At 27.9% G+C, this 100,920-nt stretch carries 89 protein-coding genes, 1 tRNA gene, 1 pseudogene and 2 riboswitches; of the genes and pseudogenes, 75 read left to right on the plus strand and 16 right to left on the minus strand.

The window, feature by feature from the left end:
* Window positions 1-488: 488 nt before the first annotated feature.
* From pfkA to rlmD, 4 genes are all read left to right on the plus strand, one after another.
* Window positions 489-1,448 (plus strand): 6-phosphofructokinase, encoded by a 960-nt coding sequence (gene pfkA, locus BHW04_RS04845; RefSeq protein WP_186834507.1) that lies wholly within the window; start codon window positions 489-491, stop codon window positions 1,446-1,448.
* A 61-nt stretch (window positions 1,449-1,509) separates the two neighbouring features.
* On the plus strand, window positions 1,510-2,922 hold the full coding sequence (gene pyk, locus BHW04_RS04850) for a pyruvate kinase (protein WP_302699088.1): 1,413 nt from the start codon (window positions 1,510-1,512) through the stop codon (window positions 2,920-2,922).
* A 438-nt stretch (window positions 2,923-3,360) separates the two neighbouring features.
* A complete protein-coding gene (locus BHW04_RS04855; protein ID WP_302699089.1) occupies window positions 3,361-3,708 on the plus strand; it encodes a DUF1540 domain-containing protein in 348 nt (115 codons plus the stop codon).
* A gap of 126 nt (window positions 3,709-3,834) precedes the next feature.
* Window positions 3,835-5,214: a 23S rRNA (uracil(1939)-C(5))-methyltransferase RlmD gene (gene rlmD / locus BHW04_RS04860; protein ID WP_302699090.1), complete on the plus strand. Its 1,380-nt coding sequence runs from the start codon at window positions 3,835-3,837 to the stop codon at window positions 5,212-5,214.
* Between the two features lie 40 nt (window positions 5,215-5,254).
* Here the strand turns inward: rlmD and BHW04_RS04865 are convergent.
* Window positions 5,255-5,431 (minus strand): annotated as a pseudogene (locus tag BHW04_RS04865) (IS3 family transposase); the annotation flags it as partial.
* Window positions 5,432-5,701: 270 nt separating this feature from the next.
* Complete coding sequence (locus BHW04_RS04870) at window positions 5,702-6,397, minus strand: GntR family transcriptional regulator (RefSeq protein ID WP_302699091.1); 696 nt, start codon at window positions 6,395-6,397, stop codon at window positions 5,702-5,704.
* A gap of 172 nt (window positions 6,398-6,569) precedes the next feature.
* Here BHW04_RS04870 and BHW04_RS04875 point away from each other — a divergent pair, with 172 nt between their 5' ends.
* The 6 genes from BHW04_RS04875 to mprF all read left to right on the plus strand — a co-directional run bounded on the left by BHW04_RS04875 (window position 6,570) and on the right by mprF (window position 15,053).
* The gene (locus BHW04_RS04875; protein WP_302699092.1) at window positions 6,570-8,477 is read left to right on the plus strand and encodes a beta-glucoside-specific PTS transporter subunit IIABC; all 1,908 of its coding nucleotides are present in this window, start codon (window positions 6,570-6,572) and stop codon (window positions 8,475-8,477) included.
* A gap of 37 nt (window positions 8,478-8,514) precedes the next feature.
* A complete protein-coding gene (locus tag BHW04_RS04880; RefSeq protein ID WP_302699093.1) occupies window positions 8,515-9,954 on the plus strand; it encodes a 6-phospho-beta-glucosidase in 1,440 nt (479 codons plus the stop codon).
* 189 nt (window positions 9,955-10,143) lie between these two features.
* Window positions 10,144-10,219, plus strand: a tRNA-Lys gene (locus tag BHW04_RS04885).
* A gap of 95 nt (window positions 10,220-10,314) precedes the next feature.
* On the plus strand, window positions 10,315-11,244 hold the full coding sequence (locus BHW04_RS04890; RefSeq protein ID WP_302699094.1) for an alpha/beta hydrolase: 930 nt from the start codon (window positions 10,315-10,317) through the stop codon (window positions 11,242-11,244).
* Between the two features lie 70 nt (window positions 11,245-11,314).
* Window positions 11,315-12,439, plus strand: a complete 1,125-nt coding sequence (locus BHW04_RS04895) for an AI-2E family transporter (protein ID WP_186834354.1) — start codon at window positions 11,315-11,317, stop codon at window positions 12,437-12,439.
* A gap of 22 nt (window positions 12,440-12,461) precedes the next feature.
* Window positions 12,462-15,053: a bifunctional lysylphosphatidylglycerol flippase/synthetase MprF gene (gene mprF / locus BHW04_RS04900; RefSeq protein ID WP_302699095.1), complete on the plus strand. Its 2,592-nt coding sequence runs from the start codon at window positions 12,462-12,464 to the stop codon at window positions 15,051-15,053.
* A 51-nt stretch (window positions 15,054-15,104) separates the two neighbouring features.
* Here mprF and BHW04_RS04905 read toward each other — a convergent pair whose 3' ends face one another.
* Both BHW04_RS04905 and BHW04_RS04910 read right to left on the minus strand, forming a co-directional pair.
* Window positions 15,105-17,165, minus strand: coding sequence for an LTA synthase family protein (locus BHW04_RS04905; protein WP_302699096.1), 2,061 nt, complete (start codon window positions 17,163-17,165; stop codon window positions 15,105-15,107).
* A 199-nt stretch (window positions 17,166-17,364) separates the two neighbouring features.
* Window positions 17,365-20,076, minus strand: coding sequence for a YfhO family protein (locus BHW04_RS04910; protein WP_302699097.1), 2,712 nt, complete (start codon window positions 20,074-20,076; stop codon window positions 17,365-17,367).
* 248 nt (window positions 20,077-20,324) lie between these two features.
* On the opposite strand from BHW04_RS04910, the gene BHW04_RS04915 reads away from it, so the two are divergent.
* Window positions 20,325-22,250 carry an FUSC family protein gene (locus tag BHW04_RS04915; RefSeq protein WP_302699098.1) on the plus strand — a complete coding sequence of 642 codons (1,926 nt, stop codon included), beginning with the start codon at window positions 20,325-20,327 and terminating at the stop codon, window positions 22,248-22,250.
* A gap of 308 nt (window positions 22,251-22,558) precedes the next feature.
* Here BHW04_RS04915 and BHW04_RS04920 read toward each other — a convergent pair whose 3' ends face one another.
* Together BHW04_RS04920 and BHW04_RS04925 are read right to left on the minus strand one after the other, a co-directional pair.
* The gene (locus BHW04_RS04920) at window positions 22,559-22,894 is read right to left on the minus strand and encodes a hypothetical protein (protein WP_022168670.1); all 336 of its coding nucleotides are present in this window, start codon (window positions 22,892-22,894) and stop codon (window positions 22,559-22,561) included.
* A gap of 12 nt (window positions 22,895-22,906) precedes the next feature.
* Entirely contained in the window at window positions 22,907-23,308 is a 402-nt protein-coding gene (locus BHW04_RS04925; RefSeq protein WP_302699099.1) for a YtxH domain-containing protein, read from the minus strand.
* Window positions 23,309-23,579: 271 nt separating this feature from the next.
* On the opposite strand from BHW04_RS04925, the gene BHW04_RS04930 reads away from it, so the two are divergent.
* The 6 genes from BHW04_RS04930 to BHW04_RS04955 all read left to right on the plus strand — a co-directional run bounded on the left by BHW04_RS04930 (window position 23,580) and on the right by BHW04_RS04955 (window position 28,529).
* Entirely contained in the window at window positions 23,580-23,876 is a 297-nt protein-coding gene (locus BHW04_RS04930; RefSeq protein ID WP_022212267.1) for a nitrous oxide-stimulated promoter family protein, read from the plus strand.
* 13 nt (window positions 23,877-23,889) lie between these two features.
* On the plus strand, window positions 23,890-24,309 hold the full coding sequence (locus tag BHW04_RS04935) for a YbaN family protein (RefSeq protein ID WP_302699100.1): 420 nt from the start codon (window positions 23,890-23,892) through the stop codon (window positions 24,307-24,309).
* A 24-nt stretch (window positions 24,310-24,333) separates the two neighbouring features.
* Window positions 24,334-24,654, plus strand: coding sequence for a hypothetical protein (locus BHW04_RS04940; RefSeq protein WP_022212266.1), 321 nt, complete (start codon window positions 24,334-24,336; stop codon window positions 24,652-24,654).
* A 127-nt stretch (window positions 24,655-24,781) separates the two neighbouring features.
* Window positions 24,782-27,400: a calcium-translocating P-type ATPase, PMCA-type gene (locus BHW04_RS04945; protein ID WP_302699101.1), complete on the plus strand. Its 2,619-nt coding sequence runs from the start codon at window positions 24,782-24,784 to the stop codon at window positions 27,398-27,400.
* Between the two features lie 54 nt (window positions 27,401-27,454).
* Complete coding sequence (locus tag BHW04_RS04950) at window positions 27,455-28,291, plus strand: mechanosensitive ion channel family protein (RefSeq protein WP_186834363.1); 837 nt, start codon at window positions 27,455-27,457, stop codon at window positions 28,289-28,291.
* Window positions 28,292-28,370: 79 nt separating this feature from the next.
* Complete coding sequence (locus tag BHW04_RS04955) at window positions 28,371-28,529, plus strand: hypothetical protein (RefSeq protein WP_022212263.1); 159 nt, start codon at window positions 28,371-28,373, stop codon at window positions 28,527-28,529.
* Window positions 28,530-28,640: 111 nt separating this feature from the next.
* On the opposite strand, the gene BHW04_RS04960 is transcribed toward BHW04_RS04955, so the two are convergent.
* Window positions 28,641-30,326 carry a PTS transporter subunit EIIC gene (locus tag BHW04_RS04960; RefSeq protein ID WP_186834364.1) on the minus strand — a complete coding sequence of 562 codons (1,686 nt, stop codon included), beginning with the start codon at window positions 30,324-30,326 and terminating at the stop codon, window positions 28,641-28,643.
* Between the two features lie 702 nt (window positions 30,327-31,028).
* Here BHW04_RS04960 and sfsA point away from each other — a divergent pair.
* The 9 genes from sfsA (at window position 31,029) to BHW04_RS05005 (ending at window position 42,656) form a co-directional block, all read left to right on the plus strand.
* Entirely contained in the window at window positions 31,029-31,721 is a 693-nt protein-coding gene (gene sfsA, locus BHW04_RS04965) for a DNA/RNA nuclease SfsA (RefSeq protein WP_302623501.1), read from the plus strand.
* A 108-nt stretch (window positions 31,722-31,829) separates the two neighbouring features.
* Window positions 31,830-32,504, plus strand: coding sequence for an enzyme with TIM-barrel fold (locus BHW04_RS04970; protein WP_022212261.1), 675 nt, complete (start codon window positions 31,830-31,832; stop codon window positions 32,502-32,504).
* Between the two features lie 171 nt (window positions 32,505-32,675).
* Window positions 32,676-32,848: riboswitch (Lysine riboswitch) on the plus strand.
* A 133-nt stretch (window positions 32,849-32,981) separates the two neighbouring features.
* Window positions 32,982-34,271 carry a diaminopimelate decarboxylase gene (lysA, locus tag BHW04_RS04975; protein ID WP_186834366.1) on the plus strand — a complete coding sequence of 430 codons (1,290 nt, stop codon included), beginning with the start codon at window positions 32,982-32,984 and terminating at the stop codon, window positions 34,269-34,271.
* 224 nt (window positions 34,272-34,495) lie between these two features.
* Window positions 34,496-34,723: a DUF3006 domain-containing protein gene (locus BHW04_RS04980; protein WP_022212259.1), complete on the plus strand. Its 228-nt coding sequence runs from the start codon at window positions 34,496-34,498 to the stop codon at window positions 34,721-34,723.
* A complete protein-coding gene (lepB, locus tag BHW04_RS04985; protein WP_022212258.1) occupies window positions 34,720-35,265 on the plus strand; it encodes a signal peptidase I in 546 nt (181 codons plus the stop codon). Before BHW04_RS04980 ends, lepB begins: the two co-directional genes overlap by 4 nt.
* 28 nt (window positions 35,266-35,293) lie before the next feature.
* A complete protein-coding gene (gene ftsH / locus BHW04_RS04990; RefSeq protein ID WP_302623403.1) occupies window positions 35,294-37,234 on the plus strand; it encodes an ATP-dependent zinc metalloprotease FtsH in 1,941 nt (646 codons plus the stop codon).
* A 70-nt stretch (window positions 37,235-37,304) separates the two neighbouring features.
* On the plus strand, window positions 37,305-39,407 hold the full coding sequence (locus BHW04_RS04995; protein ID WP_302699102.1) for a HelD family protein: 2,103 nt from the start codon (window positions 37,305-37,307) through the stop codon (window positions 39,405-39,407).
* A gap of 159 nt (window positions 39,408-39,566) precedes the next feature.
* Window positions 39,567-39,742, plus strand: a riboswitch (Lysine riboswitch).
* A 202-nt stretch (window positions 39,743-39,944) separates the two neighbouring features.
* Window positions 39,945-41,387 carry a YfcC family protein gene (locus BHW04_RS05000; RefSeq protein WP_302631153.1) on the plus strand — a complete coding sequence of 481 codons (1,443 nt, stop codon included), beginning with the start codon at window positions 39,945-39,947 and terminating at the stop codon, window positions 41,385-41,387.
* 135 nt (window positions 41,388-41,522) lie between these two features.
* Window positions 41,523-42,656, plus strand: coding sequence for a M20 family metallopeptidase (locus BHW04_RS05005; protein WP_302699103.1), 1,134 nt, complete (start codon window positions 41,523-41,525; stop codon window positions 42,654-42,656).
* A gap of 58 nt (window positions 42,657-42,714) precedes the next feature.
* Here BHW04_RS05005 and BHW04_RS05010 read toward each other — a convergent pair whose 3' ends face one another.
* Together BHW04_RS05010 and BHW04_RS05015 are read right to left on the minus strand one after the other, a co-directional pair.
* A complete protein-coding gene (locus BHW04_RS05010; protein ID WP_022212253.1) occupies window positions 42,715-44,037 on the minus strand; it encodes a sensor histidine kinase in 1,323 nt (440 codons plus the stop codon).
* Complete coding sequence (locus tag BHW04_RS05015; protein ID WP_302699104.1) at window positions 44,030-44,743, minus strand: LytR/AlgR family response regulator transcription factor; 714 nt, start codon at window positions 44,741-44,743, stop codon at window positions 44,030-44,032. The genes BHW04_RS05010 and BHW04_RS05015 overlap by 8 nt, the downstream gene beginning before the upstream one ends.
* 232 nt (window positions 44,744-44,975) lie before the next feature.
* Here BHW04_RS05015 and BHW04_RS05020 point away from each other — a divergent pair, with 232 nt between their 5' ends.
* From BHW04_RS05020 to BHW04_RS05055, 8 genes are all read left to right on the plus strand, one after another.
* Window positions 44,976-45,128, plus strand: a complete 153-nt coding sequence (locus tag BHW04_RS05020) for a hypothetical protein (RefSeq protein WP_022212251.1) — start codon at window positions 44,976-44,978, stop codon at window positions 45,126-45,128.
* An 81-nt stretch (window positions 45,129-45,209) separates the two neighbouring features.
* Window positions 45,210-45,389: a hypothetical protein gene (locus BHW04_RS05025; RefSeq protein WP_022212250.1), complete on the plus strand. Its 180-nt coding sequence runs from the start codon at window positions 45,210-45,212 to the stop codon at window positions 45,387-45,389.
* A gap of 14 nt (window positions 45,390-45,403) precedes the next feature.
* The gene (locus BHW04_RS05030; protein ID WP_302623616.1) at window positions 45,404-46,276 is read left to right on the plus strand and encodes a radical SAM protein; all 873 of its coding nucleotides are present in this window, start codon (window positions 45,404-45,406) and stop codon (window positions 46,274-46,276) included.
* 14 nt (window positions 46,277-46,290) lie between these two features.
* Window positions 46,291-46,614, plus strand: coding sequence for a hypothetical protein (locus BHW04_RS05035; protein ID WP_302699105.1), 324 nt, complete (start codon window positions 46,291-46,293; stop codon window positions 46,612-46,614).
* A 20-nt stretch (window positions 46,615-46,634) separates the two neighbouring features.
* The gene (locus tag BHW04_RS05040; protein ID WP_302699106.1) at window positions 46,635-47,462 is read left to right on the plus strand and encodes a hypothetical protein; all 828 of its coding nucleotides are present in this window, start codon (window positions 46,635-46,637) and stop codon (window positions 47,460-47,462) included.
* Between the two features lie 191 nt (window positions 47,463-47,653).
* A complete protein-coding gene (locus BHW04_RS05045) occupies window positions 47,654-48,385 on the plus strand; it encodes an ABC transporter ATP-binding protein (RefSeq protein ID WP_022212247.1) in 732 nt (243 codons plus the stop codon).
* Window positions 48,378-49,130, plus strand: coding sequence for an ABC transporter permease subunit (locus BHW04_RS05050; protein ID WP_022212246.1), 753 nt, complete (start codon window positions 48,378-48,380; stop codon window positions 49,128-49,130). The genes BHW04_RS05045 and BHW04_RS05050 overlap by 8 nt, the downstream gene beginning before the upstream one ends.
* 16 nt (window positions 49,131-49,146) lie before the next feature.
* Window positions 49,147-49,446, plus strand: a complete 300-nt coding sequence (locus tag BHW04_RS05055) for a hypothetical protein (RefSeq protein ID WP_302699107.1) — start codon at window positions 49,147-49,149, stop codon at window positions 49,444-49,446.
* Here BHW04_RS05055 and BHW04_RS05060 read toward each other — a convergent pair.
* The 3 genes from BHW04_RS05060 to BHW04_RS05070 form a co-directional block, all read right to left on the minus strand.
* Window positions 49,414-49,674, minus strand: coding sequence for a hypothetical protein (locus BHW04_RS05060; RefSeq protein WP_302699108.1), 261 nt, complete (start codon window positions 49,672-49,674; stop codon window positions 49,414-49,416). The genes BHW04_RS05055 and BHW04_RS05060 overlap by 33 nt on opposite strands.
* A gap of 220 nt (window positions 49,675-49,894) precedes the next feature.
* Window positions 49,895-50,047 (minus strand): hypothetical protein, encoded by a 153-nt coding sequence (locus tag BHW04_RS05065; protein WP_302699109.1) that lies wholly within the window; start codon window positions 50,045-50,047, stop codon window positions 49,895-49,897.
* An 86-nt stretch (window positions 50,048-50,133) separates the two neighbouring features.
* Window positions 50,134-51,219, minus strand: coding sequence for a PRK06851 family protein (locus BHW04_RS05070; RefSeq protein ID WP_302699110.1), 1,086 nt, complete (start codon window positions 51,217-51,219; stop codon window positions 50,134-50,136).
* Window positions 51,220-51,366: 147 nt separating this feature from the next.
* Here BHW04_RS05070 and BHW04_RS05075 point away from each other — a divergent pair, with 147 nt between their 5' ends.
* The 5 genes from BHW04_RS05075 (at window position 51,367) to BHW04_RS05095 (ending at window position 56,510) form a co-directional block, all read left to right on the plus strand.
* Window positions 51,367-52,200 carry a transporter substrate-binding domain-containing protein gene (locus BHW04_RS05075; protein WP_022168690.1) on the plus strand — a complete coding sequence of 278 codons (834 nt, stop codon included), beginning with the start codon at window positions 51,367-51,369 and terminating at the stop codon, window positions 52,198-52,200.
* A 16-nt stretch (window positions 52,201-52,216) separates the two neighbouring features.
* Window positions 52,217-52,897 (plus strand): amino acid ABC transporter permease, encoded by a 681-nt coding sequence (locus BHW04_RS05080; RefSeq protein ID WP_302699111.1) that lies wholly within the window; start codon window positions 52,217-52,219, stop codon window positions 52,895-52,897.
* Window positions 52,884-53,606 carry an amino acid ABC transporter ATP-binding protein gene (locus BHW04_RS05085; RefSeq protein ID WP_302622958.1) on the plus strand — a complete coding sequence of 241 codons (723 nt, stop codon included), beginning with the start codon at window positions 52,884-52,886 and terminating at the stop codon, window positions 53,604-53,606. The genes BHW04_RS05080 and BHW04_RS05085 overlap by 14 nt, the downstream gene beginning before the upstream one ends.
* Window positions 53,607-53,724: 118 nt before the next feature.
* Entirely contained in the window at window positions 53,725-56,331 is a 2,607-nt protein-coding gene (locus tag BHW04_RS05090; protein ID WP_302699112.1) for a tetratricopeptide repeat protein, read from the plus strand.
* 20 nt (window positions 56,332-56,351) lie between these two features.
* Window positions 56,352-56,510 carry a hypothetical protein gene (locus BHW04_RS05095; protein WP_302699113.1) on the plus strand — a complete coding sequence of 53 codons (159 nt, stop codon included), beginning with the start codon at window positions 56,352-56,354 and terminating at the stop codon, window positions 56,508-56,510.
* A 115-nt stretch (window positions 56,511-56,625) separates the two neighbouring features.
* Here the strand turns inward: BHW04_RS05095 and BHW04_RS05100 are convergent, their stop codons facing one another.
* Window positions 56,626-57,804, minus strand: coding sequence for a cation diffusion facilitator family transporter (locus tag BHW04_RS05100; RefSeq protein WP_186834375.1), 1,179 nt, complete (start codon window positions 57,802-57,804; stop codon window positions 56,626-56,628).
* Between the two features lie 163 nt (window positions 57,805-57,967).
* Between BHW04_RS05100 and BHW04_RS05105 the strand changes: the two genes are divergently transcribed.
* On the plus strand, window positions 57,968-59,263 hold the full coding sequence (locus BHW04_RS05105; protein WP_302699114.1) for a M18 family aminopeptidase: 1,296 nt from the start codon (window positions 57,968-57,970) through the stop codon (window positions 59,261-59,263).
* Window positions 59,264-59,316: 53 nt separating this feature from the next.
* On the opposite strand, the gene BHW04_RS05110 is transcribed toward BHW04_RS05105, so the two are convergent.
* Window positions 59,317-59,745, minus strand: a complete 429-nt coding sequence (locus BHW04_RS05110; protein ID WP_302622961.1) for a prepilin-type N-terminal cleavage/methylation domain-containing protein — start codon at window positions 59,743-59,745, stop codon at window positions 59,317-59,319.
* Window positions 59,746-60,027: 282 nt separating this feature from the next.
* On the opposite strand from BHW04_RS05110, the gene BHW04_RS05115 reads away from it, so the two are divergent.
* A complete protein-coding gene (locus tag BHW04_RS05115) occupies window positions 60,028-60,762 on the plus strand; it encodes a hypothetical protein (protein ID WP_302622962.1) in 735 nt (244 codons plus the stop codon).
* A gap of 168 nt (window positions 60,763-60,930) precedes the next feature.
* Here BHW04_RS05115 and BHW04_RS05120 read toward each other — a convergent pair whose 3' ends face one another.
* Together BHW04_RS05120 and BHW04_RS05125 are read right to left on the minus strand one after the other, a co-directional pair.
* Window positions 60,931-61,095 (minus strand): hypothetical protein, encoded by a 165-nt coding sequence (locus tag BHW04_RS05120; protein WP_302622963.1) that lies wholly within the window; start codon window positions 61,093-61,095, stop codon window positions 60,931-60,933.
* A gap of 23 nt (window positions 61,096-61,118) precedes the next feature.
* Window positions 61,119-61,328, minus strand: a complete 210-nt coding sequence (locus tag BHW04_RS05125) for a hypothetical protein (protein WP_022212235.1) — start codon at window positions 61,326-61,328, stop codon at window positions 61,119-61,121.
* A gap of 137 nt (window positions 61,329-61,465) precedes the next feature.
* Here BHW04_RS05125 and BHW04_RS05130 point away from each other — a divergent pair, with 137 nt between their 5' ends.
* The 34 genes from BHW04_RS05130 (at window position 61,466) to BHW04_RS05295 (ending at window position 100,716) form a co-directional block, all read left to right on the plus strand.
* Entirely contained in the window at window positions 61,466-62,404 is a 939-nt protein-coding gene (locus BHW04_RS05130) for a type I phosphomannose isomerase catalytic subunit (protein WP_302622964.1), read from the plus strand.
* A gap of 201 nt (window positions 62,405-62,605) precedes the next feature.
* Window positions 62,606-63,526, plus strand: a complete 921-nt coding sequence (locus BHW04_RS05135) for a CPBP family intramembrane glutamic endopeptidase (RefSeq protein ID WP_022212233.1) — start codon at window positions 62,606-62,608, stop codon at window positions 63,524-63,526.
* A 292-nt stretch (window positions 63,527-63,818) separates the two neighbouring features.
* Window positions 63,819-64,421, plus strand: a complete 603-nt coding sequence (locus tag BHW04_RS05140) for an ATP/GTP-binding protein (RefSeq protein ID WP_022212232.1) — start codon at window positions 63,819-63,821, stop codon at window positions 64,419-64,421.
* A gap of 259 nt (window positions 64,422-64,680) precedes the next feature.
* Window positions 64,681-65,124: a MarR family winged helix-turn-helix transcriptional regulator gene (locus tag BHW04_RS05145; RefSeq protein WP_022212231.1), complete on the plus strand. Its 444-nt coding sequence runs from the start codon at window positions 64,681-64,683 to the stop codon at window positions 65,122-65,124.
* A gap of 70 nt (window positions 65,125-65,194) precedes the next feature.
* Window positions 65,195-66,928, plus strand: coding sequence for an ABC transporter ATP-binding protein (locus tag BHW04_RS05150; RefSeq protein WP_022212230.1), 1,734 nt, complete (start codon window positions 65,195-65,197; stop codon window positions 66,926-66,928).
* Between the two features lie 43 nt (window positions 66,929-66,971).
* Complete coding sequence (locus BHW04_RS05155; RefSeq protein WP_302699132.1) at window positions 66,972-68,828, plus strand: ABC transporter ATP-binding protein; 1,857 nt, start codon at window positions 66,972-66,974, stop codon at window positions 68,826-68,828.
* 131 nt (window positions 68,829-68,959) lie between these two features.
* Window positions 68,960-70,120, plus strand: a complete 1,161-nt coding sequence (locus BHW04_RS05160; protein WP_302699115.1) for a DUF6688 domain-containing protein — start codon at window positions 68,960-68,962, stop codon at window positions 70,118-70,120.
* Window positions 70,121-70,324: 204 nt separating this feature from the next.
* Window positions 70,325-72,001 (plus strand): PP2C family protein-serine/threonine phosphatase, encoded by a 1,677-nt coding sequence (locus BHW04_RS05165; RefSeq protein WP_302622966.1) that lies wholly within the window; start codon window positions 70,325-70,327, stop codon window positions 71,999-72,001.
* Window positions 72,002-72,019: 18 nt separating this feature from the next.
* On the plus strand, window positions 72,020-73,378 hold the full coding sequence (locus BHW04_RS05170) for a vWA domain-containing protein (RefSeq protein ID WP_186834384.1): 1,359 nt from the start codon (window positions 72,020-72,022) through the stop codon (window positions 73,376-73,378).
* Between the two features lie 18 nt (window positions 73,379-73,396).
* Window positions 73,397-73,903 (plus strand): FHA domain-containing protein, encoded by a 507-nt coding sequence (locus BHW04_RS05175; protein WP_022212225.1) that lies wholly within the window; start codon window positions 73,397-73,399, stop codon window positions 73,901-73,903.
* Window positions 73,904-73,914: 11 nt separating this feature from the next.
* Window positions 73,915-75,051: a serine/threonine protein kinase gene (locus BHW04_RS05180; protein WP_302622967.1), complete on the plus strand. Its 1,137-nt coding sequence runs from the start codon at window positions 73,915-73,917 to the stop codon at window positions 75,049-75,051.
* Window positions 75,048-76,127, plus strand: coding sequence for a hypothetical protein (locus BHW04_RS05185; protein WP_302699116.1), 1,080 nt, complete (start codon window positions 75,048-75,050; stop codon window positions 76,125-76,127). The genes BHW04_RS05180 and BHW04_RS05185 overlap by 4 nt, the downstream gene beginning before the upstream one ends.
* A gap of 4 nt (window positions 76,128-76,131) precedes the next feature.
* Window positions 76,132-76,836 carry a hypothetical protein gene (locus tag BHW04_RS05190; RefSeq protein ID WP_302699117.1) on the plus strand — a complete coding sequence of 235 codons (705 nt, stop codon included), beginning with the start codon at window positions 76,132-76,134 and terminating at the stop codon, window positions 76,834-76,836.
* A gap of 283 nt (window positions 76,837-77,119) precedes the next feature.
* Window positions 77,120-78,715, plus strand: a complete 1,596-nt coding sequence (locus BHW04_RS05195; RefSeq protein ID WP_022212221.1) for a peptide chain release factor 3 — start codon at window positions 77,120-77,122, stop codon at window positions 78,713-78,715.
* A gap of 343 nt (window positions 78,716-79,058) precedes the next feature.
* Entirely contained in the window at window positions 79,059-80,993 is a 1,935-nt protein-coding gene (locus BHW04_RS05200; RefSeq protein ID WP_302699118.1) for a polysaccharide biosynthesis protein, read from the plus strand.
* 31 nt (window positions 80,994-81,024) lie between these two features.
* Window positions 81,025-82,164, plus strand: a complete 1,140-nt coding sequence (locus BHW04_RS05205; protein WP_186834389.1) for an aminotransferase class I/II-fold pyridoxal phosphate-dependent enzyme — start codon at window positions 81,025-81,027, stop codon at window positions 82,162-82,164.
* A gap of 18 nt (window positions 82,165-82,182) precedes the next feature.
* On the plus strand, window positions 82,183-82,806 hold the full coding sequence (locus BHW04_RS05210) for a sugar transferase (RefSeq protein WP_441294416.1): 624 nt from the start codon (window positions 82,183-82,185) through the stop codon (window positions 82,804-82,806).
* A gap of 26 nt (window positions 82,807-82,832) precedes the next feature.
* Entirely contained in the window at window positions 82,833-83,537 is a 705-nt protein-coding gene (locus BHW04_RS05215) for a YveK family protein (RefSeq protein ID WP_186834390.1), read from the plus strand.
* On the plus strand, window positions 83,521-84,219 hold the full coding sequence (locus BHW04_RS05220; RefSeq protein ID WP_022212216.1) for a CpsD/CapB family tyrosine-protein kinase: 699 nt from the start codon (window positions 83,521-83,523) through the stop codon (window positions 84,217-84,219). Before BHW04_RS05215 ends, BHW04_RS05220 begins: the two co-directional genes overlap by 17 nt.
* 24 nt (window positions 84,220-84,243) lie before the next feature.
* Window positions 84,244-84,918: an acetyltransferase gene (locus BHW04_RS05225; RefSeq protein ID WP_302699119.1), complete on the plus strand. Its 675-nt coding sequence runs from the start codon at window positions 84,244-84,246 to the stop codon at window positions 84,916-84,918.
* Window positions 84,887-86,044, plus strand: coding sequence for a glycosyltransferase family 4 protein (locus BHW04_RS05230; RefSeq protein ID WP_302699120.1), 1,158 nt, complete (start codon window positions 84,887-84,889; stop codon window positions 86,042-86,044). Before BHW04_RS05225 ends, BHW04_RS05230 begins: the two co-directional genes overlap by 32 nt.
* Before the next feature lie 19 nt (window positions 86,045-86,063).
* On the plus strand, window positions 86,064-87,119 hold the full coding sequence (locus tag BHW04_RS05235) for a glycosyltransferase family 4 protein (RefSeq protein ID WP_302699121.1): 1,056 nt from the start codon (window positions 86,064-86,066) through the stop codon (window positions 87,117-87,119).
* A 22-nt stretch (window positions 87,120-87,141) separates the two neighbouring features.
* The gene (locus BHW04_RS05240; RefSeq protein ID WP_302699122.1) at window positions 87,142-88,389 is read left to right on the plus strand and encodes a hypothetical protein; all 1,248 of its coding nucleotides are present in this window, start codon (window positions 87,142-87,144) and stop codon (window positions 88,387-88,389) included.
* A gap of 16 nt (window positions 88,390-88,405) precedes the next feature.
* On the plus strand, window positions 88,406-89,491 hold the full coding sequence (locus BHW04_RS05245; protein WP_302699123.1) for a glycosyltransferase family 4 protein: 1,086 nt from the start codon (window positions 88,406-88,408) through the stop codon (window positions 89,489-89,491).
* A gap of 11 nt (window positions 89,492-89,502) precedes the next feature.
* Window positions 89,503-90,573 (plus strand): glycosyltransferase, encoded by a 1,071-nt coding sequence (locus BHW04_RS05250; RefSeq protein WP_022212210.1) that lies wholly within the window; start codon window positions 89,503-89,505, stop codon window positions 90,571-90,573.
* Between the two features lie 34 nt (window positions 90,574-90,607).
* Entirely contained in the window at window positions 90,608-91,651 is a 1,044-nt protein-coding gene (locus tag BHW04_RS05255; RefSeq protein WP_302699134.1) for a glycosyltransferase, read from the plus strand.
* Window positions 91,652-91,671: 20 nt separating this feature from the next.
* Complete coding sequence (locus BHW04_RS05260; RefSeq protein WP_302699124.1) at window positions 91,672-92,706, plus strand: glycosyltransferase family 2 protein; 1,035 nt, start codon at window positions 91,672-91,674, stop codon at window positions 92,704-92,706.
* Window positions 92,706-93,728 (plus strand): glycosyltransferase family 2 protein, encoded by a 1,023-nt coding sequence (locus BHW04_RS05265; RefSeq protein WP_302699125.1) that lies wholly within the window; start codon window positions 92,706-92,708, stop codon window positions 93,726-93,728. The genes BHW04_RS05260 and BHW04_RS05265 overlap by 1 nt, the downstream gene beginning before the upstream one ends.
* A gap of 15 nt (window positions 93,729-93,743) precedes the next feature.
* Complete coding sequence (locus BHW04_RS05270) at window positions 93,744-94,868, plus strand: glycosyltransferase (RefSeq protein WP_302699126.1); 1,125 nt, start codon at window positions 93,744-93,746, stop codon at window positions 94,866-94,868.
* 16 nt (window positions 94,869-94,884) lie between these two features.
* Window positions 94,885-95,925: a glycosyltransferase gene (locus BHW04_RS05275; RefSeq protein ID WP_302699127.1), complete on the plus strand. Its 1,041-nt coding sequence runs from the start codon at window positions 94,885-94,887 to the stop codon at window positions 95,923-95,925.
* 22 nt (window positions 95,926-95,947) lie between these two features.
* A complete protein-coding gene (locus BHW04_RS05280; protein WP_302699128.1) occupies window positions 95,948-96,934 on the plus strand; it encodes a glycosyltransferase in 987 nt (328 codons plus the stop codon).
* A 38-nt stretch (window positions 96,935-96,972) separates the two neighbouring features.
* Window positions 96,973-98,154, plus strand: a complete 1,182-nt coding sequence (locus tag BHW04_RS05285; RefSeq protein ID WP_302699129.1) for a glycosyltransferase family 4 protein — start codon at window positions 96,973-96,975, stop codon at window positions 98,152-98,154.
* A 27-nt stretch (window positions 98,155-98,181) separates the two neighbouring features.
* Window positions 98,182-99,147 carry a glycosyltransferase family 2 protein gene (locus BHW04_RS05290; protein ID WP_302699130.1) on the plus strand — a complete coding sequence of 322 codons (966 nt, stop codon included), beginning with the start codon at window positions 98,182-98,184 and terminating at the stop codon, window positions 99,145-99,147.
* Window positions 99,148-99,162: 15 nt separating this feature from the next.
* The gene (locus BHW04_RS05295) at window positions 99,163-100,716 is read left to right on the plus strand and encodes a lipopolysaccharide biosynthesis protein (RefSeq protein ID WP_302699131.1); all 1,554 of its coding nucleotides are present in this window, start codon (window positions 99,163-99,165) and stop codon (window positions 100,714-100,716) included.
* Window positions 100,717-100,920: the final 204 nt, after the last annotated feature.

The following is a 100,920-nucleotide window of genomic DNA, read 5'->3' on the forward strand; positions in this document are numbered from 1 at the left end:
AGGAAAAATATAGCATAGAACCGATGTTAGTTCTATGCCTTTTAGAATACTTAAAATTAAATTCCCGAAGGGAGCGTGGCGAAAGCCACTTTTTTATTTATAAGAAATAACAAAAATTACAAAAGGTTTTTGTAAACAAATACAGTAGAAAATAGTAAAAAATATAAAAAATAATTTTTAAGTAATTATTTTAGTTTTAATTATTTAAAATAACTTTGTTAATTATATTAATAAAGTCTTGTTTTTCAAGGCTTTCAAAATAAAAAAGCAATTTTAAAAACATTATATATTTTAATTTATTATAGGACACAATATAAAATGAACATATAAAAATCTACAATATAGTTGCTAAATTTAGTTGCAATGAAAGCACTTTAACAGTAAAATAAAAAATGGTAGGAAAAAGTTTAAAGAGTCAGAAATTTTAAAGATTTCAGAGGATGTGGGACATGCAGAGTCCATAGTGGTATCAAGGAGGAATGATTATGATAAAAAAAATAGCTGTTTTAACTAGTGGAGGAGATGCTCCGGGGATGAATGCTGCTATTAGAGCTGTAGTTAGAACTGCATTACATCATAACATTGAGGTAATGGGAGTACACAGAGGTTATAGTGGATTGTTAAATGGAGAAATGTTTCCAATGAATAGATCATCTGTTTCAGATATTATTCAAAGAGGTGGAACAATTTTAAGAACAGCAAGATGTGAAGAATTTAAAAAAGAAGAGGTTAGAAAAGAAGCAGTAAAAATACTTCAAGATAATGGAGTAGATGCACTAGTGGTTATTGGTGGAGATGGTTCATTCACAGGAGCTAAATTATTATCAAAATTAGGTGTTAAAACAATAGGTTTACCAGGAACTATTGATAATGATTTAAGCTACACTGATTATACTATTGGATTTGATACAGCTTTAAACACTGTAACAGATGCTGTTGATAAAATAAGAGATACATCAACTTCTCATGAAAGAGTTTCTATAGTGGAAGTTATGGGAAGAAATTGTGGTGATATAGCTCTTTACGCAGGAATTGCATGTGGAGCAGAATATATAATAACTCCAGAAAAGGGATATGATAAAAAAGAATTATGTGATATTATATTAGATGGCAAGAAAAAGGGAAAAATGCATAATTTAATATTACTTGCTGAAGGTGTTGGAGGAGCTAGTGAACTAGCTAAATTTATCGAAAACGAAACAAAAATAGAAACAAGAGCAACGGTATTAGGCCATGTTCAAAGAGGAGGAAGTCCAAGTGCTTTTGATAGAGTTTTAGCTTCAAGAATGGGTTCAAAAGCTATTGAATTATTATTAGAAGGAAAAACTTCAAGAGTAGTTGGTATAAGAAAGAACGAAATTTATGATGTAGATATTGATGAAGCATTAGCACTAGATAGAACTTTTGATAATAAGTTATTTTCAATATCAGCTGAAATAAATAGTTAGTCATGTTATCTAAAATTATATATATAAATTAAGATACTAAACATAAAGGAGTGTTATTTACATGAGAAAGACTAAAATAATTTGTACAATAGGGCCAGCGAGTGAAAAGAGAGAAATATTATCTCAAATCATAGAAGCAGGAATGAATGTTTCTAGACATAACTTCTCTCATGGTGATCATGCAGAACATGCAGAGAGAATAAACTTAGTAAAAGAATTAGCTAAAGAACATAATAAAGAAATAGCTGTTATGTTAGATACTAAGGGACCAGAAATAAGAACTGGTAAATTTGAGCCTAAAAAAGTTGAGTTACAAGCTGGAGCTAAGTTTACAGTTCACGCAGGTGGAGATGTAATTGGAAATACTGAGGAATGTTCAGTAACTTATGCTGGTTTAGCTAGTGATGTTAAAGCAGGAGATACTATTTTAATAGATGATGGTTTAGTGGGTTTAACTGTTGAATCAATTGAAGGAAACAAAATCCACTGTACAGTTCAAAATACTGGATTTGTTGCAACTCATAAAGGAGTTAACGTTCCAGGAGTTTCAATAAAATTACCAGCTTTAACTGAAAAAGATATAGCTGACTTAAAATTTGGTTGTGAAATTGGAGTTAACGCTGTTGCAGCTTCATTTATAAGAAAAGCTTCAGACGTTGAAACAATAAGACAAATATTAAATGAAAATGGTGGAGAAGACATCAAGATAATTTCTAAGATAGAAAACCAAGAAGGTGTTGACAACATAGATGCTATATTAGAAGCATCAGACGGATTAATGGTAGCAAGAGGGGATTTAGGAGTTGAAATTCCATTTGAAAAATTACCAGCTGTTCAAAAAATGATGATAGAAAAATGTAATGCTGCTGGAAAGCCAGTTGTTACAGCTACTCAAATGTTAGATTCTATGATGAGAAACCCAAGACCAACAAGAGCAGAAGTTTCAGACGTTGCTAATGCTATCTATGATGGTACAGATGCAATCATGTTATCTGGAGAATCAGCTAACGGAGATTGGCCAGTAGAATCAGTTCAAACTATGGCTAGAATAGCTGAAGAAACTGAAAAGAAATTAAGCTATGAAACAGCTGTTTCAAGAGCTAAAAACCATACTCCAGCAGTTTCAGGAGTTATTTCAAGAGCTGCATGTAATGCTGCTAATGAATTAAAAGCTGCTGCAATAGTTACTTCAACTAAGAGTGGAGCTACTGCTAGAAGAATTTCTCAATGCAGACCAGACTGTCCAATAGTTGCAGTTACACCTAACGAAAAAGTAGCTAAGGGATTAGCATTTAGCTTTGGAGTATATTCAATGGTTACACCTACTGCTTCAAACACAGATGAAGTTGTAGCTAATGCTATAGAAGCTGCTAAGAGCAGTGGATTTGTTACTGCTGGTGAAACAGTAGTAGTTGCTGCTGGATTAGATACAGTAGGTTCAACTAATCTTTTAAAGGTTACAGAAGTTAAATAGTAAAAATAACACTCTATAAAGAGGTACCATAAGGTACTTCTTTTTTTACAGGAAATAAAAAATAATGAAGAATGAATTAAGAAATTTTTTTTATAATTAATTTATTACTTATAATTAATAATTAAATAGAGTATACTATTTAATAAAAATGAATAAAATTATGCAACATAAAAGTTAAATGCCTTAAAAAATGAATTAAATATTGCAAAAAAGTATAAAAAACATAAAATTTAACAAAAAGTTAACAAATTAAATCTAATATATAGGTTATAATGAATAGTATGATTAAAAGATGGCAATCGTTTTAAATCATGGCAACTTATTAACCAATTTGCACCGTAAGGTGCTCTTTTTTTATTTAAAAATAAAATACTGTATAAAGTTTATTAAAAATGAAAATAACTAATAAATATAATGAAATATTTAGGAGGTATTTTTATGACAACTTTAAATTGCTGTTCAACTAATTGTGTCAATAATAAACATGGTACATGCAAAGCTCATGAAATAAATGTGAATGGACAAGATGCCCATTTTGCCAGTGATACAGAATGTAATGGATTTAATGATAGTAAGTTTAGAAGTGCATTGAATATGTTTGATAATATGAATATATTAAGCCGTTTGCAAGATTATACAGCAAATACACCAATAACATCAGTTCATTGTACTGCCAATAACTGTTTCTACAATAAGTATGGACAATGTAGTGCAGAACATTTAAGTTTTAAAAATAATGATTTAAAAAATAAGATAAATTGTGATACATTTATAGAAGCATATTAATATAAAAAGCTGATTTCTTTTCATTAAGAAATCAGCTTTTTATATTAAAGATTATTTATAACATTAATGACATAGTATATAATAGATTTTAAAGCGGAAGAAATATATGATTGACAGGTGATAAATTTGGTAGAAAAGAATAAAGAATATATATTAGATGTAGTAGCTCAAGGATATGAGGGAGAAGGAATCGCCAAGATAGATAATACTTTTCCTGTATTCGTTGAAGGAGCATTAGTAGGGGAAAAAGTAAAGGTTAAAATAGTAAAATCAAAGAAAAGTTTTGCTTATGGAAAGCTTATAGAAATTGTGGAGGAATCAAAAGAAAGATGTACTTCTGAGTGTGGAATATATAAGAAGTGTGGTGGTTGTAAGTTACAACATAGTACATATAAAGAACAATTAAAGTTTAAACATGAAAGAGTAAAAGATTGTATCAGTAAGATAGGTAAGTTAGATGAAAGTTTAGTAAAGTTTCCTTTAGGCATGGAACAACCTTGGAGATATAGAAATAAGGTTCAATTACCTATAGGATTAGTTAATGGAGAACTAAAAATAGGGTTCTTTGCTCCAAGAAGTCATGAAATAATTGATATGGAAAGTTGTTTAATACAAGATGAAATTGCTGATAAAGTAGTTGAATTGACTAGAAGCTGGATTATAAAAAATAATATTAAGCCCTATAATATAGATGGACAATATGATGAAAGCGGTATATTAAGACATATTATGATAAGAAGAGGATTTACTACTAATGAAGTTATGGTTGTAATAGTAACTAATGGTAGAGACCTTCCACATAAAGAAGAATTTATCCATTTAATGGTTAATAATATACATGGAATCAAAAGTATTATTCAAAATATAAATTCTAAGCCAACTAATGTAATATTAGGATTAGAATCTAAAACTCTTTGGGGAAGTGATACTATATGTGATTATATAGGAGAGTTTAAGTACAATATATCACCATTATCATTCTTCCAAGTTAATCCTATCCAAACAGAAGTATTATATGGAAAGACTTTAGAATATGCAGATTTAAGTGGAAATGAAACAGTATTTGACGCTTATTGTGGGACAGGAAGCATTACATTATTTTTATCACAGAAAGCAAAAGAAGTTTATGGAGTAGAAATTATTCCACAAGCAATTGAAAATGCAAAGATAAATGCTGTGGAAAACAATGTGGATAATGCACATTTCTATGTAGGTGAATCAGAAGTAGTTATACCTGATTTAATTAGTAAAGGTATTAAAGCTGATGTAGTTGTAGTGGATCCACCAAGAAAAGGCTGTGATAAAAAGTTATTAGATGCAATAACAAATATAGATGCTAAAAGAATAGTATATGTAAGTTGTGATCCAAGTACATTAGCTAGAGATTTAGCTATTTTGGAGGAAAATGGTTATAAAACAGTGGAAATACAGCCAGTAGATATGTTTCCTCATACAGTACACGTCGAGACGGTTGTTTTGATGTCAAAGGTGAACCATAACAAGTAAATATAGTGTAAAAATCAAAGGACTTTCTCAAAGACTATCGTTAAAATATGTATGAAGTCTTACGGAAAGTCCTTTTTCTGTTATACCAACCTTCAATATATTTAAATATAGCTATATTGGCTTCTTCGAAGGTGCGATATGTATTTTTATAGATTTCTTCCTTATTTATTGAAGAATGGAAAGATTCTATACAAGCATTGTCATAAGGACAACCTTTTTACTAAATGATTGTATAATATTAAACTCTTTACATATTTTCTTAACTAAATATTATTTTAACTTAGTTTGTCTTAATGTGTCCACTAATTTATACTAACACCATTTTTATTTTTAAAAAATATTTATCTATATTATAAAATATGCCTTAAATTTTATAAAAGTATAGAAAAGGAGCTATTGCTAACGGATTTTTTATCCGCTATTGCGATAGCCCATTTTTTTATAGAATGAGATTTTTATAGTTAAAATCATAAGTTTTTTATATAAATTAAGATTGAAGGAAGAAACGAGTATTTTTATAATTATAAACTAATTTTGAAACATTAAAGCAAACACCAGAAGATAAATATATTTGTTCTAGCACAATCATTGCTGGATCATTAGGTGCCAAGTTTAATAAATTAGCTAGGTTATTATCTAATTTTTCTAAATGTAAGTATCTGTCGGAAAAGCCTAAATTTAAATTTAAAGCTGTTTGTAAATATTCAAAGATTGAGCCTGTTGCAATTTCTTTATTAAGGTATGGAACTATACTTTTTTTATAATAAGCTTCCTCATAACACATTATTTCATCATCTATATATCTTAATCTTTTAATTAGATAAATATCATCATTAACATCACACTCTATTAATTCTGCAATTTCTTTATTAGCTTTAATAAGGTTAAAATCTAAAACTTTTGATGTTATATTAAACTCTTTTAAACTAGTAGTAAATCCTTGTGTAAAATTCAAGTTTATATAACCAGTACGATTTCTTTTTCTAACAAAAATTCCACTTCCCTGAAGTTGATATACAATTTTTCTAGATACTAAAGATTCTATAGCTTTAACAATAGTACTTTTACTTACGTTATACTTAGACGCAAGTGATTCTACAGTAGGTAATTTAGTGCCTTGTGGAAAATTGTTACTATAAATATCATTTTCTATTTCTTTTGCGATTATTTGGTATTTTAGCATTTTTACTCCCTTTATTACGTCAACATATTTATGAATTAAGTATAGCATAAAGAAAAGATGAAATAAAATTAAGAAAATGTTTTCATAAAAATATTGACAAATTATACTGGTATAATTATAATTTAATCATACAATTTAATTGTGAAGTGATAAAAATAATGGAGGAATAGATATGGCAAATTCAGTTCGTGATTATGAGAAGTTAGCAGTAGATATAATAGATGCTGTTGGTGGAAAAAATAATATTATAAAAGCGTCAAGATGTGCAACAAGACTTAGATTAGTTTTAAAAGAAACAACTAATGAAGCAAAAGAAAACGTTTCAAATCTTACGGGAGTAATAACAGTAGTTGAAAGTGGAGGACAATTCCAAGTTGTTATTGGAACTCATGTAGGAAAGGTCTTTGATAAAGTAGCAAGTGAGCTTAACTTAGATAGTAATGCTATAGAAGATGCACCAAAGGCTAGTGTTTTAAATAGAATAATTGCAACAATGTCAGCAGTATTTGCACCATTTATTTATATATTAGCTGCAGCTGGTATATTACAAGGGTGTTTAATATTAATTAATATGGTTAACCCAAGTTTTTCTAGTACAGGTACTTATGAAGTATTAAGTTTTATGTCATGGGCACCATTTACGTTTTTACCAATATTCATAGCTATAACAGCATCTAAACATTTTAAATGTAATACCTTTATTGCAGTAGCATGTTGTGCAGCTTTAGTAAGTCCAACTTGGGCAGAAATAGCATCAAGAATAGCAGATGGGGAGAGTATTAAGTTTTTAGGAATTAGTTTAGCAGAAACAACGTATACATCATCAGTTTTACCTCCATTATTTTTAGTATGGATATTATCTTATGTTGAAAAGTTTGTAGATAAGAGATTACCAGATGTGGTTAAGGCATTATTTACACCATTTATATGTATGCTTGTGATGGTTCCACTTACTATATTAGCAATAGGACCATTATCAGATTCATTAGCTACAGGAATAGCAAATGGATATAATGCTTTATATAATTTTGCACCAGCAGTTGCAGCAGCAGTTATTGGTGGCTTATGGCAAATTGTTGTTATTTTTGGAGTTCATTGGGGAGTTACACCAATGTGTTTAGCAAATTATGATTTATATGGTATGGATACATTCCAAGCATTCCAAACAATGGCAGTTATAGCTCAAGCAGGAGCAGTTTTAGGAGTATTTATAAAAGCTAGAAATAAGAAAACTAAGAATATGGCTTTATCAGCTGGTATTACAGGAATATTTGGTATAACTGAACCAGCAATATATGGTGTAAATTTAAGATTTAAGAAACCGTTTATATGTGGATGTATTGCAGGTGCAATTGGTGCAGTAGTAGGATCGTTCTTTAACATAGCTTATTATGCATATGCAGGTCTTCCAGGACTTTTAACAGTTGTAAATGCTATTACTCCAAATAATTCAAAATCTATTATAGGGATGTTAATAGGAGCAGCTATATCATTCTTTGGAGCAATTATACTTGTTCAAGTAATTGGTTTTGGTGAAAAAGAAACTGAGGAAAAGAATGAAAACAATGATGTAAATGTTAATGAAGGTCAGCCAATTTTAAATATGGGGATTAAAGAAATAAAAAGTCCTATATCTGGAAAAGTAATAGAGTTAGAAAAAGTAAATGACCCAGTATTTTCTTCAGGAGCAATGGGAAAAGGTGTAGCAATTGAACCTATTGATAATAAGGTATATGCTCCTTTTGATGGAGTAATAGAATTTATAGCTGACACTAAACATGCAATTGGATTACTTTCAGATGATGGAGTAGAAGTGTTAATACATGTTGGTATGGATACTGTAAAGATGAATGGTAAAGGATTCGATGTTAAAACAAAGGTAAATTCAAAGGTAAAAGCAGGAGATTTATTATTAGAGTTTGATAAGAGTGTTATAGAGAAAGAAGGATACTCTTTAATTACGCCAATAGTAATAACTAATGCTGACAATTATGAAGATAAGCAATTAAATATAAATAAAGAAGTTGAAAGTGGAAATACAATAATTAATCTAAAAGAATTAAGCATACAATCACAGTAAAAAATCAAGCAAAATATACTAGATAAGGAGAATAATTATGAATAAGTTACCAAATGACTTTTTATGGGGAGGGGCTTTTGCAGCTCATCAATTTGAAGGAGGATGGAATGCTGGAGGAAAAGGCCCAAGTGTTGTTGATGTAATGACAGCAGGAGCTCATGGGGTTCCAAGAAGAATAACAGAAACAATAATGGAAGATACATTTTATCCAAATCATGAAGCAATAGATTTTTATGGAAGATACAAGGAAGATATAGCACTGCTTGCTGGAATGGGACTTAAGTGTTTAAGAACATCAATAGCATGGACAAGAATATTTCCAAAGGGTGATGAATTAGAACCAAATGAAGAAGGTTTAAAATTTTATGATGATGTATTTGACGAGTTATTAAAGTATGGAATAGAGCCAGTTATTACTTTATCTCATTTTGAATTACCATTACATTTAGCAAGAGAATATGGTGGTTTCAGAAATAGAAAGCTTGTAGATTTCTTTGAAAGATTTGCAGAAGTTTGCTTTAAGAGATATAAGAGTAAAGTTAAGTATTGGATGACATTTAATGAAATAAATAATCAAATGGATACAAATAATCCACTATTCTTATGGACAAATTCTGGTGTAACATTAAAAGAAGGGGAAGATCCAAGGGAAGTTTTATATAAAGTAGCTCATAATGAGTTATTAGCAAGTGCTAAAGCTGTTATAAAAGGAAGAGAAATTAATCCAGATTTTAAAATTGGATGTATGGTATCTCATGTTCCAATATACCCATATTCTTGTAATCCAGAAGATATAATGGCAGCAGAAGAAGCTATGCGTGAAAGATTCTTTTTCCCGGATGTACATGTACGTGGACATTATCCAAGATATGCATTAAAAGAATTTGAGAGAAAAGGCTATGATATTGGTATGGAAGAAGGAGATTCTGAAATCCTTAAAAAAGGAACTGTAGACTATATTGGATTTAGTTATTATATGTCAAATGCAGTAAAAGCAGGTGTTTGTAATGCGGGAGAAGTTTCTGTAAATGGATCATTAGAAAATTCTGTTGAAAATCCATATATCAAAGCAAGTGATTGGGGATGGCCGATAGATCCAGTTGGATTAAGATACACTTTAAATAATTTTTACAATAGATATGAATTACCTTTATTTATTGTTGAAAATGGGTTTGGAGCTCATGATAAAGTTGAGGAAAATGGCGAAATACATGATTCATATCGTATAGAGTATTTAGCTAAACATATAGAGGAGATGGAAAAGGCTGTTAATTATGATGGCGTAGAATTAATGGGATACACTCCATGGGGAATAATAGACTTAGTATCATTTACTACAGGTGAAATGAAAAAAAGATATGGAATGATTTATGTAGATCGTGACAATGAAGGTAATGGAAGTATGAAAAGGTCTTGTAAGGATTCATACTATTGGTATAGAGATGTAATTAAGTCTAATGGAGCAAAGTTAAAATAAAAAATTATAAATAGGAATCACTTTGATATAAATCAATGTGGTTCCTTATTATATGATAATATTAATGATGGATTTAATAATTATTATCATAAGTCTATATAGAAACTGGAAGAATATTTTTTAAAATTTAAATTAAAAAAATATTGACAAAAAAAGTCGAAGATGATATTATAAGTTCATAAGGAATACGCGTCTTTAGCTCAGCAGATAGAGCACCTAGCTCTTTACTAGGGGGTCCGGGGTTCAAGTCCTTGAAGGCGCACCAAAGCAGAAGTTTTACTTCTGCTTTTTTTATTAACATACTAAATTTACAATGAAATTTATGATATTTTAAAATTAAACATATAGGAGGGATATTTTATGATAGAAATAAGTGAATATATTGAGATAAATGGTATAAACCAATATGTTCTTATAACAGGCAATGAAAATGGTCCATTAATGTTATTTCTACATGGAGGACCAGGAGTATCTCAAATAGGTTTTATAAGGAAATATCAAAGTAAATTAGAAAAAAAATTTCTTGTTGTAAATTGGGATCAAAGAGGTGCAGGAAAATCAAATATAAAAAAATTTTCAAGAAAAGAATTAACTATAGATAATATTATAAATGATGCTATTTCCTTAATAAAGATATTAAGAGAACGTTTTAAGAAAACTCATGTTTATTTAATAGGTCATTCTTTTGGAAGTTTAATAGGAATAATTTTAGCACAAAAAATCCCTCAATACATAAAGGTATATATATCAGTAGGACAAGTTGTTAATATAAATGAAGCCGATAAAGTTACTTATAAACTTTTATCACAAAAAATAAAAAAAGAAAACAATAAAAAAGGAATTAATATTTTAAAGAAAATAGGGAAACCACCATATGTAACAAAAGATAGTATTAGAAATTTAGATAAGTTAATAGAAAAATATAAGGGGGATATTTTTAAAATTAACAAATTATCATTTATATTAAATAGTATTTCATTTAAATATTACAGTATATTTGATTGGTTTAGGTTTTTAAGAGGAAGTGTTATTTCAAAAAAATACATGTATTCAGAAATGGCATCTATAAATTTGTTTAATTTATCGAATAAATTTGAAGTTCCAATATATTTTTGTTGCGGAGATAATGATTATCATACGCCAAGTAAAATTATAGAGGATTATTATAATTTTATAGATGCACCTAAAAAAGCTTTATATAAATTTAAAACATCAGCACATATGCCAAATGTAGAAGAAGAACTTTGCTTTTATAATATGTGTAAATCAATATACTTAGATAATGAATAAATTTATAGAGTCTAATTATTAGCTGTGAAATTATATAACTAAATAAAATAATTTTATATAAGGAGGTTAAATGAATAAAAAATATATTAAAGAAAATATTTTTATAGTAACATATGGATTGATATTATTTTTCATAATACATAATTTAAAGTTTGTATTAAAAACCATAGATAATTTAGTAGCAATTACTTTACCTGTTATATTTGGTATAGTTTTAGCATTTCTTTTAAATATACCAATGAGTTTTTTAGAAAGAAAGATTATTTTATTAATACAAAAATTAAAAGTAGATAAAAAAAGAGCTTTTAAAATAAGTAGAGCTATATCTTTATTATTAGTACTTTTAATATTTATTTGTGTAATTACATTTACCATAAATATAGTTATTCCTGAAATTATAAAGAGTTTTTATATTTTTATAGAAAAAGCTCCAGAGCAAATAAAAAATATACAGGGATTATTAATTAAAAATTATGATAATTATTTAATTGATAGTGTATTATCAAAAATTCAAGAAATAGATGGTGATATCTCTAAAATAATAAATAATCTTGTTCAGATTACTTTTTCTGGTGTTTTAAATATTACTTTAGGAATAACAAATATTTTAATTAATTTTATCTTAGGTTTAATAATATCCATATATATTTTGCTAGAAAAGGAAACTTTAAAATATCAATTAAAACTATTAATAAATACAGTTGCTACTGATAAATACAAAAGTAGTATTATTGAAATATTAAAATTAATTTATAGCAAATTCAAAAAGTACATTTTTGGTCAAGCTATTGATTCAGCTATATTGTTTATAATGATATTTATTAGTATGACTATTTTTAAAATTCCATATGCGATATTTATAAGTTTTATTCTTGCAATATGTGCAGCAGTACCAATTCTTGGTCCACTTATAGGAATTATAATAACAACAATTATTATGATTATAGCTGGATATAAAAATATTTTATTTTTTATTTTAATAGTTGTGTTAATGCAACAAATTGAAGGGAATATAATTTATCCAATAGTTGTAGGAAATTCAATAGGGCTTTCTTCACTATATATTGTTGTAGTAGTCATTGTTTTTTCGAGTCTATTTGGTATTTTTGGCGTAATAATAGGAGTTCCTTTATGTGGAGTGCTTTATGAAATTATATGCAAATATGTATATAAAAAAGACTTTATAGAAAAATAATTCAGTGAAGGGTTAAATAAAAATGAAAATAAATAAAAAATTATTTAGAATAATTCAAAGTATAGTTATAATAACAATATTCTTTATTGCTTTTAAAGAACTATATAAAATATTTATAGATATAGATATAAGTTTATTTAAAAAATATGCTGATAAATTAACAATTGTTAATTTATTAATAATTGCAGCATTAGGTGTAATTTCATATATTCCATTATCTTTTTATGATTTAGTAACTAGAAAAAGCATACCTATAGATTTACCAATAGGAAAAGTATATAAGTATTCTTGGATTGCCAGCTCAGTTTCAAGTATTGTTGGATTTGGTGGAAGTGCTGCAATTCTTATAAAAAATCACTTTTATAAAAATTATGTTAAAGATAAATCAGAATTAACAAAAGAAAATTTAAAAGTTGTAGGATTAAATTTAAGTGGATTTTCTTTAATATGTCTTATATATAGTATATGGTGTTTTTTCACTATTAAAGAATTTAATATAGTTTTTTATGCATCAATTTTATTTGGACTTTATATTGTAGGAGTTTTAGCTTTTAGTACATGTAAATGTATAAAAGATAAGAATAAAGAAGCATATTTAATTAATTTGAAGATAATGTCTATTTCGATTCTTGAATGGATAACAACTATTTTATTAATTTATGGATTAATAGTTATTTTAGGAATAAAAGTAACATTAGTTCAATTTGCGCCTGTATATATTAAAGCAATAATAATAGCTATTATTAGTATGGTACCAGGTGGTGCAGGAACATTTGATTTAACATTACTTGTAGGATTAAAGAAATTTAATGTTCAATCAGAACAAATATTATTATTACTTATACTATATAGGATAAGTTATTATATAGTTCCTTTATTAATAGGGGCAATATTATACATAACTGAATTATATAACAATACTAATTCAGAAATAAAAGAATTGATGTCAAGAATTAACTCTAAAATAGCAAGTACTATTTTAACATTAACAGTTTATATTACTGGAATACTTTTGATATTTTGGATAGAGATTGATATTAGTAAAGTAATTCATAGAAGTTCAATATTTAAAATTAATATATTGGATTTTGCTTTATATTTAAGTATTGTATTAGGATTTTTATTAGTAGTTTTAGCATCAATTTTAAATACTAGAACTAAAAAAGTATATTATATTTTAGTAACAAGCTTTGCGTTAATAACATTATTAACAATGACAGTTATAAAAAGTTTTACTAGCTATTTAGTGGTAATCATTGGATGGTTATTAATTATTTTAAGTAAAAATAGGTTTTATAAAAAAGGGTTTATATATACATGGAAAAGTGCTATGAAAAGTATATGCTCAGTTTTAATTTTATTTACTATAAGCTTAATTGTTAATTCACCTTCTTATTCACAGCTTAATTCATTAGATATTAATTCATTAGATATTAATTCAATAAATATTAATTTTAATTCAGAAGAATTTAATTCAGAAGAATTTGATTTATCAAAGATTGATATTGAAGAATCAAAAGCATATGTAGAAAGAATAATAATTTCAATATTTTTAGGTGTAATAATTTCAATATCATTAGTTATAATTTTACTTAATATAAATAGATTTAATAAATTCCCTAAGGAAAAATTAAATAAAGAAAAAATTAAAGAGATAATTTCAAAGCATGGTGGATCAAGTTTAGCTCATTATGTTTTTGTTGGAGATAAATATGTGTATATAAATGATACAGAAGATGTATTTTTCCAATATCAAATTATAAGCGATAAAATAGTTATTTTAGGAAACCCTATAGGAAATGAAAATTCGTTCTTTAATGCTACTAGAGAATTTTATGATTTAGCAGATTTGTATGGATACACATTAGTGTTTACTGGAGTAGATATAAATATATTCCCAGAGCTTCATGATATGGGATATGATTTTATGAAACTTGGTCAAGAAGCAATTGTAAAATTAGAGGATTTCTCATTAGCAGGAAATAAAAATAAGAGTAAAAGACAAGCTGTATCTAGAATTGATAAAGCAGGATATACTTTTTCTATAGAAGAACCTCCATTTACAGATGAGTTATTTAAAGAATTAAAGGATGTTTCTGATGAATGGTTAAATGGTAAAAAAGAGAAAGGGTTCTGTGTAGGTTATTTTGATAGGGAATATATTGAAATGGACAAAATAGCTATAGTTAGAAATGCTGAAGGAGAAATTAAAGCATTTGCAACAATTATGCCTATGTATGATAATAAAACTCTATCAGTGGATCTTATGAGATTTAAAGATATACAATTAAATGGAATAATGGATTTTATATTTGTAAACTTATTTGAATATAGTAAAGAAAATGGATATGAATTCTTTAATTTAGGGTTAGTTCCATTAGCTGAAGTAGGAGAAAGTAAGTATTCATTTATAAGGGAAAAAATAGCATATCAAATATTTATTAATGGAAACTTTATTTATTCTTTTAAGGGATTAAAGAAGTTTAAAGATAAATATGCAAGTGATTGGAATGAAAAGTATATAGCTTATAAGAAAGAAAGTTCACTAGTAATTACATGTATTCAAATATTAAAACTTTTATCTCAAGAAAAAGATACTAGTGATAAAAATTAATTTAGATATTATAAATAAAAACTCTCGGTTATTAAGCCGGGAGTTTTTATTTTACTGTATTATAGTTTTCTCAAGAGAAAGTATTTCACTGTTTTCATTTAAAACATCACCATAAATATATGGTTCAGATTTACTTAAAGTAAAGTTGGTAATAGTAACTTGATCTACCCTTATAGAATCTGAATCACTTAGCTTTGTATCATCAAGCATTAGATAATTTGGAGATATAAAGGTAGTTGATTTTTCATGACCATTTATAGCAATTCTACTGAATGTAGTAAAGTTTTCTCCTTCTACAAATACTTGACCATCTTGTTCATACACATTAGATATTGTTATTGGGACAACTCCCATTTGTAATTTAGTTCTTTCAAATGGATTAATTCCACCATAGATATATTGATTACCATAAAGCATATCATATTGAAGAAGCTTTAAGTTACGTTGATAATCTTCATCTTCTGAATGATTTTGATGGAAGTTTATTAAAGTTCCAGCAGTTAGATGAAGTCTATCAAGAGTGTATGAAGTTAATTGATAAGCATATAAGTTCTTATCTTCCTTAGGTAAGTTAAAATTAGACCACATTACATAAGGAGTTTCGAAGTTATTATTATAAGTAAGGTCCTCATTTTCAATACCTAAGCTTGGTAAGTGATCACCATACATAACTAACACTATATCTTCATCATAGTTAGATAATGATTGGATTAATTCACCAATAAAGTTATCCATTTCATGAATTTCATTAGTATAATATTCATATGCATAACGAGTTCCTTCGTCTTCAATGCCACCAACAGTTATTGCTGGGTTTTCAAGAACTTTATGTTCAGGATAATCACCGTGACCTTGAACAGAAATAGTATAAACATAATCTTGTTGATCCACAGTAGAATCTAGTGCTTTGATTATTTCTTCAGTAAGGACTCTATCTTTTGCCCAGCCTAAAGGTGTATATTCAAGGTTGTTCATATATTCAATAGATGTAAAAGTGTCGAAACCTAATCTTGAAAATACTCTATGTCTTGTATAAAAGGTACCTTTATTATTATGGATTGCATGAGAACTATATCCTAAATCTTTTAAAGAGTAAGCAGCACTTTCAACTGTCTTTTCCTTTAAGATTGATTTATAAGGATATTCTCCCGGTCCAAAGTAATCTAAGCTCATTCCTGAAATAATTTCAAATTCAGTGTTAGCAGTACCGGCTCCAATAGATGGAACTTCTACTAATCCAGAAGAATAATTTTTAGATAAGCTTCTGAAATTAGGAATTGGATCTTGTGAGAAAGTTACTCCTTCAACTTGTGTAATATCGAAGAATGACTCTAATTGCAAGAAGATAATATTTGGAGTTCCATATTGTTCATTTGCTAGAGAGCTTGTACTAGCTAATACAGATATGTTATCTTCATCGGCACCAACTTGTGTATCTTTTGTAAAGATACTATTGATTGTTTCTTCAGAGTAATTAGTAGGTTTATCTATTCCTGTATTTAATAATGTATTACCAAAGCAATAAGGGAATCCATAATCTAAATAAGCAAAAGCTATATTTCCAAAGTAATCGGTAATAATATTAGCTTTTAAAGCAATCTTTGTTACTCCAAAAAAAGAAAAGAATAGTAATAAGAATGCTGGAATGTTTCTGCTATATTTAATTTTGCCTTGGTATTTTGGTGCAAATATAAAGAATAAAACAAGACCAATTAAGGCAAGTATTAATCCACCACAAATTAAAATTAATTGGAAATTATTAAAATAAGTATGCAACAATGAAAAAGCATTTTTTATCATTGTAAAATCAACTGCTGTAAAAGGGGTAACTCTACTACTTAAAATAATACCGTTAGTTATTCCGAATCCAAGCCAAATAGTACAAATTACTGCATAAACAAAAACACGTCTTTTAAATAAGAATATAAGTGCTAATGATATACAGATAATGAAAGAGTTATATAAGAACACAAGTGGACTTTTTGTCATATATTTAAAGCCTTCTACCAATGACCTTCTACTAAAAAACTCTATTGCTAAGTTTAAAAACATTGATGTTAATATACAAATAAAAATAGGGTTTTTAAAAGGATTTTTTTTAAAAACTTTCATTTTTACCTCCCATAAATTATATACAAAATATTATATTTGTTAAATAAAGTTAATATTTCAAAAGTAATTTTAGCACTTTTTTGGCAAAAGTAAATACTTTAGGTAAAAATGTAATAAATTTGTAACTAATATACGTTTTCTAAAGTGTTGGTAATAAATATTTATTCAATAAAAAGAAAGGTGAAGAACATCACCTTCCTTAAGAAAATAATCTAAAGATAAATATGTATATAGGAATTACATAGAAAATAAAAAGTATTAAAAATAAAAGCAAGCAGTATAGATTATAAGAAATTGATAGTAACTTAGAATTAATCTTATATCCATTTTTAACCCAGTATAAGAAGATGAAAAGGATTATTGTAAGTGTAGATAAGCTTGTGACGGTACCAAACTTAAATCCTTTAGGATAATAAGCAAGTTCAATATAGTTATACCCTTCAATTAAAGGTATTCCAATAAAACCATCAAAAACATTTTCTATAGGCTGACCATTGCCATTTATTGTACAAATCCATCCTTCATCATAGGGTATAGTAAGGAAGAGCATTTGATTATTATCGTTAGCACTTGCCTGACAAATTAAATTATTATCATAAGTAATGATATCGGAATAGCTAGCTGTTTTATCAAAAACAAATTTTTCAAATTTATCAATGTCCATACTGCCCACAGATAATTCGGTGATATCAAAATCTCTTAAGACTTCAAGTTTTATGGTCACATCTTCAGTAGAATAGCTTCCTAAATCTAAAAGACCATTATTAAATGTTGAAGGAAAAGTACCATCAGCACTTTGATAAAATCTATTTGATAAATTGCAGTTAAGTAATTGATCATTAATATAAACTTTAAAGCAGTTGAATATTTCGATATTTTGGCTATTATCTAAACTTTTTAGGCAGTTTAAATATAGCTGATTATTAAAGCAATTTACTGTTACTTCTAAATAAGCAGGAGAAGATGAATCTATTATTTCATAGGAATAAGTACCTTCGTTATTTGTAACGCTTAAATTAGTAAGTTTGAAGGAGTTATATTCTTTAAAAAGGTTCTCTTCATCATTACTTAATGCCTTATATAGGTTATTTTGAGCTTCAAAAACCGATTTTGAATTGATAATTACTTCAGTATCAGTACCTTTTGTAAGTAGTAATCCATTATTGATAAAATAATTATTTTTATATATATTAAATGAACCAATAGAATCTAAATAGCTATAGTATTTTGAAGATAATTCACTATCAACTATTACATATTTTATATTGAATAAGCTATCGCTGAAGATAGTTCCTCCAACATCAGAAGTTCTCATCCATACAGAACTATAACCTAATTTTTTCATGATATTCATATGATCCTTATTGGTTAATGATGAAAAATGAGATAAATCATTTTTATTAGATATATAGGAGCTGTTAAAATTAAATAAATTAAAGGTATCTTTTATTCTAAAGTAACTTTCATCATTAAAATCATATGAATATAAGGAATTTAATACATCATATTCCTCACTGATATAAGGTGTATAGCTATCTATACATATATATATTAAACCATTAAATAGAACTTGAATAAAGAAGAACGTACTTAAGGTAATATACAGTAGTTTACCTTTGGCAATAAGGAATAATATCATATAGCAAATAAAGCAAACTATAAATAAGATAAATAGTATCAAGAAAACTTCCTTATTAGAATGTAAGGTAAGAGTCCTTATAGTATCTTGAATTACCAGATAATAATTTTTATAAACATAATAAATAGCACTTACAAATATAAAGGTTATAGGAATAAGAGAAATAAATTTTAGAGAATTTTTATTTCTGCAACCATATTTATTAATGTAGTATGCTGCCATTATTATTAAGATAAATGTTGGTATAAAGGCAAAGTTTAATGAAAAGCTTGAGTAGCATCCCATGTACCATAATTTATTTATACCATCAATTATTACTTGGATGGTGGTAAAAGCAATGGTGCTTAAAGTTAAGATAATGAATTTTCTATTTTCCTTGTATTTAATCAGTAACATTATGATAAAAGGTAAGATAGCACCAATTAAAAAGAAATAAGAAATTTTATCTAAAATATATGAAAATGGTGATCCATTTAAAATAGTTGTAATAGATTCAGGCACTCTATTAGATTTCAAAATTTGTATGGTAGACGGTAATGTTAAAGGCAGTACTATAAGCGATGAAAAGAATGTACTGCATAATATTTTAAATATTCTATCCTTTATAAATTCCTTAGGACAATAAAGTTTTAAATAAATAAAGGATGCAAAAATAATAAATAAAAATAACATAAAGCCCACATAAAAGTTACAGGCTGATGCTATGGTAAATAGAGTTATATAATAAGCTGGATTACCATCATCATATAATCTTCGCAATGCTAAAAGTAGTAAGGGAAAGATTATAAGAAAATCAAGATAACCAATCAGTTGATACATAATAAATGTATAGCTACATAAACCATAGCATACTGAAAAGAAATACATCCACCATTTTGATAAATTCTTAAATGTTCTTTGAAAGAAGAACATAGAAGAAACTGTTATTAAGCATACTTTAAGGACAAGCAATATATTCATAAAGTTAGGAATAAAGTTTCTTGGTATCAAAACAGTCAGTAATGAAAAAGGACTTATTAGATAATAAGCAGATATACCTAGAAAGTTTTGCCCCATACCACTGGAGAAATCATAAAATATACTATTATCTGTACGCAATATATCAGATAATTTATAAAATAAAGGTATTTGCTGCTCATACATATCTGCCCAGGCAATGCTACCATTACCAAAAGGAAATAGCCCCTTTAAATAATAAATTATGCCAAATACAATAAGTATGAAAGTAGACGGTATTAAATATATAATTATGTTTTTATATTTCTTATTCAAAAGTATCCTCCTTTTTTTTAAAAGAAAAAAGTTTATATAAAAAAGAATATCATTAAATTAATATTATTGGAAATAAATTTTATAATATACAAAAAAGTTTAATATATTAATATTTAAAGTGGAGAATGGAAGATATAGTATTATATTATACTATATCCTTTATTTTTTTATATAGTATAAATAAACTTTTACAAAGTTTTAATATAATGTATAATATAAGTATAAAAAATTAAAAGGGGGAAGTGTTAATGAAATATGAAAAAGTAGTTAATAAAGAAAATATAAAAAAACAAACCTTTATGTTTGTTTTTATAGTAGCTTTTATTATGAGCTTTAAAAGTATTTTTGGTGACAAAAATACTTTAATAGGAGTAAGCACCATTACAGCTATGTTGATGTTTATAAATGTAGATTTAACTATGTCACCTATGGAGAATTTAATGAAACTTATACTTTTAAATGTAATAACTGGCGTTGGGGCATATATTTCATTATTAAATCCATGGATAGGTATTCCTATAAATTTTATAATAATATTTATAATCAGTTATAAGTTATATTTTAATTTAAAGGAATCGTTATATCTTCCATTCACGTTGCAATATGCTTTTATTTTATCAATACCTGTAACATTAAAGGAAATGCCAATTAGATTGGCTTCATTATTAGTTGCACCTATAGCAATAATGAGTTTTCAAATGCTTTTTAATAGACAAAAAATCTTTAAAAAGGGTAATAGAATTATTGAAAATATTTGTAGTAAAATAATAGAAAAAATAGATATTATATTAGATGAAGATAATGTTGAAAAAAATAATTCTTATATAGATAAAGATATTAGAAAGTATATAGATGAATTTAGAGCTATTGTTTATGATAATAGAAAAGAAAATTTTTATATAACAGAAGAAGCAAGAATTAAGATAAATATTTTATCAACGCTTGAAAAGATATCTATAAATTTAAATAAAGATTATAATGTTGAAGAACTTAAAGGTATATTAATGGGTTTAAGACAATGTATGAAAAGGCTTAATGTAGTACTAGGTGAAGATAATAATATAAAAGAATTAGAAGATTATATAGATAGTGTTATTGATAATCATAAAGATATACAAGCTAGTAGAATACATGCTATACAAATTTTAAATTCTTTAGAAATATTAAAGGTTGCTCTTACAGAATTGAGAGTGTTAGGTAAAGAAAATTATAATAATATTAAATTTACAGAAACTGATTATCCTACTCAATTGCAATCAATAAATAAGAAGAGATTTATTATGAATTCAGTAAAACTTTCTTTTGCAATAAGATCAGCTATTGGAATTTCTTTAGCAGCTTTTGTTAGTGATTACTTTAATTTATCAGAAGGAAGATGGATTATATTTACTATGGTTTCATTGGTAGTTCCTATATATGAGGCTTCCATAAAGAAGGCTAAGGATAGATTTATAGCTACCATAATAGGAGCAGTTATAATAGTGATACTGTTTAGTATTTTTAAAAGTGTTGGTATAAGAAGTATGATTCTTATTGGTGCTGGTTATGTAAATTCATATTTAAAAGAATATAAGCATAAGACCATATGTACTACAGTGTCGGCTATAGGTTCTGCAGCTTTATTAGGAAATACTACTGTTTTAACTTTAAGAAGAATAATATTTGTTGCCATTGGTGTTGTATTAGCAATAATTATAAATAGATTTATCTTACCAAGAAAAATTGAAGACTATACCAGAGAGTTAGAAGGTATGTATTTAGAGGCAGTAAAAGCAATGCTTAAGAAGGTATATTTATCACCAACAGAAAACAATATGCATGGTATGAATAATTTATTTATTATTACATCATTAATTGAAAGTAGATTGGAGAATAATAAAGAGTTTCTTAATAAGAGAGCAATAAAGTCTATCAGTCAAAACAGGCTTTTAATATTAAATATTCATGAATTATATATTTTATTTAGTAATGATAAATTTAAAAATATAGATTCAAAATATATAGTGGAAGATATGAAGATGATTACTTCATTTACAGATCAAAATATCAAGGAGCTATTAGACAAAATAGAAGACCACATTAAGAAATCAGACAATATCTACAATAAGATGATGCTTGAAAATATAAGAGAAGTTTATAAAGAAATATACAAAATAAACAAATACGTTTCATAATTATGAATTAATTATGAAATCATTACAGAGTTTATTTATTGTCAGTATTAAAACTATGTAACATAAAGAAAGCCTCCTTCATATATTATAGGGAAAAGATAATATATGAAGGGGGATTTTTAATGAAGAGATAATAGCCTCTATTTTGTATAAATTATTAGATGGACAAGATATAGTATCTGAAATGGCTAAGATAGCAATTATTGCACCAGAGGCAGTAATAAGTGGATTATATTTATTTGAAATAGCAGCTTTATAAATAAGAAAAAAGTAGAGGAATCCAAAACAATAATTTTGGATTCCTTTTACTATTTTATGAATATAGATGCAATTATATTTATAATGTCCTTTATAGTTTCATAGTTTGAAAGAAAGTTATCCTTAGCAACAATAGCCTCAGCAGTTGCTTCTGTAGCTACATCTGTAATTCCCTTTACATTATCAGTTATATCAATTGCATTTTTAGAAATAGTAGGAAGATTACTACAAGCCTTAGTTATATTATTTTTATTGCTATCAATTAATGAGTTTATATTATTAACAAGCTTTAAAACTTTTAATATAAGTATAATAAATAATATAAGTGCAGCTATTCCTAATGAACCTAAGATGACATTTAATAATAGCGATAAGCTTATGTACATATTAATCTCCTATTAAACTTCTTCAGTTAATTCTTCTTCTGTTATTTCTTCATCAACTTCTGTATCAGCTAAAGCTAATTCTTCAACTACATCACAAGCTTCTTGCTTTTGACCTTTTTTAGAAGCTAAGTATTCAGAAATTTTTTCTTTAGCAGTAGAAACATCTTTTTTACCTTCACTAACTTTTTTGCTTATAGCAGCTTTAGTTGCTTTAGTTTTTTTAACTAACTTATCTTTAGTTTCAGAAGATTTATTAGCAATATCTTCTCTAGTTTCTTTTCCAGATTTAGGTGCAAATAACACTCCTGCAGTAGCACCAGCAGTAACTCCTAGAGCAGCAGTTAAAGCAGCTGTTTTTACCATTTTAGCTTTTTGTTTTTTCTTCTTTTTATTGATTAAATCATAGATACTCATAATTTCCCTCCAATAGTTTATTTTTATTAATTATACTGAGCGGTATAAAGAATAACAAGTTAAAAAAAGTAATTTTTTCATAAAAAAGTAATAAAAGGTGGTGGCGTATAAAAATAAATTTTCTTTATAGTAAAATAATTAAAATTTTACTGATGATTAATTCTAAAAATACAATAAAAAAAAACTAAAAATATTTAAAATGTATAGAAAATTACTATGATATCTTAAAGTATATAAATGAAAATAATTATCATTTAAAAGGGAGAAAATTATGACAAGAATAGAAAGAGAAAAACAAACCATAAAGCTTATGGTAGAAATATATTGTAAAAAGAAACATGGCACTAAAGGTGAACTTTGTGCCGAATGTCGGGAGTTCTTAGAATATGCTCATAAGAGATTAAGTTTTTGTAAATTTGGAGAAGAAAAATCAACCTGTTCAAGATGTCCAATTCACTGTTACAAGAAGGATATGAAAGAAAAAGCAAAAGAGGTAATGAAATTTTCAGGACCAAGAATGTTATTATACAAACCTTCAGAAGTAGTAAGACATGCATTAAATAAATAAGGAGATTTGAGATATGAGTAAGGTTAAAAAAGGTATTTATATATGCATTGGTTTGGTAGCGTTTGCTTTAGGTGCAATAGGTGTAATTTTACCAATTCTACCAACAACTCCATTTCTATTATTAGCATCATTTTGTTTTGCTAAGGGATCAGAAAGATTTAATACTTGGTTTATAAGCACTAAAGTATATAAAAAGCACTTAGAATCATTTGTTAAGGAAAGAGCAATGACATTAAAGCAAAAGGTGATTTTATTAGCATTTGCAGATACCATGATAGCAATTCCACTAATAACTGTAGATGTATTGCCTATGAGAATAACCTTAATAGCATTAATATTATTTAAGCTATACTATTTTATATTTAAAATCAAAACTATCACACCAGAGGAGAAGGCTGCTAGAGATGCTGCAAGAGCAACAGCTACTAGTTAAATATAGCTAAGGAGGAAATAAAAAATGGAAAGAATATCATCATCATTATTTTGCTTATCATTATTAGTTTATTATATACCAAAATTATTTAAGGTTAAGAAAAAAGTTTATGTTAAAGCTCATATGTTTTTAGGTGCAATATCAGTTCTTGCAATGATAGCAGCAGTAGTCTTAAAATTTGGACAGGCTGATTTTATTAAGTACATTGGATTTGCCAGCATAATGATAGCAATAGGTATAACAGGAACTATTATGAAGAAAAATTATAAACTGTACAGAGTACTTCATATAGTATTTACTATTTCATTTTTTGTATATCTTCCTTTAGCAATTAAATTCATGTAATAAATTAATTTAAAAAGGAAATAGATATTATAAAAAGACTGCAAGTTATGAAATTTGCAGTCTTTTTATAATATTTGAAAAAATACAAATACTAAAGTCATGAAAAATTAAGGAAGGAGATTTTTTTATGGCTTATAGAAAAGAAATAGAACAGGTTTTTAAGGAGTTGGACACTAGCAAGAATGGACTTAGTAGCAGTGATGCAGCTTCAAGGCTAAAGGCTGATGGATATAATGAACTTACTGAAGGTAAAAAGACACCTTTGTGGAAGATGTTTTTTGAAAATTTGGCAGATCCACTAGTGATAATTCTTATAGTGGCAGCAGTGGTACAAATCTTTTTAGGTGAATTAGTAGAATCAATAATAATATTGATTGTTGTTATTTTAAATGCAATTTTAGGAGTAACTCAATCTAGAAAAGCAGAAAGCTCATTGGATAGTTTAAAGAAGTTATCAGCTCCTAATGCTAAGGTCATAAGAGATGGTAAAAAGGTTACTATTCAGGTAAGAGAACTTGTGGCAGGAGATATAGTTCTTTTAGAAGCTGGTGATTATGTACCAGCAGATGGTAGGCTTATTGAAGCTGAGAGTCTTAAGGTTGTGGAAGGAATGCTTACAGGTGAATCAGAACCAGTGCTTAAGCATACAGAGAGAATTGAAGATGAAGTTGTTGTAGGAGATAGAAGAAATTCAGTTTTTAGTGGTGCAACTGTAGTTTATGGTAGAGGAATAATGGCAGTGACAGCCACAGGGATGAATACGGAAGTTGGTAAGGTTGCAACACTTCTTGAAAGTGCAGGTACTAAGCAAACGCCTTTACAGGTTAAATTAGATAGTTTCGGTAAAAAGCTAGGGCTTATTATAATGATAATTGCTGCTATTATTTTTGGTGTAGAGGTTTTTAGAGGGTATAGAGCTGGTGGAAACTTAAAAGACTTAATATTTAGTTCATTTATGTTTGCAATTGCAGTGGCAGTGGCAGCTATTCCAGAGGCTTTATCATCAATAGTAACCATAGTTCTTTCTGTAGGAACAAAGGAAATGGCACAAAAGCAAGCTATCATAAGAAAGCTTCCAGCTGTGGAAACTTTAGGTTCTACAAGTATTATATGTACTGATAAGACAGGAACCCTTACACAAAATAAAATGACGGTGGTAGATTTCTTTATGTATGGCGTAAAGAAGGAGCAGATAGATAAAGATACAACTTTAGAAAGCCAAGATGGAGCAATGAATTTAAGTTCAACATTATGTAATGATTCAGAAATTGCTGAAGGTGGAGTAGAAATAGGAGATCCAACAGAAGTAGCTTTTTTAAGATATGCAGAAAAACGAGGTCTTGATTATAAGGAAATAAGAGATAAATATGATAGGTTAAATGAAATTCCTTTTGATTCTGATAGAAAATTGATGTCTACTGTAAATTCTATTGGTGGCAATGCAATTATGTTTGTTAAAGGAGCACCAGATATAGTATTACAAAGATCAATAAAGGCACTAAATGATGGTGATGAAGTACCTATGACAGAAGAAATATTAAATAAATATAAGCAAATCAATGAAGAGTTTTCTGATAGAGCACTTAGGGTGTTGGCATTTTCCATTAAAGATGTTCCTGATGAAAACTTTGTGCCAGCTATAGAAGACGAAGTTGATCTTACCTTTGTAGGGCTTATGGCAATGATTGATCCACCAAGAAAGGAAGTGTTTGGAGCAGTTAAAGAAGCCATTAGTGCTGGTATAAAGACAATTATGATAACAGGTGACCATAAGACTACAGCAGCAGCCATTGCCAAAGAGCTTGGAATAATGTCTAAAGATGATAAGGCATTAACTGGTAAAGAATTAGATGCATTAAGTGAGGGAGAATTAAGCGAACAATTGGAACATATCACTGTTTATGCAAGAGTTTCGCCAGAAAATAAAATAAGAATAGTAAAGGCATGGCAAGAAAAAGGAAAAGTTACAGCCATGACTGGTGATGGAGTTAATGATGCTCCAGCACTTAAGCAAGCTAATATAGGCATTGGTATGGGGAGTGGAACTGATGTTGCTAAGGATGCAGCAGCAATGGTTTTAACTGATGATAATTTTGCAACTATAGTCAATGCTATAGAAATAGGAAGGACAGTATATAGCAATATAAAAAAATCTATTACTTATCTTTTAGCAGGAAACCTTGCAGCTATTATAGCAATAGTATTTGCAGTAGTGATAAATTGGGAAAATCCTTTTACTACTTTACAGTTGCTATTCATTAATCTTATTAATGACTCTTTACCTGCTATTGCTTTAGCTTTTGAAGTTGCTGAGCCTAATACTATGAATAAACCACCTAGAGATATTAATGAAGGGATATTACAAGGAGGTACTAGTAGTGTTATTTTAATAAGAGGAATAATAATAAGTATTGTTGTTATTATTGCACAATACTTAGGTAATAAAACTTCACCTATACTAGGTGCAGCTATGGCATTTTCAACTATTACATTAAGCAGAATATTTCAAACTTTACCAGCAAGATCAGATAATATTTCTGTTTTTAATATTGGTGTAGCAAAGAATAAATATGTTTTAGGAGCAATAGGTATATGTCTTTTATTATATTTAATAGTACTGTTTCCAGGATTAAGAGCAATATTTTCAATACCAAATTACTTTGGGGTTATGGAATTTGCTATATGTATATTACTTGCTTTAATATCAACAGTATTGATGGAGTTGGTAAAAATATTTAAAAAATAATATTTAAGATGATATAATATAAAATGTCTTATAGAATAAGGATGGAGGGCAAAAATGAAAGATATTGTATCGTTAGAAAGGATGTTAGAAAAACTATATGAATGGGTAATTACTAGAGGGGTAAATATGTTTTTTGGAGTTATATTTCTCTCCATAGGATGGAAGGTTATTAATAAAACATTAAAAAGAATTAGAAGGATACTGGAAAGTAAAAATGCAGATCCAACAATTACTAGATTTCTTGATAATGTAATGAATGTTACCTTAAAAACAGTGCTTATTATAATAATACTTCAATACATTGGAGTGAACTTAACTGGGCTTACTACTATAGTAGCATCAGCAGGAGTAGCTCTCAGTCTTGCTTTAAAAGGAAGTTTAGCAAATTTGGCTGGAGGAGTTATCATTCTTGTAGCTAGACCTTTTAATGTAGGAGATTTTATAGAGACAACAGAGCATTCAGGTGTTGTTGAAAAAATAAGCATATTTTATACATATTTAGTTACCTTTGATAATAAGCAAATATTAATTCCTAATGGAATTTTAACAGATAGTAGTATAGTAAACTATTCTTCAAAAGAAATAAGAAGAGTAGATCTTACTTTTAGTGTATCTTATGAAGAAGATGTAATTAGAGTAAAAAATGTACTTATAAATATATTGAAAAATAATGAATTAGTACTGGAAGAACCAGAATTTTTTGTTGGAATATCAATGCATGGTGATAGTGCTATAAACTTTATTGTTAAAGCATGGTGTAAAACAGAAGATTATTGGACTGTATATTATGATCTTCTTGAAACAGTAAAAATTAAGTTTGATGAAGAGGGAATATCAATACCATATCCTCAAATGGATCTGCATGTAAAGAAAAATATAATTATAGATTAATATGTATGAGCCTTAAGTAACTTTCCTAAGTAACTGAGAATAAATTAATAATATAGGAAAGGATATAAGGTGATTTAATATGGATAAGGGAATTAATATTCGTAGTGTACTATTGGTGAAAAAAGCTGTTAAAATATTAGACTACTTAGGAACTAAATACGATATTGAGAAGTTAAAAAAGAGACCAGATATATGTAAAGAAATAATCAATAAATTCAAAGATGAATATATGGTATAAATAAAAGGTATAAAAAAGAGGCTGTCACATTAAATGACAGCCTTATATTGTTGAGTGAGTTTGTTATTTACATGAGTTGTTGACAATTTTGTTTTGGTAAAATATCTTGGATTACTCTCCAAGGATTGAGTTTATTTCGTTCTTGTATCCGTCTGCTTTTGCTCCGAAAATAGCTTGAATTCCGTTCCCTACTTCTACAACGCCAGCAGCACCTAATGTTTTAAGTTCATCTTTTTGAACTTTAGCTTTATCTTTTACTTCTACTCTTAATCTAGTGATACAAGCATCAACACTTACTATGTTTTCAGCTCCACCTAAAGCAGCTAATACAGCAGGTGCTTTTTCAGCTATTTCACCTTTTCCAGAAGTGGCAGCAGGTTGTTCATTGGCATTTCCATTTTTAGCTTGGAAATCAGCCTTTGTGAATAACTTAGTTTCACCTTCATTTTCATCTCTACCTGGTGTCTTTAAGTTAAACTTAGTAATTAAGAAGTAGAATAAGAAGTAGTAAACTACTGCATAAGCTAAACCTACTAAGATAACGAATAACCAGTTAGTTTTAACACCAGCACCAGCAGGTAATAAACCAAATAAAGCAAAGTCAATTACACCACCAGAGAATGTCATACCAATGAATACTTTAAGCATTCCCATAATCATATAAGATAAACCAGCAAGTACACAGTGAACTGCATATAAAGCAGGTGCTACGAATAAGAATGTAAATTCTAATGGTTCAGTTATACCAGTTAAGAATGAAGTAACAGCAGCTGAAACTAATAATGAACCTACAATCTTCTTTTTGCTTGGAGCAGCAGCTCTATACATTGCAAATGCAGCAGCAGGTAAACCAAACATCATGAATGGGAATTTACCAGCCATGAAAGCAGTTGTACTGTTTACGATAGTACCCATAGTTGATGCAGAAGCTCCAACTAATGCTCCCATATTAGATAATTGTACAAAGTATGCAGTGTTAGCACCAGCAATTGTAGTAAATGTTCCAACAGAACCATTTAGAAGAACTTGACCTTCAACAAATGAACTATACCAGAATGGTGTATAGAATACGTGGTGTAATCCAAATGGAATTAAAGCTCTTTCAATTAATCCATAGAAGAATACTCCGATAGAACCAGATGTTCTAACTAAGTTAGCAATTACTCCAATACCGTCTTGTACTAAAGGCCAAGCAAAGGCAAGTACTGCTCCTACAAGTGCCATAACTAAAGATGTTATGATTGGAACAAATCTAGATCCAGAGAAGAACCCAAGTACTGGAGGCATTTGAATTGTATGGAATCTATTGTGTAATGCAGCTGTAACCAAACCAGTAATAATACCACCAAACACTGACATATTTAATGTGAATATTCCTAAGTTAGTTGTGATATAAGTACCATATTCTCTAACGTTATCAGGTGTTAATACTCCAAGTTGAGTAACACCTAAAGCAAGTAATGAAGAAATTGTTTGATTCATTACTAGGAATCCAAATACAGCAGCTAAAGCAGCAGTGCCTTTATCTTTTTTTGCAAGACCTACAGCAACTCCAACTGCAAATAGTATTGGTAAGTTACCAAAAATAATATTTCCAATATCATTCATTACTGTTAATACAGCATTAACAGCAGGAATAGATATAAAAGTAAGTAATGGCTGATAAATAGCAGGAGCGTTTTCTAACCCTGCAATTCCTAATAATGCACCACCAACACCAAGTAATATACCTGCAATTGGAAGAGCAGCTATTGGAAGCATTACAGCCTTACCAATTCTTTGTAAAAATTGTAGCATAATATTAATCCTCCTAAACCTATTTTTAATTCTTAAGTTATAAGTTATATTTACATAGCGTAAAATTTCTCTGAAGCTGGCCAGCTTTCATAAAGAAAGTTAAACAAAAAAGGCTTAAATATCTATAAATTATATAATTCCACCAAGGTAAAGGAATTATTACAATTCACACATATTTAAGCCTTGCCTGCATAACCAGTAACACGCTAAAGTATTTAATTTACTTTTAAATAGTATCATAAAAATGTTTACATGTAAAGTTTTGTTTTTAAAATTATAGAAAAATTTTTATATTTTAAAAATTGTGACAATATTAGTTGTATATAATAATATGAAAAAGTAAAAAATAACAATTTAACTTATCCACAGAATGTGGATAAGTTAAATTGGATTATAAGTGTAAAGAAAAAAAGTTGACACAATATATTAGGTGTTGCAAAATAGATTAAACAATATAATGGGGTTTGGATAAAAAAGTAAATAATTTATACAGTAAAAAAATCCCAAAAATAGTTAATAACAAAGTTATCAACAAAATTAACATGCCTGTGGATAAATTCTGTGGATAACTGTGAAAAATGTGAATTATTTAAGTGAAAATGAGCTGAAACAAATATATACTGTGGATAACTTTTGAAATAGTATAAAAAAAGTTAAGATATGAATTATAAAATATAGAATAAAAGAAAAGAGGATAAAAAAATGATATATGAGAAAAGAATAGTAAAAGCACAATTTATTAATAGGCCCAATAGATTTTATTCAAATGTTAAATTAGATGGAAAAGAAATAAAAGTTCATGTACCAAATACAGGAAGATGCAAGGAGCTTTTAATACCGGGATGTACAGTATATTTAAGAGAAGAAAATAATCCAGCAAGGAAGACTTCCTATGATTTAATTGCCGTTGAAAAAGGTGATATATTGGTGAGTATTGACTCACATATTCCTAATAAGGTTGTGGAAGAGGCTCTTCAAAAAGAAAAAATAGAAAAGTTAAAGGGATATAAAAATATTTTAAGAGAAAAAATGTTTGAAAAAAGTAGATTTGATTTTAAACTGTCAAATGATGAAAGTGATGAATATTATTTAGAAATAAAAGGAGTGACTTTAGAAGAAGATGGATATGCTAGATTCCCTGATGCACCTACAGAAAGAGGAGCACGCCATTTAATGGAATTAATTGAAGCTAAAAGAAGGGGATATGGAGCAGGAGTATTATTTTTAATTCAGTTGGAGAATGTTTATAAGTTTTCACCGAATGATGAAAGAGATTCTAAATTTGGTGAAGCTTTGAGAGCTGCTAAGGCTGCTGGAGTAGATATATTTGCTTATAATTGTCTAGTTACAGAAGAAAGTATTGAAATTAATCAAGAAGTTGAAATAATACTATAGAAATTTATTTTCTTTATGATATAATTTTTACTTAATAATAAATGTAATAATATTTTTATAGTCAAGATTTTTTATAAGAATATATAAATTTATAATAGGAGTATGCTTATGGAAATTAAAAGAAAGAAGAATGTACCAGAAATAAAAGGTATATTAAGAAGTAATGTTATTGAAGTACCATCATGTATTAGAGATTGCTCTGGAATAAAGATATTTGGTAAGAGATTAAAGTCATTTTTATTCACCACAGATGTAGCCTTGATAAGAAATACTAATGCTGATGCAATAATAGCAGTATATCCGTTTACTCCACAGCCTTTAATAACAGAAGCGTTAGTAATGGCTGCAGATGTACCTATATTTTGTGGAGTTGGAGGTGGAATTACTCAAGGTAAGAGAGTAGTTAATCTTGGATTAGATGCAGAGTTTAAAGGTGCAATGGGAGTTGTAGTTAATGCCCCAACAAGTAATGAAATAGTTGAAAACCTTAGAGAGACTATAGATATACCAATAATAGTTACAGTGGTGTCAAAAGATGAGGACATAAAGGCTAGAATTGAATCAGGAGCAACTATATTAAATGTTTCTGGTGGTAAGGATACGGCAGATATTGTAAGAAAGATTAAATCTGAATATCCAGCTTTTCCTGTATTAGCAACAGGTGGACCTACAGAAGAGACAATAAGGGCAACCATAGAAGCAGGAGCAAATGCTATAACTTATACACCACCATACAATGGAGAAATAATGAGTGCACTTATGGACAGATATAGAGATAAATAAAAAATGAAAAATTGTGGATAGAACTCCATAGGAGTTTCAACATTAAATTTCATTCCTAACATCCTTATTTACAAAATATTGGTATAATGGTATCATTTATTAAAAGTTGTAATATAGTAATTTATATAAAAAATAAATTAAGAATAAAATAAAGCTAAATTGAATAAAATATTACCTGGTAGAGGTGCTGTTTATAATAAGTAAGAAAAGGGAGCTTTTTTTGCATGGTATGGATTTTTTCTGAAAGGTATGATAGCCGAAGGAATAAGGGACGCAAAGACTTATTTCTGGGTATGTATAAAATATATGCATAACTGTCACAGTAGTGGAGCGCTACAGGGTTTAAATGAAATTATGAAATAAGTTTTAAAAGAAAATTTCATATATCATATATAATCTTAAAAAAGTGAACTACCATCATAGAATTTCTATGATGGTTTTTTTATAATTTATTAGAGGATATTAGGAGTTGGGGATATGAAGTTATTTGGAACAATGGAAATAAGGGAAAATGAACTATTTATAGGTGGAGTTAGCACTACAAATCTAGTAAAAAAATATAAATCACCGTTATATGTTATGGATGAGCAGCTATTAAGAGATATATGCAGAAATTATTATAAATGTTTTAAATGTAATGAAGATAATAGGGTAGCCTTTGCAGGAAAAGCATTCTTAACCTTAGAAATGTGTAGGCTTATTCATGAAGAGGGGCTTAATTTGGATGTAGTTTCAGGCGGAGAACTATATACAGCTTATATGGCAGGTTTTCCAATGGAAAAGGTATATTTTCATGGAAATAATAAAACATTAGATGAAATTAAGTTAGGAGTAGAAAAAAGAGTTGGTAGATTTATTGTTGATAATCTAGAAGAAATGGAAATGATAAATGAAATAGCAGCAAAGTATGGAGTGATACAAGATATTTATTTAAGGCTTACGCCAGGGATTGAAGCTCATACTCACCAGTATATACAGACAGGGCAAATAGATTCAAAATTTGGATTTGCTCCTGTGGGAAATACTATAATGGAAGCGGTAAAACATGCTTTATCTTTAGATAATTTAAGATTAACAGGACTTCATTGTCATATAGGTTCACAAATATTTGAGATAAAGCCATATGAAGATGCAGCTGAAATTATGTTAAATTATATTGATGAAATTAAAAGAGAAACAGGTCATGAAATTAGAGAGTTAGATTTAGGTGGTGGCTTTGGTGTATATTATACAGAAACTGATAAACCAAGAAGTATAGAAGAATATTGTAGTGCTATCTTGAATAAGGTTAATGAAATTTGTGAAAGATTAGGATTAGTTAAGCCAATACTTACCATTGAACCAGGTAGATCTATTGTGGGGAATGCAGGTACCACTTTATACACCATTGGAGCTATAAAAGAAATAAAAAATGTAAGGAAATATGTTTCTGTAGATGGTGGAATGACTGATAATATAAGACCAGCTTTATATGAAGCAAAATATGATATGTCTATAGTTGATAAATTAAATGAGCCAGCTGATGAAAAAGTAACTATAGCAGGCAAATGCTGTGAATCAGGTGATATATTAATGAAGGATATATACATTCAAAAACCTGAAAGAGGAGATATATTAGCTGTCTTTACCACTGGTGCATATGGCTTCTCAATGTTTAGTAATTATAACAAAAATGTAAGACCGGCAGTGGTATTTGTTGGTGATGGTAAGGAGAAAGTAGTATCTAAAAGACAAGACTATAAAGATTTACTAGGGTTAGAAATATAGAATAATGGTAAAAATTAAGGTGAGATGAATTATCATAAATTCTTCTCGCCTTTTAATATATAAATTTTTAATGAATGTTTTATATATTGTAATAAAATTGACATATTGCTGTAGTATAATGTAATGGTAAAATTAGATTAAATAATAGAAATATGATATACTTATGTTTCAAGTAGATTGAGAGGGAGGAAGTTCTGGCAAAATTTTGCTAAAAACATTAAGTTATGAAGGAAAGTCATTTTATAGTCGATAGAATAGAAGGTAGGTCGTTAGTATTACAAAATCGTAATGCAGAAATAATAATAATAGATAAGACAAATGTTGAGGATGAGGTAAGTGAAGGAGATATATTAGTTAAAATTAGTAAGAACAGATATATTGTAAATAGAGAAGAGACCGATAAGAGAAAGACTAAAATTGATAATTTGATGAAAGGCATGTGGGAAGATTGAAGGAAAGTAATAAAGAAGTTAAAAATCAAAAGACAGGATTCTTTTACGAATGGGTAGTACCAATTGTAATTGCGATTATATTGGCTTTTTTAATAAATAAATTTGTTATTTATAAGGTAAAGATACCTTCAGAATCAATGGTTCCAACATTGAATGTTAATGATAGGCTATTTGTTACAAGAGTATATAATCCAGAAAAGCTTAAGAGAGGCGACATTATTGTATTTAGTTATGATCAAGAAGGCGAAGAAATCAAGATGATAAAGAGGCTTATAGGATTACCAGGAGATGTTGTGCAAATAGTAAATGGAGTAGTATCTGTTAATGGAGAGGTACTTGAAGAAGACTATATTGGAGCTGAAGATACTTTTAATGGTACATATACCGTGCCAGAAGGGAAATACTTCTTCTTAGGAGATAATAGGAAATGGTCTAAAGATTCAAGATATTGGCCTGTAACACCTTTTGTTGATGCAAATGATATAGAAGGAAAAGCAGTAATAAAAGTTTATCCATTTAGTGATTTTGGATTAATTGAATAAGGATATAGACAGATAGGAGATGATTTAAATGGAAGAAAACAAAAATAATCTTAATGGACCACAAAAAAAGAATAATAATAAAAAATATTTAATTATATACGTAATTGTGGCATTTATGTTTATATACTCTTTTAACTATGCAAAGAATATGTTGACAACACAAGAAATATCATATAATAAGTTTATGCAACTTGTAGAAAATGGTGAAATTTCAGAAGTTAGAACTAAAGGTGATTCACTTGTAATAACACCTAAAGAAGGAAGCTCAGAAAGTGGAAAAATGCTTTATACAGGTGAAGTTAATGACCCTTCTTTAGTTGAAACATTAAAAAATAATAATGTTCAATATTATGGAAGAATAACAGAACAACAATCAATGATAATGGAGCTATTACTTTATTATATAGGACCAATATTGTTAACATTCTTACTATTTAAATTATTATTTAAAAAAATGGGTGGAAAATTCGGTGCTGGCCCAATAAACATGGGAAAAAGCAATGCAAAGATGTATGTTGAAACAGATGTAAAAGTTACTTTTGATGATGTTGCAGGGCAAGATGAAGCAAAAGAAAGTTTAACAGAAATAATAGATTTCTTAAATAATCCAGAAAAATATGCAAGCATAGGTGCTAAATTACCTAAAGGTGCATTATTAGTTGGGCCTCCAGGTACAGGTAAAACTCTTATAGCTAAAGCTGTTGCTGGAGAAGCAAAGGTGCCATTCTTCTCAATGTCAGGTTCAAATTTTGTTGAAATGTTTGTAGGTATGGGTGCTGCTAAGGTTAGAGATTTATTTAAAGAAGCAGAAAAGAATGCTCCATGTATTATTTTCATAGATGAAATAGACTCAATAGGTAAAAGTAGAGATAACCAAATGCAATCTAACGATGAAAGAGAGCAGACTTTAAATCAGTTATTAACTGAAATGGATGGATTTGATGCAACAAAAGGAATAGTAATCCTAGGAGCAACAAATAGACCTGAAATACTAGATAAGGCATTACTTAGACCTGGTCGATTTGATAGAAGAGTTATTGTAGATAGACCTGACCTTATTGGTAGAAAAGCTATTTTAAAAGTTCATAGTAAGGATGTTAAATTAGCTGATGATGTTGATTTAGATTCAATTGCTAAAGGTACACCAGGTGCAGTAGGGGCAGATCTTGCTAATATGATAAATGAAGCAGCCATTAGAGCAGTTAAACATGGTAGAGATGAAGTAATTCAAGAGGACTTAGAAGAAGCTGTGGAAGTAATTATAGCTGGTAAAGAAAAGAAAGATAGAATCCTTTCTAAACAAGAAAGAAAAATTGTTGCATTCCATGAAGTTGGTCATGCTCTTGTAGCAGGATTATTAGAAGGTACTGATCCAGTGCATAAGATTACGATAGTTCCAAGAACTATGGGAGCTTTAGGATATACAATGCAACTACCAGAAGAAGAAAAATATCTTGTTTCTAAAGAAGAAATGTTAAATCAAATTACTGTAATGCTTGGTGGAAGAGCTGCAGAAGAAGTTGTTTTTAACATGGTATCTACAGGAGCTTCAAATGATATTGAAAGAGCGACTCAATCAGCAAGAAGTATGGTAACTGTATATGGTATGACAGAAAGATTTGATATGATGGCTTTAGAATCTATTCAAAATAGATATTTAGATGGTAGAGCAGTAAGAAACTGTAGTGAAGCAACTTCAACTTTAGTTGATGAAGAAATCTTAAAGATAATAAGACAATGTCATAATAAGGCTATTGAATTATTAACTGAAAATAGAGATCTTTTAGATGAAATATCAGAATATCTTTTAGAAAAAGAAACTATTTTTGGTACAGATTTTGAAAAATTTATTTATAAAAAGTATCCTGAACTTAAGAAGATTAAAGAAAAGGAAAAAGAAGAAAATAAATTAGATTTAGAAAAAGAAGAAAATGAAGTAGCTAGTACAATTGATATGATAATTGAATAGCATATATATTTAAGGAGTTAGGATAAGTATATCTTAACTCCTTAAGTTACTATTGTAAGGAGGTATTACTTTGGATAAATATCAATTTCTAAAGGAAGAAGAAAGATTAGATTATACTTTACAAACGTTAAATGAGGAAGTTTTAAACTACATAGAAAAAAGAAAAGAGATAGCTAATTACATATTAGATTATAGAAAAAACTTTATAGAGGAACATAAAGATGATGAAGATGCTTTGATGGAGTATTTTGATCATGAAAGATATGTTAAGGAAGAATATTATAAGCAAATTGATAAAAAGCTAATGGAGCTTACTAAGCTTAAGAAAACTCCATACTTTGGAAAGGTAATTTTCAGTGATGAAGATGATTGTCAAGAAGAAATATATGTAGGAAGATATGGGCTTACTAAAGACGCTACTTTTGAAAGTATAATAATAGATTGGAGAGCTCCAATAGCTTCATTATTTTATAAAGGGTCATTAGGGCCAGCCACATATAAGACACCAGATGGAGAACTATCAGCTGACATATTAGCTAGAAGACAGTTTGTTATTAAAAAGGGGTCTCTACAGGGATATTTTGATTCAGAAGTTGATGTTAAAGATGATATTCTTCAAATGATTCTTTCTTCTAACTCAGGAGAAAAGTTAAAAGATATAGTAATGACAATCCAACAAGAACAAGATGATATCATTAGAGAAGAGAGAATGAAGCTTGTAGTGGTAAATGGAGTTGCTGGTTCAGGAAAAACTACCATAGCCCTTCATAGAGTTGCGTATCTTCTATATAACTACAGACAACAATTAGGTAATAAGGTATTAGTTTTAGGTCCTAATGATATATTTGTTGATTATATTAGTGAAATACTTCCTACTTTAGGTGAAAGTGATGTGGCTGAAGAGACTTTTGCTGGTTTTGCCATGAAAGAAATAGGCTTAACTGAAAATGTCCTTGATTTTACAGCTTATTTAGAAGAAGTATTAAAAGGAAATGAAGAAGTAGTAAAAGAAATCAGGTATAAATCAAGTGAAGAATTCATTAAGTTCCTTGATAAAAAATGTATGGAGTTTGAAAATGAATACTTTAACCTACAAGCACTTAATGCCTTTGATGAAGAAATAGTATCATTAAATGAAGTAGAAGAATTATTTGAAAAACACTATAAATATATGCCTTTATTTAGAAGAAGTCAAAAAGTTAAGAGAGTTCTTATATCAAAATTAAAAGATAAGAGAGATGAAAAGGTAAGAGAAATAAATGCTGAATTTAAAGCTAAGCTTGAAGTAATGTCAGATGATGAAAAGAATATTGAGCAAAATAATTTAGAATTTAAAAGACGTAATGACATCAGAGATGTTGTAAGAGAAGTGATGAATGTAAAAGCAGATCTAGAGAATTGGATAGATAATGAAAGTATAGTTGATATTTATAAGAAGTTTATGAACATAGATATGTTATCATACTTAGATCTTCCAGCAATACTATACTTAATGATTAAGCTTGATGGAAAGAAATCTAAGGCAGAAATCAGACATATAGTTATTGATGAAGCTCAAGATTATAGCATGCTTCAATTCTTAGTGCTGCAAGGATTAACTGGTTGTAGAAGCTATACTATTGTAGGTGATGTTAACCAAAGACTTGTAAAGATTGATGAAGTACCTGCCATGTTAAGATTAGAAGATATTTATGGAAAATTTGTTAAGAGATTTGATTTAAATAAGAGTTACAGGTCAACACAACAAATTATGGAATATGCAAGTAAATTATTAGATGAAAATGCTATAGTTCCATTTGTAAGAAAAGGTAAATATGATGTGGAAGAAATTGAAATTAATGATAAAGAAGATTTAATTGATACTATTCTAGAAACCTTAGAAGAATATGATGATGAAAACTATGAAAATATAGCTGTTATAACAAAAGATAAAAATGAACTTCAAATAATAGCACCAGAACTTAAAAAGTTCACTAAAATAATGGCTTTTGATAAAGCAGATATAATTTATAGAGGGGGAAAAGTTATAGTACCTTCTTATTATGCTAAAGGTCTTGAGTTTGATGGAGTTGTAGTTGTAAATTTTGATGATAACACTGATGATTTAGTAAAATATATTATGGCAACTAGAGCTTTACATCAACTTAAAATTATAAATTATAGGGAAAAATAATTTATACTTAATATAGTTTTATCTATTATAAAAGTAGTATAAATTAAAAAAATATTGATGAAATATAATATAAAAGCACGAAAAATTTATAATTATGCAGAAAATATACTTTACATTTAAGAAAAAAAGTTGTATATTGTTAAGAGAGAATTATATTATGAAGTTGATAGAGGTTGCGATATTTAAGAGTAGATTTACGGAGGTAAGCACAAAGATGTAAATTGAAAGGAAATTTCGCCGAAACATATAGTTGATGCTTTGAAACTGTAGTGTTGGGGTTATGTAAAATATACATAAAACTGTCACAAATTAATTTGTGAAGAGCTATTACTTAACGATTATATTATTGATAATAATACTTTTATTATAATATTTGGTATTTTAGTGATTATATAGTCTTGAGTGAGAAGCTCAAGGCTTTTTTATTATTTTAAAATTAAATGTGAATAGCTATTACTTATTAGTTAAAATTTTTTAAAAAATTATTTTTTTCAAACTATTGTGACAAAATATTATAAATAGGGGGATTTTAAAATAATGCAAAATGTATCAGGTAAAGAAAGACAAGGTTTCTGGAAAAGATTTAATGGTGGAATAAAAGTTCCACATACATTAGTTATTATTTTTTCAATAATAATTTTAATGGCAATAGCAACATATATAGTGCCAGGTGGTACATATGAAAGAGTAGCTACTGAAGTTAATGGACAAATTAGAACTGTAGTTTTAAATGGTTCATTTCAGTATGTTGAAAATGAAGCACAAGGGTTGTTCCAAGTGATGCAAGCACCAGTAGAAGGAATTCAACAATCAGCAGAAATTATAGCATTCTTATTTATAGTTGGGGGTGCATTTAGTTTAATAACTAGAACAAAGGCAATAGACTCAGCTATAGCTAAGGTTGTTAATATTTTTAAGGGAAATGAGTTATTAATAATTCCTATTATATTTACTTTATTTTCTCTTGGAGGAGCAACATTTGGTATGACTGAAGAAGCTATACCATTTATAACAATATTACTTCCGTTAATGCTTGCTTTAGGGTTTGATAGTATATTATCAGTGGGAATAAGTTATTTAGGGTGTATTGTAGGGTTTGCAACAGCTATGCTTAATCCATTTACAGTAGGAATAGCGCAATCTATAGCTGAAATACCTTTATTCTCTGGAGTAGTATATCGTACTATTACATGGGTTATAACTACAACAGTAGCAGTTATATTCTTAATGGTTTATGCAAAAAAAATTAAGAAGAATCCTGAGCTTAGCCCAGTGTATAAATTAGATGAAGAAAAACGTGAAAAATTAAAAGAAAATAAAAATGAAGAAATTAAATTTACATTTGCACATAAAATAATAATTGCTTCAATTGGTGTTTGTTTAGCAGTTATCATATGGGGAGTATTAAAAGAAGGATTTTGGATTCCAGAAATAGCTGCAGTATTCTTAATAACTGGAATATTTGCAGGAATAGTTGGTGGATTAAAAGCTGATGAAATGGCAGAAGCATTTATAGATGGAGCCAAAGATATGATTGGAGCTGCAATGGTAATAGGGTTTGCAAGAGCTATAGTAATAATAGCAGAAAATTCTCAAATCATAGATACAATATTATTTGGTTTATCATCATTTATAGGTAAATTACCATCATTACTAGCTGCATGTGTAATGTTACCAGTTCAAATGTTTATAAACTTCTTCGTTATTTCAGGGTCAGGACAAGCAGCATTAACTATGCCAATATTAGCACCATTAGGTGATTTACTTGAAATATCAAGACAAACAACAGTATTAATATTCCAATTAGGAGATGGTTTCTCAAATGCTATTTTCCCAACATCAGGAGTATTAATGGCATGTTTAGGAATGGCTGGAGTACCATATTCTAAATGGTTTAAGTGGATAATGCCATTACAAATTATATTATTTGCACTAGCTATAATATTTATAACTTGTGCTATGTTGATGGGTTGGGCTTAAGAAGTTAAAAGTTAACGGTTAAGAGTGAAGGGGTAGGAGTTAAGGAATAAATTCAGTAACTTTTATCTTTTCACTTTTAGCTTTTACTTAAATAAATTATTTTACAATTAATTTAAATATGGGAGGAAAGAAGAAATGAAGACTATAATATATAACGAAGGTCAATTAATTAAAGAAAGATTAGCTAAAATTAGTGATTATATATACAATAATCCGGAATTAGGAAATAAAGAATACAAGGCAGTTGAAGCATTAACTACATTTTTAAAAGAGCATAATTTCCAAGTAGAGTGTCCAATAGCAGATATGGATACAGCATTTAAAGCAACTTTTGATAGTGGAAAACCAGGAATGACTATAGGGTATTTATGTGAATATGATGCATTACCTAAAATAGGACACGGATGTGGACATAACATGATAGGTGCTATGTCATCAGGTGCAGGAGTGGCTTTAAGTAAAGTTTTAAATGAAATTGGTGGAAAGATTATAGTATACGGAACACCAGCAGAAGAAACTAATGGAGGAAAAGTTATTTTAGCAGAAGCAGGTGTATTTGATGAATTAGATGCAGCAATGATAGTTCATCCAGATGGAGAAACTAGAGCAAGTGGATCAAGCAGTGCTTTATATCCAATAAGATTTATATATAAAGGTAAAACAGCTCATGCAGCATCTTGTCCAGAGAAAGGAATCAATGCATTAAATAGCGTTATTCAATTATTTAATGGAATAGATGCACTTCGTCAACATGTAACACCAGATGTTAAAATGCATGGAATAATAACAAAAGGTGGAGTTGCAGCTAATATAGTTCCAGATGAAGCAGTTGCTGATTTTTATTTTAGAGCTTCTACTAAGGAAAGAGTAACTGAAGTTATAGAAAAAGTTAAGAAGATTGCAGAAGGTGCAGCTTTAATGACTGGGGCAACTCTTGAAATGGAAAGATATGAATTACCTTATGATGATTTAAAGACTAATGAAAAATTATCAGAGATGTTTAATGAGAACTTAAGAGCATTAGGTATTACAGATATAAATCCAGGTAAAGCTACAGGTGGCTCAAGTGATATAGGAAATGTAAGTCATGTTGCACCAACTATACACCCATATATAGGAATAACAGATTGTCATATGATAGGTCATAGTGTTGAAATGGCAAAGGCTACTACAACAAAAAAAGCACATGATAGATTATTAATAGCTGCTTTAGCAATGGCATATACAGGTTATGATGTAATAGTTAGAAATGAAAGCTTAAGAAAATAAAATAATTGGTGGAAAATAAATTAACCGTGGTTTTCTTTTTAAATAAACCACGGTTAATTTAATTTCTTATCCAAAGTTCTAAAGTGAAAATATTATTTTCTATATTAGTATTAACTAAGCAGTTTTCATATTTATCGACGATTTTTTTTGCATTATATAAACCTAAACCACGATTTTCACCTTTAGTAGAAAAACCTTTTTCATTTATTTTAAATAGAGGAATATTATCTCTACAGCTATTTTGAATTACAATAACTGTACTAAGTCCTCTTAAAATAAAGGCTATGCTTAGCTTTTTTTCCTTAGTAAATTCGCACTCTTCAATGGCATTATCAATATATATTCCAAGTAATCTACTTAAATCTACAGTATTAATATTAAAGTGAAGAATTGGTTCCATAACCTCAATATCAATATTTATATTTTGACTTTCAGCTTTTGCAATATTAGCAAGAACCAAGGATTTAATAGGAATGTTTTTAAGATTTTTTAGTTTAACCTTATAGTCCTTAGTATCAACAAGTAGTCCTGTCTCAAGAATATTTTCTTTATAATATTTTTCTAGAGAATCAATATCTTTATTTTCTATATAATGATTTAGTGTTAATAAAATATTTTTATAATCATGTTTAAAAGTACGTAAGTTATTATAAAGATTTTCTACATTAGTTGTATATTCCTGCAATCTTTCCATATCCATTTTATTATTAAATAGTTCTGTTTGTTTAATTAAATACTGATTATAAAAATAGCTCATTAGTATATTGCAAGTTAAATATGAAACAAACAAAATAAAGTTTATTGCATATATTCTTATGTCATTTATATTTAAGATATTATAAGTTATAAATGTTATAGCAATGGAAAATAAAGAAAATAATATAGTTAATATTAAAAACATCTGTTTATTAAATTTAAAGTTTTTATAATTTAAAATATAATTAAAGCAATTTATATTTAATAATTTACTTAATATAATGGATAAAATCATTGCTAAAATACTAGATAAAATAATATAACTAATAAATAATGTACTATTCAATGATGTATTTATGAATGCTTTTAAAAATAAGTTCACTATAGCATCAGATATAAAATAATTTATCAAAACTAAGATTGAAGTTAATATTGCAAGAACCTTGCTAATTTTATTAAAGTATATATCAAGTTTGATTAAAATAAATAATAATAACAATATAGATATTCCACCACTAACTCTAAATAAAGCTAATGATATGATTAGTGAAAAAAATAAATAAGTAAAAAATGTTTTAGTATTGTAATGTATCTTTCTAAATATCATATATGAAATTAAAAGTATAATACTAAAGAAGAAAAACAATGCTTGTCTAATTAATTCACTCATAACATCGCTATTCATATAACCCCTTAATTAACCTAAATGAAGCTAAATATTCAGCACCATTATCCATATAGACTATTCTATTAATTTTATTAATTTCTTTAATTCTATTTTTATTTACTATATAAGCTCTATGGCATCTATAAAATCTATCATCAAGATTTTTAGAAATCTCCTTTAAGGTAGTAAATATTTCAGTTTTTCTATTAGACTCATGAATAATTATTTTATGAGAATTAGTAGATGTTTCAATAAATACAATATCCTTTAACAGTATTTTTATAATTCTATCATCTAAAGTAAGAGTTAAAGTTTTAACATCTGATTTTTCCTTATTAATATGTTTATGTATATGAGATAAACATTCATTAATACGAAAGTCTATTTCATTAACATTATCTTTCAATATAAAGTCCATTGCTTCTACTCGATATTTAAAAGTAAGATAAGTAAGTTCAGAATGGGTTGTTATAAATATTATGTATCCTAAAGAGTCAATATCTCTAATCTTTTCTGCAAGCTTAAATCCATTAATTTTATTATTAAGATCAACATCTAAAAAGTATATATCACCACTTCCTATATTTTTCAATACATCTTCAGGATTAGCAGTAGATAGTTTAATTCTAAATGAATAATCATTTTTAGCAATGGAATTTTTAATAAATTTTTCAATGGTAGAACGTTGAATATTATCATCTTCACAAATTACTATATTTAACATAATTTACCTCCTTGTTAAGAATTATATCATTTTATTTAAAAAAATGGAATAAATTAAAAATACAAATAGTGAGTATTTGTTTAAATTTAGTTCCCAAACGTAAAAAATAACACGAGAAACATAATAAAAGCATAGATGGGGAAATAAATGGTAATAATATGCGAAAAAGATTTATACTAAGTTTGTAAGTTTATTACAGAAATAAAAAAGTAAAAATTAGGAGGAATAAAAAATGAAATTAAACAATGATGTAAAGGAATTAAATGTGAATGAGGTAGAAGTAAAAGAAATTTTACTAGAAGAGGTTACAACATTAGAAGAGACAGTTACACCAGGAATTGGTATAGTTTGTGGAAGTGGATGCTGGGGAATAGTTTGCTGGTAATTTGAATCAATAAAAATTCTTTTGTATATCATTAGCAAAGATTAGTGATATACAAAAGAAAAATATTTTAGAGGGGGAAGTATGAGAATTCATTTTATAGAGGACGATAATAAAAAAGTAATGTTTTTTCCTGATTCCTTAAGATTTTATAAGATTAATGATATAAGTAAAGAAATAGTAGAAAGCATCATAGAAGGTAAAAGTGAAAGCGAAATAGTAGAAAAATTTAATTTTTTGGTGGGGAACCAACGTTTAATTTAGATGTAATAGAGTTTGTGTGTAAATATTTTAAAGAAAAATTTGAAAAGAAAGAAATTGATTATATACCAACTTACGGAACTGTCACAAATGGAACAAATGTCAGTGATAGATTTATTAAGTTAATTAATGATAATAAAATACAAGTTACAGTAAGTTTTGATGGGCCCGAGCAAGTAAATGATAAGATGAGAATATTTAAAAGCGGTAAGGGAACTACAAGTACTATATTAAATAATATTAAAAAGCTTCAATCCAAAACAAATGAGCCACAAGGAATTGAAGTTACTTATAATAGTGCACATGTTGAGGAAAATTTATCAGTTAAAGATGTAGTTAAATATATTAAAGATGATATAAAGGTGGACAATATTCATCTTGTACCTGTTAGTGGAGATGAAGATAGTAATTTTACGTTGAAAAATACAGATGCATTCAAAGAGTCTGTTAAAGATATATTTGAAGAAAAAGTAAATAACAATAAGGATTATACATACTCATTAATAACAAGAGTAATACAAGCTTTAAATTTAAGAAAGACAAATAAATATATATGTGAAGCCGGAATATCAAATTATTCAGTTTCAGTATTAGGAGATATATATCCTTGTTTTATGTTAACAGATATTGAAAAATTTAAAATTGGAAATGTATATGATTCAGAGGTTTTTGATGGAGTACAGTATAAAAATATTATAAATAAGTTAGAGTCATTTAGTAAATTTAAAGACTCTAAGTGTGAAAATTGCTTTAATAATAAAATATGTACAGGTTGCATAGGATCAAATTATTTTAAAACAGGAAATATACATGATACAAAAGAAGAGGATTGCATTATGTATAGAAGTATTACAGAAAAAGTAATATTAGAATTGGCTTCAGCTAATTAAAGGGAGATGGTAGTATGAGTTATAAGCCAATTGCATTAAATAATATTAGTTGTTCTTTATTATATCATTATGATGATAAAGATGATGTGTATTCTATAGGAAATATTGAAAAAGACAAATATATAGAAGTAAAAGAGAGTAATAAGGATGCAATTCTTTATACAATAAAGCAGCTTAATGGAAAAAATACAATAGATGAAGTAGAGCAATTAGTTAGAGAAAAGATAAAATGTAAAATAAATGTTCAAGAATTAGTCAAAATACTTGAAAAAGCAGCATTATTAGAAGAAATAGATGAAAAAAAGTTGAAAGAGGAGAATTTGACATACTTTCTTTAAACTTAGTAAAGTATGAATTATTGAGATATGAAAATATATTTAAGAGGCTAAAAGTATTAGTTAATCCATTTAAAGTTATAGTTATAATACTGTCAGCAATAGCATTATTGTATGGAAATATTTTATCACATATAAAAAACTTAAATATATTTGAGCTTAGTAATAATCATATTTTTATTTTTGTTGCAACGCTTATAATTATGGGAATAAGCATGTTTATACATGAAATATCACATGGGGTAGTAGCTTATAAATATGGTCTTATACCAAAGCAGTTAGTAATATCATTATATTTATGTATAACTCCAATTGTATATTTAAAAATACCTGGAATATATACTGTAAATCCTAAAACAAGGATAAAAATATGGTCAGCGGGAATAGTTTCAAATCTATTTTTAGCAAGTTTAAGTATTATAATATACAATATTATTGGGCAATTTGGGGCTTCAGAAATAATAAGTAAATTATTTTTACTAAGTTTTTATGTAAATTTTGTATTAATAATATCAAATTTATTTCCTTTACTACCTTTAGATGGATATTTTATATTATCAACTTTAATGAAAAAGCCTAATTTAAGAAAACAATCTTTTGTAGATTTTAAAAATATGGTATTGGGAAAAAAAGTAAAGTTTAAAGCAGTATATTTCATTTATTTCCTTTTATCAATAGGAATTATGGTATATATATTTGGAAGTCAGGTTTTTAACGCATATACTATATTTATAACAAATTTAAAGATATCTGATAATTTTATAGAATCTTTATGGGCCATAAAGTTTTATATTATTATAATTTTGTTATTTGTAGTAAGTAAAATAAAGAGGTTTATAAGCATAGGATAGAATAGAGATTGAAAATGAGCAGTTATGAGAGTAATGCTCATTTTTTTTTAGAAATAATAATTAAAAAATATATAAATAATCGTAAAAATTTAACGTTTAGGCAGGTATAGTTGTAATTGAAGTAAATAAATGTTTTAGTATTAAAATTACGTTTAAAATTTAGATATAGAAAAGAAAAGAGGAATTTGGATATGAGGAATATAATTGAAACTAGGGATTTAACTAAAGTATTTAAGGATACTAAAGTTGTAAATAAAGTTAATATATCAGTAAAAGAAGGAGATATTTATGGATTCTTAGGACCAAATGGAGCTGGAAAGAGTACAACAATAAAAATGATCTTAGGATTAGTTAAACCAACTGAAGGGACAGCTTTAATAAATAAATATGATATAGTATCACAAAGAAAAAATGCAATAGAATTTGTAGGAGCTATGGTTGAGGCACCAAGCTTTTATGGATATTTATCAGGATATAAAAATTTAAAGCTTTATGCAAATCTTTATCAAAAAGATGATAATAGAATAAATGAAGTTTTAGAGTTAGTAGGATTAAGCAATGCTAAAAATAAGAAGGTATCAAATTATTCTCTAGGAATGAAACAACGTTTAGCTATTGCAAGGGCATTTTTAAATAATCCTAAAATAGTAATTTTAGATGAACCAACAAATGGATTAGATCCACAAGGTGTAATAGAAATAAGAAACATTATAAGGTATCTTGCAAAGACAGAGAATGTAACCTTTATAGTTTGCTCTCACATTTTAAGTGAGGTTCAAAATTTATGTAATAGAATATCAATAATAAATAATGGTGAAATATTGGTAGAGGGTAATACAGAAGATCTTATTAAAAAAAGTAACTGTAAATGCTTAGAAGAATATTATCTTCGAGTACTAGGTTTGGAGGATAAATATGCTTAATGTTTTTAAAAATGAGATATATAAAAGTTTAACTAAAGGAAAAATATTAGCTTATTTAATTTTTCTAACATTAATAATATCTGTTATAGGAGTAATTATAAAAATTAATATATTAGATTTAACAATTGAAGATGGATTAATACAGTTTTTAAAATACAATTTGACATTTATACTTATGAAAATACTAACACCTATACTTTTAATTATAGTAACTGCTTCTGTAATAGCGGATGATTATTCAAGTGGAGTAATGAAGTTTTTCTTAATATCAAAAATAGATAAGAAAGATGTGATTTTAGGAAAAATATTATACTTAATCATTATAACATTAATTAATACATTAGTTATGTTCATTATATTTTCAATAGTGGGAGGAATTTTGGCTGGTGACTTCAGTAATATATTTTTAGGTGAGTATATTAAAGTAATGAATGCCTATATAATAACAGCCTTTGGTATGTTACCTATTGTACTAGTAACATCAGTAATATCATTAATGGTAGATAATTTTAATCAAACTATTGGAATATCCATATCAGTATTAATAGTATCACTTATGATAGATTCAATTAATTCAAAAATATTAGGAATAACACCTACATCACTTATAAGTTATGGGTATAAATTATTAGGAGATATAAGTAATAAGATGATGATAATAGCTGTTGTTTTAAGTTGTTCCTATATATTACTTTTAGTTTTAAGTAGTATAAAAATATTTAAGAAAAAAGATATGGTGTTATAAAGGAGGATACAATAAATTGATTAAGATGTTAAATGTTTTAAAAAATGAAACAATTAAATTTATAAATGAAAAAAAATTGTATATAATGTTAGGGGTGATTTTTGTACTTGTTATTTTAGGAGTAATAGCATATAAGGATATGATAAACAATGTAATGACAGGGGATGCCAGGATAGAAACATATTCACAAGAATTTATAACAATACTTCAAAATTTTAATGGAGTAACATTTTCAAAAATGTTTCTATTAGATTTTATATATAAACCGTACTTTTCCATATATCTAATATTTTGGAGGATCAATACCAGTAGCTGAATTACTAGAAGTTTTAGTATTATATTTTATATCTGTCATTCCAGCAGTGGCATTTTCATTAATAATAAGCTTAATTTCTCTAACAAAACTATCACCAAATGTTATTATTGGAGCATCTATTGGAGTAATAATATTATTTGGAATCATAGATACATTAACAAAGTTTAAATATATATCACCAATAGGAATCCTATCATTTTTTGAACAAGGTATTCCATCATTTAACATTTCGATGATAATTAGTCTAGGTATGGCAGTAATATATATACTTTTATTATCAATAGGTCTAGTGAAGGTAATAAATAAGGTAGATTACTAACTTTTAGATAGATGTGAAAAATTAAAATATTCATACTTAAATAAATGATGAATTAAGAAACTCTCTAGGAAGTTCCTTAATTCATCACTCATCATTCATAATTCATCATTAATTATTTATACTAATTTATTAGTATAAATAATTAAAAAGGTTTTCTATTTTCCTTAAAAGTGAGTATTCTTCAGCTGTATAGTGGCAATTGTTACAAATTCCTAAAAACATAAACCAAGAAGCTGGTGTTATGTTTTTATCTTTTGCTTCATAAGCATATTTGCTTTTCATAAACAAGCTTCCCTTCATTAACTTTAATTTATTTTCTTATATAATAATATATTAAGGGAAAATGTAAATGATTACAAAAAATTTTACTATACGTAATATTTTTCTAATTTTTTAATTACTTTGTCATAAATACCATCAACAACTGAAAAATCCATTGCTGAGATATAATAAGTTTCCAGTTCATCATGAAGTGAATGAGCCTTGTTGATAAGTTTTACAGATTTATCTATCAAATCATAAAATAGCTTTGAATTATAATCTATTTCAGATAATTTATCGCCAGTTATGGTATATTTAGAGTAATCTGATAAGTTATAATCTATTTGTGAAAAGTTACATTTACTTATTTCATTATTGGTTAATATGCAGGTATTTAGCTCTGGAATAAGTAAGTGTTCGATTCTTTCAGGAATGAAAGGGTCATGCATATATTCAATATAATATCCTTTCTTTTGACCACAAGAACCGATATATTTTAATATTTCAGTTTTCCCATATCCTGGTCCTCCAATTAAGACATACTTAGTTTTATAATCTTCCACTATGTTTTCTGTATAAGTAGTTATACCACTAGGAGTTATGGCTGTTGAAAATAGATGTCTTTCATCTCCATATCCGCTTTTATCTCGTTTAAAAATATTATTTTTTAAGTTTTGTATAAAATTAGATATTTTTGTTGAATCAAGAGATTCATAATTGATGTTGCTCCAATCATCATGTATATATTTTGCAGAACCTAGAAATCTATAAGCTCTCTTGAAGTTTTTGCTTATTTCTCTATTGAGAGCAATGATTTCTTTTTTATGAGGTGTTAATTTATCTATATCTAATGCATCACCTAAATTAATTATTTCATCTACTGCGCCAGGAGTTATGGGATCCACAATATGGGGAGAGGTACCATCTAATATTGCTACATTTAGTTCTTTTACAACTATTCCATCCAATGAATTAGAGTCAGATGAACAATGGTGATATTCTATATTGTAGCCTTTATCAAAAAAATATTTTCCTACTTTCTTCATAAGTGATGATTTTCCAGTGCCAGGTCCTCCTTTTAAGCAAAGAATGCGATTGGCATTATCTTGAGTAAGTATATACCTATAAAATGAATAAAACCCTTTTGAGGTGTTTGAACCTGGGAATAAATTTATTTCTTTAGGTTTGGACATTATATCACTCCTATAAAAATGTTAATGTTATACATTATAGTGTATTCAAAAATATATAAAAAAAACTATTGCATAAATATTAATACTTGATGTATAATTATGCGTGTGAAAAAGATAAATATGCATAAGTTTATGGGGGTATTTAATATGAAAAAAGGTATAATTAAAAATGTTATTGTAACAGGTTTAATTTCAATTATGGCTGTAGGCCTTGCAGGATGCGGAAATAGTGCGACGAAAAAAGAAGACACTGGTGTGTTAGACTCAATAAAAGAAAGTGGTAAGCTTGTAGTAGGTTTAAGTGCAGATTATGCACCATATGAATTTCATATAATTGAAAATGGACAAGATAAGATAGTTGGTTTTGATGTGAGCTTAGCGAAAGAAATTGCTGATGAACTTGATGTAGAATTAGAAATTAAAGAAATGGATTTTGATGCTTTAATAACTGCATTACCAGCTGGAAAAGTAGATATGGTTATTTCAGGGATGAATCCTACAGAGAAAAGAAAAAAAGCAGTAGATTTTTCAGATATATACTATACAGCTAACCATGGGATTTTAGTAAGAGCTGAAGATGCAGATAAATATACTAATTTTTCGGATTTAGATGGTTTAAAAGTTGGAGCTCAGCTTGGTTCAACTCAAGCAGAATTAGCATCTACGTTAATTAAAGATGCAAATCTTCAATTATTATCTAATGTAAATAATTTAATCTTAGAATTAAAATCAGGTAAAGTAGATGCAGTAGTTATGGAAGTAGGCGTGGCACAAATGGCTGTTAAAAATAATCCTGAGTTAGCAGTAGGAAAGCCAGTTTATGAAGAAACAGATAGTGGTAATGCTATAGCTATAGCAAAAGGAAATGAAGACTTAGTTAAAATAGTTAATGGAGTTATTTCAAGAATTACTGAAGATGGAACTATGAATAAATATATAGAAGAAGCTACTATATTATCATCGGAAGCAGTAGAAGAATAGTTAGGTGGTTTAAAATATGAATTTAGATTTTAGCTTTATAGCAGAATATATGCCATATTATTTTAAAGGCATTAAATATACATTATTAATTTCTTTTGTAGCAGTATTATTTGGTGCTATTTTTGGTTCTATACTATTTTATATGAAAAGCTCTAATTTTCATATATGGAAAATTAAACCATTAAAGATGCTTGCAGTAGCATATATAGAAATTATCAGAGGGACACCTATGATATTACAAATATTTATTGTTTATGCAGGAGCAGAACCATTTTTAGGCATTGATTTAACTGCATTACAATCAGCATTTATAGCTATAGCACTAAATTCGGCAGCTTATGTTTCTGAAATTGTAAGGGCTGGTATTGATGCAGTAGATAAGGGGCAGATGGAAGCTGCAAGAAGTTTAGGAATGAAAAAGAGCACAGCAATGATACTTATTGTAGTACCTCAAGCCATAAGAAATATACTTCCTGCTATAGGAAATGAATTTGTAACAGTAATTAAAGAATCATCAATGGCTTCAGTTGTTGGTGTTGGAGAGCTTATGTATGCAGCAAAAATAGTTCAAGGCTCTACATATAGATCTTTAGAACCATTAATAGTAGCAGCTGGATTTTATTTTATATTAACTTTTACTTTAGGTAGGGTTATTTCTTTAATTGAAAGGAGGATGAAGGTAAGTGATATACGTTAATAATCTTGAAAAGAGCTTTGGCAAAAATAAGGTCCTTAAAGGTGTTAATGAGCATATAAAAAAAGGTGAAGTTGTAGTGGTAATAGGGCCATCTGGTTCAGGAAAAAGTACATTTTTAAGATGTTTAAATTTACTGGAGGAACCTACAGGTGGAGAAATAATTTTTGAAGGTAAAAACATAACTGATAAGAAAGTGAATATAAATAAATTAAGGGAAAAAATGGGGATGGTTTTTCAGCAATTTAATTTATTTCCACATAAAACAGTGTTAGAAAATATAACTATAGCACCAATTAAGGTGAAAAAAATGAAGAAAAGTGATGCAGAAGCAAAAGCAATAAGGTTATTAGAAAAGGTAGGGCTTGAAAATAAAAGGGATGCATATCCAGCACAACTTTCAGGTGGACAAAAACAAAGAATTGCTATAGCAAGAGCGTTAGCTATGGAACCAGATGTGATGTTATTTGATGAACCAACATCAGCACTAGATCCGGAAATGGTTGGGGAAGTTTTAAATGTAATGAAGAATCTGGCTAGTGAAGGAATGACAATGGTGGTAGTAACTCATGAAATGGGCTTTGCTAAAGAAGTTGGTGATAGGATTGTATTCATGGATGGAGGAAATATACTAGAAAGCGAAAAGCCACAGGAGTTTTTTGAAAATCCAAAAAATGAAAGAACAAAAGAATTTCTATCAAAGGTACTATAAACTTTCTATGGGGAGGGAGTATATAGTGGTAATAAAGGGGACACTTATATTTTATAAGTGTTCTTTTTTATACGTTTTATAATAGAATAATAGTAGGATTAATGGCAGGCAGGGTAATATGTCGAAGAAAACTGTATATAATTTTTTAGAGTTAGAATTTAGAAGATTATATGATGATATGAAAATTTTTATTGAAGATAATGAACCCAGGAAGATATTTAACAATCAAAGAAAATTACTAAAGGATATAGTGTACTATATCTATTTTAATAATGAAGTTTATTATGAAAAGAACTTAAGCTTTTATGATAATGTAAGGCTTTTAAAGGAAGCAAGACTTGTAGACGAATATGTAGAAGAAATGCTATTTGGGGCATTAAGAAATGTTGAGCTATATGAAGAGAGAATTATCACTAAAGAAGATTATTTTTATGATGAGATAGAGATAAAAAGATTAGCTGATGAAAACTTTAGAGAAATATATGAACTTATAATTTGGCTTGTCTTAACTTATGGAGAGGAAAATTATCAGTTTTTAAGAGAAAATTTAAGTGATGAATATAAAGAAATATTTGATAAGTTTAGTAATAAAAAAAATGATTTTGATAGTTTAATAAAGAGTATGAATACCTTTGAAGATGAAGACATAAAGGTAAAGGCAGCTGCTTTAGTAGAAGAGGGAGAAAAATATTATTTTGGAAAAGATGTATCACAAGACTATAAAAAGGCTATGCAATATTTTTATAAGGCAGCAGAATTTGGTGATGAATATGGTGAAGCATATTTAGGATTATTTTATGAAAAGGGCTATTCTGTAGAAAGAAATTTTTTAGCAGCTTTTAGTTGGTACTATAAAGCTGCATTAAAAGGTAATGCTTTTTCGCAAAATGCTTTAGGATTACTATATATTAATGGTAGAGGTGTTAAAAGGAATAATACTGCTGCCATGATATGGTTTCAAAAAAGTGCAGAAAACGAATATTTACCAGCTTTTTACCAGCTTGGTAGGATATATTATCTAGGCTTAGGTGTAGAGAAAAGTTATGAGAAGGCTTTTTATTGGTATAAGAAGAGTGCTGAAATGGATTTAGGGGCAGCGCAATATGCCATTTCCTTTATGTACAAAAACGGTGAAGGATGCCTAAAGGATAATTTTAAAGCTTATTATTGGATTGAGAGGGCAGCGGAAAATGGCTATGAAGATGCGTATTATATAGTAGGAAAATCATATTTAGAAGGCATATGTTATGATATGAATTATGAAAAAGCTTTTAAGTATCTGATGAAAGGATATGAAGCTTGTGATTTAAATTGTATTGAATCATTGGCAGATATGTATTTAAAAGGATTATATGTGGAAGAGGACAGGAAGAAGGCATTGGAGCTGTATTCCGTAAGTATTGATTATGGAAGTTTTCAACTATATTTTAAAGTTGGAAAGATATATGAAGAAGAGAATTTAGTGCAACAAGCCATATACTTTTATGAGCAAGGCCATGAACTTGGCGATTTAAGATGTACTCAAAGGTTAGGTGTGATTTATTATAATGGAGAAGGGGTTAGTCGTGACTTAAATAAAGCTATTAAGTATATGGAAGTTGCTGCTAAAAACAATGCTCCACATGCTATGTATGTTTTAGGAGTAGCATATTTAAGACTTAATAAATTTAAGGAAAAAACAGAAGAAATAGCTAAGGAACTGTTTTTAAGTGCATATGAGTTAAAATCACCATATGCAGCAGAATATTTAGCTTTTATTAGTCTTAATGAATTTAATGAGGGAAAGGTCATAGATGAGCAAAAGTTACTTGAATATATAAACTTTGGTGCAGAACATGGGCTCACAGAATCAGTTTTTCAGTATGGGTATATTTACGAAAAGGGCATAGCTGTTAAAAAGGATAATGAAAAGGCGTACTATTATTACGGTTTATCAGCAGAAAGTGAATATATAAAGGCTATGAATAAGATTGCAGAATGGTATTTAAAGGGTTTTTTTGTGAAACAAGATATAGATTTAGCCATTAAATGGTATGAGAAGAGCGCTGAAAAAAATGATATAGAATCATTGGAAAAGCTCATAGAGATTTATGAAAAGGCTATTGGTGGAAAAGATGAAGAGATAAGAGCTCTTTATTATGTGTTTAAGCTTATTGATGTTGATGCTCTAAGAGGAAAGTGTAAGCTTGCTTACTATTGCTTTAAAGGAATTGGTATAGAGCAAGATAGTAAAAGGGCTTATGAGATATTAAATGAAGTAGAAGAAATAGATGAAGGTACTGCCTATAATTTAAAAGGATTATTAGGTAGTGAAAGGATTATAAACTATAATCAGCAAGAAATAGTGCAGTTATTTTTAAATGGAATAGAATGTGGTAATTCAGAATGCTATGGCAACCTGGCATACTATCTTTATAATAATAATTTATATAAGGAAGCAGCCTATCAAGAGGCCTTTGAAACATCTCTTATAGGTAGAAAGATTGGAGTTACTAAATGTAAATATATTTATCTAAAAAAGAAATTAGATGAAGTAATCAATAATAATGTAATATCATTGGAGGAAATTGCTTTAATAAATAAATTAAAGGAATTGATTAATAGTGGTTTTGTTTTAGCATTGCCAACAGTTATTAATTGGTATGAAAAAAGAAATATGAAGGATAATATTGCTTATTTAAAATTAAAGGAGCAGCAATATTTCTATAATTTAAAAGAAAATTGAGGGAAGTACCTTTACAACAGATGCATTACAATTGTTATTCATTAAAATATATGAATGGAGAATCAGCTAAAGAGTATAAAAAAGCTTTATGTGAGTGTTCTAAAGAGAATATAAAAGCTTTAGTTGAATATATAGAAAGCCAAAATGATTTTATAACTGAAAATAGTAATATGTTTTAAATTGTTCAAAATTAATTATTGAACATAAAATGAAAGTTGGCCTTAAAGCCAAAAGGAACAGTAGATAGATTTGTGTAAAATGCAAATCTATCTACTGTTTTTTTGTATGATTATTTTAATGAAGTTGAAGATCTATAGTTACTATACAATTATAAGTTGGATGAGCTAGTTTTACTGAGTTTTCTATAGATTCCTTTAAGTTTTCTGATTGAAAGTTATTAGTAAATTCATTTGAATCAACAACTACATCAAAGATAATATTTTTATGTTTTTCATCACCAATAACTCTAAAGTCATGATAAGATTTAACTATTGAATATGATTTTAAAACCTCTTCAATATATTTTCTTGTGGATGATATTTCATCAGTATCAACAGAAACAGGGTCCATATGGACTACTAAATATACACCAAGTTTTTGAGAAATTTCCCTTTCAGCACTATCAATAATATTATGGATAGTCATAATATTGATGTCAGCAGGGATTTCTGCATGAATTGAAGCCATAATCCTTCCAGGACCATAATTATGAATCACTAAATCATGGACACCGGAAATATGTTCATAAGATAAAACCATATCATTTATTTGCTGAACTAACTCAGCATCAGGTGCTTCACCTAGAAGAGGGCTGATAGTTTCCTTTATTAAGCTGAAACCTGAATAAATAATCACAAGAGCAACTAAAACACCAATATAGCCATCAATTGGGAGGCTAGTAAAGTTAGATGCAAAGAAGGAAATCACAACAGTGGTAGAAGTAAATACATCACCTAAAGCATCGGTTCCAGCAGCTTTAAGGGCTGATGAATTAATCTTGTTGCCTAAATTTTTATTAAATTTTGAAAGCCAAATTTTAAATCCTATGGATATTAATAAAAGTAAAAAAGGCATAATTTCAAAGGTTACTGCTTCTGGATTTAATATTTTAGAAAATGAAGTTTTAACAAATTGAAATCCAACCAGCATAACCATAAAGGAAACTACAAGAGCTGAAATATACTCAATTCTTCCATGACCAAAAGGATGTTCGGCATCAGCAGGTTTATTGGCCATTTTAAATCCTATAATAGTTATTATAGATGAAGCTGCATCTGACAAGTTGTTAAATGCATCAGCAATTATAGCAATAGATCCTGCAAATAATCCTACGAATAATTTAATAAGGAACAGTAGTGTATTTATAATGATTCCTACTGCTCCACCTAAGTTTCCGTAGGCAATTCTAACTTTGTTATCATTAATATCATCATTGTTCTTAATAAATTTTTTGATTAGAAAGTTTGATAACATAAATCACACTCCACTTTTAGATTTATTATTTAATATAATAATAAACTACATTAAATAGTTAAAAAGTACAAGCTTTATTATAATTTCCTATATTGTGGAATAAATTAAAATAGTTTATATTATAGAGTATATCCAAGTTAATAAAAAAAGGGGTTCGAAATATATGGAAAGAAAACAAGCAAAAGATTTATTGGATTTTATATATAACAGTCCAACAGCATTTCATGCTGTAGAAACTGTTAAAAAGATTTTAGATGAAAATGGATTTAGAGAAATTAAAGAAAGTGATAAGTGGCATTTAAAAAGTAGAGATAAATATTATGTAATAAAAAATGATTCTTCTATCATGGCTTTTATAGTAGGAGATGAAAAGATAGAAGAAACAGGTTTAAGATTAATAGGAGCACATACAGATGCACCAGGTTTTAGAGTTAAACCAAATCCTCAAATGATTTCTGAAGGAAAATACGTTAAGCTTAATACTGAAATGTACGGAGGACCAATAATCAGTACTTGGTATGATAGACCTCTAGCTTTAGCTGGAAAGGTTGCTATAAAAGGAGCATCTCCATTAAAGCCAGAAACAAGATTAGTTAATATAAATAAGCCAATGATGATAATACCTAATATAGCTATTCATATGAATAGAGAAGTAAATGATGGTTATAAATACAACAAGCAAGTTGATACTTTACCTTTATTAGGTTTAATAAATGAGAAATTAGAAAACAAAGATTACTTAATGAATATATTAGCAGCAGAATTAAATGTAAACAAAGAAGATATATTACATTTTGAGCTTATGCCATATGAATATGAAAAAGGAACATTAATAGGAATGAACGAAGAAATGATTTCTTCAGGAAGACTTGATGATTTATGGATGGTATATGCAGGTTTAGTAGCATTACTAGATAGCAGAGATAATGCAGCAACTAAAGTATTAATATGTGTGGATAATGAAGAAATAGGAAGCTTAAGTGCTCAAGGAGCTAATTCAACATTATTAAATAACTTACTTGAAAGACTTACAATGGGACTTGGTAAGAATAGAGAAGAGTACTATAGAGCACTATCAAACTCAATAATGATTTCTGCAGATTTAGCCCATGCTGTTCATCCAAACCTTGGTGATAAAGCAGATCCAACTAACAGACCAGTATTAGAAGGTGGTCCAGTTTTAAAGATAGCAGCATCAGGAAGCTATAGTACAGATAGCTTTAATGGAGCTGTATTTGCTGAAGTATGTAAGGCAGCAAATGTTCCATTCCAAAAGTTTGTTAATAGATCAGACTTAAGAGGAGGAACTACCATTGGTCCTGTTACAGCAGCAAACTTAACAATACCAGTAATAGATATGGGAGCACCACTTATTGGAATGCACTCAATCAGAGAACTGGCAACAGTAAAAGACAATACGTACACAATAAAAGCATTTACAGAGTTTTTTTCACTATAATAACTTGTAAAAAGGAATCCCTTGGTTTTTTTAGGGGTTCCTTTTTTATGAAGTTATTCACCAGTAGATATAGGAGAAACTGCTTTAAATGTACCGTTATCATTTAAAGTAATATCATTTTCTTCAGTATTAACAATACTATAACAATTTTCAATACTTGTGTTACTTAGTTTATTAACATCTTTATCGTCTAATAAATCAGAACCAGAAGCAAAAGTATTTACTGTTGTCTCAAGGGTATAACTGTTAGTTGATTTTACTTTAGTTGCTTCATAAGCAGTAACCACATTTTTTGCTTGATTAATTACAGCAACTTTCTTTGATTCATTTATATATCCTGTAAAGGAAGGTGTTAAAGCAGCAGCTAATATGGCAATTATAGCAATAACAACTATAAGCTCAATTAAAGTAAAAGCAGATTTCTTTTGTTTATTAATAATAGTATTTAATTTTGAGTCCAAGTCTTTATTTATATTGATCATCGTTATGCACTCCTTTCTTAATTTTTATTTGTTGCACAACATATCTCAAAGTATTACGTAAATTTTTTAAATTATACCTGAGGACAAGATAAAAGTTTTCGACAAAGTTTTATTTAATAGTTAAAAGAATATATAAGAAAATAGATGATAAATTTAGTGGTGATGATATTTCATTACATGATGGGCTTTTTTCCATAGAATTTGTAGAATAGAACAATTCTTAAAAAGAAATCTAAAAAAAGTATAAAAAATTTAAATATCATGAATAATTTTAATTATAAAATGGGAAAAACATTAATAGGAGATGATGTTATTAAAGAAGATTTATATTTCTTTAATGGATATGGAGGTTTTGATAATTACTCTATGAGCTATAAAATTAAGCTAAGGGATTTTATTACAACTCCATCTCCATGGATTAATGTCATTTCCAACGAGGATTTTGGGTTTCATGTTTCCGAGAGTGGTTCAGCTTATACTTGGTGTCAAAACAGCAGAGAAAACAAGTTGACCTCTTGGAGCAATGATTGGGTTGTAGATCCTTTGAGTGAAGCTTTATATATAAGAGATGATGGTGCAAGAAAGTATTTCAGTATCACACCAGAGCCTGTTATAGATGAAGATGTATACGATATTGAGCATGGCTTCGGATATTCTATTTTTAAACATACTGCAAATAATATTAGTGGTGAACTTACAATGTTTTGCCCTAAAGATAAGAAATTAAAGCTATGTAAAGTGCTTCTTGAGAACAAATCATTGGAGGGTAAAGGACTGACTCTATTTTACTACAGTTCAATGGTGCTTGGAGTTTATAGCTATAAAAGTGCTAAATATATTAGCACCAATATAGAAGAAAACTTCATTTATGCCCAAAATCCTTTTAATAAGTATTTTTATAAAAATAAAACCTATCTAACTATTTTAGGTGGTGAAGCATATGGTTTTAGAGAGCAGTTACAAGATTCTATGTCATTAGGAATTTTAGATTCTATGGTTTCCTTATGTGACTATTGAGTATATAAAATTTACTGGTGATTATTCCGTTTTAATTAGATGATGATATAATCCCAAAAAGTCCTGGTAAAAATGAAATAAAGGTTTTCTTTTAAAAAAGGAGCTGTACACTAATTATTTAGTGGGACAGCCCCTTTTTATTATGGAAGCTAAAATAATATTTAATGTTTAATATTTATTATTTTGTTTAGATTCTCTTTCTATTTTTTCTAAATCAGTAAATTTATAATCACTTAAGGGTGCATTTCTGCTGGTTTGAGGTACAGCATAAGCTTCATTATTAGAATTAAATACACCATCAGTTCTATGTTGTTTTTTTATTGTTTTGGTCATAATAATCTCCTTTCAAGTATTACTTATTCTAATTCGTCATCAGGGTCATCTAACATAGGGCTATTAGTATAATCAAATTCCATATATGAAATATTATTTACTACGATAGGATCCTCCGCAGGATTAGGTAAAATAGTGTCTATTCCTTCAGGAGATTTACTTATTAAGCTTTCCTCAGAAGGTTCATACCAACTTCGTAAATTAGGTAAATAAGGTTTGTTTTTTTTTGTCATAAAAATTAATCACCCTTTCTTTTCTTTAATAATATTAATAGTATTTGAAGCATTAAAAAAATATATACCTGGGGTTTATTGCAATAAATTTTATTTCAAGCTCAATTAAAAGATTTTGTTAATTATGAGGTGAAAATATGTATCCAATAAGATTTGAAAATCTATACTTTGAAAAAATATGGGGAGGAAGAGATTTTAAAGCAATAAGAGATAATTTACCAGAAGGAAATATTGGGGAAAGTTGGGATATAGCGTGTCATAGACATGGTGTGAGTATTGTTATTAATGGATATCTAAAAGGACAAACTTTACAAGAAATAATAGAAGAATATGGACATGATTTAGTGGGAAGTAAAGTAAGTGTTGAAAAGTTTCCATTGTTAGTTAAGTTAATTAATTCAAGAGAAAAATTATCTGTTCAAGTTCATCCAGGAGATGAATATGCTATGAAGAATGAAAATGAGTTAGGAAAGACGGAAGCGTGGTATGTTATAGATGCAAAACCAAATGCAAAATTAATTGTTGGAACTAAAAATTGCACTAAGAAAGAGTTTGAAAAAGCTATAGAAGAAAATCGAACAGAAGATTATTTAAATGTAATAGATGTAAAAAAAGGTGATGCATTTTTAATAAATAGTGGAATGGTACATGCTATATGTGAGGGGTTGATTATAGCAGAAATTCAACAAAATAGTGATGTTACTTATAGGGTGTATGATTATGGAAGACAGAGGGAGCTTCATGTAAAAAAATCATTAGATGTAATTGATTTTAATTTAAAAGCAGAAAATTTATCTAATAGTAAAATTGAAAATTTTGAAATATTTGATAAAGTGAAATTATGTAAAAATAAATATTTTGCAATGGAGAAAATTAATATTCAAAATAAATATATTAGCAGTAGTGAAAAAGAAAGATTTCATATAATTACTTGTGTAGATGGAGAAGGTAGTATAAGTGGAGGTAGTATTTCAGAAGAAATAAGAATAGGAGATAGTATACTTATTCCAGCAAATTTAGGTCAGTATGAAATTGTGGGCAATATTTCAGTTTTAAGAAGTTATGTTACTATATAAAATTTAAATTTCAATAGCAATAATTACAGAAAAGAAACTATTATTTTTAGTATTTCTTTAATTGAAAAGATATTTGGAAAAATATCTGTAGTACTTTTTTATTTAAGTTAAAGCTATTCTTTAATGTGTATAGTATACAGTAAATGGTAATAATTAAAATGTAATAGAAATATATTTATAAAGAAATAAGGGGTGAATAAAATGAATTCTGAGTTAAAGACAAATGTAAATGTAAAAAGCGTATTTAGTAGAGTTGGACTAGCAGCAGCGGTGCTGGGGGTTGTTGTTAATTTGGTACAAATGCTAATAATCACAATATTTAATATCGTTAATCCTGCTTTTGAAAGCAATGGTTGGTTTAGATATTTACTTATAGCAGTAAGCTTTTATTTAATAGGATTTCCTCTATGTTGTTTGATACTTAAACGCATTCCAGATGGACACAAAAGAGAAGAAGAAAGTTTAACCTTTGGTGGTTTCATTAAGTTCTTTTTAATTTCCTATTTTGTAATGGTATTATTAAATTTATTTACTATGGGATTTATATTGGTAGTAGGAAAAGTAAAAGGAGCAGATGTAGTAAATCCATTGGAAGGAGTTATTTCTAATAGTAGTATTTGGGCTACTATAATTTTTGCAGGAATATTATCACCAATAATTGAAGAAATTTTATTTAGAGGAGTAATGCTTAATAAGCTTAGAACTTATGGAGATAAGATAGCAATAATAACTACAGCTTTGTTATTTGGTTTATTTCATGAGAATTTTTCTCAATTTTTCTATGCAGTAGGTCTTGGAGTAGTATTTGCGTATGTTACTTTAAAGACAGGAACAATTAAATACTCCATTGGACTTCATATTATGATAAATATGATGGGAAGTGTTATAGGCACAAAAGTACTTAGCAGTAATACTGCTACAATGATTTTTGGTATTGTAGTATGGGTATTTGTAATAGCTGGATTAATTTTATTTATTAAAGATTTTAAGAAGATGTCATTATTGCCTGGTGAAGTGACCATTGAAAAGGGGTATGTAGTAAGTGAAACATGGTTAAATATGGGGATGATGATAAATCTTATAATAAGTTTATCTTTAATGATTTATATCCTACTTGTGTAAGGATATTCTTATACTAAAGCTTAAAAGTAAGTGGGGTTGTATTTAATATGCCTCACTTTTTTATATAAATTATAAGTAGATAAGTTTTAATTAAGATACGATGAAAGTATAAAGATGAATAGTATAGTGGGAAAAATTAATGGTGATATAGAATATTTGAATAATTTAATTATAGAGAATCATTAAAAGTTGAAATAACTTGAAAAAATATATAAAAGATGATATAATAAAAACTCCTTTAAAAATACGAATGAAAAATTGATACTTAATAGAAATATTTGGAGGTTTATCAATGCCAACAAGAATTGCAATTCTAGGAGGACCTAGATGTGGTAAGACAACTTTAATACAACAATTATATGTAGATTTAAAAATTAGAGATTTAGATGTAGGTGTTGCTACAGAGTATAGTACAGATTACTTAAGAGATAAAGGTATGATTGAAACTATTTCTGAGCAATATGGAATATATTTAGGGCAATTACACCTAGAAAAAAGCTTAGATTGTCACCAATATGCTATTACAGATTATGCAACTTTCGTTCCATATATTTATGGAAGATTAATGCTTGGAGATAAGATAAGAAGTAAAAAGGAAATTGAAATTTTAAATGATTTATATAGTTTAGCAATAAGAGATTTACCTCAATATGATTACATATTCTTTGTTCCAAGAGAATTTGGATATAAGAAAGATGGAGTTAGGTGGCAAGATGAAGAAGTTGCTAAGGCAGTAGATAAAGCTATCTTAGGGTTCTTAGATGCTGAAAATGTTAAATATTCAGTAATTACTGGTTCAACTAAAGAAAGATCTGAAGCAATCATGAAAATAGTTGGAATAAACAATCCAGTTGTTCAGCCAATAAAGTTAACAGAAGTTAAAAACGCTAAGTAATATTTTTTAATATTATACATATATTATAGGGAAGTAGGTTTAGCTTGATAAATGGACAAGCTACTCCTATTTTATTTTATTTAAAAATGAATAATTAATAGAGATTGATGAGGATTCTATTTAATTATGTATTTAAAGCAAATCCATTAAAGCTTATAACAATTCACAATTTTCCATTGTAAATTAATTTAAACTTGTGTTTAAAAGTTTATTGTTATATAATATATAGTATGCTATGTATTATATAGGGAGAGAAACAATGAAGAAGGCTAGAGTAGATGCTCATGTTGGGCTCTTAATTAAATTTCTTAACAATTCTATAACTAATGAAATTAATAGAAATCTTTTAAAATTTAATTTGACAGCAACACAACATGAAGTATTAGTATATATTTTGAAAAATGAAAATAAGAGAGATGTATTTCAAAAAGATGTTGAAAAACATTTAAAATTAACTAATCCTACTATTACAGGAATAATAAAAAGACTAGAAGAAAAAGGGATGATAGTTAGGTGTGCTAGTACTGGTGATGCTAGATGTAAGTGTTTGCATGTTACAGAAGAGGGTCATAATATATTACATAAATGCTTTCATCAAGGAATACTTAGTGTTGAAGCAAAGCTTGTAAAAAATATATCTGAAAAAGATCAGGTATTACTAAAAGAACTATTATATAAAGCATTAAAAAATTTAGAGGAGTAATCCTCTTTAATTTTAATATTATACATAGCTAACTATGTAATTACAAAATTTATTTAAAGAGGTGAAGAAAATGATAAAGAAGTTATACCCTTATATGAAAAAGTATAAAAAGTATTTATTTTTAGGGGTTGCATGTGCTGTTTTAGAAGTTGTTTTTGAACTTTTAATACCACTGGTAATGGCTAAAATAGTAGACGTAGGAATATCGTTAGGTGATACTGGATATACCATTAAAATGGGGTTATTAATGGTTTGCATGGCAATGATATCACTAAGCTTTGGTCTTGCATTATCAAAATTTGCAGCTATAGCAGGACAAGGCTTTGGAGCAGAACTTAGAGAGGCTGAATATATTAAGATTCAAAGTTATTCATTTAATAATATTGAAAAATTCAGCACTTCGTCATTGATTACTCGTTTAACTACGGATATAACAATGATTCAAAACTCAATGACAATGGGAATAAAATTACTAGTTAGAGCACCTATGATGCTTATATGTGCTTGTGTTTTAGCTATAACAATAAGTCCTAAATTAGCAATGATATTTCTAGTATCAATTCCTGTTTTAGTAATATCTATAGGTCTTATTATTAAGACTGTTAAACCAAGATTTGATATTATGCAAAAGAAGATTGATAATATCAATACAGTAGTACAGGAAAATTTAATTGGTATTAGAGTAGTTAAGTCATTTGTTAGACAAGCTAAGGAAAAAGAAAAGTTTAAAACAAGTAATGATGATTTAGTAAATGCATCCACTAGTGCTTTTGGACTAGTTGTTTTAAATATGCCAATTATGCAGGCTGTTGTATTCTCTAGTGTAATAGGAATACTGTGGTTTGGAGGAAATATGGTTTATGCAGGAACATTAACTGTTGGTAAGTTAACAAGTTTCATGACATATTCATTCCAAATTCTAATGGCGCTAATGATGATTTCTATGGTTCTTATGATGATATCAAGATCAGTAGCATCTGCTTCACGTATTTTAGAAGTGTTAGAAGAAGAACCAGATATAGTTGATCCAGCTAATGCAGTTATGGAAGTTGAAGATGGTGAAATCGAGTTTAGAAATGTTAGCTTTAAATATGAAGATGATAGCGAAGAAGAAAATCTTGAAAATATCAACATAAAAATTAAAGCTGGCGAAACAGTAGGTATTATTGGAAGTACAGGTGCTGGTAAGACAAGCTTAGTACAACTTATACCAAGATTATATGATGCCACTAATGGTGAAGTATTTGTTGGTGGTAGAAATGTTAAGGAATATAACATAGAAGCCTTAAGAAACTCTGTAGCCATGGTACTGCAAAAGAATACACTATTTAGTGGAACAATTGCTGAAAATTTAAGATGGGGTAATGCTGAAGCAACAGAAGCACAAATTGAAGCAGCAGCAACATCATCTTGTGTAGATGAATTTATCGATAGATTACCAGGAAGATATGATATGCATATTGAGCAAGGTGGAGTAAATGTTTCTGGTGGACAAAAACAAAGACTTTGTATTGCTAGAGCTATTCTTAAGAATCCAAAGGTAATTATCCTTGATGATAGTACAAGTGCAGTAGATACAGCAACAGATGCTAAGATTAGAAAAGCTTTTGCAGAAGATTTAAAAGATACTACTAAGATAATAATTGCACAAAGGGTTAATTCAGTTTGTGAAGCTGATAAAATAATTGTCATGGATGATGGAAGAATCGATGATATTGGTACACATGATGAATTAATGGCAAGATGTGAAATATATAAAGATGTATACAAGTCTCAACAGGAAGGGGTGGGGTTACGTGAGTAAGGATAAAATGCATCCAGTGGGAAAAGGTACAGATGGAAAGAAAATGCCAGGTGGCAAACCTAAACCTAAGAATATGAAAAAGACATTAGGTACTTTATTAAGGTACTTAGGTAAATATAAGTTATTTTTAGTTATAGTATTAGTACTTGTAGTATTTAATTCATTTGCCATGGTAGCAGGTTCATATTTCTTAAAACCATTAGTTAATAATTATATACTTCCAGGAGATTTTGCAGGATTGGCAAAGATGCTGGTAATACTAGGAGCAATCTTCTTAGGAGGAGCTTGTTCAGCCTATGGTTATGGAAGAATTATGGTACATGTTTCTCAAAATACAATTAGAGATATAAGAAGAGATTTATTTAATAAGATGCAAGATCTTCCTATTAAATATTTTGATAGAAATACTCATGGTGATTTAATGAGTCTTTACACAAATGATATTGATAATATTGGTGAAGCATTAAATAACAGCGTTGCCAATATCATGTCATCATCACTTTCATTTATAGGAATGATTGTTATGATGGTTGTATTAAGCCCAATATTAAGTTTAATAACAATATCATTTTTAGCATTAATGATTTTTATAATTAAAAAGATTGGTTCTAAGAGTAAATATTACTTTGGAATGCAACAAAAAAATATTGGTAAGTTAAATGGTTATATTGAAGAAATGATTGAAGGGCAAAAGGTTATTAAGGTGTTCTGTCATGAAGATAAGGCCATTGAAGATTTTAAGAAGTATAATGAAGAGTTAAGAGAATCATCTACAGGTGCTCAAGCCTTTGGTGGATATATGATGCCAATGCTTGGTAATATGTCTCATATGAATTATGCTATTACATGTTGTGTTGGTGGACTTTTAACCATTGCAGGAAAGTTTGACCTAGGTTCATTAGTCTCTTTCCTTCAATATACAAAGCAAGTATCTAATCCTATAGCTCAAGTATCACAACAGGTAAATATGATATTAGCTGCTCTTGCAGGTGCTGAAAGAATATTTGCAGCTCTTGGAGAAGAAGAAGAAGTTGACAATGGACAAGTTACTCTTACTAGAGTTGAGGTAGCAGCAGACAATATATTAAAAGAAACTACTAAAAATACAGGACATTGGGCTTGGAAGCTTAAAGATGGAAGCCTTAAATTGCTTACAGGTGATGTTAGATTTAAAGATGTTGTCTTTGGATATAATGAAGAAAAAATAGTATTAAAGGATATTAATCTTTTTGCTAAGCCAGGACAAAAGATTGCTTTTGTTGGTTCAACAGGAGCAGGTAAAACAACAATAACAAATTTAATAAATAGATTCTATGAAATCAATAGTGGTAAGATTACTTATGATGGAATAGATGTTAAAGATATTAAGAAAGCAGATTTAAGAAAATCGCTGGGAGGAGTATTACAAGATACTCACTTATTTACAGGTACAATAGCTGATAATATTAGATATGGTAATTTAGATGCAACAGATGAAGAAGTAATTGCAGCTGCTAAGCTTGCCAATGCTCATTCATTTATCAAGCACTTACCACATGGATATGATACAGTATTAACTGGTGATGGTGAAGGATTATCACAAGGTCAAAGACAATTATTAAATATTGCTAGAGCAGCAGTGGCAAATCCACCAGTACTTATTATGGATGAGGCTACTAGCTCAATTGATACAAGAACAGAAAAGTTTATTGCAGAAGGTATGGATAAGCTTATGGAAGGAAGAACTGTATTTGTTATAGCACACAGACTTTCAACTATTAAAAACTCTGAAGCAATAATGGTACTTGAACAAGGACAAATTATTGAAAGAGGAAATCATGATGAGCTTCTTGAAATTGGTGGAAGATATTATCAACTTTATACAGGAAAAGCACAATTAGATGCCGAAGAAGCAATATAGATAGAAATGAAAAAGGGAAACTCTTATTAATTAGGAGTTTTCTTTTTTTTAATAAAATATAAAAAAGCAACTCCATAAATCTATTATTATTTGAAAAAAAGAATTATAATATTTTTAAAAGAAGGGATTTTATGGTTTGGAGAGTATTGTTTTATTTATATGTTATTGCAGCTTTTTCAGTGCCAGTCTTTTGGATTTATAAATTGATACAAAGTTTCTTTGGTAAAAGAGGAATATTTATAAGTAAAAAGTTTATTTTAAATAATGAGAAGGTAGAGGTATTTTACTCTTTTATTGTGATAGCTTTAAGCAGTTTTAATTTATTATGTATTAGTAGTTTAGTAGATACAGGTATACCTCTTGAAAGATATGAATTAAATGGTCAGTATTTAAATAGCTATACGCCTTTATCTTTTCAGCATATTTTAACCTTTGCAGTGCTTTTTATTTTAGGATTGCTAGTATATTTTATCTTGATAAATTTCAATGGAAAAATGGCACCTTTACTTTATGTCATAAGCTGTAGCATACTTTTAATTAATATAGCATTAAACGTCATATATTTTACTCATACTTTTAAAGTAAATGACTGGGAGTTTACCTCTTCTTATATAATTAAGGCTTTAGGACGTCATTTAATTTATTTGAGCATGATGTATGTGGTACTTTTAAAGCAATCTATGGATAAGGTAAGAAGTGTAGAAGGAGAAAAAAATAAAATATATAAGAATGTATTAGTAAATAAGCTATACAGAATTTTTCTAAAGTATGAAACTAATGTTGGCTTTTGGACATTGTTTATATTTCCTGTGCTTTTAGCTATTCAGCTATTCCTTGTATTATTTGGCCAAAAGCATGATAGTTTTATTCAAGTGTTTTTAGATACCAGTACGTATAATTATTCTAAGGTTATGCCACCAGATCCAGTGATACTTCCAGGGGATGGACACTATTTATGTACGGTGGCAGCTAGAGGTCATGAAAATTTGGTGAAGCCTTTAAGAAGTGGTATTAGACGCGGTAAACGAATAACTGTAAACAGGCAGCTTATGGTAGCCAATGCTTTTGAAAATATTTTAGAAGAATATACGCCAACAATTCATAAAATAATTAGATATATTTATGATAAGTACGGGTATCCATTAAGCAAGCATATAAATACTAAATTTTCTGCGGATATAGTTTATATTCTTATGAAACCGCTGGAGTGGATTTTTTTAGTTGTTTTATATTGTGTAGATGATAATCCAGAAAATCGCATTAATATTCAATACAGTGAATTAAGGAATTGACCATAGTTCACTGTTACCTAATGCAGTATTCATAAGCAATACTGTATTTTTTTATGTCACAAAATAGAAGTAATGTTCAATATATAGTAACAATATTTACTGCAAACAAAAGTAGAATCAGTTATATTTCAATATAAATTTTAATATATATTATGGAGTTATTAGTTTAATTTATAAGAAATTATAAGGCGGGGAGGTGGAGTAGTGGTAAATATATGTCCAAGATGTGGAAAGGTGCTGAAGGATTTAAAATATTGTGATAGCTGTGGTGGGGTAATCAGTACTGCTGAGGGAATTCAAGAATATGAAGAGTGTACTCTTACCAATAATTTTTACAAGATAAAATCAAAGGTAAGCTATGAAGATTTTATTTTCCATAGGAAAACTATTGAAAATCCTCAATATGTTGATGAAGAAAATCAGGAAATTTACTTTTTAAAAAAAGAAAATAGCAAGTCTTTGCATCAATATATAGGTGATAGGAAGCTGGAATTAAATGAGATAAATACAATTATCATAAAGCTTATAAAAATATTTAAAGAACTTGCAGAAGAGAAGCTCATTATAAGTGCTATTAACCTAGAAGATTTTTGGCTAAATGGCGATGATATAGAAAGCTTAAAGCTATTTAATAGACGTAGATTTATAAGGAATAAATCCATTGTAGATAACTTTGATTATGGATATTCCATAAGTTCACCGGAGGTATTAAATAAGGTTGAAGGAAAACTAGATGAGGAGTCTAATGTTTATATCTTTGGCAAGCTTTTATTACAACTTATATTAAATAACTTTGGAATCCTAAGTGATGATGAAGAAATGTATTATGGATATAATTTAAGGTTATTTAGAGGTGATCTGCCATATAAGTTTCATAATTTTATCATGAGATGCTTAAATATTACTAAGGAAAAAAGATTTAAATCCATTAAAGAATTGGAGGAAAGATATAAGTATCTCATTGAAGAAAGACATAATATTGAAAAGGCAAAACTAAAGGTAAAAAGCCTTGGCAGTACTAATGTAGGTGTAAATAAATTGAAAAAGGCCTTAAGAGATATGCATATAAAAAAATATGAAGATGAAAATGAGTTTAATGAAGATATGTTTTTAGTGATGAAGGATGAAAAAAAGGAAGTTACCCTTTTAGCCCTAGGAGATGGAGTATCAACGGCAAAACTAGGGTCAGGGAAAGAAGCCAGCTCCATCTTAAGAAAGAATATAATAGAAGCTTTTAAGGAAAAGGGATCTCTTCTAAAGGATGAAACTAATATTAAGGAATTTTGTAGTAAAGTAATTACAAAATCGAATATAGATATTATTGAATCCATAAAAACAAAGGTAGACATAAGAAAAGAACCACCATCAGGAATTATGGCCAGTACATTGATATTAGCCATTGTGGTAGGAAACAGAATGTATTACACATCCATAGGTGATAGTAGGCTCTTTATATATAGTGAAAAAGATGGACTTAACTTACTAAATTATGAAGATAATGTGATGAATTTAAAATTAGCTAATGGAACGCCTTGGGATAAGGTGGTGAATTCAGAAGGCAGACATGCCATAACAAGATATATAGGAGGAGGATCTTTTAAAGATGGCAATCTTTTTCCTAGGAAATTTAATATCAGTATACATTGTCTAGAATTAGAACCAGGTGAGATAATTATTATTTGTTCCGATGGAGTCACTGATTATATAAATAAATCTTATTATAATGATGACTTATGGAAAGTTACAGAAAGCCTTGAAAGAATAATAAAAGAAAATAAGCAAAAGTCATTGGAGGTATTAAATAACAAGATAATAACTGAAGCTAACTTAAATGGTGGAGGAGACAATATAACCATTATAACTTCTAAAATTTTAAAATAATTTCATGGAGGGGACTAAATGCAAGATTTAGTAATAAAGACTGGAGCTAATATTCCATATTTGCTTTCAGATAATGAAGAGAAAAATATCATTGTAAGGGTTGGAGTACAGCCTAGCGATGAAATAAGAAAAGACTTTATGGAAAAAGAAAAAGTAAATTCAGGGGTAGATTTATGTTTAGTGTTAGATGTTAGTGTATCCATGACAGATGTTATAGAACAAGATAATGTTGAGTATGGTAGTAGGTTTGAAGTAGCTAAAAAAGCAGTGGAAAGTTTAATAAAAAATAGCAGTGAAGAAGATAACTTAAGTTTAATAACTTATAATGATTTACCAACAGTAGTATTTAAAAATATCAGCGGCAGAAATAAAGATTTTATGTTAACAGAATTAAATAAGGTAACTGTATCAGGTAATACAAATATTTCAGCAGCCATAAGAGAAGCAAGGATATTAATGAAGGAAGAAACCAGCGATAAGGTAAAGAAGATAATTTTTGTTACTGATGGTATTCCCACCTGTGATACTGAAGAAGATGGCATTAGAGAAGCTGAATATTTAGGTGATGATAGTATTTCACTAGATTGTCTTGGTGTAGGAAATAAAGATATCAAGTTTTCCTTCCTAGAGAAGCTTTCAATACCTAGCAATGGTAGAACAGATATCATTTCCAATGGGGAAGAAGCTGTGAAGATATTCCATAATTTATTTGATAAATCAAAACAAGTAATCATGACTAATGTAAAACTTAGACTTACTGAGATAAGTCCTCTTGTAAGAATTACTGATCATTATAGAGGGACTCCAGAAAAAAAGTATTTAGGTAAAGCCAAGATTTCTTCTGATAGAGAATATGTCATTAATATAGGTCAGATAGAAAAAGATCAGCTTTATAACTTCTATTTTAATGTAACGGTATCCAGTAGAGTTAACTTAAAGGGACCTTTTAATATCATGAAGACTGCTGTGGAATATTGTATACCGGATATGTATGGTGATAAGGTAAAGACCAATGCCAACGTAGTGGTGGTGGAATTTGGTACAGATAGTAGAAGAAGCAGATATAGAGTTGGTGATATTGAGAGAAATTTTAAGATGGTAGAAATCAAGCGATATGAAGATGAAATTGAAGAGGATTCTAAAGATGGTAATGATGCTAGGGTAATAAATAATCTTCAAAGAATCATAGGCATTTGTGAATACTTGAAAAATGAAGAGCTTATTACTGGTTATAAAGGAATATTAGAAAAGTATCGTGAAGAAAAGAAGCTTGATATGTCCAAGATGAATGAAAATAGAAATACCAGTACCAAGATAGGTGATGATGGGCTTATTAATCTGCCTCTAGACATAGAATCAATTTTTGAAGACCAATAATGGGAGGGAGCAAGATAAATGGAAAAAAAAATATGCATAAAGAATTCCTGTGGCAAGATTTATACTCCGGAAAATGATGAAGAATATGAAACAAGAACATGTTGTGGAATATGTGGTGCGCCAGTGGAAGTAGATTTAGGAGATTATCCTTATGAAATAGTGGAAGAAGAAAGAATCGTTAAAAAAATAGAACCTCTTCCAGGAGAAGGACCAAGGATTCTTATCTATAAAGGAAGAGAAATTGCTGCAGTAGTTAATCTTGAATATGATGAAACTATCATAGGACGACAAAGTATTAACTCAATACCTGATATAGACATGACTAGTATAGATGAAGATAGAAATGTCAGTAGGCAGCATGCCATGATTTATAAGGAAGATGGTAACTTTTATTTAAGAAAGCTTTCAGCTTCCAATGCATTGCATGTTAATACTGAACCAGTAATAGATGAAGATGTTAAATTAAATGATGGAGATATGATAGTATTAAGCAGGAAATATGGATTACAATTTATAGCACAGTAGGTGATGTATTTATGTGGAAGTGTTGTAGATCACTTAATAGAAATTTTCAAGAGTTTACCATTGAATGTGGTGAAAAGGATGAAACATTAAAAGCTCCAATAACCATTGGAGAAGGAAGATATGAAATCAAGGATATAAAATCTGCTGATGGAGGTTTTGGTATAGTATATAAAGCTATTGATAAAAAGCTTAATAATAGGAATGTACTTATAAAAGCCAGAAGGTATGATAATATTCCAGGACTATTTAGTTATGCTTACGACAAATCAAGAGATGATGAAATAAGGGATATGAGAGAAGAAATATCCTTTGAAATAAAATGTCTTAAGGCATTTAAAAATAGTGGTGAAAGCAGGATGCCTAATATAAATGATGTGGTCTACGATTACTGTCCAGAAATTCATGGACCACATATAGATGTGGATGGTGTCAGGTTTTATTGTGAAGATGAAGAAATATATAATAATGAACCATATATAGTTATGCAGATGATAGATGGAGAAAACCTAGGACATTATGTTAATATGGGATTTAATTATGTGATGAATGATAGGAATTATACTAATATCAGGCGTTGGGAAAATGATGTTATGGAATATGCCCTGGAGCTTACCACTATCCTCTCCAATTTTCACCAGCGACATAAATCAAAAATTTATCCTAAATATAATAAACAATACTTTATTTATCAAGATTTAAAACCTGATAATATTATAATCACCAGCAGGCTTTTTATTACACTCCTTGATTTTGGTTCAATGAACCTTGTGTTAGAAAATGATGAAGAAGAAGTCATCAGCAATATAAAGGGAGCAGGTATACCAGGAGCAGGAACTTTTGGTTATAAACCACCGGAATTTAGAAGTGGTAGTGCATCTTTAGCTAAGCTAGATGAAAGAGCTGATATATATACCTTAGGTGCAACTCTTTATCATTTATTAAGATGTAAGCCTTTAACAGAAGAATTAAAAACAGAAGATACCATAATTCCCATAGAAAGATTGATGGATATGGGGTATTTAGATGAAACAGCCAGCCTTGTGAAGAAATGCACTGAATATAGTAAGGAAGATAGATATAAGAATGTAATGGAAGTGAGGAGTGAAATTCTCAAGAACATGGAATTAATAAGGAGAAATATGCTATGACCATGGAAAATATAAATGAAAGATGGAAGATATTATCCTTAGAAGAAATTGAAGAACGATGCAAAGGAAATTTTAATTGGGTAAAGGAGGTGGAAGAAAGAACAGATACTCTTACCAAGATAAATATGGCATATGATCAATCGGTGAAAAGGCTTGTGATAGCAAAGAGTACATGCTATAGAGAAAAGGACTTAAAGGAAGGGCGCATAGAAGAAAGAAGAGAATATTTAATGCAACAATTAAATATCTTAAATGATATTTCATCAATGCTTTTGCCAGAGCCCTTAGATTGGTTTAAGACCATAAATGATGAATTGGAAGATGAATATAGCTTCAGTGAGCCTATCTTAATTTTAGATTATATACCAGGTATAGATTTAAGAAGTAAAATCAGAGAAAAGGTATTTACCGATGAATTCGGTAAGGTACAGGTTAATAGGATAATAAAGCTTTGTCGTAAGATATTAGCATTTTTAAAGGTATTGGAAGAGAAAGGCTATGGTGTAGTAGGATTAAGTGATGAGCATATCGTCATTCTCAATGATGATGTACCTAGGTTTGTAGGCTTAAGTCACATATGTAAGATGAGGGAAGGGTACCTGGATATAGGACATTTAAATTTTGAAAGAACCATTTATGGATATTCAGCGCCAGAACTTAATGATTACAATAGTAATGCTCGTTTTAATATAAGAGGAAGGCAAGTGGGAGCTTTTTCCCTTGGAGTGCTAATGCATCAAATAATCTGTAGCAGATATAAGTTTGCGTCCAGTGATATAAAGGGAGGAGCCTTTGTTTATCCCAATGCAACCACAGGAGATTTTATTATAGATGTTAATAATAAAAGTTATAAGGGGAAGCTTCTTCATATGCTTATAACAGATTTATGCAGACATGAAGTCAGTGAAAGGTTAATTGATTATGATGAAATTGAAAGGCGCCTTATGGAAATAGAAGAAGCAGACGATGGTGATATTTATAGAGTAAAGCCTATAAGAAACAGTACAATTCACATTCATCGCCAAAATAAGAAGGGATTTTTAGATAAGTTAAAGTATTTGTGTATAAGGAAGTGACAGAGTGGAAGAAAAATTGGAATTAAAGTTTGCACAAATAGATAAAAGTGGAGCCATAAACTTTACTGATAAATGGATATTATCAGAATATAACAATGGGGCTTTCTTTTTAACTAAGGATAATAAGTCATTGATTGGTAGACGTATAATAATGATAGATGATAATGAAGAGGAAATATGGACATCAAAAATAATGTATATGGACAATGTATTTTTTGATAGCGATAAGATTAAGTATAATTGCTTATCATCTAATGCTATTAATATTAAAAATATACCTAATATAAATAAAATCTATCGTGTATATGTGGAAGGTACAGAACTATATACTAATTTGTTCATAGAAATGGCAACTGATGAAGATGGAATTGTTTTTAATGAAGAAGTAAATGGTCAGAAGAAATCCATTTGTGATTATCTAAAAGGAGCCATTAGTAATTTACAAAATGAAAGTAAGTATACCTTTTTCCACAATAAATCTAGCATTAACTTTGTGAGATTTGCTCATAATAAATTTCAGTTTTCAGCAGTAGATAAGGATAACGGTAATATATGGCTAGAAGTGGAATGTAAGACACCAGCAGAAGAGGAAGCTTTAAGGGAAGCAGTAAGAAAGATTAAAAATGAATTTAAAGAAATAAATCTAGTTGAAGTCAGTAAGGACGAAGAAAAGTTTGCTTCCATTGCAGAAATTATAGTTAAAAATTAAATGGGGGATGTCGCATTAAGAATAAGTACTACAATATATTGTGTTGATTTTTATTTTTTAAAACAATATATTGTGTATAAAATTTTTAGTGCGACAGCCCCTTTTAGTTAAAGAGGTGGAGATGGAATTATAAATAAACTTGAATAAAAGACATACATGAATTACAATAGACTAGGAATATCTATAATAACGAATTATAGATTATCAATGATGAATTAAAGAAAAAACTCCAGCGGTAGCGGAGTTTAGGTAATTATAGATTAAAATTTAGGAGGATAACAAATTGGCAGATTACATAAATGAGATTAAGAAAAGAAGAACCTTTGCAATCATATCTCACCCTGATGCTGGTAAGACAACATTAACAGAAAAGTTCCTATTATACGGAGGAGCAATTAGGCTTGCAGGTTCTGTAAAAGCAAGAAAGGCATCAACACATGCTGTTTCAGACTGGATGGAAATAGAAAAACAAAGAGGGATTTCTGTCACATCATCAGTAATGCAGTTTAACTACTCAGGACACTGCATCAACATATTAGATACTCCAGGACATCAAGACTTCTCTGAAGATACATATAGAACTCTTATGGCTGCTGACTCTGCAGTAATGGTTGTAGATGCTGCTAAAGGGGTGGAAGATCAAACAAGAAAGTTATTCCATGTATGCTCATTAAGAGAGATGCCAATCTTCACTTTCATCAATAAGATGGATAGAGAAGCACAAGATCCATTCCAATTACTTGAGGATATTGAAAGCGAACTTGGAATCAAGACATATCCAATGAATTGGCCAATAGGTTCAGGTAAGGAATTTAAAGGTGTTTATGACAGAAAGAATGAAAGAATCATAGCTTTCAATGGTGGTAATCATGGTGCTACAGAAGTTGAGGCAATAGAAGGTTCTGTAGATGATGAAAGATTTAGAGAAATATTAGGATCAGCACTTCATGATAAGTTAATGGAAGATATTGAACTTCTTGATATAGCTGGTGATGAATTTGATGTGGAAAAAGTAAGAACAGGAGAATTAACACCAGTATTCTTTGGATCTGCCTTAACTAATTTTGGAGTTGAGCCATTCTTAGAAAACTTCTTAGAAATGACTACATCACCACTTCCAAGACAATCAAACATTGGAGAAATAGATGTATTTGATGAAAATTTCTCAGCTTTTGTATTTAAGATACAAGCTAATATGAACAAAGCTCATAGAGATAGAATTGCTTTCATGAGAATATGTTCAGGTAAATTCCAAAAAGGATTAGAAGTTTTCCATATGCAAGGTGGTAAGAAAGTTAAACTTGCTCAACCACAACAATTCATGGCACAAGATAGAGAAATAGTAGAAGAAGCATATGCAGGAGATATAATTGGGGTATTTGATCCAGGAATCTTCTCAATTGGAGATACATTATGTATGCCTTCAAAGAAATTTAAATTTGAGGGAATTCCAACATTTGCACCAGAACACTTTGCCAGAGTTAGACCAGTGGACACTATGAAGAGAAAACAATTCGTTAAGGGTGTTACACAAATAGCACAAGAAGGTGCAATTCAAGTATTTAGAGAAAATCATGTTGGTATGGAAGAAATTATCGTTGGAGTTGTAGGGGTACTACAATTTGAAGTTCTTGAATATAGACTAAAGAGTGAATATAACGTTGAAATTAAGATGGATAGACTTCCATTTAGATATGTAAGATGGATAGAAAATAATGACATAGATATAGATAAGTTAAACTTAACTTCCGATGCTAAGAAGGTAAAAGACTTTAAGGATAGAAACATATTAATATTCCAAAATGATTGGGGTATCAATTGGGCTTTAGAACATAATAAAGGTTTAATACTTTCAGGTGTAGGAAAAAGTGATGAATAATTAAATTAAATAAAGTAATATTAAAAAAAGACATCAAATTTGAGTAAATTTGATGTCTTTTTGTTATGTTGAATTTTATATTAATTAAAATTTTTAATATAAATAAAAATAAAATAGTATTAAAAAAATAATAAAAAGATTAATATTTCCAAAAATAGAAAAAAATATAATGTTGAAAGAAAGAAGTTTATATCATAAATTTTAGAACGAAACTTTATGTTTATATATTAAAAGAGTGTTATACTTAATTAGGTATTAATGTTAAATAATGGGTTGATAATTTTGTTAAAAAATATTTTATTCAAGTTAATGAAGAAAGAATATGAAATGAGGAGGAAAGCTAATGATAAGCAATGTACTAACAGAATATGTATTAAAAAATAGGAAGACTAAAGTTGGAATTTTACTTTTATTAGATTTTTCTTTAATAATATTCTCATATTTTTTATCTTATATATTTAGATTTTATTTAGAGTATATGACTTTTAATGAAATAATAACATATTTTATTGGAAATTTTAATAGGATAATTTTAGCAACTATAATATATATTACAGTATTAGCAATATTTAAGCAGTATAATAGCATTTGGTCTTTAGCAGGAGTTTCAGAATTAAGCAAAGGAATTATTGCAGTTACAGTAGCTTATGTATTAAATGCTATATTATCATTAGTGTCAACAAACAGAATACCAATTATGGTAACTACTTTATCAGCAATATTTATTATGGTTTCTTGTAATGGTCTTAGATTAAGTTGGAGAATATTAAGACGAGCAATTATTTTTAATACAACCATTAAAAATAAAAACTTTAAAAGAGTATTAGTTATTGGAGCAGGTTCAGCAGGGGCTTTAGTAGTAAGAGAATTAAGCAAAAGACCAGAACTAAAAAAGAGAGTTGTGGGAATTATTGATGATGATAAACAGAAGCTAGGAACTTATATAGATGGAATAAGAATATTAGGCAATAGATATGATATAAAGCAAATAGTTTATGAAAAGGATGTTGAAGAAGTAGTAATTGCTATTGCTAATTTAGAAAAAAAGACATTAAAAGAATTAATTAATGAATGTAAAGAATTAAAAGTTCAAGTTAAAATAATGCCAGGTCTTAATGAGATGATAGATGGTAAATTTTCTATTGATAGCATTAGAGATGTGGATGTTAATGATTTATTAGGTAGAGAAACTGTGAAACTTGATTACAGTGGAATATCTGATTATTTGCAAGAAAAAATAGTATTAGTAACTGGTGGGGGAGGTTCTATAGGTTCAGAGTTGTGCCGTCAAATAGTAAGATTCAATCCCAAACAACTTATTATATTAGATATTTATGAAAATAATGCTTATGAAATTCAAATGGAGTTAAGAAGAAATTATCCAGAGCTTAACTTAGTAACTCTTATAGGCTCTGTAAGAGATAAAGTAAGATTAGAGCATGTATTTAATCAGTATAAGCCTCAAGTTGTTTTCCATGCAGCAGCTCATAAGCATGTGCCGTTAATGGAAGATAGTCCATGTGAAGCTATTAAAAATAATGTTATGGGCACATTGAATATAGCAGAAGCAGCAAGTAAATACAATGTTGAAAGGTTTGTTCTAATATCAACAGATAAAGCAGTAAACCCAACAAATGTTATGGGAGCCAGCAAGAGACTTTGTGAAATGATAATACAAGCAATTAATAAAGAAAGTAAAACTGATTTTGTGGCAGTTAGGTTTGGCAATGTATTAGGTTCCAATGGATCAGTGGTTCCGTTATTTAAAAAGCAAATTGCTAAGGGAGGACCTGTTACCCTTACTCATAAAGAAATAACAAGATTTTTTATGACTATTCCAGAAGCAGCACAGCTTGTACTGCAAGCAGGTGTTTATGCAAAAGGTGGAGAAATATTTGTTCTTGATATGGGAGAACCAGTTAAGATATATGACTTAGCGAAAAACTTAATTAAGCTTTCAGGTTTTGAACCTAATAAGGATATTGAAATAGAAGTAACAGGGTTAAGGCCAGGTGAAAAATTATATGAAGAACTTCTTATGGATGAAGAGGGATTAAAGAATACAGCTCACGAAAAGATTTTTATTGGTAAGCCAGGATACTTTAATTTAGTAAAATTGAAAAAAGCTATTTCAAGATTAATGTATATTTCAAGTAAAAACGATATGGTGGAGTTGAGAAATACATTAAAAAGTATAGTACCAACTTACAAGGAAAATATAGAAGAATCAACAAGTATGGCAAAGGAAGAAATAGCAGCAACTACAACTTTCAAGTGATAAATAATTATGATAATAAGAGGTGTTTAGTATGAGTAGTGAGAGGATATTTTTAGCATCACCACATATGGGAGGATTAGAAAGGGAGTTTGTTAAGGAAGCTTTTGATACAAATTGGATTGCGCCATTAGGGCCAAATGTGAATGAGTTTGAAAAAGAACTATCAGAATATGTAGGAGTTAAATCAGCAGCTGCTTTAAGTTCAGGTACCAGTGCTATTCATTTAGCAGTGAAGCTTTTAGGTATAACAAAAGGAGATTATGTTCTTTGTTCAGCTTTAACATTTTGTGCAAGCTGTAATCCTATAGTATATGAAGGTGGAATTCCAGTATTTATAGATTCAGAGCCAGAAAGCTTTAATATGTCACCAAAAGCTTTAAAAAAGGCCTTGGAAGATTTAAAAGTAAAAGGAATAACTCCAAAGGTAGCAATTGTTGTTAACCTTTATGGTAATAGTGCAAATATAGAAGCCATTAAGGAGTTATGTGATTCGTATAATGTAAAAATTATTGAAGATGCAGCAGAAAGTTTAGGTTCTACTTATAAAGGTAAGATGAGTGGAACTTTTGGAGATATAGGAATATATTCTTTTAATGGTAATAAGATAATTACTACATCTGGAGGAGGAGCTTTGGTATCAAATAATGATGAGTATGTGAAAAAAGCTAGATTTTTATCAACACAAGCTAAAGAAGCTATGCCTTATTATGAACATAAAGGAATAGGTTATAACTATAGAATGAGTAATGTGGTGGCAGGAATAGGTCGTGGTCAATTAAGAGTATTAGACAGAAGAGTAAAAGAGAAAAACCATATTTTTGAAACATACAAGGAAGCATTTAAAGAAATTGATGATATAAAGATGATGCCAATAACAGAAGGGTGTACAAGCAATCAATGGTTATCAGTAATAACATTAAAGGAAGAAAGTAAAGTTAAGCCAACAGATATAATTGAAGCTTTAGAAAAAGAAAATATAGAATCAAGACGTATTTGGAAGCCAATGAACTTACAACCTATATATAAGGACAATATGTTTTATAGTCACAATGAAAGCGGTATAAGCGTTGGAGAAGATATATTTAATAGGGGTGTGTGTCTTCCATCTGACACTAAGATGAACAATGATGATTTAAAAAGAGTTATTGAAATAATTAAAAATCTTTTTTAATTAATATAAAAGAGGTGAATTGATATTAAAGGGAATATTTTATATGAAATTGCTAAAAGGTTTTTAGATATTATTATTTCATTGACAACCTTAGTAGTTTTATCACCTATATTAATTATAGTAGCAATTCTTGTTTATTTTAATTTAGGAAGTCCTGTATTTTTTGTGCAAGAGAGAGTTGGTAAAGATAATAAGGTATTTAAAATGATTAAATTTAGATCAATGAAAGATAGTAAAGATAAAAACGGCAATTATTTAAGTGATGAAGAAAGATTAACTCCTTTTGGAGCTAAACTTAGAAGTTTAAGCGTAGATGAACTTCCAGAGCTTATTAATATATTAAAGGGAGATATGAGTATTGTTGGGCCAAGACCTCTTTTAACACAATACTTATCTTTATATAGTGAAGAGCAAAGTAAAAGACATGATGTAAGACCAGGATTAACAGGTTGGGCGCAAATCAATGGCAGAAACTCAATTACTTGGACTGAAAAATTTAATTTAGATGTTTGGTATGTAAAAAATAGAAATCTTTTACTAGATTTAAAGATAATATTTTTAACTATGAAGAAGGTAATTATTAAAGAAGGTATTAATCAAGAAAATAATGCTACAATGGAGTATTTCAATGGAAGCAACTAATAGATAAAATGCTAGGAGGAAATTAAATGGAAGAGAATTTAATTAGTATAAGTGAAATATTAAGAAGCTTCAAGAAAAGATTATGGATAATTATTCTTATAACATTAATTACCACAATTTTAGGTTTTAGTAGGACAATAGGTATTGGACCATCTTATTCAGGTTTTATGAAAGTATTAATAAGTACTAGTGAAAAAGAAATGGATTATTATTCTGAAGATCAAATTGAGTATTATAGTAATTTTTGCAAAATATTTATTGAAATTATAAAGGCTGGAGATTACTTAGAAAAACCACTTAAAAGAAATCATGTTGAAACAAAATATGAAACTGTAAAAAATAATATAGGAATTACTCCAGGAGCAAATGCACCTATATTTACAATTTCATATAGTGGTGGAAATAAAGAGGAGGTAGAGAAAATTATAGATACTATTTATGATTGTTTAATTAGTGAATTAAAAGAAATTCAACCTGATGTAAAGTCAAAAATAGTTTCTGATATAAATGTAAGTACTATATATCCAAATAAAAAGAAACCTATAATATTAGGTTTTGCTATAGGGTTAATTTTTTCAAGTGGAATAGTTATGGTCTTAATATATTTAGATGGAAGTGTGAAAAATAGAAAGCAATTAGAAAAGATAACAGGTTTACCTATATTAGGAATAATACCTACACACGAAAAAGAGTTTGAAAGGGTGGTAAGAAAAAATGTTCATAGTAGATAAATTGCCCAAATCAATTACAGCAGAAAGTTATAGATCCCTTAGAACCAATATTCAGTATTCATCTATTGATAAGCAAGTAAAAACATTAGTAGTAACAAGTTCTAATGCTGGAGAAGGTAAATCAACAGTTGCTGGTAATTTAGCTTATACATTTTTTCAAAATGGGAAGAGAGTATTGATAATAGATTGTGATTTAAGAAAGCCATCTCTTCATAGAAAATTTAATGTTTCCAATGAAGAAGGTTTAACAGATGTTTTAGTTGGTACATCTAAATTAAATAATGTAATGAAAAAGATAGATGATAATTTATATCTGCTTACCACAGGAACTTTACCACCAAATCCTGCAGAAATTATAGGATCAAATACTATGGAGAACTTTTTAGAGCAATGTAAAATTAATTTTGATTATATAATTTTAGATACTCCACCAATATTACCAGTAACAGATTCGAAGCTATTGGCAATAAAGGCAGATGCTACAGTAGTTGTTGTACGATCTGAGGTAAGTAAATCAAAACATGTATCACAAGCTTTTAAAGAGTTGGAGAAGGTAAATGCTAATATTATAGGAACGATTTTAAATGATGTAGAAATGTATTCAGAAAAATTATATTATGATTACTCAAATAAAAGTAAGAAAAGTAAATTTATAAATTTAAGAAATGTAATAAAGATTTAAACAAATTATAAGGTAGCGGTTGTTATGAAAAATATAGTTATTGTTGGAGCAGGAGGCGTAGGTCGAGAGGTTTCTTTGATAATACAACAGATAAATATGTTAGAGCCAACTTGGAACTTGATTGGATATATAGATGATAATCCAGAAAATTGGGGTAATGTTGTAAATGGATATGCAGTTTTAGGTGGAATTGATTCTCTTACTATGATGTGTAAAGATACTTATGTGATAATTGCTATTGCTAATTATGAGGTTAAAAAGAGAATTGTAACAAAATTAAATAATAAATTTAAGTTTGCTACAATTGTACATCCAAAGGTCTTGATACATGATTATATGGAAATTGGTGAGGGATGCATAGTTTATGAAGGTGTTATTATAACTACTAATGTATCCATAGGAAATCACGTGATAATAAGTCCAAAATGTGGAGTAGGTCATGATACCATAATAGAAAATTATGTATCTCTTTTATGGAATGTAAATATATCAGGTAATGACAGAATTGGAGAAGGAGTCATGTTTGGATCAGGGTCTACAATAATTCAAGGGAAAAATGTAGGTATGGCAGCGATAATAGGTGCAGGAGCAGTAGTAACAAAAGATATACCAGCAGGAGCTACAGTAGTTGGAATCCCTGCTAAAGTAATAAAATTAGGAGGAGTTAATGAAGAAAGTATTATATGTAACAACAGTTAGTAGGACAATCAATGCATTTCTTGTTCCTCACATTGAAATGTTATTAAAAGAAGGCTATGAAGTGCAGTGTGCTTGCTCTATAGATAAGCCTATAAATAAAGGACTGCTAGAAAAGGGAGTAAAGATATACGATATTCCTTTTTCTAGAAATCCTTTGGGTTTAGGAAACATAAGAGCTTTTAACAATCTTGTTAAGATACAAAAAAGAGAGAAGTTTGATATAGTTCATGTGCATACACCTATAGCATCTATATATGGAAGATTATTAAAGCTAAGGTTTAAAAATTTAAAGACAATTTATACAGCTCATGGATATCATTTTTTAAAAGGTGGTTCAAAGTTAGGATGGATAATGTATTATCCCATAGAAAAAATAATGGCGAAGCTTACAGATACTACTATTAATATTAATTCTGAAGATTATGAAATAACTAAAAATAAGTTAAAGCCAAAGAATTGTTATTTATTAAATGGCGTAGGTTTAGATTTAAATCAATATAAGAAATTATCTCAGAAAGAAATATTAAGCAAGAAAAAGGAGCTTGGGCTAAAAGAAAATGATTTTGTTGTTTTGATGATAGCGGAACTTAATGAAAATAAAAATCAAGTACAACTTATTGAAGCAATGGAAGTTTTAAAGGATACATATCCTGAAATAAAAGCCATATGTGTAGGTGAAGGAGATAAACTTTTAGAACTACAAAGTGAAGTTAAAAATAGAGGGCTTGAAGGTAAAGTTAATTTCCTAGGATTTAGAAATGATATTAATGAACTTATTAATATATGTAATATAGGGGTACTTCTTTCATATAGAGAAGGTTTGCCAAGAAACTTAATGGAGCTTATGGCCTGTGGTAAAAAAATGATTGCTACTAATATAAGAGGTTGCAGAGATATTGTAGTAGATGAAACTGTTGGTGAGTTAGTGGAAGTAGGAGACTATAAAGCTACTGCAAAAGCCATAGAAGAACAATACTTGTATGGAGATAATGAATTTATTATTTCAAAGGAAATTGAAAAGTATGATGTTAAGACTATTAACGAAGGATTAAGATTTATATATAAGCAATTAGAAGAAGGAGGTTATTATCATAAAGAAGGTTATGCATATTCTGCCAATGAATAAAATGAGTGGAGCAGAAAAAATGGCATTATTAATGTGCAGTAATTTAAAAAAATATCAACCAATGGTTGTTTGTGGTGGAGAAAGTTTAAAGAAGGCTTTTGATGATAAAGGTATAGATACATATACATTAAGCTTTAGTAAAAAAAATTTATTAAAGACTTTAAAAAAATTAAAGTTTTTAATAAATGAAAAAAATATAGAAATACTTCACTGCCATGATAATACAGCATCATTATATGGATATATATTAAAAGGAATATATAGAGTAGATGTAAAAGTAATTTCACATATTCATAATTGTTATCCATGGATAAAAACAGGTGGAATCAATAAGAAGATAGATGGCATCTTTAGGCCTAAATATGATTTTAATATCACTTGCGGTAGAAGAGTATATGATTTTTATAATAAATATGCACCATATTTTAATAAGGACAAAGCTGAAAGTCTTTCTAATGCAATGGATATAGAAGGCATTACAAATATTGATTTTAATGATGTTGAAAATGTGAGAAAGGAATTTAACATTCCAAAGGACAAGAAAATCCTAGGGTTTATAGGAAGATTATCAGAACAAAAGGGAATATTACCCTTTATTAATGAGTTTGCTAAGCATAAGAATAGATTTGAAGATTGCAAAGTACTTTTGGTGGGAAATGGTGAACAAGAAGATCAAGTTAAGGAGCTTATTAGTAAATTAGATTTAAATGATATGTGTATTCTTACTGGCTTTCAAGAGGATATCTATAAATTTTATCCTCTAATAGATGTGTTGTTCCTGCCATCAATATATGAAGGTCTTCCAATGGTGTTATTAGAAGGCATGGCCTTTAAGAAAGCAGTAGTATCAATGGATGTTGGAAGTATCAATGAACTGGTGACAAAGGAAACAGGATCATTAGTACGTGCAGGAGCTTATAAAGAGCTTATTGATAAGTTAGAGAGAGTTAAAAATAATAAAGATATTGCAGAAAAATATTCAATTAATGGATATAACTTTGTACAGAAAAAATACAATATAAAATACTATGTGAAAAGTGTAGAAAGCATATATGATAATGTTTTAAATAGCTAAGTGATGATTAAGGAGGAAGCCAATGAGAATATACTTATTATTTTCAATGATGGAAGCATTTATAAGTTTGATGTTAAAGGATGTAGTAGATAGCTACAATTTAACGGTACTTTGGATGTTTATAAATTCCTTTGTTCTTATTGGATGGTTTTATCATAAATCTAAGGATACCACCATGTTTATGTTTTTATTTATAGGCTTTTTACTTAGATTATTAATGATGATTTATGATACTAATGTATCAAGATTACCATTTAACACTGGTGATGCATATAAATTTGATGAAATGGCAAGGCTCACGGCTGCAGCACTGCCAGAACAGCTTTTAGAGCACTTTACAGGTTTTTATTCTCAATTTTTAGGGGTTGTTTACTATATTTTTGGAGAGTACAACTTCTTTGGACATTTTATAAATATATCATTTATCATGCTAGCAGCGACAAAGCTTATTGATATAGCTGATTTGTTAGAATTTAAGACTAGAAATGAAAAGCTATTAATTGCATTATGGCTTTTCATGCCTATACCTATGCTTATGGGATATGCACTATTGAGAGAAGCATCAATGTATTATTTTATAGTTCAATCTATTTACTTTTTCCTTAAATGGTTTGAAAAATATAACTATATATATGCAGTACTCGCCATACTAATGGGACTTATGGGAGGAAAATATCATAGTGGTGTTAGTGTTATTGTTGTTCCATATATTTATTATTTTATTTTTTATAGTCGTAAAAAGAAAAAAATTAGCTTTAATATATTTAATAAGCTTATAATTGCAGCGGGAATAGTTGTAGCACTTCTTGTATTACAAAGTGCAGGTGATGAAATATATGGTAAGGCTACAGCAGATACAGGAGGAGGTTCCGCTTACTTAACTAATATAGAAATGGATAGTCCAATAGACTTAATAATTTGGGGACCTGTTAAGGAAATATTTTTATTATTTTCACCTATGCCATGGCTTGTAAGAGGGGGATTGGATATAGCAACATTAATGTTTGACTCTACTATATTTGTTTTCGGTATGTATTTAATGGCACGGTATTTTAGAACCATGGAAAGTAAGGTCAAAGCTTTAGTTTTAGTATTGTTGCTTGGTGGTTTTGTTTTTGGACTTGGAAGTCTTAATACTGGTACAGCTATGAGACATAGAAATAAGTTTACTTCATTAGTATTAGTAAGCGGTATATATGTCATAGATAAAAATAAAAAGGTAAGTGATAATATTGAAAATTTTGTCAAGAATATTTTGTATAAGTTTTAATTAAGGGGAATGGGGAATGAAGAAAATATGCTTTTTAAGTGGAGATATGTCTAGAAGTGGGGGAACTGAAAGAGTATTAGCTATTATAGCCAATGAGCTTTGTAAAAAAGAAGATTTATTTGAAATTCATATTTTAAGTACGGTAAATGAAAAGAATACTTCCTTTTTCAAGATAGATAGTAGAATAAAGCAAAATAGAATTTTAAATAGTAAGTCTTTAAATTTTAAGAAGCAATATTTTAAAGTAGTTAAAGGCATAAGAGATTATATAAAAGAAAATAGCATTGATGTTTTTATAGATGTGGAAGTAATAAGTAGTATATTTTCGATTCCAGCCACAAGATTTACTAAAACAAAGCATATAGCTTGGGAACACTTTAATTTCTATGAAAACAACGGATCTTCCTTAAGAGCTTTAGCACGAAAAATTGATGCTAAATTTTCAGATTATATAATCACTCTTACAGAGGAAGATAAAAATAATTACTTAAATAATTTAAAAATAATAGGAAAAATAGACTATATTTATAATCCTATGGAAATAAAGGAAGTTAAGAAGTGTAGCTTACATTCAAAACAAATAGTAAGTGTAGGAAGGCTTACATATCAAAAGGGATTTGACATGCTTATTGATGTGGCAAAGGATGTCTTAGAGAAAAATAAAGAGTATAAGTGGCTTATATTAGGTGATGGTGAAGATAAGAACAGGCTACAGGAAAAGATTAATAAATATAATTTGCAAGATAGATTAATTCTTAAAGGTAAGGTTTCTAATGTAGAAGACTATTATAAAAATAGTTCATTGTATGTAATGACTTCAAGGTTTGAAGGATTACCTATGACACTTTTAGAGGCTAAAAGCTATAAGATGCCTATAGTAAGTTTTGATTGTCCAACTGGACCATCAGAAATTATAAGAAATAATATTAATGGATATTTAGTTAAAGCAAATGATATTAAAGAAATGAGTAATAAAGTTAATAGTGTTTTACTAGATGATAAAAAGTTAAAGAAATTTAGTGATAAAGCTGAACTTGATATAGATAAGTTTAATATTAATTCAATAATCAATAAGTGGACAAATATTTTATGCACTATTTAAGGAGAGAAATTATGGCAATAGCGATATATAGTAATGTTCTAGATAATGGTGGAATCAGTAAATTTGTATATAATATGCATCATGCTTTTCAAAAGAAAAATATTAAAAGTGAAATAGTTACCTTTAGTGCAGATACTATATATGGAAATAATATAACCTTATTAAGCTGTACTAATCATGGTAATAGAATTATGAAGCTTAGAAGATTTATTTTAGATAAAGATATAGATTCAATTATAGCAAATACATGGTTTGAAGGTCTTATAGCAAAATTAGCAGCAGTTTTTAGCGGAAAAAAAGTAAAAGTAATTTCTGTTGTTCATATAAGACCTAATTTATGGGGATTTTCTAAAAATGATATTTTAAGAAGTGGTGTAGCAAAAATATCTTTAAATTTATGTGATAAAGTTATTGCTGTTTCCAATGAATTAAAGGAAGCTCTCATAAAAGAAGGTTGGGTAAATAAGAAAAAGATTACTACAATATATAATCCAGTTATTTTTTATGAAATAAAGTATCACAAAATTAAATATAAGGATATTAAAGGTAAGAAAAATATCAATATTGCAGTTATAGGTTGGATTCAACCAAGAAAAGCTCAGGATATAATTATTAAAGCTTTTAGTGAAGTAAAAGATAGAAACTTTACTTTAAATTTTATTGGTGGTGTTGAAGATAAGACATTTAATGATGAGGTATTAAGATTAATTGAAGATAATAAGCTTAAAGATAAGGTGAAATTTTGGGGAGCGAGAAAAGATGTTTTTAAAATATTAGATCAAATGGATATATTAGTTTCAGCAAGTAGGGGAGAAGCATTACCAACAGTAATGATTGAGGCATTATATTGTGAAAAACCAATAATATCAAGTGATTGTGATTATGGGCCAAAGGAAATATTAGATAACGGAAAATATGGTCTTATATTTAAAGTAGATGATTATAACGGTTTAGCAAAATGCTTTAACACTATGGTAAATAACAATGAATTATATAATAAATTTTTAAGTTTATCACAAGAAAGAAGTAAACTATTTACTTATGATAAAGCAGTAAAATCTTATTTAGAAATATTGAAATAAGGAGAGGGTTACCATTAAGCCTTTAGTTAGTGTAATTGTTCCAGTATTTAATGGAGAAAAATATATAGAAAAATGTATTAAATCTATTTCAAATCAAAGCTTAAAAGAAATTGAAATTATTGTAGTTAATGATGGCTCAAAAGATAAAACATTAGATGTGTTACAAGCTTTAAGTTTAGAAGATAAAAGAATTAAAGTTATAGATCAAATTAATTCAGGAGTATCACAGGCTAGAAATAATGGTTTAAAAAATGCTTCTGGAAAGTATATAGGCTTTGTTGATGCAGATGATTATATTGATGTGACAATGTATGAAAAAATGTATAAAAAAGCTGAAGATAATAATTGTGAAATAGTTATATGTAATGTTAATGATGTAAAAGGTGAAGAAAAAAAGGTTAGCTTATCCTTAGAAGAAGGAATCATTAATATGGATATGATTATTAAGGAAGATTTCCTTTGTGAAAAATACTGTAAATTAGGAACAGCAGTATGGCATAAGATATTCAAAAGTGAGCTTATAAAAAATAATAATATTAAGTTTATAAATTATAACCAAGTTGCCAGTGAAGATACATTATTTAATTTTGAAGCAATGATGAAAGCTAAAAAAATATATTGTTTAGACGAACCTTTATATAACTACATAATAACAGAAGCTTCACTTACTAAAAGTAGCGTAGCAAAAAGTAATATGGTAAAAAGATGCATAAATACTGTAGATATAATAAGATATTTTCTTGAAAAAAATAGTATTAAAGCAGAACAATATATAAACTATTTAATTTATTGGGAATTTATTAATGTATTATCATATGTTGAGGAAGTAAATGTGAAAAATATTTCAAAAGCTATAAATGAATATAGCAAAATTAAAGGTTTTAAAGCTGCATTAAAAAATATAGCCTTTAGTAGTAAGTTAGATAAATATTTTATAAATCATAAAGGAAGCTATTTAACTGTTAATAAAATATTTGATAAAACATTTTCTATATTATGTTATCTGAATTTAAATTCTTTAGCAGCAGTAATTCATAGTAAAAGGCTTAAAAGAGCAAGAGCAATACAAAATCTATAATAAAATCAGGGGGAATGATAGTGAGTAATATTTCTATAAGTGTATTGATGCCAGTATATAATAGTGAAAAATTTTTATTAGAAACAGTACAAGCAGTTATAAATCAAAGCTATACTGACTGGGAACTTATACTAGTTGATGATGGATCTACAGATAATAGTAAAGAAATATGTACAAAGCTTATGAATGATGATAAGAGAATAAAATACATATTGCAAGAAAATTTAGGTGTATCTCATACCAGAAATGTATCCCTTGAAAATGCTCAAGGAAAATATATTGTATTTGTTGACAGTGATGATTTAATACATGAGGATTATTTAAAGATATTAATAAACTCTATAGAAAAAAATAATTCAGATATTTCAGTATGTAATTTTATTGAAAGAAAAATTTCTAATACAGGAAACATTGAAGATATAAATAGAGAATTTTATCCAAAAGAAGTTATGGAAATGTCAGAAATGAAAGGTTATATTATGGAGTTTGGAAATAGTGGTCTTTTAAATCCATTATGGAACAAAATATATAAAAGAGAAATTATAGAAAACAATAATATAACTTTTGATGAAAAGGTTAAAACAGGAGAAGATTTTATTTTTAACCTTCAGTATTTTAGAAAAACTAAAAAAATATCATTTATTAAAGAAAAGCTTTATTACTATATTAGAAGAAATAATAACAGTATTACATATCAGTATATAGAAAATATGTATGAAAGGGGATGGGAAATACATTCACTATTAGAAAGCTTTTTAGAAGATATGAATTTTTATAGTAATGAAAATGCTTATGTACTTTATGGTAATCACTTAACTGGAGCATTTTCAGCATTTTTAAATTTATATCATAATAATTGTAAATTAACTTCAAAGGAAAAAAGAGAATATATAAGAAGAATAATAGATAGACCATATGTAAAAGAGTGTGCAGTTAATAGAAAAAGTGATAGAGGAATTATAGGTTTAACTTCCTTTTTAGTAAGAATGAACAATACTTTATTAATATCAGCTGCATTTAAAGGAATATCTTTAGCTAGGAAGGTGAAAGCATAATGAGTATAAAAGTTAGTGTAGTAATGCCAGTATATAATGCTGAAAAATATTTAGCTAAGTCTATAGAAAGTATGCTTAGTCAAAGTTTAAAGGAAATAGAGTTAATTTTAGTTAATGATGGCTCGAAGGATAAGAGTTTAGCTATATGTGAAGAATATGCTAAAAGAGATTCAAGAATAATAGTAATTAATAAGAAAAATGAAGGTGCATGTATAGCAAGAAATACAGGAATATCTATAGCTAAGGGAAAATATATTCAACTTGTAGATGCTGATGATTATATAGAAAACAATATGTTAGAAGAACAATATAACTTAGGTGAAAAAACTAATGCTGAAGTTGTAATGTGTGGTATGAAGTTTGATGTACACAAAAAGAATGGACAGGTTGTTACCAGTGAAGCTCATTATAAAGATATGGTGTTAAATTCACAGGAAGAAATAAAACTAATATTTATGGATTTATTTGATAATCTTTTATTTAACTATACACACAATAAACTTTATAATAAAGAGTTTTTAAAGAAAAACAACTTAAAGTTTATTGAATGGCTTCCAATAGATCAAGATACTAACTTTAATATAGATGTTTTCAAAGTATTAAATAAGTTAACCATAAGCACAAAATCTTATTATCATTATGTAAAAACTTTTGAAGAAACAATAGTTACAAGATATCATGCCAATAAGTTTAAAGTAAGAACCTTTAGATATGATAGATTAAAGGAGTTACTGGAAAGCAGGGGTATATATAATGATGAAAATAAAAAGAAATTAGCTTCAATGTATATTCATCACGTTATTGAATGTTTTGAAATATATAACCATAAAAAGTGTGACTTAAATACTAAAGAAAAGAAGCAGGAAATAGAAAAAATATTAAATACAAAACAAGTTAAAGATTTTTTAGAAATACTAGATAGAGCAAATTCATCTTATACAAATATGGTTTTTAAAGCTATGAAAGTAGGAAGTATTAATAGAATATGTACTCTTTGTAAAGTAAAGAAATTCTTAAAATAGAAGGGATAGAAGTTTATGAAAAAAGTATTAATCGTTGCCCCTTCGTTAGCTATTGGAGGAATGGAAAAAGTATTAATTAATTTAGTTAATAGTCTTTCAGAAGAAAAATATGATATTACAATTAAAACTATTTATGATAATTTTGAAATGGCTTGCAATTTAAATAGTAATATAAAATATAGCAGTTTTTATAAATCATCTAAAATTAAAAAAATTGATTATATAAAAGTAAGAGCATATACGTTTATGTTAAAAAAATTTAGTCCTAAAATATTATACAAACTTTTAGTAAAAGAAAAATATGATACAGAAATTGCTTTTTTCAGAGGAGCATCAATAAAAATAGTAAGTGGGTCCAATAATAATAACTCAAATAAAATAGCTTGGGTGCATAGTGATTTTACAAAATGTACAGGTATTTTTGATTGGTTTAATAATGAAGAAAAAACTAAAGACGCATATAAAAAGTTTAATAAAATAGTTTGTGTATCTCAATATGCTAAAGAGAAATTTATAGAGAGAATGGGAATAAAAGAAAATGTTATTGTTAGATATAACATTAATTTAACTGATGATATAAAAAAGAAATCTAAAGAAAAAATACAGGAGAGGTTTAGGGAGGATAAATTTAGAATTTGTACAGTTGGAAGATTAGTAGAAGCTAAAGGCTATGATAGATTACTTAGAGTTCATAATAAATTAATCAAAGAAGGGTTTGATTATGATTTAGTTATTATAGGAGATGGTCCGGATAAAGAAAAATTAAGTAAATATATTAATGATAATAATTTAAATAGTTCTGTATATCTTTTAGGCAGTAAATCAAATCCCTATAAATACATAAAGTATTCAGATCTTTTTGTATGTTCTTCTAGATGGGAAGGGTTTAGCACTGTAATATCTGAGGCTGTGATATTAGAGAAGCCGGTGCTAACAACAAGAGTTTCAGGAACAGAGGAATTATTCTTAGATAATAAGTATGGATTAATTACTGAAAATAATGAACAAAGTTTATATGAAGAATTAAAAGAAATATTTATGAATAAAGACTTATATACGTATTATAAAGAGAAAATTAAAGAAAGAAGTAGTTTTTTTGACCAAGAAGTATTAGCAAAAGAGATTGAAAATATATTATAAATTAAAGGAAGAAAAGATGATTAATAATGAAATACTAGTAAGCATTATAATTCCAATTTTTAATGCAGAAAGTTATATAGATAGGTGTTTAAAAAGTATTCTAAATAATAATATTAAAAATATAGAAATAATATTGGTTAATGATGGTTCAATTGATAGATCAGGAGTGATATGTAAGAAGTATAAATGTAATTATGAAAATATTATATATATAAATCAATGTAATCAAGGTCCTTCAGTTGCAAGAAATAATGGAATTGCTAGGGCAAGAGGAAAGTATATAGCATTTATAGATGTTGATGATGAAGTGAAAGATAATTTTATAAATAAAATTATGGATGAAATAAAAAGAGATGATATTGATTTATTTATGTGGGGAATAGAATATCAATGGATTAATAATGAAGAAATAAAGAAAATAGAAAATGTTCAATATGATACTAAAGAATATACATCAAATAAGTTTTTAAGTGAGATTACAAAATACTTCAATGAATTTTATTTTAACTTTGTATGGAATAAGTTGTATAAAAAGGATATTATATTAAAAAACAAAATTCAATTTAATAAAAATTTTAAAAGAAGTGAAGACCTACTATTTAATTTAGAATATATAAAATACATAAAAGATGTAAAGGTATTAGAAGATATTTTATATATTCATAAAAATACGAACAAGGAAAGCATAACTCAAACATATGATTCAAATCAGTATGAAAATGAAAAAGTTATATATGTAAAAATGAAGGAAACAATAGAAAAGTTAAAGTGTAATAATGATTATAATGTTAAAAATGTTGATAAGTATTTTATTGATATGTCATTTTCAATTTTGTCATATTTAATTAATAGAGATTATGGTTTATCTTATAATGAAAAAAGACAAGCTGAAATAAAAATTATTAAAGATAATGAGTTGAACCTAGTTTTACAAAAAAATAAAAATAACAGAAAACTAAATAAAATATTATATTTTATCATTAAGAATAATAGTTTTATCTTATTATATATTTTTTGTAAAAGTATAAGAACTTATCAAAAATATTTATGTAAATAAAAGTGTAATAGGAGAAAAAGTAATGCAGCCAACTATAAGTATTGTTGTTCCAATTTATAAAGTAGAAGATTATTTAGAGAGATGTATTAATTCAATATTAAATCAAAGCTTTGAAAATTTTGAGCTTATATTAGTAGATGATGGATCACCGGATAGATGTGGAGAAATATGTGATGAATATGCTAAAAAAGATAATAGAATAAAGGTTATTCATAAGGAGAATGGTGGTTTATCAGATGCAAGAAATGCTGGTTTAGATATAGCCAGAGGAATTTTTGTTGGTTTTGTTGATAGTGATGATTTTATACATAAGGATATGTATTCGATACTATATAAAGCCATACTTGATAGCAAATGTGATGTAGCTCAATGTAAATTTAAATATTTCCATAAAGAAGATGAATTAGAAAAGAATATAATTAATGATGGTAAATATAAAATTTATACGAACATTGATGCTATAGAAGAAATTATAGATAATAAAAATTTAAATGCAAATGTATGGAATAAATTATATAAAAGAGAGTTATTTGATGATATACGCTTTCCAAAAGGTAAGATACATGAAGATGAATTTGTTACATATAAAATATTTTATAAAGCAAATTCAATAAATTATGTAGATAAGGAAATGTATTATTATTTTAGTAATGACACTGGAATAATGAAAAATCTTAATATCAATTCAAAATTTGATTGGATAGAAGCAGTTGAAGAGAGAAGTGAGTTTTTATTAATACATGATGAAGAAGCGTTATTTAATAAATCAAATTTTTATTTATTTTTTAATTTAATAAAAATTAGATATGATATTAAAACTAGCAATCAGTTAGAAAATAAATCTGAAAAACTTGATTTAATAAATAAAAAAATAAAACATTTATTAAAAGAAATACATGATAAATCAGGTTATTCAAAATTAAATAAAATAGTTATTAATTTAATGAAAATTAATTTTAATTTTATAGTTTTTTATGATATAAACAATTATTTAATAAGTAAGAAGTAGTTTTAAATAGCAAGTTTAAAATATAGGGGAATGTAAGTATGAAAATAGCAATTATTGGACCATCTGGATTGCCTATTCCTCCTGTAAAGGGAGGAGCAATTGAAACATTAGTAGATGTTATTCTTAGAGAAAATATAAAAAGAAATGAAGTTTTAATAGATATGTTTACTATTTATGATGAGGAAGCAAAAATAAAAGCAAAAGAATATAAAAATATTAATTTTTATTTTTTATGTAAACATAAAAAAATTGTAAGGCTTAAAAATAAATTCATTACATTATTTAGAAGGATTTTTAAAAGAGAAATCAGTTATACTTATGCACAGCAAGTATGCAAAATTTTAAAAAAGAATGAATATGACAAAGTTATTATTGAAGGTGATATAAATTTAGTAAAACCAATTAGCAAATTTATTGATAAAGATAAAATTTATTTGCATATACATCATAATGCATTGGAAAAAAATAAGGATAGATATAATATTTATGATAGATGTAAAAAGATAATTACGGTAAGTGATTATATAACTAAAGTTACTCAAGATAGCATTTATAAGAATAGTGAAAAAATAGTTACGATGAAAAATTGCATAAATACAAAAATGTTTAATAAGTATTTATATAAAAGTGAAAGCAATATTTTAAGGAATAAGTATAATATAGGAAATGATGAGATAGTAATACTATTTTCAGGGAGATTAATTCCTCAAAAAGGTGTTAAGGAACTGATTATAGCTTTTACAGAGATTTGTAATCAATATAAAACTAGATTAGTTATAATTGGGAATTCTGGATTTGGAAATCAGGTAACTAATGAATATGATATTGAGTTGATGCAGTTAGCAGAAAAAACCAATGAGAAAATTATTTTTACTGGATTTATTCATAATACTGAATTACCTAAATATCATGCAATGAGTGATATAGCAGTTGTTCCATCTATTTGGAATGAACCAGCAGGATTAGTTGTAGTTGAAGCAATGGCATCAGGACTTCCACTTATAGTTACAAATTCAGGGGGTATACCAGAGTATACTAATGAAGAGAGTTCTATTATCATTGATAATGATAATAATATTATAGGAAATATTAAAGCTGCATTAGAAATTTTAATTAAAGATGAGAAGTTAAGAACTAAACTTGCTAACAATGGTCATATATATGCACAACAGTTTAATGAAAAAAAATATTATGATGATTTTATAAAAATAATAGAATAATGAATACTACTTGATTTAGGAGGAAATATGAATCAGAAAGTAAGTATAGTTATCCCAGTATATAATGTAGAAAAATATATTGAAAGATGTTTAAAATCAATTCTTAATCAAACGTTAGATTCAATTGAAGTTATAGTTATAGATGATGGTTCAACAGATAATTCCGGTAAAATATGTGATGAGTTTTCTACTAAATACAAAAATGTTAAGACATTTCATAAAAGAAATGGGGGTGTTAGTTCAGCTAGAAATTTAGGAATTAGTATTGCAAAGGGTGAATATATTGGATTTGTAGATCCAGATGATTTTATTCATGTAAATATGTATAAAGAATTATATGAAAATGCTAAAAAAGTTAATTCAGATATAGCGATATGCTCTGTTAATGAAATAATGGGTAATAAAATCTTTACAGAGGATAATACTGGAGAATTAATGAAATACTCTAAGAGTGAGGCCATTAATGGATATTTTAATGAGACATATCCATTTAATCATAATTATTTATGTAATAAATTATTTAAAAGAACTATGTTTGATAAAATTAAATTAAATGAAAAAATCACCTATCAAGAAGATTCAGAAATTATGATAAAGTTACTAAATTCCAGCGACATAATTACATACATTGGTAAGCCATTATATAATTATGATTTAAGAGAAGGTTCACTTTCAAGTGGGAAAATTTCTAAGGGAAAAATAACGGCGGAACGAGCTTTTCATAGTATATACGAATATACAAGATATAATATATGTGAATATAAATCTAAAGCATTATTAAAGTATATAAGTTTGGTTTTTAATATTGTAATTGAAATAATTAAAAATTATGAAGAGTATAAAGAAGAATATATAAATATGATAACTAGAATTAAAGAGATTTATTGTGAACTTATAAAAACTAAGGGTATTCCTATTAAATATAAAATTCACGCTACTTTAATTATAGTATCGCCTAGACTATATAAATTATATATACAAAGTAAATTATAATTAAGGGGTAAGAGTATGAGAATACAAAGTTCATTAAAAAATATGTATATAGGTATATTAACACAAATAGTAATAACTTTGTTAGGGTTTATATCTAGAAAGGTATTTGTTAGTGGTTTAGGAACTGAATATTTAGGTGTAAATGGATTGTTAACTAATGTGCTTTCAATGTTAAGTCTTGTTGAAGGTGGAATTGGTACAAGCATAGTTTATAATTTATATAAGCCGTTAGCTGATAATGATATAGAAAAAGTTACGGCATTAGTTCAGTTATATAAGAAGTTATATGGAATTTTAGCAGTTGTAGTGGCAATATTAAGTTTAATGTTATATCCGTTTTTAGGTTCATTAATGAAGGATGGTTCTTCAGGAACCTATATAAGCGTTGTATATTTTATATTTGTTGCTAAAAATATAATTTCATATTTAAATGCACATAAGTGGTCATTAATTAATGCTGATCAAAAAGGGTATGTTTTAGCTAAAATAAACTTAATATTTAACGTTATAACAACTCTTTGTCGAATAGCAATAGTATATTTTACAAGAAGTTATATTTTATATTTATTAGTTGAACTAATAATTATAATTATACAAAATATTTATAATGGAAATATAGTTAATACTAGATATCCTTATATAAAGACAAAAGAGAAGTATAAAGTTGATAAAGATGTTAGAGAAAATATGATAACAAATGTTAAAGCTTTATTTTTACATAAAGTTGGGTCATATTGTGTATTTGGAACAGATAATATATTAATTTCAGCACTTATAAGTATAAAAACAGTAGGTATATATTCAAATTATACTATGATAATTGGGCAATTATCTGCATTAATAAATCCAGTACTAAATGGAATAAATGCTAGTGTTGGTAATTTAGTAGCTACAGAAGGAAAAGATAAAAACTATAAAATATTTAAAGTAGTATATTTAGTGAATTTTTGGATGTACTGTGTAAGTTCTATATTTTTATATAATTTATTAAATCCATTTATTGATTGGTGGTTAGGAGAAGGCTTGTTATTAGATAATTTTACTTTAATAGTAGTCTTAATTAACTTCTATATATCTGGTTTAAGAACAAGTGTAGGGATTTTTAAAGATAAAGCAGGAATTTTTTCAGATGATAAATATGTACCTTTAATAGAATCAATAATAAATTTAGGCGCTTCATTAATTTTAGTTAACTATGTTGGATTAGCAGGTATATTTTTAGGAACAACTATAAGCAGTATTGCATTACCTGTTTGGAATCAATCTAGATTAGTCTATAAAAAAGTATTCAAAAGATCATTAAATGAGTATTTTAAAAGATATTTTGTGTATGCTGGAATAACTATTATATTGTCAGTTGTAGTTACAATTACATGTAATATATTTGTGGAAGGTTATTCGTTTTTTTCATTAGTTATTAGAGGATGTATTTGTGTAACAATTCCTAATATTATATTAGTATTTATTTTTTACAAAACAGAAGAGTTTAAGTATTTATGGAGTATAGCAAAAAATATATTGCATTTAAAGTTTGTTAACAAAATAAAAAAAGAGTCTATGAATGTATAGACAGGGAGTTAAAATGATAGATAATAAGATTGTTATGGATAGAATAAATAAATTGAAAATTATTGCATGCTTATTAATAGTATTAGGACATTCTACAGCTATATATGGTGTTAGTATAAAGTAGTGGACACATTAAGACGAACTAAGTTAAAATAATATTTAGTTAAGAAAGGATGTGTCCATTATGGGAAAGGGCAGAAGATA

The sequence above is a fragment of the Clostridium sp. 29_15 genome (assembly GCF_001916075.1).
Classification (GTDB): domain Bacteria; phylum Bacillota; class Clostridia; order Clostridiales; family Clostridiaceae; genus Clostridium; species Clostridium lentum.

Coding starts and splice junctions, on each gene's coding strand:
- BHW04_RS05060 (WP_302699108.1), bottom strand. CDS start 49,674: ATGTTAAATGATGGAATACCTTGTTCAAAAAATGATAGGATTCCTATT.
- BHW04_RS04905 (WP_302699096.1), bottom strand. CDS start 17,165: ATGAAAGTTTTTAAAAAAAATCCTTTTAAAAACCCTATTTTTATTTGT.
- BHW04_RS04920 (WP_022168670.1), bottom strand. CDS start 22,894: ATGTACATAAGCTTATCGCTATTATTAAATGTCATCTTAGGTTCATTA.
- BHW04_RS05230 (WP_302699120.1), top strand. CDS start 84,887: ATGAAGAAAGTATTATATGTAACAACAGTTAGTAGGACAATCAATGCA.
- BHW04_RS05180 (WP_302622967.1), top strand. CDS start 73,915: ATGTGGAAGTGTTGTAGATCACTTAATAGAAATTTTCAAGAGTTTACC.
- BHW04_RS05010 (WP_022212253.1), bottom strand. CDS start 44,037: ATGAATAGCGATGTTATGAGTGAATTAATTAGACAAGCATTGTTTTTC.
- BHW04_RS04880 (WP_302699093.1), top strand. CDS start 8,515: ATGAATAAGTTACCAAATGACTTTTTATGGGGAGGGGCTTTTGCAGCT.
- BHW04_RS05285 (WP_302699129.1), top strand. CDS start 96,973: ATGAAAATAGCAATTATTGGACCATCTGGATTGCCTATTCCTCCTGTA.
- BHW04_RS05005 (WP_302699103.1), top strand. CDS start 41,523: ATGAAGACTATAATATATAACGAAGGTCAATTAATTAAAGAAAGATTA.
- BHW04_RS05015 (WP_302699104.1), bottom strand. CDS start 44,743: ATGTTAAATATAGTAATTTGTGAAGATGATAATATTCAACGTTCTACC.
- BHW04_RS05225 (WP_302699119.1), top strand. CDS start 84,244: ATGAAAAATATAGTTATTGTTGGAGCAGGAGGCGTAGGTCGAGAGGTT.
- BHW04_RS05100 (WP_186834375.1), bottom strand. CDS start 57,804: ATGTTATCAAACTTTCTAATCAAAAAATTTATTAAGAACAATGATGAT.
- BHW04_RS04980 (WP_022212259.1), top strand. CDS start 34,496: ATGAAGGAAAGTCATTTTATAGTCGATAGAATAGAAGGTAGGTCGTTA.
- BHW04_RS05200 (WP_302699118.1), top strand. CDS start 79,059: ATGATAAGCAATGTACTAACAGAATATGTATTAAAAAATAGGAAGACT.
- BHW04_RS05050 (WP_022212246.1), top strand. CDS start 48,378: ATGCTTAATGTTTTTAAAAATGAGATATATAAAAGTTTAACTAAAGGA.
- BHW04_RS05205 (WP_186834389.1), top strand. CDS start 81,025: ATGAGTAGTGAGAGGATATTTTTAGCATCACCACATATGGGAGGATTA.
- BHW04_RS04960 (WP_186834364.1), bottom strand. CDS start 30,326: ATGCTACAATTTTTACAAAGAATTGGTAAGGCTGTAATGCTTCCAATA.
- mprF (WP_302699095.1), top strand. CDS start 12,462: ATGAAAATAAATAAAAAATTATTTAGAATAATTCAAAGTATAGTTATA.
- sfsA (WP_302623501.1), top strand. CDS start 31,029: ATGATATATGAGAAAAGAATAGTAAAAGCACAATTTATTAATAGGCCC.
- BHW04_RS04890 (WP_302699094.1), top strand. CDS start 10,315: ATGATAGAAATAAGTGAATATATTGAGATAAATGGTATAAACCAATAT.
- pyk (WP_302699088.1), top strand. CDS start 1,510: ATGAGAAAGACTAAAATAATTTGTACAATAGGGCCAGCGAGTGAAAAG.
- BHW04_RS05235 (WP_302699121.1), top strand. CDS start 86,064: ATGGCATTATTAATGTGCAGTAATTTAAAAAAATATCAACCAATGGTT.
- BHW04_RS05120 (WP_302622963.1), bottom strand. CDS start 61,095: ATGACCAAAACAATAAAAAAACAACATAGAACTGATGGTGTATTTAAT.
- BHW04_RS05275 (WP_302699127.1), top strand. CDS start 94,885: ATGATTAATAATGAAATACTAGTAAGCATTATAATTCCAATTTTTAAT.
- ftsH (WP_302623403.1), top strand. CDS start 35,294: ATGGAAGAAAACAAAAATAATCTTAATGGACCACAAAAAAAGAATAAT.
- BHW04_RS05250 (WP_022212210.1), top strand. CDS start 89,503: ATGGCAATAGCGATATATAGTAATGTTCTAGATAATGGTGGAATCAGT.
- BHW04_RS05220 (WP_022212216.1), top strand. CDS start 83,521: ATGTTCATAGTAGATAAATTGCCCAAATCAATTACAGCAGAAAGTTAT.
- BHW04_RS04930 (WP_022212267.1), top strand. CDS start 23,580: ATGACAAGAATAGAAAGAGAAAAACAAACCATAAAGCTTATGGTAGAA.
- BHW04_RS05095 (WP_302699113.1), top strand. CDS start 56,352: ATGCATTACAATTGTTATTCATTAAAATATATGAATGGAGAATCAGCT.
- BHW04_RS05000 (WP_302631153.1), top strand. CDS start 39,945: ATGCAAAATGTATCAGGTAAAGAAAGACAAGGTTTCTGGAAAAGATTT.
- BHW04_RS05125 (WP_022212235.1), bottom strand. CDS start 61,328: ATGACAAAAAAAAACAAACCTTATTTACCTAATTTACGAAGTTGGTAT.
- BHW04_RS05265 (WP_302699125.1), top strand. CDS start 92,706: ATGAGTATAAAAGTTAGTGTAGTAATGCCAGTATATAATGCTGAAAAA.
- BHW04_RS05035 (WP_302699105.1), top strand. CDS start 46,291: ATGAGTTATAAGCCAATTGCATTAAATAATATTAGTTGTTCTTTATTA.
- BHW04_RS05145 (WP_022212231.1), top strand. CDS start 64,681: ATGAAGAAGGCTAGAGTAGATGCTCATGTTGGGCTCTTAATTAAATTT.
- BHW04_RS05270 (WP_302699126.1), top strand. CDS start 93,744: ATGAAAAAAGTATTAATCGTTGCCCCTTCGTTAGCTATTGGAGGAATG.
- BHW04_RS05075 (WP_022168690.1), top strand. CDS start 51,367: ATGAAAAAAGGTATAATTAAAAATGTTATTGTAACAGGTTTAATTTCA.
- BHW04_RS04925 (WP_302699099.1), bottom strand. CDS start 23,308: ATGAGTATCTATGATTTAATCAATAAAAAGAAGAAAAAACAAAAAGCT.
- BHW04_RS05170 (WP_186834384.1), top strand. CDS start 72,020: ATGCAAGATTTAGTAATAAAGACTGGAGCTAATATTCCATATTTGCTT.
- BHW04_RS05140 (WP_022212232.1), top strand. CDS start 63,819: ATGCCAACAAGAATTGCAATTCTAGGAGGACCTAGATGTGGTAAGACA.
- BHW04_RS05245 (WP_302699123.1), top strand. CDS start 88,406: ATGAAGAAAATATGCTTTTTAAGTGGAGATATGTCTAGAAGTGGGGGA.
- BHW04_RS04955 (WP_022212263.1), top strand. CDS start 28,371: ATGGATAAGGGAATTAATATTCGTAGTGTACTATTGGTGAAAAAAGCT.
- BHW04_RS05185 (WP_302699116.1), top strand. CDS start 75,048: ATGACCATGGAAAATATAAATGAAAGATGGAAGATATTATCCTTAGAA.
- BHW04_RS04940 (WP_022212266.1), top strand. CDS start 24,334: ATGGAAAGAATATCATCATCATTATTTTGCTTATCATTATTAGTTTAT.
- BHW04_RS04855 (WP_302699089.1), top strand. CDS start 3,361: ATGACAACTTTAAATTGCTGTTCAACTAATTGTGTCAATAATAAACAT.
- BHW04_RS05025 (WP_022212250.1), top strand. CDS start 45,210: ATGAGAATTCATTTTATAGAGGACGATAATAAAAAAGTAATGTTTTTT.
- BHW04_RS04870 (WP_302699091.1), bottom strand. CDS start 6,397: ATGCTAAAATACCAAATAATCGCAAAAGAAATAGAAAATGATATTTAT.
- BHW04_RS05215 (WP_186834390.1), top strand. CDS start 82,833: ATGGAAGAGAATTTAATTAGTATAAGTGAAATATTAAGAAGCTTCAAG.
- lysA (WP_186834366.1), top strand. CDS start 32,982: ATGAAGTTATTTGGAACAATGGAAATAAGGGAAAATGAACTATTTATA.
- BHW04_RS05295 (WP_302699131.1), top strand. CDS start 99,163: ATGAGAATACAAAGTTCATTAAAAAATATGTATATAGGTATATTAACA.
- BHW04_RS05115 (WP_302622962.1), top strand. CDS start 60,028: ATGGGAAAAACATTAATAGGAGATGATGTTATTAAAGAAGATTTATAT.
- BHW04_RS05020 (WP_022212251.1), top strand. CDS start 44,976: ATGAAATTAAACAATGATGTAAAGGAATTAAATGTGAATGAGGTAGAA.
- BHW04_RS05150 (WP_022212230.1), top strand. CDS start 65,195: ATGATAAAGAAGTTATACCCTTATATGAAAAAGTATAAAAAGTATTTA.
- BHW04_RS04950 (WP_186834363.1), top strand. CDS start 27,455: ATGAAAGATATTGTATCGTTAGAAAGGATGTTAGAAAAACTATATGAA.
- BHW04_RS05155 (WP_302699132.1), top strand. CDS start 66,972: ATGCCAGGTGGCAAACCTAAACCTAAGAATATGAAAAAGACATTAGGT.
- BHW04_RS05160 (WP_302699115.1), top strand. CDS start 68,960: ATGGTTTGGAGAGTATTGTTTTATTTATATGTTATTGCAGCTTTTTCA.
- BHW04_RS04935 (WP_302699100.1), top strand. CDS start 23,890: ATGAGTAAGGTTAAAAAAGGTATTTATATATGCATTGGTTTGGTAGCG.
- BHW04_RS05045 (WP_022212247.1), top strand. CDS start 47,654: ATGAGGAATATAATTGAAACTAGGGATTTAACTAAAGTATTTAAGGAT.
- BHW04_RS05135 (WP_022212233.1), top strand. CDS start 62,606: ATGAATTCTGAGTTAAAGACAAATGTAAATGTAAAAAGCGTATTTAGT.
- BHW04_RS04945 (WP_302699101.1), top strand. CDS start 24,782: ATGGCTTATAGAAAAGAAATAGAACAGGTTTTTAAGGAGTTGGACACT.
- BHW04_RS05065 (WP_302699109.1), bottom strand. CDS start 50,047: ATGAAAAGCAAATATGCTTATGAAGCAAAAGATAAAAACATAACACCA.
- BHW04_RS05280 (WP_302699128.1), top strand. CDS start 95,948: ATGCAGCCAACTATAAGTATTGTTGTTCCAATTTATAAAGTAGAAGAT.
- BHW04_RS05070 (WP_302699110.1), bottom strand. CDS start 51,219: ATGTCCAAACCTAAAGAAATAAATTTATTCCCAGGTTCAAACACCTCA.
- BHW04_RS05080 (WP_302699111.1), top strand. CDS start 52,217: ATGAATTTAGATTTTAGCTTTATAGCAGAATATATGCCATATTATTTT.
- BHW04_RS04895 (WP_186834354.1), top strand. CDS start 11,315: ATGAATAAAAAATATATTAAAGAAAATATTTTTATAGTAACATATGGA.
- BHW04_RS05105 (WP_302699114.1), top strand. CDS start 57,968: ATGGAAAGAAAACAAGCAAAAGATTTATTGGATTTTATATATAACAGT.
- BHW04_RS04875 (WP_302699092.1), top strand. CDS start 6,570: ATGGCAAATTCAGTTCGTGATTATGAGAAGTTAGCAGTAGATATAATA.
- BHW04_RS05175 (WP_022212225.1), top strand. CDS start 73,397: ATGGAAAAAAAAATATGCATAAAGAATTCCTGTGGCAAGATTTATACT.
- BHW04_RS05090 (WP_302699112.1), top strand. CDS start 53,725: ATGTCGAAGAAAACTGTATATAATTTTTTAGAGTTAGAATTTAGAAGA.
- BHW04_RS04915 (WP_302699098.1), top strand. CDS start 20,325: ATGAAATATGAAAAAGTAGTTAATAAAGAAAATATAAAAAAACAAACC.
- BHW04_RS05130 (WP_302622964.1), top strand. CDS start 61,466: ATGTATCCAATAAGATTTGAAAATCTATACTTTGAAAAAATATGGGGA.
- BHW04_RS05240 (WP_302699122.1), top strand. CDS start 87,142: ATGAGAATATACTTATTATTTTCAATGATGGAAGCATTTATAAGTTTG.
- BHW04_RS05290 (WP_302699130.1), top strand. CDS start 98,182: ATGAATCAGAAAGTAAGTATAGTTATCCCAGTATATAATGTAGAAAAA.
- BHW04_RS05110 (WP_302622961.1), bottom strand. CDS start 59,745: ATGATCAATATAAATAAAGACTTGGACTCAAAATTAAATACTATTATT.
- BHW04_RS04970 (WP_022212261.1), top strand. CDS start 31,830: ATGGAAATTAAAAGAAAGAAGAATGTACCAGAAATAAAAGGTATATTA.